Here is a 92,231-nt window from a genome sequence, read left to right on the forward strand (position 1 = left end):
CCCGAGCGCTGGTCGGCGTTCAGCCGGGTCAGTGCAGCCAGCGACTTCTTTATAGAACAGTCTTTGCGTGACCCTTTGATGTTGCTCGAACTGGCGCGCTCGGGTGAGCTGGACCGCACCTTCGCCCCCGGCGAGTTGTGCGGGCAGATTGCTGCTGCCGCGCAGGCCGCAACCAGCGATGACGAACTGGGCCGCGCACTGCGTCGTCAGCGCACCCGCCAGCAAGTGCGGATTATCTGGCGCGATATCAATCGTCAGGCCGACCTGATCGAAACCTGTCGCGATCTGTCGGACATGGCCGATGCCAGCATCGATCAGGCCTATCGCTGGCTGTATCAACGTCATTGCCAGCAGTTCGGCACACCCATTGGCAATCGCAGTGGCGAGCCGCAGGCGATGGTGATCCTGGGCATGGGCAAGCTCGGCGCCGTGGAGCTGAACCTGTCTTCAGACATCGACCTGATCTTTGCCTACCCTGAAGGCGGCGAAACCGTGGGGGCCAAGCGGGCGCTGGACAATCAGGAGTTCTTTATCCGCTTGGGCCAGCGCCTGATCAAGGCGCTGGATCCGATGACGGTCGACGGCTTTGTGTTTCGCGTCGACATGCGCCTGCGTCCTTATGGCTCATCCGGTGCGCTGGTGTTGAGCTTCAACGCGCTGGAGCAGTACTACCAGGATCAGGGCCGTGACTGGGAGCGTTATGCAATGATCAAGGCCCGGGTCGTGGCCGGTGATCAGGTGATGGGCGCGCAGTTGCTCAGTCTGTTACGCCCGTTTGTGTATCGTCGCTACCTCGATTTTTCCGCGATTGAAGCGCTGCGCACCATGAAGCAGTTGATCCAGCAGGAAGTGCGGCGCAAAGGCATGGCTGACAATATCAAGCTGGGGGCGGGCGGTATCCGCGAGGTCGAATTTATCGCCCAGGCATTCCAGCTGATTCACGGCGGCCGCGATCTGAGCCTGCAACAACGGCCGCTGCTCAAAGTCCTGACCATCCTGGAAGGCCAGGGCTACCTGCCTGCTGAGGTGGTCGGCGAACTGCGCGAAGGTTATGAGTTCCTGCGTTACACCGAGCATGCAATCCAGGCCATTGCCGACCGCCAGACTCAAATGCTGCCCGACAATCAGCAGGATCAGGCCCGCATTGCCTTTATGATGGGTTTTGACAGCTGGACCGCATTCCATGAACAGCTGATGGCGTGGCGTGGTCGTATTGACTGGCACTTCCGTCAGGTTATTGCTGACCCTGATGAAGAAGAGGTCATCGACGAAGGCGAGCTGATTGTCGGTGGTGAGTGGTTGCCGCTGTGGGAAGAGGTCCAGGACGATGCCGCAGCCTGCGCGCAGCTGGAAGAGGCCGGGTTTGTCGATGCGCCCAAAGCCCTGAAACAACTGGCGGCCCTGCGTTCCAGTCCGCAACTGCGGTCTATGCAGCGCTTGGGGCGCGAGCGTCTGGATGCTTTTATCCCGCGCTTGCTGGCGCAAGCCGTTGAGCACGCCAACCCTGATCTGGTGCTGGAGCGGGTACTGCCGCTGGTCGAGGCGGTGGCCCGGCGTTCTGCTTATTTAGTGTTGCTCACCGAAAACCCTGATGCTTTGCGCCGTTTGCTGACGCTGTGCGCGGCCAGCCCGTGGATCGCCGAGCAGATCACCCGCTTCCCGTTGCTGCTCGACGAGTTGCTCAACGAGCGCCGTTTGTTCAAGCCGCCGCTGGCCCCTGAGCTGGCCGCCGAGTTGCGTGAACGCCTGACGCGTATCCCCGAAGACGACCTTGAGCAGCAGATGGAAGCCTTGCGCAACTTCAAGCTGGCCCACCGTTTGCGGGTCGCGGCATCGGAAATCTCCGGCAGCCTGCCTTTAATGAAGGTCAGCGATTACCTGACCTGGCTGGCCGAGGCCATTCTGGAGCAGGTGCTGGCCCTGGCCTGGCGCCAGACAGTGGCCAAGTACGGCACGCCACAGCGCACCGACGGCAGCCTGTGCGATCCCGGCTTTATTATTGTCGGCTACGGCAAGGTCGGTGGCATCGAGCTGGGGCATGGCTCGGATCTGGACCTGGTATTTATCCACGATGGCGACCCGAATGCTGAAACCGATGGCGCCAAGCCCATCGACGGTGCGCAGTTTTTCACCCGTCTGGGCCAGCGGATCATCCATTTGCTCACGGCGCAGACCAACTCCGGGCAGTTGTATGAGGTCGACATGCGCCTGCGCCCGTCAGGCGCTTCGGGGTTGCTGGTCAGCTCGCTAGGTGCTTTTGAGCGCTATCAGGAAAACGAAGCCTGGACCTGGGAGCATCAGGCACTGGTGCGCGCCCGCGTGCTGGTGGGCTGCAAGCAGGTGGGCGCGGCCTTTGAACAGGTGCGCGCGAGCGTATTGGGCCGCGAGCGGGATTTGCCGACCTTGCGTCAGGAGGTCAGCGAGATGCGGGCCAAGATGCGCGACAACCTGGGCACCCGGATTACCGCTGCCGGAACCGCAGAAAACGCCTTCGAGGCAACGGTGCCGTTCGACCTCAAGCAGGACGCCGGAGGTATCGTCGATATTGAATTTATGGTGCAATACGCGGCCCTGGCGTGGTCCAGGGAACACCCGGCGTTACTGCGCTACACCGACAATATCCGCATTCTGGAAGGGCTGGAGCAGGTCGGGCTGATGCCCGCCACCGATGCCAGCCTGTTGCGCGAGGCTTACAAGGCCTTTCGCGCCGTCGCCCACCGGCAAGCCTTGCAGAAGGAAGCCGGGGTGGTCACGGGGGATCAATTTGTGGTCGAACGCCAACACGTACGGCGCATCTGGTCCGAGCTAGGATTGAGCTGATTTGCTGGCTCACACACAGAGTTAAAGCTGTAAGAACGTATCCGGCGGGTCCATAAGGCCCGTCCAATTTGCCTGCCGCCTCGTGGTGCGGGTGCTGGATTCTTTGAGGAGCGTAATGATGTCGATGGCTGATCGTGATGGTGTGATCTGGTATGACGGCAAGCTGGTGCCGTGGCGTGATGCCACGACCCATGTGCTGACCCATACATTGCACTACGGCATGGGCGTGTTTGAAGGTGTGCGCGCTTACGAAACCCCGCAGGGCGCGGCGATTTTCCGCTTGCAGGCGCACACTGACCGTCTGTTCGATTCGGCCCACATCATGGGCATGAAGATCCCGTTCAGCAAAGACGAAATCAACGAAGCGACCCGCGTAGCGGTGCGTGAAAACAACCTCGACAGCGCCTATATCCGCCCGATGGTGTTCTACGGTTCCGAAGCCATGGGCCTGCGCGCCACCGGCCTCAAGGTGCACGTGATCATCGCCCCCTGGAGCTGGGGTGCCTACATGGGCGCCGAAGCGCTGGAAGTCGGAATCAAGGTGCGTACCAGCTCCTTTACCCGCCATCATGTGAACATCTCCATGACCCGGGCCAAGGCCAACGGCCATTACATCAACTCGATGCTGGCCCTGCAGGAAGCGATTTCCGGTGGAGCCGACGAAGCGCTGTTGCTCGATCCGGAAGGCTTTGTGGCTGAAGGCTCGGGCGAAAACGTATTCCTGGTAAAGGATGGCGTGATCTACACCCCGGACGTGACCGCGTGCCTGAACGGCATTACCCGCAGCACGATCCTGACCCTGGCCACCGAGCTGGGGTACAAGTTTGTTGAAAAACGCATCACCCGCGACGAGGTGTATATCGCCGACGAAGCGTTCTTTACCGGCACTGCCGCTGAAGTGACGCCGATTCGCGAAGTCGACGGGCGTCAAATCGGGATCGGCCGCCGTGGCCCGATCACCGAAAAACTGCAAAAGGCTTACTTTGACCTGGTGACCGGCAAGACTACGGACCATCCAGAGTGGCGTACACTGGTCAAGTAATGTCGGCATAGCATCACAGCAGGGAGGCGAATGCCTCCCTTGCTTGTTTATGGAAACTTATGAATATTTTGATCGTTGGGCCCAGCTGGGTCGGTGACATGGTGATGGCGCAGACACTGTTCCAGTGCCTCAAGCAGCGCCACCCGCAGTGCGAAATCGATGTGCTGGCTCCCGAGTGGAGCCGGCCCATCCTTGAGCGCATGCCTGAAGTTCGCAAGGCCTTGAGCTTCCCGCTCGGCCACGGCGCGCTTGAACTGGCCACGCGACGCAAGATCGGCAAGTCCCTCAAGGGCCAATACGATCAGGCAATCTTGTTGCCCAACTCGCTTAAATCGGCCCTGGTGCCATTTTTTGCGGGTATTCCCAAACGTACCGGCTGGCGCGGCGAGTTCCGCTACGGCCTGCTCAACGATGTGCGCAAGCTCGACAAAGAGCGCTACCCGCTGATGATCGAGCGCTTTATGGCCCTGGCCTATGAGCCTGGGGCCGACCTGCCCAAGCCGTACCCGCGCCCTGATTTGCAGATTGACCCGCAAAGCCGTGCCGGCGCACTGGCCAAGTTCGGCCTGGAGCTGGATCGTCCGGTGCTGGCGCTGTGCCCGGGTGCCGAATTTGGCGAGTCCAAGCGCTGGCCGTCCGAGCACTACGCCAAAGTTGCCGAACAAAAGATCCGCGAAGGTTGGCAAGTGTGGCTGTTCGGCTCCAAAAACGATCACGGGGTAGGCGAAGATATCCGTTCGCGCCTGATCCCGGGGCTGCGCGAAGAGTCGGTCAACCTCAGCGGCGAGACCTCACTGGCCGAAGCCATCGACCTGTTGTCCTGTGCAGATGCCGTGGTGTCCAACGATTCCGGGCTGATGCATGTGGCCGCTGCGCTGAACCGCCCGCTGGTGGCGGTCTACGGCTCCACTTCGCCAGGTTTTACCCCGCCCTTGGCGGACAAGGTCGAAATTGTGCGGCTAGGCCTCGATTGCAGCCCCTGTTTTGACCGTACCTGCCGTTTTGGCCACTACAACTGCCTGCGCGAACTGATGCCGCAGCCGGTGATTGAAGCCTTGCAGCGCCTGCAGGGTTCACCGGTCGAGGTTAACTAGGTGCGCGTTCTATTGGTCAAAACTTCATCCCTCGGGGATGTGATCCATGCCTTGCCGGCGCTGACCGATGCGGCGCGGGCGATTCCGGGCATCACCTTTGACTGGGTAGTGGAAGAAGGCTTTGCCGAAATCCCGACCTGGCACCCGGCGGTGGGCAAGGTGATTCCGGTGGCGATCCGCCGCTGGCGCAAAAATATCTGGCAGACCCTCAAAAGCGGCGAGTGGAGTCGCTTCAAGCAACGCCTGCGCGCCGAAAAATACGATCTGGTGATCGACGCACAGGGCCTGGTCAAGAGTGCCTGGCTGACCCGTTATGTAAAAGCTCCGGTTGCCGGGCTGGATAAAGACTCTGCCCGTGAGCCGCTGGCCAGCCGCTTTTACCAGCGCCGCCTGGCGGTAGCCCGCGGGCAGCACGCGGTTGAGCGTCTGCGTCAGTTGTTCGCGGTCGCGCTGGGCTACGACCTGCCCAAAGGGCTGGGCGATTACGGCCTGGATGTCGAAAAACTGGTCGAGCTGCCGCGCAAAAAGCCCTTCGTGCTGTTTTTGCATGGCACCACCTGGGACACCAAGCACTGGCCCGAAGTCTATTGGCGCGATCTGGCCCAGCGCATGGGCCATCTGGGCGTCGAAGTGCGCCTGCCGTGGGGCAATCCGGCTGAAAAAGCCCGGGCCGAACGTATTGCCACGGGCTTGAGTAATGCCGTGGTACTGCCCAAATTGAATCTGGCCGGTGTCGCCAAGGTACTGGCCAGCGCCAGTGCCTGTGTGGCGGTCGATACCGGGCTGGGGCATTTGGCCGCTGCACTGGATGTGCCGACCATTTCCCTGTTCGGGCCTACCAATCCGGGCCTGACCGGGGCCTATGGCAAGGTGCAAATTCACCTGGCCAGCGATTTTCCGTGTGCGCCATGCCTGCAGAAAAAATGCACCTACACTCCGACTGCACAGGATCAGCAGCGGTTTGATCTGAAAAACGAGTGGCCACTGTGCTTCACCCGTTTGAACCCTGAGCGTGTCGCGAGTCGATTAAGCACGTTGTTACTGGCTGAGGAACTGCGCTGATGCAACTGGCTTTTGTGCTGTACAAATACTTTCCGTTTGGTGGGCTGCAACGGGATTTCATGCGCATTGCGCTGGAATGCCAGAAGCGCGGCCATCAAATCCGCGTCTACACCATGATCTGGGAAGGCGATATTCCGCCCGGATTCGAAGTGCTGGTGGCGCCGATCAAGGCGTTCCACAACCATACCCGCAATGAAAAAATGCTCGCCTGGATGCAGGCCGATCTGGCCAAGCGCCCGGTAGACCGGCTCATCGGCTTCAACAAGATGCCGGGGCTGGACGTGTACTACGCGGCGGACGGCTGCTTTGAAGACAAGGCGCAAAACCTGCGTCATTCGTTTTATCGCTTCTTCAAACGCTACAAGCACTTTGCCGAGTACGAACGCGCGGTGTTCGCCAAGGACGCCAAGACTGAAATCCTGATGATTTCCGAAGTCCAGCAGCCGCTGTTCATCAAACACTACGACACCCCGCTGGAGCGTTTCCACCTGCTGCCACCGGGTATCGCCCTGGATCGCCGCGCGCCGGACAATGCCGCCGAAATTCGCGCCGAGTTCCGACGTGAATTCAATCTGGCAGACGACGACTTGCTGCTGGTGCAGATTGGCTCGGGCTTCAAGACCAAGGGTGTGGATCGCAGCCTCAAAGCGCTGGCGGCCTTGCCGGGTGAGCTCAAAAAACGTACGAAATTGTTTGTAATCGGCCAGGACGACCCCAAAGTCTTTCAATTGCAGAGTGCCACTTTGGGTTTGGGCGATCATGTGCAGTTCCTCAAGGGGCGCAGTGATATCCCGCGCTTCCTGCTGGGCGCCGATTTGCTGATTCATCCGGCCTATAACGAAAACACCGGCACTGTATTGCTTGAGGCACTGGTAGCGGGTTTGCCGGTGCTGGTCAGCGCTGTTTGCGGCTACGCCCATTACATCAGCGACGCCGATTGCGGTCGGGTCCTGGACGAGCCGTTCGAGCAGGCGCAACTCAATGAATACCTGACACACATGTTGTCCGACGACACTGCGCGCGCGGCCTGGAGCCGAAACGGCCTGGCCTACGCGCAGACGGCCGACCTCTACAGCATGCCGCAGCACGCTGCGGATGTGATTCTGGCGGAGCAACACTGATGAAACTGATTCTTGCCGAACCGTTCAAGAGCTTGTGGGCAGGGCGCGATGCGTTCACCGAAGTCGAGCGTCTGGAAGGCGAGGTTTACCGCGAACTGGAAGGCCGGCGTACCTTGCGTACCGAAGTCGACGGGCGCGGTTTCTTTGTGAAAATCCACCGTGGCATTGGCTGGGGTGAAGTGTTCAAGAACCTGCTGACGGCCAAGCTGCCAGTTCTTGGCGCCGGCCAGGAGTGGCGGGCGATCAAGCGCCTGCACGAAGTGGGTGTGCCGACCATGACGGCCGTGGCTTACGGCGAAAAGGGCAACAACCCGGCAGCCCAGCATTCCTTCATCATCACCGAAGAACTGGCGCCGACGGTCAGCCTCGAAGACTTCAGCCTCAACTGGGTCAAGCAGCCACCGCAGCCCAGGCTCAAGCATGCGCTGATCGCTGAAGTGGCACGCATGACCGGCATGATGCACCGTGCCGGGGTCAACCACCGTGACTGCTATATCTGCCATTTCTTGCTGCACACCGACAAACCGGTGACCGCAGACAACTTCCGCCTGTCGGTGATCGATCTGCACCGCGCCCAGACTCGCGCCGTGATCAGTAAGCGCTGGCGCAACAAGGATCTGGCGGCACTGTATTTCTCGGCCCTGGATATCGGCCTGACCCAGCGGGACAAACTGCGCTTCCTGCGCGGTTACTTCCAGATGCCCCTGCGCCAGATCCTGCGCGAAGAAGCCCGCCTGCTGGCGTGGCTCGAAGGCAAGGCGAACAAACTCTACGAACGCAAACAGCGTTATGGAGATGCACTGTAATGGCGGGTTGGAATCTGGAACCTGCTTACAGTGCGTTGGCGTCTGATTTTGGCAGTCTGGAGGCAGTATTTGCCTTGCAGGGGGAGCATCTGACGCGCGATCCGCTGTCGGAAGTCATCCGTGTGCAGCGCGATGGCGTGAATTATTACGTCAAGCGCTACACCGGGGCCGGCAAGGGCCTGCGCCGTTATCTGGGCCGCCCGCGGGTCAAGTCCGAATGGCAGAACCTCAAGCGCTTCGCCAAGTGGGGTATCCCCACGGCCGAGGTGGTGGCCTGGGGCCTTGAACGCAGTGGGTTCGCCTACTCCCGTGGCGCCATGATCACCCGCGAACTGCCCAATACCCGGGATTTGTCAGAGTTGGCGGACAACCATGATCCGCTGCTCAAGGATCGTGCCTGGGTAGATTGTGTCAGCCGTCAGTTGGCGCGTTATACCAAGACCATGCATGACCATCGCTTTACCCATAACGACCTGAAATGGCGCAATTTGCTGATCGATGAGCAGCCCAAGCTGTTTTTGATCGATTGCCCCAACGGCGATTTCTGGCGCGGCTTCTGGCTCAAATACCGCATCACCAAAGACCTGGCGTGCCTCGATAAAGTGGCCAAGTACCATTTGTCCTACACCCAGCGTTTGCGTTTCTATTTTCAATACACCGGGCGCACGACGCTCAATGCGGCGGACAAGGAACGTGTCCGTCATATCGTGCGTTTTTTCGAGGGCCGGGAATGACAGACTTTATGGCAGACGCCGACCGGGCATTGCTTGAGCGCAATGGCCTGGCTGACTTTGATGCCCTGTGGGCCGTGCAGCTGGAAGCGGTGGACGAGCCCAATACCAGTGGTGGCGGCTGGAGTAGCGTGTTTCGCATGGATCTTGAAGGTCAGGGCTATTACCTCAAGCGTCAGAGCAATTACCTTACCCGCACGCTGCACAGTCCGCTGGGCGAGCCGAGTTTTGCCCGCGAATTCCGTAATATTCAGCGCTATAAGCACATAGGTATTCCTGCGCTGGAAGCGGTGTTTTTTGGTGAGCGAAAAGTGCCGGGCGAGCGTCGTGCAGTGCTGATGACCCGTGCGCTGGACGGTTGGAATGACCTCGACTCGCTGCTCGAGCAATGGCCGCAACTGACCACAGAGCAGCAGCAGGCGATTTTGCGCGAATGCGGCCAATTGGCTCGTCGGCTTCACGCTGCGCGGCAGGTGCATGGTTGTTTTTACCCCAAGCATATCTTCCTGCAGGCCGATGGCGCGGGGGGGTATCGCGCTCAATTGATCGATCTGGAAAAAACCCGGCCCTTGTTGCTGGGCCAGCGGGACAGGGTCAAGGACATTGAGCCGTTGTTGCGTCGGGCCGATGTCTGGAGCGAAGCAGAGGTGCGCGCCTTGCTCGCTGCTTATCTGGAACAGCCCGTCGACAGTTCCTTGGTCGATGCCTGGCTGACGCGACTGTATGTGCGGCGCAATCAAAAAGGGGGGCGCTGATGCGTTTGTCCGAACTGCTGAAGGCTGGCCGTGCGCCAGGCTTGCCGCTGAGTATCGAACTGGCCGACGCAGCAGGGCCTGCGCAATTGCAACTGCTGACCTTGCTGCGGGTATTGCCGGGCCAGCGTTATGTCGGTGCCGGGGTGTGGCGCGGGCGTACCGTGCTGGCCAAGATGATGGTCGGCAACAAGGCTGCGCGCAACTTTCAGCGCGAGCTGACCGGGGTGCGTCTGCTGGCTGAACAAAGCTTGACCACGCCGCAACTGCTGGCTGATGGCTTGCAGGAAGGTGAGGGGGGCTGGTTGCTGTTCGAGTACCTGGAGGGCGCTCAGAGCTTGGGCGATGCCTGGGATGCAGTCGCGTCGTTGCCGGTGCTGGCTGATGAACAAGTGGCCGTACTTGCCGAGGCTTTGACTGCCATCGGGCAGATGCACCGCAAGGGTCTGTGGCAGGAAGACCTGCACCTGGACAACCTGTTGCGTCAGGACGGCAAGCTGTATTTGATCGATGGTGCAGGCATCTGTGTCGAAGAGGCAGGCAAACCGCTGTCGCGGCAAAAAGTGCTGGAAAACCTCGGCGTGTTTTTTGCCCAGTTGCCCAAAAGCCTTGAGCCGTTTATCGAAGAGTTACTCGTGCACTACCTGCTGAGCAACGGCGAGCATGCCTTGCCGCTTGAAGCGCTGCTCAAGCAGGTCGAGAAAGTCCGTGCCTGGCGCCTGAATGACTTTTTAAACAAGGTTGGCCGTGATTGCTCGTTGTTCAGCGTGCACCGCGGGGCGTTTGCCTTGCGTGCCGTCCTGCGCGAAGAAGAGCCGGCGATGTTGCCCGTTTTGGCCAGGGCTGATGCGTTGCTTGATCAGGGGCATCTGTACAAGACCGGTGGCGCGGCGAGTGTCGGCAAGGTTGAAGTAGCGGGCCGCATGCTGGTGGTCAAGCGCTATAACATCAAGGGCTTTGCCCACTGGCTCAAACGTTTCTGGCGCCCGAGCCGGGCCTGGCACTCATGGTGTGAAGGCAATCGTCTGGCGTTTTTGGGGATTGCCACGCCCAAGCCATTGGCGCTGCTGGAAACTCGGTTTTTGTGGTTGCGGGGCAAGGCGTACCTGGTGACCGAGTACTTGCCAGGACCGGACATCATCGAGCGCTTTGCGCCCTATGTTGAGCACGGTAATGCGCCCGAAGCCGAGCTGGTGGCACTGGAGCAGCTGTTTGCCGACTTGATCCGCGAGCGCATCAGCCACGGCGACCTCAAGGGCCATAACGTGTTCTGGGATGACGGGCGCTGGGCGCTGATTGATCTGGATTCGATGTGCCAGCATCGCTCATCGAGCAGCTTCGCTGCAGCGTACGCCCGCGATCGTGCACGCTTTATGCGCAACTGGCCGGTGGGCAGTGCGTTGTATCAGGTGATTGACGGGCGATTGCCGACAAACCCTGACTGAAGCCTAGCCAGGACTTTCTGTGGGAGCGAGCCTGCTCGCGAATGCTCTTCGCGAGCAGGCTCGCTCCCACAGGGATGGTGTTGAGGCTTTAGAAGCTGTACTGCGCCCCGGCTCCGGCATACCACGAGCGGCCCGGCGCAGCTTCGTAGTAGCGGCTGTTGGAGTCGCCGACAATCACCGAACCCACATACTGACGGTCCAGCAGGTTGTCCAGACGCAAGGTCTGGTGGAAGGTCCAGTGCTCGATCTTCTGTTCAAACTTCGCCCGCCAGTTGAATACGGTATAAGCAGGTGCTGCCTTGGCGGTGTTGGTGTCTTCCACATATACCTTGCTGCGGTACATGCCTTCAATAGCCGTACTGACCCAGTCGGCCGGCTTCCAGTTCACCTCGGCAAACAGCGTGGTCTGCGGTACGCCCGGCAGGTAGTTGCCTTTGTCTACGGTACCGCTGGTGCTGGCGAAGTCGCTGTCGTAGGTGGCTTGCAGGCGAGTGTAAGCGAGGGTTGAGGTCCAGTGTTCTGCGAGCTGGCTCTCTACACCCAGTTCAAAGCCCCGGCGCAAGGTGCGGCCGGCGTTCTGGTAGGTCGTACGGCCACCGGTATTACTCAGCACCACCAGTTCATCTTCTGTGGTGATCTGGAATATGGCCGCATTGATCCGCGTATTGTTGAGCTGAGCCTTGAGGCCCATTTCATATTGGGTGCTCTCGGAAGGTTTGAGGCCGAAATTGAAGCCCTGGCCGTTGGGCGAGTATGCCAGTTCGGCCTGAGTCGGCGTTTCAAAGCCTTTGCCTGCACTGATATAACCATGCAGCTCGGGGGTAAAGGCATACATCACGCTGACGGATGGCGTGGCCTTTTCGTAACGCTTGGTGCCACTGGCGTCGCCGTTGCTCAAAAATTGATCATCGACGTCCATCTCCATGGTGCTGTAGCGCAAGCCGGCCTGTACCGTCCAGTTGTCCAACGCCCAGTTGGCCTGTACATACGGGTCGAGACTGCGGGCGGTATCTACTTCATCACGCACCAGTGCGCCTTTGACCCCCAGCTCACTGCCGATAAAGTTTTGATAACCGTGGCGGCTGTCCTGGCTCTGATCGAAGTCCAGGCCGCCAATCAGGGTCAGATCGCCCGGTACACCGTAGACCGGTTGCATCCAGCGCAGGCTGCCGCCGTAAAACTTGCGATCGAATTGCACGACACCGCCGCCCTGTTTATTGCTGGCTGCTGTGGGCGGAATCGCCAAATACTGAATAACGCTGCGCGTACCGGTATAGGCATTGACCTGCAGGGTAGCGTCACCGATATAGCGCTCGTAGTTCAGGCCCAGTTGCTGATGGTCGATGCTCTTACGGGTGTTGTAGGTAATGGCATTGGGCGTTACCGAGCGCGGGTCGGCCTTGTAGGCTTCCCAGCTTTGGCCCAGCGGATCCTGTGTGCCGTTTTGCTCAAGGCTGCTGTAGATCAGCGCCAGCTTGCTGTCTTCGTCGGGCTTGAGGTTGAGCTTGGCGAAGGTCTGGTCCCGGCGTGCGGCGCTGTGGTCGCGGTAGCCGTCGGTGTCCATGCGTGAGGCATCAAGCACAAAGCCGACGTCGTCGGTGGCGCCCTCGGCGGTCAGGTGGTTCTTGCTCATGCCGTCGCTGCCGACCAGAGTCTCGGCGCCAATGCGCGGCGGGCCCTCGCCGTCGCGGGAGAACATTTGAATCACGCCACCGGCGTTACTGCCATACAGGGTTGCCGCCGGGCCGCGCAGCACTTCAATGCGCTCGGCGGTATCGAGGTTGAAGGTTGCAGCCTGGCCCTGGCCGTCGGGGGTGCTGGCCGGTATGCCGTCGGCAATCAGCTTGATGCCGCGCACCCCAAACGCCGAGCGGGCACCAAAGCCACGGGAAGATATTTGCAGGTCCTGGGCATAGTTCTGACGGTTTTGCACCACCAGCCCCGGTACACGGGACAGCACCTCGGATGCATTGATGCCCAGTTGGCCATCCTGGATTTGCTCCTGATTGATACTGTCCACCGAGTACGGCAGGTCAAAACTCGGGCTGGCGCTGCGCGAGCCGGTGATGACACTGGGATCCAGCTCCAGGGTTTCGGCGCAGACGACAGGTGCCAGGCACAGGCCTGGCAGTAACAGGGCAAGGTGAGCAGGTGTGAAATATTTCATGGGCAAATCGGGTTCCGTGTGACGCGACCCGTCCAGGGCGACGGGGGGAGGCTAGCAGAGGGCGCGCAGTTTAGCGGCTGAGGTGCGGATATCCAGCAAAACAAGTGACAAGGACGCGCTGAGCCGTCCCTGTCTTGAACGTGATGAGCGTCGGGCGCGGGGTTATTGCACTTGGGTCATGTTGATGTCTTGTAAGCCATGGATCAGGTCTTTGAGGGTGTCGTAGCGTTTTTGGTGGATGGTTGGCCAGCTTTCACGTTCGATAAAAATCTGACCATTGGCGTCGGTTCTCAAAGGGGTATGCACAATTTCGTGGTTATTTGAGCGATGTATCAACTGGGCGCCTTGAGGGGATGCGCTGTCCAGGCGGAAGAACCCCGGAGCCGGTAGCCTGTTATTGGTTTGCGATGGGGAGAGGGCTGGTAAATGGGGCTTTGTGCCTGGAATGTCGATTTGCAGCCAGTAATCGTTTTTCAAAAAGCGGTAGTTAGCATGTTTGTTATCCGCGGGGATGATTTCACCGATGTCCTGACGCAAGCCGCGGCTGGTGCCCGGGGCTGAATCCGATACTCGCACGGATATCGCCCCTTCAAGTTCGGCCAGCCCCGGTATGCCCTCAAAGGTGTTGGCATGTGAGTTGCCCGTCAGGGCTATCCATTTGCCTCCTGGGTTTTGGGCCTGATGAGCGCGAATCGTACGGGAGGCAAAGTAGCTGAACATTTCATAACGGTTTAGCCAGGGCGTTTCGCTCGGTGTGCTTTTCGGGTAGTAACTGGCCGAGCAGTCAACCGCGATAACCCTGATGCCATGCCGTCTGGCCTCGCGCACCAGTTGGCTGAAGGTATGGCGGCTGGAGGGGTTGATCTGATGACCAAAATCCTGATCCTCAAGGTATTTGTTCAACCTGAGGGGCATTTTTCCGCTTTGGAAGTAGTCATCCAGAAGGCTTTGGTGCAGGTCGCTTTGCAGGTGCTCCATGTAGAGGACCTTTACGTCGTGCCTGGCAAACTCGGCCATGTTGTCGATCAGGATCTTTTTACTCGATTGGTGAGAGTGGGTTTCACCCCACACGATGCCATCTGACTGCTCGAACAGGTGGTTGATCAACGCTTGTTCCTGCACGTTGCCAGGTAATTGCGGGCGGGTGGCCCGGGGTTTTGCAGGTTTTGTCAGGAAGTAGGCCTTGGCATCCGCGAGCAACTTGATCCGCAGCTCCTTGAATGCCCGGTGGGCAAGGCTGCGCTCGGACGCAAAATCCATAAAATCAGTGATGCCATCGAGTACTGAACGATGGTTCTCGGTGATGTCCCGAAGTGCTTCCTGGTACTCGGCGGGCATGTCGTAGTCACTGTATTTGAGGTGGGGTACATCGCCAGTCAACTCGGTGAGATTCCCGGTCAGAGGCACCCAGCGTTTGCTGTTGTCCGCCAGCCTGTGCTTGATTTGCCAGCGGCCTGCGGTGCGCCGGACCTTGAAGCTGGCGCTTGCGCCAGCGCTTGAACTCGATTGCGGTTGCAAGTACCAGTTGCGGCCCAGCCAGCCGCTGTAGACTTCGAACACGTCGCTGTCCTGCTTGATATATCGCATGTTGTCTATGCGATAGATGCCCTGCTCGTCAGGGGTGTAGCGGCTGAGATCGACGCCTCTGACGCGCGCGTTGTCGATTACCCTTTCAATGCCGGGCTTTTGTTTGAGCAAAGGGGTTGTTGGATCGACATCCCATTGCCCGGCCGAGAGTTCGCGCAAGGGGATGCTGTACGGTGCGTTGGGTTTGCGCTCATCCAGTGCGCGCCAGGTGTTGTCCAGGTTGTCGTACTGGCTGCGATAGAACCTGCCGTTTGTGTTTTTGGTGTAGCAGGCGGTCTGACCATTGGCAGTGGGCGCTTCATACACACCTGCACCGTATTCATCCCCCGTGCGCAGCCTGAGCCTGGCACCGGGATAATGGCTGGCAGCAGCGGGACTCAACGAGGGTACGGGCTGTTTTGCGCGTTGACGTATCGAATTGCCGAATACGGCTGAGCCGGTAAAGTCCGAGGCGCCGTCAGTCAGGTAGGTGATGGACTCCATAAAGTGCAGCAGAGCTTCGTGTTTTTCGTCGCGCTGCAGGGCATCAAGGCCTCTGATGATCTGAGCGATAAACCGCGCCAGTACGATGGGCAGCAGCACTCGGGTGGGCAATGCGAAAGACAGGATGTCGATTGCCGTCAGTACGGCCTCTTTGGCAGTGTTTACGTTGCTTTCCCAGGTAGAAGTCGACTGCTCGTCAGCATCGCGGATGGCGTGCAAGGCCTCGGTGTCGTAGGACGCTTCGAACAGGTCATGGCTGATGCCCTGCAGTTGCAGATTGGCCTCGCTCAGTCCCCGCTCCAACAGCGGCTTGATATACGGCTGTTGCGCCGGTGTCACGTGGCGCATCACATAGGCTCGCCAAATAGGCCGTGACAGGATCTGGCCCAGCTCGTTGCGTGAGTTGGCAACCAGGAACCAGCGGCTCTCAGGCCCGCCGGGGGTGTAGCACAGCAGTTGCCCGGAGCCGGTGGCGCTGAACACCAGCAAACCCGGTAGTGGTTTATAGCGCAACATCAGCAGATGGACTTTGACCTGCTCACCGTTGATTTGTGCACGGTTGTTCTCTACGGGCTGCTCAAGCGCAGCCCTGACCCATGACACCTGTTGGGTGGTCAGCGCACCCGCCAGCGTGGCTTCAAGCAAGTCCAGGTTCAGTTGTGCCTGCTTAAAAGCGACATAGCGCTCCTTGCGCCATTGGGCCTGGCTGGAGTTGACCAGCAGCTCCTTGAGATTTTTTTTGTAGCGCTCGCCAATATCCAGCTGGCGCACCAGCGTTTTCAGATAGCTGCTGGTCAGCACGGCATGTTTCTGGCCCGCTCCATCCTTGACTTGTGCAGTGAGGGCGAAAGTGACGTCCCAGATACCGACATTGGACAGCGCCAGCTCACTCAGGCTACGGCGTGTGGTGTGGTAACTGATGATCGGCCCGGTTCTGCCCAGGCTCATGCCTGCAGGAAACCCGGAACCACTGACAGGGTTGATCAAAGGGCCGGTGCGCAGGGCTTCAGTGGTCGAGATGAAGATTTCGTCCGGGTCGACGTCTATGCCGTGGTCTTTTTTGATCTGTTGCTGTAACTGAAGGCGGGCATAACCCAGCAGTGTATGTTTGCGGCCGATTTCGCTGAGGGGTTGGGCGTCATCGGATTCTGCCGCCAGGCGCTCGTGATTCAGGCGCTCAACGGCCAGCCGCCACTGGGTTTTTTGGCTGTCTGAAGCAGTCTTCAACCAGTCGGGCAATTGGCTTTCCAGCAATCGGGTATAGCGCCCGCGCAGTATGTTGGCGGGATTGAGGGGCAGGCTTGCAGCCAGGGATTGGTCGACGCAGTCGGATAGCTGATCGAGGGATGTGTCTTGCTTGAGATTGCGTGCCACCGACCAGGCATGGTGCATGTCGCTTTTTTGTTTGTTGATCAATTGATCGCTGAAGACGGTGGCTATGGCGCTATCTGCAACCGGGCTGTAGTCGATTTGCTCATGGGCCAGGGCGCGCTCCCGATCTTCGGTGAGTACACACGTGAGCAGTGTTTCACGCTGGTAAGGATCGTTGAGCCGGGTCGTCAGTTCCTGACTGAGGGCGGCGAGTGAATCGAACACTTCCAGGCCAGTGTTCGGCAGGTAAAGCACTGAAGGCCGCGGGGTGGGATCCAGGGCAGTGCGCTTGTCCTGCACGCTGGCTGAGATCAGGGGCAGGTGTTTCGTGGTAATCACGAAGGCGCCGTGCAGCACTGCAGTCCTTTGCATGAGACGACTGCTGAGTGCCAGCGTGTAAAAGCCGTAGGGGCCGGGCGTTTTTGGCGCGGGAGATGGGCTGGCATCAGGGAGTACCTGATTGATCATGTCCAGGGCGGTGGGGCTGAAGGTGCTGTCCTCGTGGCGCACGGAGGCTTCTGCGCGGATCAGCCTGTGGGCAAATTGCGACAGCCAGTCTTTGGGCGCTTGCCCATTGAGGTCCTTGTGGGGTGTGCGCCAGAAGTCGTTAAGGGCATCCCTCACACACAACTGCGGGGAGCGGACGACAAACTCAAGGTATTTTTCGAGTTCAGGGGCGGATACCCCGGCCGTTCGATCCTCCTCGTCAAGGGTATAGGCGTAGTTGTAGACGCGGGTGGCACCCTGTACGAAGGTCGGGATCTGGCCGGTCAGGTAGCACTGGTCTATCAGGGCAGTCACCGACTGGCTGGTGATAGTGGGGTTTTGGCCAGGCTGGGCTGCGATCTCTTCATTGATGAAAAGAAAGTCGGTGCAGGTGTCAGCGGGCAACCGCGGAAAAAATACCCGCAGGCAGTGATCCAGCGACAGATCAAGGTTGGGCAAGGCATTGCGCAGCACGAGCAGTTCGCGCTCTGCGTCTTTGAGGTTAGCGAGTGCACTGGGCATGGGGTCGTTCCTGTCTATTGACGCGTACGTCGGTGTATCCACAGGAAATCCCAAAACGTTCGGGTGTTAGCTCTACATATATGTGGCCCGGCGATTTTTTTGCAGATGAGGGCGCGCAATAGGGCGTGGCAAATCGTGCAGGGTCACTGCGGGCGTCTTTACGCTATAATCCCGCTCTTTAGCTGTTTCTCGAACTGCGAGGAACGCATCATTTTTTCAGGCGCCCGCCGCCTGCCTGCATTCAAAAGAGGCTAATCCAGTGGCATTGACGATTCTTGGCCTGTCCGGCGCCCTTAGCCATGATCCCTCCGCAGCCCTCTATATCGACGGCAAGCTGGTAGCGGCGGCTGAAGAAGAGCGCTTCGTACGCGATAAGCATGCAAAGAACCGCATGCCCTACGAGTCCGCAAAATTCTGTCTTGAACAAGCGGGTATCAAACCTTCCGACGTTGACGTGGTGGCGATCCCGTTCGCTCCGATCAGCTTGTTCGGCAAGGCTCGCTGGCACTACGCCAAGCGCTACTGGTACGCCCCGGACCGCGCCCTTGACGCGATCCTGATGGGCAACCGGCGCTACAAGCGCTACCGCAACAAGATCGTGTTCTGTCTTGAGCAACTGGGCTTCGACCCGAAGAAAATCAAGATCGAACCGGTCGAGCACCACCTGGCTCACGCATCCAGCGCCTACCACTGCTCGGGTTTCAAAGAGAAAACCGCGATCCTGGGCATCGATGGCAAGGGCGAGTACGCCACGACCTTCTTCGGCTACGGCGAAAACGGCAAGATCACCAAGATCAAGGAGTTCTTCGACCCGGACTCCCTGGGTGGCCTGTACGGTGCAATCACCGAGTTCCTCGGTTTCGAGATGCTCGATGGCGAATTCAAGGTCATGGGCATGGCGCCGTACGGCGACGCCAGCAAGTACGACTTCTCGCGTCTGGCCTCGTTCGAAAACGGCGAACTGGTGATCAACACCGAATACGCCAACGTGATCGGTCTGCGTCGCTACAAAGAGAACGGAAAGGGCTTCTACTTCTCGCCAAAACTGATCGAGTGGCTGGGGCCCAAGCGCGAAGGCGATATCGCCGACGAGCCGTACATCCACTACGCGGCCAGCATGCAGGCGCTGTTTGAAAAACTGTCGCTGCAGATGATCGACTACTACCTGGGCGACATCCTCAAGGAAACCGGCAAGATTGCCTTTGCGGGCGGCTGCGCGTTGAACGTGAAGCTGAACCAGAAAATCATTGCTCGCCCGGAAGTCAAAGAACTGTTCGTACAGCCTGCGTCCGGTGATGCCGGTACCGCAGTCGGTGCAGCGGCGTATGTATCCCACGCTCGCGGCGTGCCGGTCGAGAAGATGGAACACGTCTACCTCGGCCCTGCGTACAGCAACGAAGACGTGATCGCGGCCTGTGCCCGTCACCCTGGCAAACCTGCCTACCGCCGCATCGAAAACACCCCGGAGCGCATCGCCAAGATCATGGTCGATGGCAACCCGGTAGCGTGGTTCCAGGGGCGCATGGAGTTCGGTCCGCGTGCATTGGGCGGTCGCTCGATCATCGGTTGCCCGAGCAGCGAAGGCGTGGCAGACCGCATCAACGAACAGATCAAGTTCCGCGAGCGCTGGAGGCCTTTCTGCCCGTCGATGCTCGATACCGTAGGCCCGCAGATGATCAAGGTCGATCACCCGGCACCCTTCATGACCTTCACTTTCGAAGTGGCTGAAGAGTGGAAGACCCGCGTGCCGGAGGTTGTCCATGAAGATGGTACTTCCCGCGCCCAGGTGCTCAAGCGCGAATACAACCCGCGTTATTACGACATGATGAAGGCGCTGGAAGTGCTGACCGGTAACGGCGTTTCGCTGAACACTTCGCTTAACCGTCGTGGCGAACCTATGGTTTGCTCGCCGACTGACGCGCTGAACATGTTCTTCGGTTCCGATCTGCAGTACCTGATCATGGAAGACATCCTGGTGGTTAAAGACGGCGCCGAGACTTATGAATCGCTCGACTGAGCGTCATGTGCTGCAGTTCTGCCACGGCTATGACGGGCCGTTCCTGGACTGTGCGCGCCAGTACGCGAGCCTGTTTGCCGGTACCGGGTACAAGGTCACCACGGTCTTCCTGACCGGGGCAACCGACCCTGAAGTGGCAGCAGGCTGTGCGTCTGATGAAGTGATCTTTATGGAATTCAGCTCCAGGGCCATTCGTGGCCTGAAGCTGGGTGCCATCGCCAGGCTGCGCAAGATCGCAGCCTCGCGCAATTTCAGTTTTTGCATCGCCCACCGCTTCAAGCCGATTTATATCGCCTTGTTGGCCACCGGCTTGCCGGTGATCGGCGTGCATCATGCGTTTGGCGATTATCAGCGTCGCAGCCGCAAACTGTTTGCCCACCTGTTTCGCAAGCGCCTGAGCCTGCTCGGTGTTTCCGACGCGGTGCGTGACGACATGCGCAAGTGCCTGCCCAAGTGGCCAGCAGGGCGTATCAACACGCTCTATAACCGTATCGACATCGATGCGGTCCAGGCCGGGCAATTGTCTGGCACCCCGGCGCGCGAAGCGTTGGGGCTGTCGGACGATGGCTTTATTGTCGGCAACGTCGGTCGCCTGCATCCGGACAAGGACCAGGCCACGCTGATTCGCGGTTTTGCCCTGGCGTTGCCCAATCTGCCAACTGACAGCCAACTGGTCATTATGGGCAAGGGGCGTCTGGAGGAGGATCTCAAAGAGCTGAGCAATGAGCTGGGGATCGGCGATCAGGTGCTGTTTTTGGGCCAGGTGCCTGATGCACGCCGCTATTTCAGGGCCTTTGACGTGTTTGCGTTGAGCTCTGATCACGAACCGTTTGGCATGGTGCTGCTTGAGGCTATGGCTGCCGGTGTGCCGTTGCTGGCAACGGCCTGTGGCGGTGCCAAAGAAGTGGTCGAGGGCGTGGGGATTTTGTTCCCGCTGGGCGATGCCGAGCATCTGGCCCAGGGCCTGCAGCACCTGGCTCAACTCGATGATGAGCAGCGCATGGCCTGCGCCGAACTGATGCTTGAGCGTTTGCATGAACGCTTTAGTGATCGGGCGGTGCGCAATACCTTCTGGCACTTGGCGCAAGTCACCGACCTGATTGCGGAGTCCTGATGCTCAATCGATTTCAAGGCTGGCGTGAGCGCGGCTGGAGCGTTGTGGATTCCGGCACTTATGCCGATGCCTGGCAGCGTTTTGGCGGCAGCGTCGCTACCCACCCGATGGTCGTTGAACGTCTGGCGCAGTTGGCCGGTATTCCTGTGCGTTATCTTGCCTGGGAGCAGGACGGCAAGCTGAAGGCGGCGATCCCTACTTGGGGGCGCGACCTGGCCTTGTCCAAGGATGTGCTCAAGCGTCATGGCAAAAAAGGCCTGTTCGATCTGGGTAACGCCGAGCTGATCCTGCCCGCAGCTGCGGATGCAGCGGCGCCTTTGCGTCATCGAGCACGCTACCTGTCGCAGCTCAATGAGGGCCGTTTCAGCAATCTGCTGCCGCAAGCCGAGCAGTTGGCGATGGCTCGCACGCCGGAAGAACTGTCGAAAAAATTCCGCTACAACCAGCGCCGCGAACTGCGCCTGCTGGAAGAGGCGGGCGGCGTAGTGCGCCCGGTATCGGAGTTTTCCAGTGCTGAATTGGCGAGCATATACTGCGATCTGTTTTTGCGCCGCTGGGGCTTTGTTGCCACAGGGGCCGAGCGGATGGCCGAGGTCATCGAGCTGTTGCGCGAGCTGTTGATCGGCTCGGTGATTTTCCTCAACGATGCGCCGATAGCGATTCAATTGGTGTACCGCGCTGAATCGCCCGAGTGGATCAGTGTCGAGTACGTCAATGGCGGTGTTGACCCTCAGACCCGTGAATTCAGCCCTGGCAGCGTGTTGAGTTTTCTCAATACCCAATCTGCCTGGGAGCAGGCCCGCAGTCTCAACAAGCCTTTGCGCTTCTCGTTCGGCCGCGCCGACCGTGAATACAAAGAGCGTTGGTGCAACCCGGTGCCCGTGTTCAAAGTCTGAAACACAAATCTTGTAGGTGCGGACTTGCTCGCGATGGTATCACTGCGTTTTTTAACATCCCGCAGTGCCTGCATCGCGAACAGGTTCGCTCCCACGGGAGATCAATCACAAGAGCCTAGCCATGAGCCAACCCGCCTCGCGCAAACAGCAACTTCTCAAGCGTCATCGGCGCAACAAGCGTATTGGCCTGCTGATCGGCCTGCTGGTGCTGATTGCCAGTGGCGTGTTGCTGGCCTGGTGGTTGCCACCGGTGTTGGCGGTGCTGGGCTGGGTGGCCCATGAAGCATGGTTTGCCGATCATCTGTTCTATTCGCCCAAGGACGATTACCAGTACAGCTTCCCGGCCGGCAGCGAGCAGCCGGCGGTGCGCCTTGAGGGCGACAAGCTGGTAGCGGAGCAGCCGCTGCAACTGGCGGGAGATGAAACCCTGATCCTGGAGGTCAAGGTTAAAAGTGGCTGGCTGGGACGCTTTGTTGACCCGTATGTGCAACTGTCGGGTGGCGAGTCGGCGGACCGGCAAACTTTCGAGCGTGGCGTGAATGGCCAGCGCTACCTGAACGTGAGTGGTTGTGCGCAGGCGCTGGTCGCGGGGCAGTTGCGTGTGCGCGGGCGCTACTGCCGCGTTTTGGGCCAACCTGAACTGCGGATTTTCCGTCAACCCGCTTATCGCCAGCAGCGGATCATGGTTGTTGCGCCCCACGCCGATGATGCAGAGCTGGCCGCGTTTGGCCTGTACAGCCAGGCCAAAGAAGCCTGGATCGTGACCCTGACCGCTGGCGAAATCGAAGCCGGGCATTATCAGCAAATGGGCCTGCCACGGGCAGAGGCCGCCCGCCTCAAGGGCCGTTTGCGCGCCTGGGACAGCATGGTCGTACCGCGCTGGGCCGGGGTGCCTGAAGCCCATTGCGCGCAATTGGGTTATTTTTGCCTGCAATTGCCCGCCATGCAGGGCGCTCCCGATCAGCCGATGGCCTCGCGCGAGGCCGATTTGAGCGACATTCGCGTATTCCGCCAATTCAACCCGTTCCCGTTGCCCGCCGATCAGGACGGCGCGCCGACCTGGCATAACCTGCTGGCCGACTTGCGTGCATTGATTCTGCGCGCGCGCCCTGAAGTGATCGTGCTTCCGCACCCGTCAATCGACCCGCACCCGGACCATATCTGTGCCCATGACGCTGTCATCGAGGCCCTTGAAGGCCTGGAGTGGCAGCCGACCACGGTGCTCGGCTACGCCAACCACCTGCATGACAACGATCGCTGGCCGATGGGTAACAGCGGTGACGGCATTGCCTTGCCGCCGGTGTTCGATGCCACGCTCAGCCTGCGCCCTTGCAGCCTGCCGTTGAGCCTTGCACAGCAACGCGACAAGGCCATGGCGCTGGGGATGATGCATGACCTGCAGCCACGGGCTGCGCTCAAGCGCAGGATTAGACGATCGATACAGCAACTCCTGGCAGGCAGAAAGCCATCGCCTTATGGCGAGAATGAGTTTTTCCGCAAGGCCGTCAGGCGTCATGAGCTGTTTTGGCAACTAAAATAATAAGCACATATAAAAAGCGGTCATAGCATTGACCCTAATCTCGACCTTTACATTGAGTTCCCTGTGATAAAACCATCACCGCGTATTTTATTTGTGATCCCGTACTTCGGCCGCTGGCCGTTCTGGATGCCGTTTTTCCTAGAAAGCTGTCGGCACAATCCCGATATTAACTGGCTATTTTTCAGCGACTGTGGGGTACCTGAAAATCTGCCGGCCAATGTGACCGTTGAATCGATCAGCTTTACCGACTATTGCCGTAAGGTTTCTGAGCGCCTGAAGATCAATTTCGCACCCAAAGAGGCTTATAAACTGTGCGATATCAAGCCGGCGTTGGGCTATATCCACGAAGATCGTCTGCAGGGCTATGATTTCTGGGCCTTCGGCGATATTGATCTGGTGTACGGAGACCTGCGCAGTTATTTCACCGCCGAGCGGCTGGCCCGCTATGACCTGTTTTCAACCCACGAACGCCGGGTCGCGGGGCATTTGTGCCTGATGCGCAATACGTCATGCAAGCGCGAGCTGTTCATGCGGATAAAGGACTGGCAGCAGCGCTTTACTGACAATCAGCATCATGCGCTGGATGAAGGTGCCTTCAGCCGGATCTTCCTGTGGCGCAAGAACCTGCCCAAACCGCTGTTCGAGCTGGTGGGCAAGTTCAACCCGCTGCGTCGCACCAGTGAGTTTACCGAGGCCTTCAGTACCTCCGGCGGCTGCATTAAGTGGCATGACGGCACGGAAAATTTCCCGGGCAAGTGGTTCTGGAAAAACGGCATATTGAAAAACGATCGTGACGGCGATCACACCTTTCCTTACTTTCACTTCGTGTGCTGGAAGCGTAACGAGTGGGCCAAGCTGCCTGCTCCCGATCCAGTTGCAATCCAGCGTCTGGCGGCAGAGCCTGCCTGGGTTATTGATGCCACCGGATTTCACCGGGGAGAGTTATGAAGCGTTCCAAGGTTTTGCAATTGCAGCCCGACTACAACGTCAAGTCCCATGACTTTGCCGACCTCGCCGAGCAGATCGTACGCGCATTGCCCCGTGAGCATTACGAGATCACGGCGGCCTTTTTGCGTGGGCGCCCGGGGCCGGGCGAGCCAGTGAGCAAGGCCGACCACTCGGTGTATTTCGAGTTCAGCGACAAGTCGCTCAAGGGCATGCGGTTGCGCGCCATGTGGGCGTTGTACAAGTTCTGCCGCAAAGAGCAGTTTGATGTGGTGATCTGCAACCGCTTCAAGCCGGTGAACATGATGCTGCAGCTCAACCGCTGGCTGAAAATCCCGCTGTGCGTGGGTATTTCCCACGGGTTTGGCGAGTACGACCGTTTTTACCGGCGCAGCCAGGCCAAGCGCCTGATCGACAAGCACTGGCGCTTTGTCGGCGTGTCGCCTGCGGTCAAACAGTACCTGCTGGACTGCCAGTGCGGTTTCACCGACGCCAATACTTACGCGATCACCAACGCCATCGATATCGAGCAGGCCGAAGCCCTGCAGCTGCCACGCCAGCAGGCGCGTGAAAAGCTCGGCCTCGATCAGGATGCGCGGATGATCGGCGCGCTGGGGCGTCTGGTGCCTATCAAGGGCCATCGCTTTTTGCTGCAAGCCTTCGCGGCATTGAAAGACAAATACCCGAACGCGCAATTGGCCATTATTGGTGCCGGCCGCGAGGAGTCGCGTTTGCGCGAGCAGATCGGGCAACTGGGGCTCGATGGTCGTGCGCATTTGTTGGGCTTCCAGGAGAACGCCCTGCAGTACGTGCGTGCTTTTGATATCTGGACCATGCCTTCACTGGCCGAAGGCCTGGGGCTGGCGCTGCTCGAAGGCATGAGTGGGCACTTGCCGGTGATCGCCAGCAATGTACCGGCCATGCTGCCGCTGATTGAAGGGGCGGGCGGCCTGGCGGTGAAGCCCAGCGACGTGGCAACGCTCACCGCAGCGCTGGACGAGTACCTGGCCCTGTCGGACGACGCTTTGCGAGCCAAGGGCGAGCAGGCGTTCCGCTACTTGCAGCAAAACCACGACATTGAGGTATTCCGCCAGGAGTATCTGGACCTGATCGACTCGGGCCTGCGCCAGGCCCGTAAGGAACACCCATGACTGACTCGCAACCCCTGGTGACGGTGATCATCGCCTCCTACAACCACGGGCCCTACATAGAACAAAGCATCCAGAGCGTTCTGGATCAGACTTATCCCAATATCGAATTGCTGGTGATCGATGACGGCTCGCCTGATGACAGCGTGGAGCGTATCCAGCGTTTACAGGCGGTACATGGTTTCGACTTTCGAGTGCAACAGAACCAAGGCCTGACCAATACCCTCAATGGTGCGATTGCTCGGGCCAAGGGCAGCCTGATCGTGCCCTTCGGTTCCGATGACATCATGATGCCGGATCGTATCGCGGTGCAGGTTGCCTACATGGATGGCAAGCCGGAAGTAGGTATTTGCGCGGGCAATATCGAGTTGATCGATGCCAATGGCAACCTGTTCCCGGAAAAACGCCAGCGCCGTGATGTACCGTTCCGGCGCCTGGACTTCGATGACATGTTCCTGGAGCGCAAACCGTATCCGCCTGCGCCGACCCTGATGATCCGCCGTGAAGCACTGGACAAGGTGGGGGGGTTTGACCCGAGCATTCGCCTGGAAGACTTGTATATCGAGCTGAAGATTACCCATGCAGGGTACTTTATCGACGGCCTGAACGTGGTGATGGCGCGCTATCGCAAGCACGCGACCAACTCGTACAAGAACCACCGGTTCATGATCGACAGCATTCTGCGCATTTATGCCCAGTTCAGCGATCACCCGCTGTACGACGAGGTGCGCTACAAGTTCCTCAATTCCATGTTCCTGAAAACGGCCAACCGCAATCGTGCCCTGGCTCGCGAGCTGTTGGCGCAGATTCCGTTCAAGCGCTGGACGGGCAAAACCTGGCGTGGGCTGGGGCGGCTGTATTTCTCACCCCTGGAAAAAGACTGACGGCGTGCGAGGGGTTATTCCGGCTCGACCTGTGAGGTTGTCCGGGTACGCCGGCGCAGTCGGCGCACAACCCTTTTGCCTGCGGCCATGCCCGGCTTCTCGATGTAGAGGAAGCTCAGGCTGCTGAGCACAATCAGCAGGCAGCTGCTCAGGGCCGCCAGCAGCAGGAACACCAGCGGCTCTCTGGTATCCAGTGGCAGCCCCAGTGGCAGGCGTTGCAACATCAGCCAGATCAGGAAGCCGTGTAACAGGTAGGTGCTGTAGCTGATTTCACCCATCCAGCGAATGCTGCGCTTGGCCAATGCGCCAAACAGCGTATGCCCGGAGGCGATGATCGAGAACGCCAGGGTAAGCAACAGCAGCGGGAAGAACGCAAAGCTCTTGCGGAACAGGGTCAGCACGGCCATCAGCACAACCAATGCAATGACCCCTGCAACGGGCGTCCGGCTCCAGGCCAGCAGCCTGGGCGTGCGTACCCAGTACGCCGCGGCCACGCCACCGAGAAAGCTCATCAGAATGTGCTTTTTCAGCGAGTGCTCCCAACCTACCACCTGATACAGCGCATAGATGGCGATCAGGCACAGTGCAGTCTGTCGCCAGTCGCTGCGGTACAGAAACACCATCCCGAACAGCGGCAACGCCATATAGAAGAACACTTCGTAGCTCAGGGTCCAGGTGACGTTGGCAATCAGCCCGCCGGTTTGCGGGAATTGATTGATGTCCGGGCGATCAAAAAACAGCCAGGCCAGTATCTGGCCGGCAATCTCCAGCGGGGTGTCCTTGAGTGTCCAGTCCTGGATGTAGAACACGCTGACAATCACCAGCAGCATCAGCGGCAAATATAGCGGGTACAGGCGGAAAACCCGGGACACGGCGAAGGCCAGCCAGTCGTATTCACGGCCTTTCTCGAGCAAACGCCCCCAGAACAGAAAGGCCGTGATCATGAAAAACAAGGCCACGCTGGCCAGGCCGATCTGGGCGTAGAACCGGGTCGAGGGCATTTCAAATGCCCCGGTATGCAGGAACACCCAGGTAATGGCGGTGTGGTGAATGAACACACCAAAGGCCAAATAGCCGCGCAAGCCATCAACACTGCTATAGCGGCCTTGAGCTGAGTGCTCCAGATTGCGCTGGATGGTCGGCGACCACCGCAGCAGCAATGCTGACGTCATGATCGCCAGGCCATAGGCCAGCACCGCCCACAAGGGGTTACTGCTGTCCAGGCTCAAGGCGCGTTGGTTTGAGCAAGTGCCATAACCTGGTTGCGCAGGCTTGTAACGGCAGGGGCGGGAGCCAGGGTGGCATAACCTTGCAGCAGCTCGGGCAGTTGCTCTTCGAACAGCCAGCGACGGTCTTCGGGGTAGCGTTGCATATGCCGCAAGTTGCGCTGGCGCAGGGCTATGCGCAGTGCCGAAGGATAAAGATGCATGTCGGCGATATCGATCAGGGCGAACTCGCCATCGTCCATCAACAACACATTGCCCAAGTGCAGTGAGCGGAAGTAAACGCCCTTGTCATGCAGGATCGCCAGGAACTTGCCGAAGCGCTCGACCAGGGCCTGGCGCATGGCCGGCGAACCCATCGACTGCATGACCTGGCGCAGGGTCTGGCCGGGCAGTGGTTGGTACAGCACGGCAGTGCTGCCATTGCGCAACTGAAACAGGTCGAGGATTTTCGGCGCGGGAATGCCCATCGCCTGCAAGCGCTCACTGTTGACGGCAAAACGTTCCGAATAAGGGTTGAAGCTGCCCGAGGTATAGCAGCGGCGTGCGCGGAACAACTTGAGGAAGTTGCCGTTTTGCAGGCGCAGCACCTTGGGGCCCAAGCCATCTTCTTCAATCACCTGGGCATGGCTGGCAAGGGTATTGAAGGCGGCATCGGACAGGCGGTGAACCGGCCTGTCGCGCAGGGTCTTGAGGCGCAGGCCGATATTCAGTGCGGCGATCAGGGCCAGCGGGATCCACAGCAGATACCAGTGTTCCTTGGGGCGCGAGATGATCCCTCCACCCTCGGTCAGGCCGGCACCGATACCGTATACCAGCCAGGCGGAGGCCAGGATGAACAACGGCTGCACGCGGTGACGCCAGCTGCTGTACAGGCCCCAGGCCTGCATGAACAACCAGGGCAGCAGGCCGAGCAAACCGACGTAGAACAGTACCCCGAGGAAAAAATTATGGGGCTCGCTCAGGGGGTCGTCGGGATATTGTGGCAACGTCAGAGACAAGTGCGCGCCATAGCCATGACCGACCCACGGGCTTTGCGCGATCAGATCCAGCGCCATCTGCCACAGTTCAAAGCGGAACGAGCTGCCGCGGCTGACTAGCATGTCCCAGAACAGCGTGGCCACCACAATGCCCCCTGCAGCGAGCATGCTGATCAGGGCCAGTGAGCGACGGTTCCAGCAGATAAAGCTGAGCCAGACCATGGTCATGACGATGGCCAGCAGCGGGGTTCGGGAGCCGGTGGCGATCACCGCCGCAAACATGATGACAAAGGCGGGAATGGCCACAAACAGGGCTGGCGGGCGCTTGCAGGTCATGCCCAGGGTTAGCCAGTAGATGCAAAAGAACCCGAATGCGTGGGAGCTGAGCAGCGGATTGTCGAAAGCACCGGCTCCGATCATCCGCAGTTGCGGATCATGGTTGGGGTAGAACATGTACAGGTTGTACAGGGTCGCGACCAGGGCAATGACTGCGGCACCAAAAATGACCGGCTGCAGGCTGTCACTGCGGTATTTGACCAGCAATGTACCGCCCGCGAACAGCATGAACAGGTGCAGCGGGGGTTTGAACAGGCCGAGAATGCTCTCCTCGGTGTTGCTCCAGATCAGGCTGACCATGGCCCAGGCAGCAAACAGCAGGAAGCCTGCGATCAACGGTTCACGCAAGATGTCCCGGAGTTCTTTGGGCCGCAAGACAAGGGCAATCAGGGTCGGAATGCTGAACAGCCCGTAATACAGTTTGTGATGCAGGCTTCGTCCAGGCAGAAAATAAAGGTCGGATAAAAGTAATAAAAGGCCGACAGGCAGCAGCCATAGGCAAATGAAATCAAACACCCGTTGTTTTGAATAATTTAAGTAGCTCAATTGCATGCTGAAAGGTTCGTTCCAGATTTTGGACGGCCATACTAGCGCACTGGCCCTGTAGTGTCGTTTTTACTGCCCCACGAGGCCGGGCTACAAGCGGCAGTCAGTACACCAGAGAAGCTGTGATAAAGTCAGCTTCCTTTTTTACTAACCGCCGCGTGATATGACCGAATCCAGCCCCAGCACAAGCGAATCGAGCTTGAAGATATATCTGCGCCTGCTCAGCTATGTCCGGCCTTATGTCGGCCTGTTCCTGCTGAGTATCGTCGGGTTTCTTATTTTCGCTTCGACCCAGCCAATGCTTGGTTACATCCTCAAGTATTTCGTCGATGGCCTGTCCAATCCGGACGCAGTGCTGTTTCCTTCCGTTCCCTATTTGCGTGATCTGCGCCTGTTGCAGGTCGTGCCGATCCTGATTGTGTTGATCGCCGCATGGCAGGGCCTGGGATCCTTCCTGGGCAACTACTTCCTGGCCAAGGTCTCCCTGGGCCTGGTACACGACTTGCGGGTTCAGCTGTTCAACAACCTGCTGGTCTTGCCCAACTGCTATTTCGACAAGCACAACTCGGGCCATCTGATCTCCCGTATTACCTTCAACGTGACCATGGTCACCGGTGCTGCCACCGATGCGATCAAGGTGGTGATCCGTGAAGGCATGACAGTCGTGTTCCTGTTTGGCTCGTTGCTGTGGATGAACTGGCGCCTGACGCTGGTTATGGTCGCGATCTTGCCACTGATTGCGGTCATGGTGAGCACAGCCAGCAAAAAATTCCGCAAGCAAAGCAAGAAGATTCAGGTGGCGATGGGTGACGTAACCCACGTTGCCTCGGAAACCATCCAGGGCTACCGCGTTGTGCGCAGCTTTGGCGGTGAGGCGTATGAGCGCAAGCGCTTCCTGCAGGCGAGCCAGAGCAACACCGACAAGCAACTGCGCATGACCCGCACCGGGGCTATCTATACCCCGATGCTGCAACTGGTCATCTATGTAGCTATGGGCATCCTGATGTTCCTGGTGCTTTACCTTCGTGGTGACTCGTCGCCTGGCGACATGATCGCCTACATCACCCTGGCTGGCCTGTTACCCAAGCCGATTCGTCAGCTGTCTGAAGTCAGCTCGACGATCCAGAAGGGTGTAGCGGGTGCCGAAAGCATCTTTGAACAGCTGGATGAGAAACCGGAGGTCGATACCGGCACTGTTGAGCGCGACCACGTCACTGGCCGTCTGGAAGTGCGCAATCTGAGCTTCACCTACCCGGACACCGACCGTCAGGTGCTCAGGGACGTGAGCTTTTCGGCCGAACCGGGGCAAATGGTGGCATTGGTGGGGCGTTCCGGCAGTGGCAAGTCGACATTGGCGAACCTGATTCCGCGTTTCTATCACCACACAGCGGGCGAAATTCTGCTCGATGGTGTTGAAATCGAAGATTACCGTCTGCTCAACCTGCGCCGTCATATTGCCCAGGTAACCCAGCATGTGACCCTGTTCAGCGATACCGTGGCCAACAATATTGCCTACGGTGACCTGGCGGGTGCCCCGCGTGCCGACATCGAAAAAGCCGCGCGTGATGCTTACGCGATGGACTTTATCGAGCAATTGCCACAAGGCCTGGACACCCAGGTCGGTGAGAACGGCGTGCTGCTTTCCGGCGGTCAGCGTCAGCGTCTGGCAATTGCCCGGGCGTTACTCAAAAACGCACCGCTGCTGATCCTGGATGAGGCCACCTCGGCGCTGGATACCGAGTCCGAGCGCCATATCCAGGCGGCACTCGACCACGTCATGAAAGGTCGCACCACGCTGGTGATCGCTCACCGGCTGACCACCATCGAGAAAGCCGATCTGATTCTGGTGATGGATCAGGGCCAGATTGTCGAGCGCGGTACCCATGCCGAGCTGATGGCGCAAAACGGTTACTACGCACGCTTGCACTCGATGGGGCTTGATGCGCCTGAGGTCTCCGGCGATATCGCCTGAGGCCTATACTGATACCTGTGGAGGCAGGCCTGCCTCCACGGGGAATCTTCATCTTGAGTCTTGTAGCTAATGTCTGATTCTCATTCGCTGCGATTAATACCGTGAACTGACCTGCGTTCACCCTGTGTTAATATCGCGCTCCTGTTCATTTTGTATGTGGGTTGTCCATGAAGTTGTCCATGCCGCGATTCGATCAAGCCCCTGTCTTGGTGGTAGGCGATGTCATGCTCGACCGTTATTGGCATGGCGGGACCTCACGGATTTCCCCTGAGGCGCCGGTGCCGGTGGTCAAGGTCGAGCAAATCGAAGACCGCCCGGGCGGCGCTGCCAACGTTGCGCTCAACATCGCTGCACTGGGCGCGCCTGCCTCGCTGGTGGGGGTGACCGGCGACGACGAAGCCGCCGACAGCCTGGCCAACCGGCTCAAGGGCGCGGGTGTTCGAGCACTGTTCCAGCGTATTGCGCACCAGCCGACCATCGTCAAGCTGCGGGTCATGAGCCGTCACCAGCAATTGCTGCGTATCGATTTCGAAGAACCGTTTGCCACCGACGCCCTGGCGTTGGGTGCTGAAGTTGAAAACCTGCTTGAAGGCATCAAGGTGCTGGTGCTGTCCGACTACGGCAAGGGTGCCCTGAAAAACCATCAGGTGCTGATCCAGGCCGCACGTGCCAGGGGCATTCCGGTGCTGGCCGATCCCAAGGGCAAGGATTTCTCGATCTACCGTGGCGCCAGCCTGATTACGCCAAATCTCAGTGAGTTTGAAACCATCGTCGGTGGTTGCACCGACGAGGCCGACCTGGTGGCCAAGGGCGCCAAGCTGATGGCAGATCTGGATCTGGGTGCCTTGCTGGTGACCCGTGGCGAACATGGTATGACCCTGTTGCGTCCGGGCTTTGCCGCCATGCACCTGCCGGCCCGTGCCCGAGAAGTGTTTGACGTAACAGGGGCTGGCGATACCGTCATCTCAACCCTGGCCGCAGCCATTGCTGCCGGTGAGGAACTGCCCCACGCCGTGGCCCTGGCCAATCTGGCGGCGGGTATTGTGGTCGGCAAACTGGGTACGGCAGCCATCAGCGCGCCGGAGCTGCGCCGGGCGATCCAGCGCTCAGAAGGGTCGGAGCGTGGTGTGCTGAGCCTTGATCAGCTGTTGCTGGCCATCGAAGATGCGCGGGCGCACAACGAAAAAATCGTCTTCACCAATGGTTGTTTCGATATTTTGCATGCCGGGCATGTGACCTATCTGGAGCAAGCGCGGGCCCAGGGCGATCGTTTGATCGTTGCAGTCAACGATGATGCATCGGTGAGCCGCCTCAAAGGCCCGGGTCGCCCGATCAACAGTGTGGACCGTCGCATGGCTGTACTGGCCGGTCTGGGCGCCGTGGACTGGGTGATCAGCTTTCCTGAAGCCACGCCGGAAAATCTGCTGGCTCAGGTCAAGCCTGACGTGCTGGTCAAAGGCGGTGATTACGGCATCGATCAGGTGGTTGGCGCCGATATCGTGGCCGCCTATGGCGGTACGGTTAAAGTGTTGGGGCTGGTTGAAAACAGCTCGACCACAGCTATTGTCGAGAAAATTCGCGGTCAGTGATCGACCGCACACCCCCTGTGGGAGCGGGCTTGCTCGCGATCGGGTCGACTCGGTGTAACTGAAAAACCGAGTTGTCTGAATCGCGAGCAAGCCCGCTCCCACATTTGAATCTAAGACTTTTTCACCACCTTCCTGAAAATCTGCCGCGCCTTGCCGGTCAGGCGCTTGAGCCGTGACTCGGGTTTGGGCGGGGTTAAACCCTGTTGCCGAACCCAATCCTTCCAGCGAATCCGCTCGTCATGGACCACCCAGCCGTCCTGCGGTGCAAAGCTCTCGGCCAGCCGCACGCCACGGGTACTGGCAGGTTGCAGGCGGTCTTTGCTCAGGGTGTATAACTCGGCGCAGGGCCGGCCTTCCGTGAGCGGGATCAGGTACAGATCCGGGCGCTTGCGGTCCAGCCGCGCTACCAGTTGATCCCCTTCAAGCCGCTCTTCGACATGGAAAAGGCTCAGGGACTTGGCCTCTTTGGGCACTTCCAGACGCAGGTCGTAAATCAGTTGCAGCGATGCTGTCGGCAAGTGCACGTAGGTCCGTGGCCGCTCCAGCAAGGGCTGGCTGCCACAGCTTACAGGCCGTGTCGCACCGGACAGGGGGGTCAGGCGAAAGGGCATGGCCTCGCGGTAATGCAGCGCGGCGGCGTAGGGCGCAGGCAGCCATGTTTCATTGAACCGCCCGCTCAGCCAGCCTTCGGGGGTTTCCAGCAGGCACTCTTCGGCAATCTCCTGGATGGCTGTGTGCAGGGGCAGGCTGACCTCGTGGGCTGGCACGTAACCAGAGATCAGCTTGAGCACCACATCGCCCCGATCCTGACGACGCTGACGTACCAGCACCCAGTAGTCGCGACCTTGCCAACTCATGGTCAGTCGCACGGATACGCCAAGGTTGGCCAGCTCCAGCGAAAAACGCTCATTATCGGCAACCTTGACCGGGCGGCGCTTTAGCAGGGTCTGCGCGAAGTTCAACGGCATGCCGATGCTTTGATAGCTCAAGCCCTCTGGCGTGGCTTCGACAAATAACGGCAGGGTTTTGAAGTCGCTGGGGTTCTTGCGGATCAGCATGCGCGGCATGTCGGCTCCTCCTTGCGTCGGGGTCGGCCGCGTCGGCGGCTTCAGGTTTTACGCAGAACCTGCGCAACGGTCGCCACGTTATGGGCCAAGTGCAGCGGATTGATGGTGCCGACAATAGCACTGGCAACCCCGTGATGGCCAAACACCAGTTCGAAGCTGGCGCGCACCGGATCGACCCCAGGGCTCAAGCACACATGCCCGCTGGCCAGCGCCTTTTTAACCAGAATGGCCTTGCCGTGGGCCGCGGCGTAATCGATCACCGGCCGCTCGGCCTGTTCATTGAGGTTGTAGGTGACCATCGCGCAATCACCGGTTTCCAAGGCCTTGAGCCCTCCTTCAACGGTTTTGCCCGACAAGCCGAAACCGCGAATCTTGCCCTCGCGTTTGAGTTCGGCCAGGGTCTCGTAGACCTCGCACTCATTGAGAACCGCAAGGTCATTGCCGTCAGAGTGCACCAGCACCAGATCGATAAAGTCCGTTTCAAGACGTTGCAGGCTGCGTTCCACCGAGCGCCGGGTATGTGCGGCGCTGAAATCATGACTCGACTGGCCGTCGACAAACTCTTCGCCGACCTTGCTGACGATCACCCAGTCCTGGCGCTGACCACGCAATAGCGGGCCAAGGCGTTCTTCACTGCGGCCATAGGCGGGGGCGGTGTCGATCAGGTTGATGCCCAGATCGCGGCTGAGCTTGAGCAGCATCTGCGCTTCGTTATCATCCGGAATCTTGAAGCCGCTGGGGTACTTGACCCCCTGGTCGCGGCCCAGCTTGACGGTGCCCAGCCCCAGTGGCGAAACCAGCAGGCCGGTACTGCCCAGCGGGCGATGGAAGTCGTGCAGGGTTGGCTGGCTCATGGCAACAGTTGCTCCCACGCGGTTTTTCCCAGGGGTGGACGTGGCAGCGGAGGGAGGGCCGGTGCATTGCCCGGTTTGATTCCGTCGTGCTCCAGCGCTTGCAGCACCCGGTCAGAGAAGTCCGGTGCCAGTGCCAGCTTGGTCGGCCAGCCGACCAGCAGACGGCCCTGGTCCGAGAGAAAAGCGTTGTCCGGGCGTACCAGCCCCGACTGCGCAGGCTCGGCACGGTTGACCCGCAACGTGGCCCACTGCGCCTGGCTCAGGTCAACCCAGGGCAGCAGGTTGCCCAGCTCTTTTTTCGCCACGGCGATTTGCTCGGCAGGTTCGCGAGCCACGCCATCGGCTTCGGCGATATCACCGCCCAGATACCACACCCACTCGCCATTGGCCGCGGGGTGAGTGGTTACCGTAATGCGTGGCTTGGGCCCACCGCCCAGGCAGTGGGCGTACAGCGGCTTGAGGCTGGGCCCCTTGACCAGCACCATATGCAGCGGGCGCAGTTGTTGGGCCGGAACGCTGATGCCGACACTGGCCAGCAGCTCGGCATTGCCGCCACCTGCACTGAACACAATACGCTGGGCGTGAATCTCGAGACCGTCGACCCGCAGGCCAATCAGTTCGTCGTTGTCAAACAGCGGTTCAATCACCTGCCCGGCCAGCAGGCCATCCCCCGCCAACTCCGCCAGACGCTCGATCAGGCTCGGGACGTCGACTACCAGCTCCGCCAGGCGATACACCTTGCCTTTGAAACGTGGATCTTGCAGGGCCGGGGGCAACTGGTCGCCCTTGACCTGATCGACCCGGCCACGCACGGCCTTGCTGGCAAAAAAGCTGGTGAGGTTGCCCGCGAGGGTGCCCGGCGACCACAGGTAATGGGCTTCGGAAAGAAGGCGCACACCACTCAGGTCGAGTTCGCCGTCGCCGGCCAGGGCTTCGCGCCAGCGGCGCGGCATATCGGCGATGGCTTCGGACGCCCCGGTCAGGGCACCGTGCAGCGCATATTTGGCGCCGCCATGAATGATGCCTTGAGATTTCACACTCTGCCCGCCCCCCAGGCTTTCACGCTCGACCACAATCGTGGAGAAGCCCTGGCGACGCAGGCGGGCATTGAGCCAAAGGCCGGCAACCCCAGCGCCGACAATCAGCACGTCGGTGGAAATAACAGATGGCATGGGCGACCTCGGCGTTTAAAGACAAAGACCGCAAGTATACAGCCTGATCCACAACCTGGCCTGAGCCTGTAAACCTGCGTAGCAGCTGCCGAAGGAACGAGGTGTGGTGTTTTCGTTGCTGGATTCAATGCCCCGCTGTTTTCGAGAACAGTTGAATCACCACCACCCCCAGCACAATCAGGCCCATGCCGAGCATGGCCGGGATGTCGAGTTTTTGCCCGTAGATAAACAGCGCTGCGACACTCACCATCACAATGCCCATACCCGCCCACACCGCGTAAGCCACGCCCACGGGAATGGTTCGCACCACCAGGGTCAGCATCCAGAATGCCGTGGCGTAACCGGCAATCACCAGGATCAGCGGCAGCGGTGTACTGAAACCCTTGATCGCTTTCATGGAGACGGTGGCGATGACTTCGGCGCAAATGGCAATGGCCAGGTAATAGTAGGCGTTCATGGTGGAGTCCTGAGTGTGGAGCGGGGCAATTTAGCAGCAAGGCATTCTAGTAGTTGTGAAAGTGTGTAGTGCGTTCTGGTTGCGACAGGGTAGGGAGTATTCGGTGCCATCATCGTGAATACTTTTTCAAGTAAACTCCGCACCCATGAATAGAACTCTCTACACCTTGCTGTTTCATCTGGGGCTGCCACTGGTGGCGATTCGATTGTGGCTGCGGGCGCGCAAGGCGCCCGCTTATGCCCGGCGTATTGGTGAGCGTTTCGCCTTGAATCTGCCGACCCTGCAGCCGGGGGGGATCTGGGTGCATGCGGTCTCGGTGGGCGAGAGCATCGCTGCCGCGCCGATGATTCGTGAGCTGCTAAAACGTTACCCACAGCTGCCAATCACAGTGACGTGTATGACACCCACCGGGTCCGAGCGGATCCAGGCGCTGTTCGCGAATGAGCCGCGTATTCAGCATTGCTACCTGCCTTACGACTTGCCGTGGGCGGCCGCGCGCTTTTTGAATCGCGTGCAACCCAAACTCGCGGTCATCATGGAAACCGAGTTGTGGCCCAATCATATCCATCAGTGTGCCAAGCGCGGCATACCGGTGGCGCTCGCCAATGCCCGCTTGTCGGCACGCTCGGCCAAGGGCTATGGCCGCTTCGCCCGCCTGACCCGGCCCATGTTGGAAGAAATGAGCCTGATTGCCGTGCAGACCGAAACCGAAGCCGAGCGCTTTCGTCAATTGGGTGCACGACCTGAGTGCGTTGAGGTCACCGGCTCGATCAAGTTTGACCTGACCATCGACCCCCAGCTGCTGGTCGATGCCCGGGAGCTGCGTGAGCAGTGGCAGGCTCTGGCTCGCCCGGTATGGATTGCAGCCAGCACCCACGAGGGGGAGGACGAGATTGTGCTCGCGGCCCATCGGCAATTGCTTGGCCATTACCCCAATGCGTTGCTGATGCTGGTGCCTCGGCACCCGGAGCGCTTCAATCAGGTATTCGAGCTGTGCCAGCGCGAAGGGTTTGCCACGGTGCGCCGTTCCAGTGGCGAGCCGGTCACCGCAAGTACCCAGGTCATGCTGGGTGATACCATGGGTGAATTGCTGTTTTTGTACGCGCTGGCAGACACCGCTTTTGTGGGGGGCAGTCTGGTTCCCAATGGCGGGCACAACCTGCTGGAACCGGCGGCGCTGGCCAAACCGGTGTTGAGCGGGCCACATCTGTTCAACTTTCTGGAAATCAGCGCGATGCTGCGCGACGCCGGAGCACTGGAAGAAGTGGACGACGCCCAAGGGCTGGCGCTGGCGGTACAGCGCTTGTTCGAGTTGCCGCAAGACGCCCGGCGCATGGGCCAGGCGGGCCTTAAAGTCATGCAGCGCAATCAGGGCGCCTTGCAGCGGTTGCTCGATGGCCTGGGACGGTTGATGTCGCGCTAGTCGGCCAGTGGCAGAAACCAGCGTTCGGCCAGGTCTTTACCAATCTGGCCGCGATGCACGTTTACGATGGCAGGGGCAGTTTTAGCCTTGTCCAGCTGGACGATGTAGCTGAATTTTCGCTGCTCTTTTGTCTTCAAGTGAGCGGCCGTGTAGTTCGCTTTCGGGGTATGGGCCTCGTCATAGTGAAAATGGGCATACCACAGCGGGCTGCCCTGGCGGTCGTTGACGGCGTACTCCTGCATGTAGTCCTGCCGCTCACCGGTTAACGGGATGCGCTTGCCTAGCCCCGCTATCTGGACCTGTTTCTCATCAATCAGGTACTGCAGGTTGCCATGGGTCGGCGGCAGTTCGAAGCTCAACTTGATGCGCATCTCCCTGCCTTCCCTGATCATTTTTTGGGCAGCACTGCGCATGCTGTCGATCAGGGTCTGATCGTCCTGGGACCTTGAATCCTCGGCTTGGGTCTGCAGGGCCAAGTGCAGTTCAGTGGCCAGCTTGTCGAGCTTATTGGCTTCGCGAATGAGTTCTTCCTCGACTTCCTGCGGGTAGCGGGTACTCATGCTGTGCACTGTGGCCTTGTGCAGATGCCACTCGGACAAGGCGTAAAGTTTGCGCGTATCACCCTTGATGATATTCAGTGCCCGTGTGCGCGGTGATTCAGTACGCACGGTTTTAATCTCGATCCATTCGTCCTCGTGCTGCAAATAAGTCGACAGTAATTGCTCGTCATAGTCTGAGCGGATTTCAATGACATCACTCAGCCATTCGTTGTCTGCGGGCCGGAGTTCGCCGATCAATTTGCCCTTGCCACGGACATGAATCACTTTTTTGGAGCGACTGCCAGCGGCAGGTGGTGTGCGCTTTCCAGGTCTTTGTGCGGGGGGCTGCGGGGGCGGCTTGATCTCGGCCGCCAGTTGGCGGGTGACATCCTGATAGAGCTCTGTCAGCAACAGACGAAGTTTTTTGAAGTACTCGGGATCCAGTTCATCGGCATACATCAAGCCAATGCCTTCCAGGGCATCCAGCGCCTGGCCGTAGTTCTCCACCAGGCTGTCCAGTACCTCCAGGCGTTTGTCAGCGTCGATTTCCAGAGTATTGAGCTGGTTATGGGTGTGGGTGTGCTCATTGAGCGGGTCAATGGCGCTATCAAGGCTTTCTTCTGTGAGACTGCTTGCGGAGGGGGTGGAGCTGGCCTGTTTCAGGCAGTCGAGCTGAAAACCCTTGAGGGTCAGGCTGGTATGTCCAGCCGCAGGTATTGAACGGGCCAGTTCGGTAGCGGCAGCGATGCCCGCTTCGCCGAAGTTGTACAACTGCTCCAGATAGCCGTCTCTTTGCTCGATACGTTCTATCGTGATCTCGTTGATTGCCACCTGCTCGCGGTTTGACTGTGCATACCCCTGGGGGTCTGCCTGTACCGCGGCCTCGATATCAGCGTCCTCTGCATTGAACTGCGGCCACTTGTTGATCAGGGCTCTTTGTTCGTTTGCCGAGACAACCAGGGAGATGATCCGGTTGTCGAAGGACTTCTCCAGCATGGAAATCACGATCGTTTCGTGAAAGGGGATATCAAGCTTGCTGCGTTCCTCGGCAGTGGCCAGCAATGCCTGGTAACCGCTCAACTCCGCGTGCAGTGCGGTTTTGAGCCTCTCGCGTAAAGCGGCGAGCTGCTCGGCAGTGAAGCGTGGGTCTGCCATTGCACTTCTCAGGGCGCTGTGGGTGATATCAACGGCCTTCTGCCGCGGAGCTTCAAGGGGGTAAAAGTCAGTCAGCTGTGTTTGCAGTTCACTTTTACGCCGGGCTTTTTGCGCTTGCAGGGACGCTATGCGTCTGGAGAGGCCCCCAGCCTGTAAACGCAGGCGGGTGTCTACAAACCAATTGCCTTTACCATCCGTTCTCAGGTTCGGGCCAATGCGATTGATATCGGTGTTTGAAGAGATGGCGACATTATCTTCGCTGTCGATGTGCACGGGGTACAGCCCTTCACCGAGCAAGGCGTGCCACTTCTGATCAATTAAATAAAGCCCCTTGAACATGCCGTCGGGTATCGGAGGCGGTAAAGTTTCGGGTCGCGCCACCTTGAAACTGGCCAACAGCTCGCGTCTGCTGGCAGTCAGGCGATCGCTGGCGCTGGCGATGCCCAAGTCCAGCTCGGTGCTGCGGGCACCAGGCAACTCGCCGGGCAGGGCCACGATGCCCGTGACAATTTTGGGCGGCTCCGGCTCCGGCCAGATTTCGGCGATACGGGCCGGCGCCTGCGCTCGCAAGGCCTTGCTCATTAACCCTTCTGGAAGTGGTGTGAGTTTCTGCAGAGCCGTCTGGGACTGGTGGAACAGCAACATGCCCAGGTTAAGCAATACATCGGCGGCTGCCAGCTCGCGAGTCGCGGCGTCACTGCTGGCAAGAGCGGGGATGTCCTGGCTGGCCAGTTTCGCGACACTCAGCAAACCGCCGGTCAGCATGATGGGGGGTGGCAAGCCCGGCAGCAGCAACAGGCTGTTGAAAATCAGGCTGCCACCTTCCAGTAGCACCCCCCAGCGGCTTTCCGTATTGGACACCGAATCTGTGTTCGCCTGCTCCACCAGCGCCCTGGCATTACAGCCAAAGAGGTACTGCATCAACTGGCCGTTCTGTAGAAATTGCAGTAACTCGTCGCTGCCGTTGGTGGCCAGCCTGGCAGGACCCGGCCGTTCAATCGGAGCGAACTCACTGCCCAAACCGAAGCGCAGGTAATGTGGCTCCTTGAAGCCGCCGTTGTCGTAGATCGGACGGGCAATGTCACTCAACCAGGTCAGTACGCTGGTTTGCAGAGGCGAGGGCTCGACAATGGCGTCCAGCAGTGCGTCGCGGGTGCTGAACTCCAGCAGTGATGGCGAGTAAAAAGGCCGGTACAGCACATGTGGCCCATACTCGACGTTGGCCGGCTCGATGATAAACATGTTGCCCACAATGTCGGGCAGGGCTTCGGGGTGGCGTAGCAGGGCCAAATGACGAATGACCACTGCCAGTCCTTCGACCTGTTGCTCAGCGGCGCAGGTGTGTACCACTGCGGCCACATGGCGGGCGCCCAGCGGGGTCAGGCCATTTTGTTTTTTCAGGCTCAGTTCCAGCGCTTCCATCGGCAGTTGCACGCTGGTTTGAGTGGCGAAAAACCTTTCGCGCACCAGGGCGTCGGGTGTGTTGCTCAACAGTGCGTTTTCAAGATACTTGGGGTACACCCTGCCGATATCGACCTTTTCGATCAGCCCGCCGCGTCGGGTGATGTAGTCGGGCGTCAACCATCCTGGCAGTGGCTCCCCCAGGCGATGGCGCAGGCTGAGTGCACCTTCGGGCCGACCGATCAGATTTTTCAGGGACAGCTCGGTCAGGCTCATGGTGGTGCTCTCCACGATGCCGATGGTCCCGGGCAGGCCGGTGGCGGACAGAAAAGTCAGCTCGATATCATTGGGTGCAAACTGATCCATGCGCTCTTGCATGGGGATATCTTGCTCGAATTGTCGCTGGTCGGCGCGCATTTGCCAGTGCAACGCGTCGGCGGCATAGGTGTGGATGTCGCTGATGCCATACAGGTAGGTCTTGCCTTCGCTGGCCTGTTTGGCGGCATACAGGGCAAGGCTGTAATGGCGATAGCGTGCGATGCTGGCCGCTGACGCGTTATTCAGCCATTCGGGCAAGTGGTTTTTGACCGTTGTAAGGCTCTGCAAGGTGGCTTTGGGCGCGTCGGCAAAGTATGCCGAGGTATCCGTGATGGACCTGTAAACCCTTTGCAGTGCCTGCCAGCCTATACTGGACGGCACTTTTAGCGTGGCTGTGCGTTCAAGTTGCCGGTTCAGAATGGCGGCGGCGCTGGCATCGAAAAAATTGCCCTCCAGCTCAAATTGCTTCATGCGAATTTCTTTTACGGTGTACGAGCTGATGATTTTCCTGGCCCAGGCCTGACCCAGTGTGTCCATGCTTTTAAAGGTGAGGGTGTCGCCGTCAGCTTTGCACATCATCACCTGGTTTCGGGTGACCAGAGCAATCCTTGTATTGAGCCCGGAGTAAACCACCTCAGGATTCAGCAGGGTGGCTTCGAGCCAATAGGCGCGCACAGCGTTCTCGCCATACAGGCGGATACGCTCTTCGAGGTCGGGCGTGGTGATGACCTGGTTGATGGCAGCAAGGGCGGCCGGGTTCAGACCGGTTTGCCGAATTGCACCAATTGTCAGGGTGTCCCGCATCACATCGCTGAGCCACCGCCAGCGGCTGGTGCCGGTATCGGTTTTTTTTGTCCACCACTGGTGCAGTGCATTCTGCAGGCCGACGGGCAGGCGCCAGGGGAGTTCCTTGACCAGGCTTTCGATAACCTGCATATCCAACTCACCGTCATCGGGCTTGAGCCAGTCGGGGGCGTTATCGGTCAGGTAGTAGGGTTGTGTGTTGACGGGGCTTAAATCCAGCGTGACACCGCTACCCAGGTAATCCAGCACCCGGGGCATGAACGGCTCCAGCGACCAGCCTCCACCGGGCCTGGGCACGGCCAGGCGGGTGCGTTCGAGGCTGATTCGCAGTGAGGGATAGCGCTGTGCAATGGCCGCTGCGAGCATTTGCCGGGCGACCGTTGTGAGTGGGGGCGGGTTGGCGAACTGTGCCCGTACGGCATTTTCGGGCAGGGCGAGGGAGGGCGAGGGGACTGTAGGCATGAGCGTTCCTGTGTTGCGTTCCAGAAGGTCATACGACCGATGCCGTATTAACTTCTGGAGCGTTCAAGGAACGGTGTTAGCTGGATATGTCAGCCAATCAAATTGCGCGAAAGTCAGTTGCCCGGCGAGCGCAGATTGGCTTCGGCGGCCTTGGCCAGGTCCGGTGGCAGAAAGTCCTTGTCCGGGTTGTAGTCGGCTTTCAAATAATGTGACAGCGCTTCCAGATCCCCCGGGTTCAACGTTCCTGCAGCCTGCTTGAGGCGCAGGTTGTCGAGGATGTAGTCGTAGCGGCTGTTGTTGTAATCACGTACCGAGTTGTACAGCTGGCGCTGGGCGTCGAGCACGTCGACGATATTGCGTGTACCCACCTGGTAGCCGATTTCCGTGGCTTCCAGTGCGCTCTGGTTGGAGATGATCGACTGTTTGCGTGCCTGCACCTGTTCAACGTCGGTGTTGACCGCGCGGTGCAGGTTGCGGGTGTTTTCCACCACCTGACGGCGCAAGGCTTCACGCTGTTGTTCGGTCTGGTCCAGGCGCGAGTACGACTCGCGCACCTGGGAGCTGGTCAGCCCGCCGCTATAGATCGGGATATTCAACTGCACGCCGATGCTGCGCTGGGACACGTCGCCGCCGTAACGCTGGTTCAGGGCGTTGGGGTTGCTCAAACCGAAAGCGTCGTTGTCGCCGGTTTTGTACTGTGCCACGGCATCGAGGGTTGGCGCATGGCCAGCCTTGCGCTGCTTGAGGGTTTCTTCGGCGGCGTTTACCGCGTAATTGCTGGCCAGCAGGTTGAGGTTCTGCTGCGCGGCGGTGTCTACCCATGACTTGGCGTCATTGGGCATCGGCGGCAGGATCGGCAAGGTGTGACGCATGCCTTCAATCGCATTGTACTGGCGGTTGGTCAGGGTGATCAGCGATTCAAAAGCGTCTTCGACCTGACGCTGGGCCAGCATCCGGTTGGCCCGCGCCGTATCGTAGCTGGCCTGGGATTGCAGCACGTCAGTCTTGTCCGACAGACCCACGTCAAAGCGCTCGCGGGACTGGTCCAGCTGGCGCTTGAACGCGGCCTCTTCGGCCTTGGTCGCCGCCAGTGTGTCCTGGGCGCGCAGTACCGAGAAGTAGGCATTGGCGCTTTGCAGAATCAGGTTTTGCTCGGTGGCCGAGAGTTGCAGTGCAGCCTGTTCGTTGATCGATTCGGCGGCTTTCAACTGGAACCAGCGGTCAATCCGGAAAATCGGCTGTGCCAGCGTGGCCTGGTAGACCATCGCGCTGCGGGTGGTGGTCAACGATGGCTGGTCGATGGCCGTGCGCACGTTGCTCGACTCGGCCCCCCCTGACAGGTTGGGCAGCAAGCCGGCACGGGCCTGGGGCACCACTTCCTTTTGCGCCTCGTAACCGGCGCGGGCCGCCGCCAGGTCGGCGTTGTTGTCGACCGCTTCGTGGTAAACGCTGACCAGGCCGTTTTGGCTGGACAATGGGGCGGTGGTTTCCAGCGCCATTGCGCTGGACGCCCAAGACACGGCGATAGCCAGTGATAGTTTGCGCAGCATGAGCGATCCCTAGTTCAAGAATGCGAAAAATGAAAGCCCGAGTCCGACTCGCGGTTTCAAGAAGTAGCGAGTGTAGTAGTGGTGGCACCTTGCAACAATGCCGTTCTTGCGCCTTTTATCACGCCATTGATTGAGGGGTTGGCGTTCTGCCTCACTCTTCTCTAGACTGGGCGCGTTCTTGTCGGGGTGCCTTGCTATGAGGCTGAGATCGAATAATTTCGGATCCCGTTGAACCTGATCAGGTTAACGCCTGCGTAGGGAACAAGATTTCTCGTCTCCCGGCGAGTCCTCTTGAGTGCTGTCCGGGATTGATTGGTCAAAAAATGATCAATCATTCGAGGCCGTCACTCAGCACCCAGTCCTTGGGTGCATCCGTACATTTTTCAGGTTCTCCCTCCGACAATCCGCCTGGATGCAGTCTGGAGAGCCGTGATGAGTACAAAACCAAAAAACGCGATCAATCTCAGTGATTCGGCCAAGGTCGATGAGCAGTCGGTCAAGCCGTTTACCCGCTCGCAAAAAGTCTACGTACAGGGTTCGCGCCCGGACATTCTGGTGCCGATGCGTGAAGTCAGCCTGGATGTCACACCTACCGATTTTGGCGGTGAAGTGAACGCCCCGGTATTGATCTACGACACTTCGGGCCCGTATACCGACCCGTCGGTGCAAATTGATGTGCGCAAAGGTCTGGACGATGTGCGCTCGGCGTGGATTGACGACCGTGACGACACCGAGCGCCTGCCGGGCCTGAGCTCCAACTTTGGGCAGATGCGCCTTGAAGATGCAGAGTTGACCAAACTGCGCTTCGCCCACGTGAAGAACCCGCGTCGGGCCAAGGCCGGTGACAACGTCAGCCAGATGCACTATGCGCGTCAGGGCATCATCACCGCCGAGATGGAATACGTCGCCATCCGCGAAAACATGAAGCTGCAGGAAGCCCGCGCCGCCGGTTTGCTTGACCAGCAGCATCCGGGCCACAGCTTTGGCGCGAGCATCCCGAAAGAAATCACCGCCGAATTCGTGCGTGATGAAATCGCCCGCGGCCGCGCCATCATCCCGGCCAACATCAACCACGTTGAGCTGGAACCGATGATCATCGGTCGCAACTTCCTGGTGAAGATCAACGGCAATATCGGCAACAGTGCGCTGGGCTCTTCTATTGAAGAAGAAGTGGCCAAGCTGACCTGGGGCATTCGCTGGGGATCGGACACGGTCATGGACCTGTCCACCGGCAAGCACATTCACGAAACCCGCGAGTGGATCATCCGCAACTCGCCGGTGCCGATTGGTACGGTGCCGATTTACCAGGCGCTGGAAAAGGTCAACGGCGTGGCCGAAGACCTGACCTGGGAGCTGTTCCGCGACACCCTGATCGAGCAGGCCGAGCAGGGCGTGGACTACTTCACCATCCACGCAGGTGTGCTGCTGCGTTATGTGCCGCTGACCGCCAAGCGCGTGACCGGGATTGTGTCCCGTGGTGGTTCGATCATGGCCAAGTGGTGCCTGGCGCACCACAAAGAAAACTTCCTTTACACCCACTTCGACGAAATCTGCGAAATCATGAAAGCCTACGACGTCAGCTTCTCGCTGGGCGATGGCTTGCGTCCGGGATCGATTGCCGACGCCAATGACGCGGCGCAGTTCGGCGAGCTGGAAACCCTTGGCGAGCTGACCAAGATCGCCTGGAAGCACGACGTGCAGTGCATGATCGAAGGCCCTGGCCACGTGCCGATGCAGTTGATCAAGGAGAACATGGACAAGCAGCTGGAGTGCTGTGACGAGGCGCCGTTCTACACCCTCGGCCCGCTGACCACCGACATTGCGCCGGGTTACGACCACATCACCTCGGGCATTGGTGCGGCGATGATCGGCTGGTTCGGTTGCGCCATGCTTTGCTACGTGACGCCCAAGGAACACTTGGGCCTGCCGAACAAGGATGACGTGAAGACCGGGATCATCACCTACAAGATCGCGGCCCATGCTGCCGACCTTGCCAAGGGTCATCCAGGCGCTCAGATCCGCGACAACGCCCTGAGCAAGGCGCGTTTTGAGTTCCGTTGGGAAGATCAGTTCAACCTGGGCCTGGATCCGGACACGGCGCGCTCCTATCACGACGAAACGCTGCCCAAGGATTCGGCCAAGGTCGCGCATTTCTGCTCCATGTGCGGGCCGAAGTTCTGCTCGATGAAAATCACCCAGGAAGTTCGTATCTACGCCGCCAACCAGCGTATAGATGCCATCGACGTGGATGTGGCCAAAGGCCTTGCCGAACAGGCCGAGCGCTTCAAGCAGGAAGGCAGTCAGCTGTACAAAAAAGTGTGATGTAAGCAGTCCCCTTGTGGGAGCGGGCTTGCTCGCGATTGCAGCACCTCGGTGATTCAGCTGCACCGAGTTGATTGCATCGCGAGCAAGCCCGCTCCCACAGGTTTTTTAGGCGGTTTTCTCTTTGTGGGATTCATTCCTTGAACACACCCGGTACTTACTCTCCCGACCTTGCTGTTCCTCTGGACCGGCGTGCATTCGGTGGTCGCGATTTGTTCTCCCTGTGGTTCTCCCTCGGCATTGGCCTGATGGTGTTGCAGACCGGCGCGTTGCTTGCGCCGGGGCTGGGACTGTCGGGTTCATTGCTGGCGATTTTTCTCGGCACGCTGGTGGGCGTGTCGCTATTGGCTTCGGTCGGTGTGATTGGCAGCGATACCGGCCTTTCGTCCATGGCTGCGCTCAAGCTCAGCCTGGGCAGCCGCGGTGCCATGCTCCCGGCCATGCTCAACGTGCTGCAACTGATCGGCTGGGGCTCGTTTGAAATCATCGTGATGCGCGACGCGGCCAGCCTGCTTGGCGCCCGGGCTTTTGGCGAAGGCAGCCTGTTGAGTAACCCCCTGTTGCTGACGCTGTTGTTCGGCGCCTTGGCCACCTTGCTTGCGGTGAGCGGGCCATTGACCTTTGTGCGCAAGATTCTGCGCAAATGGGGTATCTGGTTACTGCTGGCGGCCTGTCTATGGCTGACCTGGAACCTGTTTGCCAAAGCCGATCTGCCAGCGCTGTGGGCGCAAAAAGGCGATGGTTCGCTGCCGTTCGCAGTGGGTTTTGACATTGCCATTGCCATGCCGCTGTCGTGGTTGCCGCTGATTGCGGATTACTCACGCTTCGGCAAGCGTGCACAAAACGTGTTCGGCGGCACGGCCTTGGGCTTCTTTATCGGTAACTTCTGGCTGATGAGCCTGGGCGTGGCTTACACCCTGGCATTCGCCCCGAGTGGTGAAGTGAATGCGCTGCTGTTGGCGCTGGCAGGGGCCGGGCTGGGGATTCCGCTGCTGCTGATTTTGCTCGATGAGTCGGAAAACGCATTTGCCGATATTCACTCGGCGGCGGTGTCAGGCGGGATTCTGTTGCGTTTGAAAGTCGAGCATCTGGCCCTGGCCATCGGCGTGGTCTGCACCTTGATCGCCTGCTTTGCGCCGCTGGCGCAGTACCAGAACTTTCTGTTGCTGATTGGTTCGGTGTTCGCGCCATTGTTCGGCGTGGTGCTGGTGGATCACTTTATCCTGCGCCAGCGCAGTGCCCGGGTTGCGCCTGAGTTGTGGCGCTGGCCGACGCTGCTGGCCTGGCTGGGCGGGGTGCTGACCTATCACCTGCCGGCGAACGTGCTGCCGGATGTAGGCGCAACATTGCCCGCGTTGTTGCTGGCCGGCGGGTTGCAGTGGCTGTTGGGGCGCGGGTCAAAAACGGCCTAGCACACTGTGGGAGCGGGCTTGCTCGCGATGCTGGCGACGCGGTTTTCAAGTGAGACCGTATCGATCCCATCGCGAGCTAGCCCGCTGCCACAGGGGCGGTTGGCGTTACCCGCGACCCGGAAACCACTCTGGCTTTAAAATCCCGTTCAAACGCGAGTACGGAATCTTCAACTCAACATGGCCCTCAGAGTACGGCGCAATGCTGTACACGTCGTACTTGAGCACTACGTTGTCTTTGAGCAGCGCCACATGCGGGGTTTTCTCGAACGGCCAGTTTTTCACGAACTCCGGATCGCTGCCGTAATGGCTGCTGATCAGCCAGTTGTTGTGAGCCACTTTGGCTGCACCCCAGAAAGCCTGTTCCTGACCCGGCAGCAGCATGTCCTGCAGGGTCACGTCCTTTTGCTGTGAGCGCGAGTAGTTGATAAAGCCGCGGCCCGGCATGCCATGGGCGCCCCCGGTATCCAGGTAGCTGGAAAGCTCGACAATCACCAGACCGTCATGCTGCTCGCGTACCTTGGCCTGCAAATAAGTGCTGTTACGGCTGTCGGCCGTACGCAGGAAGTGTTCGCGATAGGCGTTGAGCGAGGGCGCCAGTTTGTCCTCAGGCGAATTGACGGTCATTCGCAACAGGCGATTTTCGATCAGCGCATCGAGCTTGGGGGCGTCGGGAAAATGCAGTGTATCGATGTTCACCAGCGGGCAATCCTGGCCGGTGCAGCCTGCCTTGACTTGCTCAGAAGCGTCATTGGCAAACGCCAACGGCTTTTGCACCGCAGGCTGGAACACGCTTTGGCAAGCGCCCAGGGTCAGGGCGATGCAAGTCATGGAAGCAAACTTTAAAAGCGACATGGTCGTCCTTCATCGTCGGAAGAGTGGGGGAGTGATGGTGGTTCGACTGCCAGCATGGGCATCGGTTCGCCACTAAGCTTATGTAGAGCCAATTAGAGTTGTTTTGCAGGCGATCCGTCTATCCCCGTGTTAGAAAAGAGGCTGCATCCGCAGTCTCTGGCGCGTTAGGATGCGCGATGCCGAGGGTCCGCCCACGGTGAAATTCGCCAGCAAGGGGTTTGTAATGACTGACATCACCAAGGCCAGGCCAAGCACCGTCGAGATCGTAAAGCGCGAGAACGGTTATCAGGGTTTTTACAAGCTTGATCGGGTGCATCTGCGACACGAACTCTTTGCCGGAGGCATGAGTCGCGAGATCAGTCGTGAGGTGTTTGTACGACATGATGCAGTCTGTGTGCTGCCCTACGACCCGCAGCGTGATGAAGTGGTACTGATCGAACAGTTCCGCGTCGGCGCCCTGGGCAAGACTGACACGCCCTGGCTGATCGAGCTGGTTGCCGGGCTGATCGACAAGGCTGAAGTGCCCGAGGAAGTGGCTCACCGTGAAGGTGAAGAAGAGGCCGGGCTGACGTTCTCGTCGTTGTGGCCGATCACTCGCTACTTCCCGTCGCCGGGGGGCAGCACCGAGTTTGTTCATCTCTATCTCGGGCGTTGCAGCACTGAGGGCGTCGGGGGCTTGCATGGTCTGGAGGAAGAGGCAGAAGATATTCGTGTAACGGTATGGGCGTACGAAGATGCGCTGCAAGCAGTACGTGATGGGCGTATTTCCAATGCAGCGAGCATTATTGCCCTGCAATGGCTGGCGCTTAATCGCGCTGAAGTGAGGGGGTTATGGTCGTAAATGGGGTTCGCGATCGTTATCGGGTCGATCTGATCGGGCTGCAGGCCGCTTGCGAGGCCAACTATGCGCGTCTGATGCGTTTGTTGCCCGAAATGCGCGAGCAACCCGGCCCGCGCCAGATTGCCGTGACCCAGGGCGATCAGATGCTGGGCGTGCTGACGCTGGAGGTGATCCTCGATTGCCCGTACACCAGCACCCTGCGTGTCAGCCAGGAGCACAGCTTGCCGTGGTTGCCGGTGCCTCAATTGCAGGTGCAGGTGTATCACGATGCGCGCATGGCCGAAGTGGTCGCGGCCGAGCATGCGCGGCGCTTTCGCAGCATTTATCCCTACCCCAATATCGCCATGCACCAGCCCGACGAAAAGGCCCAGCTCAATGTGTTTTTGGGTGAGTGGCTAAGTCATTGCCTGGCCTGTGGCCATGAGTACGCAGATGTGCGCTGAAATCCTGGCAAGCGCACCAAAAAACTGGCCTCTGGATCAAGGCGCTTACTCCCATAATGGCCATACTCAATGGCATAATCGCGCCATTCACTGACCCTCCCCGGGAGAGCCACCTTGCCGAATGTATCCACGCTGACCACCGAAGACCCGGTGCTGCTGGTGCAGCTCTCTGACAGCCACCTGTTTGCAGAAGCGGATGGCTCGCTGCTGGGGCTCAAGACCGCGCAAAGCCTGCAGCAAGTGATTGATCTGGTGCAGGCCGAGCAGCCGCATATTGACGGCCTGCTGGCCACTGGTGATCTGACCCAGGACGGCAGTGTCGAGGCTTATCAACGCTTTCGCACACTGACCGCGCCGTTGGCACCCTTTGGCCGCTGGATCCCCGGCAACCACGATCAAGTTGCGCAGATGCGTGAAGCGGCCGTGCAAAGCCGTCTTCTGGAGCCGGTGGTCGATATTGGCAATTGGCGCATTACGCTGCTCAACTCGGCTGTTCCCCACTCCACCCCCGGTTACCTGGAGGACGATCAGTTGCAATTGCTGGCCCAGTCCTTGAGCGAAGCCCCCGATCGCCATCACCTGGTGTGCCTGCATCACCACCCGGTGTCGGTGGGCTGCCCGTGGCTGGAGCCGATCGGTCTGCGCAATGCCAAAGAATTCTGGTCGGTCATGGACCGTTATCCCCAGGCCCGGGCGGTACTGTGGGGGCATGTTCATCAGGCGTTCGACCAGCAGCGCAACGACGTTCGATTGCTAGCCACGCCCTCTACCTGCATCCAGTTCGCGGTGGGCAGCCCAGACTTCAAGGTCAGCGGCGAGGCACCGGGCTATCGCTGGCTGCGCTTGCAACCGGACGGCACTCTGCAAACCGGCGTGTCGCGCCTGGCGGATTTCACCTTTGAGCCGGATTACAGCGCCAACAATTACTGAATTATCTTGAAGCGAGTCATTGCCCCTGAGTCAGGCTAAACTGCGCGCCTTTATTGTTGCTGTGTTCAGCTTAACGGGTCTTCGGGGGTCATCGCATGTCAGGTTCCATCTTGTATATCCACGGGTTCAACAGTGCCCCCGAGTCCAAGAAAGCCATGCAGTTGACGTCGGCTATGCACGGCATGGGCCTTGGCGGGCAACTGCGGGTGCCTGCCCTGCACCATCATCCGCGCCAGGCCATTGCCCAATTGCAGGGCGTAATCAGTGAGCTTGGCAGCCCATTGCTGGTCGGCAGCTCGCTCGGCGGCTACTATGCGACATGGCTGGCCCGCCAATACGGCCTCAAGACCTTGCTGATCAATCCGGCCGTCAGCCCGCACCGGATGTTCGACGGCTATCTGGGCACGCAAACCAATCACTACAGCGGCGAAACCTGGGAACTGACCCTCGATCACGTGCAGGCGCTGGCAGAACTTGAAGTGCCAGCCCCTCAGGACGCGCAGCGTTGTCAGGTGTGGTTGCAGACAGGCGATGAAACCCTGGACTACCGCTACGCTGAACAGTACTACGCGGCATGTACGTTGCGTATTGAGGCGGGCGGTGATCACAGTTATCAGGGCTTTGCCCAGCAGCTGCCCGACTTGCTGAACTTTGCAGGGATCGGCGCCGAACAGTTTGAAACCATCGACTTCGCGGCCCTTTAAGGCGCCCGTCGAATGGCCCTTTTTTTCACTTACGACTAACGACGAGACCCTATGGCCACTCCCAGCGCTAGCTCTTATAACGCCGACGCCATCGAAGTCCTCTCGGGCCTCGACCCGGTGCGCAAACGCCCCGGCATGTATACCGACACCAGCCGGCCCAACCACCTGGCCCAGGAAGTCATCGACAACAGCGTCGACGAGGCCCTGGCCGGTCACGCCAAGTCGGTCAACGTCATCCTGCACGCCGATCATTCGCTGGAAGTCAGCGATGACGGGCGCGGCATGCCGGTGGACATCCACCCTGAAGAGGGTGTGCCGGGCGTCGAGCTGATCCTCACCAAGCTCCACGCCGGCGGCAAGTTCTCCAACAAGAACTACCAGTTCTCCGGCGGCCTGCACGGCGTGGGCATCTCGGTGGTCAACGCGCTGTCGACGCTGGTACGGGTCAAGGTCAAGCGTGACGGCAACGAGTACCAGATGACCTTTGCCGATGGCTATAAAGCCACCGATCTGGAAATTATCGGTACGGTTGGCAAGCGCAACACCGGCACCAGCGTGTACTTCGCGCCGGACCCGAAATACTTCGATTCACCCAAGTTTTCCGTCAGCCGCCTCAAGCACGTGCTCAAGGCCAAGGCCGTGCTATGCCCGGGGCTGCTGGTTACGTTCGAAGACAAAAACACCAACGAAAAGGTCGAGTGGCATTACGAAGACGGCCTGCGCTCGTATCTGGTCGATGCAGTCAGCGAGTTTGAACGCCTGCCCGACGAGCCGTTCTGCGGCAGCCTGGCCGGTAACAAGGAAGCCATCGACTGGGCCTTGCTGTGGCTGCCCGAGGGCGGCGACAGCGTGCAGGAAAGCTACGTCAACCTGATCCCTACGGCCCAGGGCGGTACCCACGTCAACGGCCTGCGCCAGGGCTTGCTCGATGCCATGCGCGAGTTCTGCGAGTTCCGCAGCCTGCTGCCGCGGGGTGTCAAGCTGGCGCCTGAAGATGTGTGGGAGCGCATTGCGTTCGTGCTGTCGATGAAAATGCAGGAACCCCAGTTCTCGGGTCAGACCAAAGAGCGTCTGTCATCCCGTGAGGCGGCGGCATTTGTCTCGGGCGTGATCAAGGACTCCTTCAGCCTGTGGCTCAACGCCAACCCCGAGTTGGGCATGCAACTGGCCGAACTGGCGATCAACAACGCCGGGCGCAGGCTCAAGGCCAGTAAAAAGGTCGAACGCAAGCGCATTACTCAGGGGCCGGCCTTGCCGGGCAAGCTGGCGGACTGCGCCGGGCAAGACCCGATGCGCTCCGAGCTGTTCCTGGTGGAAGGTGATTCTGCAGGCGGCTCGGCCAAGCAGGCGCGGGACAAGGAGTTCCAGGCGATCCTGCCGTTGCGCGGCAAGATCCTCAACACCTGGGAAGTCGACGGCAGCGAAGTGCTGGCGAGCCAGGAAGTGCACAATATCGCTGTGGCCATCGGTGTCGATCCGGGCGCGGCCGATATGAGCCAGTTGCGTTACGGCAAGATCTGCATCCTTGCCGACGCCGACTCCGACGGCCTGCACATTGCTACTTTGCTCTGTGCATTGTTTGTGCAGCACTTCCGCCCGCTGGTGGATGCCGGTCACGTCTATGTGGCGATGCCGCCGCTGTACCGCATCGACCTGGGCAAGGAGATCTTCTACGCCCTGGACGAAGCCGAGCGCGACGGCATTCTTGACCGTCTTGTCGCCGAGAAAAAACGCGGCAAGCCGCAAGTCACACGATTCAAGGGGCTGGGTGAGATGAACCCGCCACAGCTGCGCGAAACCACGATGGATCCGAACACCCGTCGCCTGGTGCAACTCACTCTTGAAGACTTCGCCGCCACGTCAGAAATGATGGACATGCTGCTGGCCAAGAAACGCGCCGGTGACCGCAAGTCCTGGCTCGAATCCAAAGGCAACCTGGCGCAGGTGCTGGCCTGATGCGCAGTGCCTTGCTGGGCTTGTTCTGTTTGGGTGCTGCGCCGGTCATGGCCGATACCTGGCCAGAACTGGCGTTGCAGTCAGAGCATCCGGTTGAAGGCATGCGCGGTGGCAATCTGTCCGGGCTGGCATTATGTTCGGGTGAGCTGTGGGCGGTGTCTGATCGTGATGATGATCAGATTTATCGCCTCGATACCCGCGAATCTCTGTGGCAGGCCGAAGCCTTGCCTGTCGATGTGCCGCCAGCGCCGGAAAGCGGCTTGCCGTGGGGCGTGCGCATGATGGGCAAGGCCATCAGCCCGTTGCGCGGCGGCGAGCTGGACTTTGAAGGGATCAGTTGCGATGAGGCGGGCAACCGGTTCGTGGTCAGTGAGTCCCATGCAGCGGTACTGCAAATCCCTCAGGCCGGGGCGCCTTCATGGCTTAAAATCGACCCGGCGCTGGTGCGTCAGGCCCGTGCCAGCGGCATGTTGCTGCATTTCAATGCGCTGTTTGAGGGGATTGCCGTCAACTCGCAGGGTAATCAGATATGGCTGGCGGCCGAGCGTGAGCGCCGTGGCTTGCTGACGATTCGCAAAAAACAGAGTGTATGGGACTGCGAAAACGGCTGCGTGCTGATGAGCGAAGGCGGTCTTGAACAGCCGCCGACGCAACTCAACGCCAAGGCCCAGGCAAAGGACTTTGCCGACCTGGCGCTGTTCGAGGACAAGCTGTTTACCCTTGAGCGCATGGCCTATCGTATTTGCCGGCGTACCCCGAATACGGGCGAGATCGAACGCTGTTGGTCGTTTGCCAATGATGCCCTGACCGATGCCCGGCGTTACAACACCGGCTATGGCAACACCGAGGCCCTGAGCCTGGATGCCAAGGGCGCCTGGGTCGGGGTCGACAACGGCAGCCATAGACGCGCCGATGGCGAAAAACGTCCCATCGTCTGGCGCTTTGCTGCACCGCAAGGTGGCTGGAGTGCCAAACAATGAGCCAGCAAGCACCGGGCAAAGGCGTGGGGCGTATCTTCATGATCGTGGCCTGGTGCGCGGGCCTGTACCTGGCCACGCAGTTTTTCGGGCGCTGGGAACAGCGTCAGCAAAACCCCAATACCGAAGTGACCTCGCAGCAAGGCGAGGGTTATATCGAAGTCAAACTGCTCGGCAACGTGCAGGGCCATTTCGTCGCCAGTGGCCGGATCAACAACGTGCCGGTGGAATTTTTACTCGATACCGGTGCCACCGATGTGGCAGTACCGCTGGATCTGGCCAGGCAACTGGCACTGCCCAAGGGCCTCCCGGTGACCCTGAGCACCGCCAATGGCCGCACCCAGGGCTACCAGACCCGCATCGATCGCCTGCAGCTGGGCGCCATTGTGCTGCGCGATGTGCGAGCTGTAGCGGCCCCCGGGCTGGACGGCGAGCAGGTGCTGCTGGGCATGAGTGCGCTGAACAAACTTGAATTTACCCAGCGCGGCGGCACCATGCTGCTGCGCCAGACAACGAACTGAATGAGGTCCGCATGAGCGACTCCCTTGATCTCAGCCTGGACGGCGTAGAACGCCGGTCACTGGCCGACTTCACCGAACAGGCCTACCTCAACTACTCCATGTACGTCATCATGGATCGGGCCTTGCCGCATATCGGCGACGGCCTCAAGCCCGTACAGCGGCGTATTGTTTACGCCATGAGCGAGTTGGGCCTGGACGCTGACTCCAAGCACAAAAAATCGGCGCGTACCGTCGGTGACGTGCTCGGTAAATTCCACCCTCACGGCGACTCGGCCTGCTACGAAGCGATGGTGCTGATGGCACAGCCGTTCAGCTATCGCTACACCTTGGTCGACGGCCAGGGCAACTGGGGTGCGCCGGACGATCCCAAGTCGTTCGCCGCCATGCGTTACACCGAAGCTCGCCTGTCGCGTTACTCCGAGGTCCTGCTCAGCGAATTGGGCCAGGGCACGGCGGACTGGGTACCGAACTTTGACGGTACCCTCGACGAACCTGCGGTTTTACCGGCACGTTTGCCCAATATCCTGCTCAATGGCACCACCGGCATCGCCGTCGGCATGGCCACCGATGTACCGCCGCACAACCTGCGTGAAGTGGCGGCGGCGTGCGTGCGTTTGCTCGACGAGCCGAAAGCCACGGTTGAGCAATTGTGCGAACACATTCAAGGCCCGGACTACCCGACCGAAGCTGAAATCATCACCCCGCGCGCCGACCTGCTGAAGATCTATCAGACCGGCCGTGGTTCGGTGCGCATGCGTGCGGTGTATCACATCGAAGACGGCGACATCGTGGTCACTGCACTGCCGCATCAGGTGTCGGGTGCCAAGGTGTTGGAGCAGATCGCCGCGCTGATGCAGGCCAAGCCGACCAAGCTGGCGATGGTAACCGACCTGCGCGATGAGTCCGACCATGAAAACCCGTGCCGTATCGTCATCATTCCGCGCAACAACAAGGTCGATCTCGACGAGCTGATGCAGCACTTGTTCGCTGTCACCGAGCTTGAGTCCACGTTCCGGGTCAACATCAATATCATCGGCCTGGACGGCAAGCCGCAGCTGAAAAACCTGCGTGCCCTGCTGGTGGAATGGCTGGAATTCCGCGTCAACACCGTGCGCCGTCGCTTGCAGTTCCGCCTCGATAAAGTCGAGCGCCGCCTGCACCTGCTGGACGGTTTGCTCACCGCTTACCTGAACCTCGATGAAGTGATCCATATCATTCGCACCGAGGAACACCCCAAGGCTGAGCTGATTGCACGCTTTGCCCTGAGTGAAACCCAGGCTGATTACATCCTTGATACGCGCCTGCGCCAACTGGCCCGTCTGGAAGAGATGAAGCTGCGCGACGAGCAGGATGCACTACGTAAAGAGCAAGCCAAGCTGCAAGCCCTGCTGGGCAGCGAAGCCAAGCTGAAAAAGCTGGTGCGCACTGAACTGCTGGAAGACGCCAAAACCTACGGCGATGATCGTCGTTCGCCAATCGTGGCCCGCGCAGAAGCCAAGGCCCTGTCGGAAAACGAGCTGGTGCCGACTGAAGCGGTCACGGTGGTGCTCTCGGAGAAAGGCTGGGTACGTTGCGGTAAAGGCCACGACCTGGACGCTACCGGCCTGTCCTATAAAGCGGGGGATGGTTACAAAACCGCCGCTGCCGGGCGTTCCAACCAGTTTGCGGTGTTTATCGACTCCACGGGGCGCAGCTACTCAGTGGCTGCGCACACCTTGCCGTCGGCCCGTGGTCAGGGCGAACCGCTGACCGGTCGTCTGACCCCGCCTCCGGGCGCGACATTCGAGTGCGTGCTGTTGCCGGAAGACGACGCGTTGTACGTGATCGCCTCCGATGCCGGTTATGGTTTTGTGGTTAAGGGTGAAGACCTGCAAGCCAAGAACAAGGCCGGTAAAGCGCTGCTCAGTCTGCCCAAAGGCGCGCAGGTGATGCAGCCGCGGCCGGTGTCCGATCGCGAGCACAACTGGCTGGCGGCGGTGACCACTGAAGGGCGCCTGCTGATTTTCAAGGTCAGCGACTTGCCGCAGCTGGGCAAGGGCAAGGGCAACAAGATCATCGGCATACCCGGCGATCGCGTGGCCAGCCGCGAAGAGTACGTGACCGACATCGCGGTACTTCCAGACAATGCCGCATTGGTATTGCAGGCGGGCAAGCGTACCTTGACGCTCAAGGCGGATGACCTGGAACACTACAAAGGTGAGCGTGGCCGTCGTGGCAACAAACTGCCTCGTGGGTTCCAGCGTGTGGATGCCTTGTTGGTAGAAACCCCCAATTAAGCCTGTTTAGTGCGCCCGGCCTGCGTTTTTAAGCGCAGATCGGCGCGACAGCGCTGGAGTCATGCCCAATATTCGCGGATGATATGCCGCGTTAGCGGCACGGCTTATGGCAATGTGCTTTGCGAGCCTTTCGAGAATTACACTGCGGCTCGCCCTGAGGCGGCCACCTGGATGGAATGATGAACGTTCTACGCCTTCCTATAATTGCGTTGCTGACCGGTGTGCTGGGTCTGGCGGGGTGCAGCACGCACCAGCCGGCGGCCTTGTACCAACTGGACAGCGGCAGCCCCGGCCAGCCCGCGCAAAGCGCCGGCATGGCTGTGGTACTTGGCCCGATCAGCGTGGCCGACTACCTGCAACGTGAAACCCTGCTGCAACGCCAGCCTGATGGCAGTTTGAGCGCTGCGACTGACGGACGATGGGCGGGTAGCCTGTCGGCAGATATCGACCAGCTGCTGGTGCGCCAACTGGCATGGCGCCTGGACAGCCAGCGTGTGGTCCAGGCCCCGGCACCTGCGGGCTTCAGCCCGGATGTGCAAGTGTTGTTGTCGATCACTCGGCTGGACTCGGGCAAGGACCTGCCTGCAGTGCTGGACGCACAATGGCGCTTGATTGACCGTCGCGGGCAAGTGCGTGACAACCGCATCGTGCACCTGGAGCAGCCGCACGGGGGCAGTACGGCGGACCAGGTCAAGGCTCAGGGCAAGTTGTTGCAACAGTTGAGCGAGCAATTGGCGGTGGCACTCAAGCCTCTGGCCAACCAGCCGCCTCTGGTGGAAGCGCCCAAGGCGCCGTCCAAGGCAGCCCCCAAGCAGGGTGCGGATAAACCTCGTATCCCGATGGCCTCACCGATACGCACGGATATGGAAATCTTCCGCTTCTGAGGCTGTAGCCAGAAACAAAAAAATCCCGCACATGTGCGGGATTTTTTATGGCAGGTCAAAAGCCCCTCACCACGCCTCTCCCTCCGGGAGAGGGCCAGGGTGAGGGTGCTCTTGGCTTTGGCTACCCGCGACTCTCGTGCATCCGCGCCAGCTGGCGCTCCAGCATCGAAGGGTAAGGCTCCATCAGGCGCTCTACGCAGCAGGCGCCTTCCGGGCTGGCAATCGGGCGGATTCGGGCGCGCTGGCGGATCAGCGGGTCATCGCTGATCTTGCGCTCTACCAGCAACAGGTTGCGGCTGTGTTGCGACAAGGCCAGTGCATCCTGCGCCGTTTCGGTCAGCAGCAGGTCAATCTGACTCATGCCGCTCAGGCCTTCACCCAGCACCAGGCCCAGTTGCAATTGCAGGGTAATGCCGCTGTCTGCCACTTCGATTTGCAGGGCGTGACCCAATGCACGCAGCAGCTCGCCGCAGCAAATGGCGTTGGTCAGGTAGTCGTCGCCGCTGTCTTCACTGTGGAACAGCATCAGTGTGCTGCCATCGTTCAGCGTATGCAGTTCGCTTTGGTACAGCGAGGCTGCCTGGTTCAGACAATCACGATAGCGTTCCAGCAGTTCCATCAATCGGGCGCGGGGCAGGCGGCGCAATTGCTCTTGTGCCCCCAGTTGCACCGCGAGTACGGCACTCGGTTGCGGCGCCGCAGATGCGACCGGTTTTGGTTTGGCCAGGGCAACCGGCGCGGCACTCGCCGTGCTGGTGTCGCGCAGGTCGGCAAACGGGTCTTCGTCGTCGTTCTCGTCTTCTTCGGTGCTCACCAACTGTCGAGGTGCAGCCTTGGGCGCAGGTGCCGCTGCAGTCTCATCGAACGTCGGGTCACTCAGGTTGCGCACTTCAAAGCTCGGCTCGTTGTCTTCGGCCTCTTCGTAGTCGCTGTCGTCGTAGTCGTCTTCTTCTGGTTCCGGCTCGGGCTCTGGTGCCGGAGGGGCCAGGCGGGTGTGGAGCTGACGAGCCAGGTCGCCGATCTCATCCTGGCGCTGGATGGCCGGGGTGTAAGGATCGGGTTCGCGCAGCCATACCCGCAGTTGCAGCAGGGGCGTGGTGATATGACGGCCCAGACGCAAGCTTAAGGCCAGGGCAAGGGCCAGCAGGATAGCACTCAAAATGCCCATGCTTTGCAGGCTGATGGTCATCGGCTGCTCGAACTGGTGCATGTCCAGGCTGATGCGCAGATGCCCGGCGGTCACATCCTGAAAGGTGATCTTGGTTTGATACACACCCTCGGTTTCGCCCAGCAGGCCATTTTTGGGACGTTGCCCGGCTTCGGCGAGGATACGGTTATCCACGCTATAAATGGCCGCGTGGGCCACCAGCGGGTTTTTGGTCAGGTTGTTGAGCAGCACGTTGAGGCTGAGGATGTCGTTCGACACCAGCAGCTCGGTCGCCGAGGTGGCGGTTTGCGTGGTCAGGCTTTGCCCCAGGGCGTCGGCCTGTTCGTGCATGGCCTGCTTGAATTGCAGGCCCATGACCACGGCATAGATGACCAGTGCCAGGGCGACCAGGATCACGTTATGGCTGGCGATACGCAGAGCAAGCGGAACGCGGCGATCGCGCAGGGCCCGGAAGATCAGCAGGAAGAAGTTATCGGTTTTGACAGGCGATGGCCGGTTCACTGAGCGCGGCTCTTAGTCCGTTAAGTTGGTGCGCAGTATAGCGAGCGGCCTGAGGGCGGCAAAGCCTTGGCGGTGCCCGATGGTCACTGAAAGTGGGTAGAATGCGTTTTTTTTAGCGAATGGGGGTGTGCCTTGCGCGAAATCGTCCTGATAAACATCACAGGTGAGGACCGTCCGGGTCTCACTGCGGCCATTACCGGTGTACTGGCCAGCAATGGTGTGAATATTCTCGACATCGGTCAGGCCGCCATCCATGGCGTTTTGTCATTGGGTTTTCTGGTCGAAATTCCACAAGCCGAGCTGGTTTCGGCAGTGCTCAAGGACCTGCAGCCCTTAATCGCGAAGGAAGGTTTGCAGCTGCGTTTCGACCCGATCAGCGAAGAGCATTACCAGCGCTGGGTCCACGAACAAAGCCAGACCCGGCATGTGGTCACGCTGATGAGCCGCCAGGTGACCGCCCATGAGCTGCAGCGCGTGACATCGGTGATCAGCCAGCACGGTTTGAACATTGAGCAGACGGATCGCCTGTCCGGTCGCGTGCCGCTGGATGCGTCGACCGAGTCGAGCAAAAGCTGCATCGAGCTGCGTGTGTGTGGCGAGCCTGTGGATGTTGACGCGCTGCGTGCCGATTTCTTCAACCTGGCCCAGGAGCTGGGCGTGGATATCGCCCTGCAGGAAGACACCCTGTTCCGTCGCAATCGCCGCCTGGCGGTGTTCGACATGGACTCGACGCTGATCGAAGCTGAAGTGATCGACGAGCTGGCCAAGGCGGCAGGCGTGGGGGATCAAGTGGCGGCCATCACCGAGCGCGCGATGGCTGGCGAACTGGATTTCAAGGCCAGTTTCAAGGAGCGCATGGCGCTGCTCAAGGGCCTGGACGTGGGCGTGCTGGATGCCATCGGTGCTTCGTTGCGCCTGACCGAGGGCGCTGAAGTGCTGTTCGCCGAGCTCAAGCGTCTGGGTTACAAAACTGCGATTCTGTCAGGCGGTTTCACCTACTTTGCCAAACAAGTGCAGGCCAGGCTGGGCATCGACTATGTCTTTGCCAACGAACTGGAAGTGGTGGACGGCAAGGTGACCGGTGTTGCGGTCGAACCGATTGTTGATGCCCAGCGCAAGGCAGATTTGCTGCGCGAACTGGCACAAAAGGAAGGCTTGAGCCTGGAGCAGACCATTGCGGTCGGTGATGGCGCCAATGATTTGCCGATGCTGGCGATTGCCGGGCTGGGTGTGGCATTCCGTGCCAAGCCGCTGGTCAAGAAATCGGCCAAGCACGCAATTTCGACTTTGGGCCTGGATGGCGTGCTGTACCTGCTCGGTCAGCGTGACCGTAACAGCCAGGGCTGAGCCCCCCTGTAAATGACCTGTGGGAGCGAGCTTGCCCGCGATTGCATCACCTCGGTGAATCAGATGCACCGAGTTGCCAGCATCGCGAGCAAGCCCGCTCCCACAGGGTTATGGGTTATTCGGCGTGCGCCGGTGCACCCATTTTCTGACCCATCATCACCGGCGTTCCTGCCGTCAGGTCTTCGGCCCATTTCACCTGATCCGCGCCAAACAGCACGATCGCCGTCGAACCCAGTTTGAAACGACCCAGCTCGGCACCTTTTTCCAGGTGGATCGGCGCACGGGCAGCTTCGTCGTAACGGAAGGTTTTCAGCTCGCGTTTCGGCGGGGTAACCAGACCGGCAAACACGGTTTCAATGGATGCCACGATCATGGCACCGACCAATACCACGGCCATAGGGCCGCGCTCGGTGTCAAAAATGCACACCGCACGCTCGTTGCGGGCAAAAAGCTCCGGCACGTTTTCGGCGGTGGTCTGGTTGACCGAGAACAGGCGCCCCGGCACGTAGATCATTTCACGCAGGGTGCCCGCCAGTGGCATGTGCACGCGGTGGTAGTCCTTGGGCGACAGGTAGATGGTGGCAAATTCGCCGCCCATAAACTGGGCTGCTACTGCAGCATCGCCACCCACCAGCTCCAGCACGCTGTAGCTGTGGCCCTTGGCCTGGAACACGCGGCCGTGTTCGATCGGGCCCAGCTGGCTGACCGCGCCATCGGCAGGGCTTAGCACCGCACCTGGAGTTTGATCCAGCGGGCGGGCGCCGTCTTTCAGGGCGCGGGTAAAGAAGGCGTTGAAGTGCTCGTAGGCGGTCACGTCTTCAACCAGGGCCTGGGACATGTCTACCTGATAACGCTTGGCGAACCAGCTGGTGAACGCATTCTTGAACCAGCGTACGCGGCATTCGGCAATACAGCCGGCCAGGCGTGACAGCAGGTGATGCGGCAACAGGTACTGACTGAGGAGGAACAAACGCTTTTTCATTCAAGGTCCTTAATTTTTTACAGGTAGCTCGACGGGGGTGTCGGGGTGGTTGCCCCATTCGCCCCAGGAGCCGGCGTAGCCTTTGACGCGCGGGTAACCGAGCGCCTTGGCGACGAGATAGGTAAAGCCGGAACGGTGGTGGGTCTGGCAGTGGGTAATCACTTCTTTGTCTGGCGTGATGCCCAGATCCTTGAGGATCTGCGCCATGTCCGGGCGGATACGCAGGTTACGGGTTTTATCCATGCCGGTGGTCCACTCAAGATGCTTGGCCCCGGGGATATGCCCGCCCTTGGCCGCCAGCACTTTTTCGCCGCTGTATTCGGCGGCACTGCGTGCATCCCAGATCGCCAGGTCGGCGGCGCCCAGGCGGCTTTGCAGGTACTCGCGGGTGGCAGTGGGTTCATCGTGCAAGGTCAGCGCCACCGGGCCATTGACGGCGGCAGGCACGTCCTGACTGAGGGCATAGCCTTCGCCAATCCAGGCGTGAATGCCCCCGTCCAGATAGTGGTATGCCTTGTGCCCGATTACATCAAGCAGCCAGATAAACCGCCCGGCCCAGCCGCCGCCTTCGTCGTCATAGACCACATAGACCGCGTCGGGATTGTGCCCCAGCTCGCCGAACAGGGTTTCGAGTGACGCTTGCGACGGCAGCAGGCCGGGTGCCGGTGGCAAGCCCAGTTGCGTGCGTTTCGGGTCGACAAAACGGGCGCCCGGAATATGCCCGGCCTCGTAGCGTGCAACACTGGTCAGGTCAACCAGGATCAGTTCGGGTGCGTCGAGCCGGGCGAGCAGGTCGCCGGGCTCGATCACTAATGGCAAGCCAGAGAAGCCAGGCATAGGAAGCCTCCAGAGCAAAAAGGGGGGATTGTAGCGCTAGCGCCCGCGACTACTAAAGGTATTCAAGGCTTTCTCGATGCATTGGGCCGTTTTGCCAAAGGCTTGCACGCTGGTTTCGGAAAATGGCCCGCCGCCCTGGTCTGCCAGTATGAGCATGACCACGCGACCGTTATTGCTCAGCGAGCGTAGCAGCAGATGCTCGCCGGGGAACAGGCTGCGCAGGCTGTAGGGCAAGACTGCGGAAATCACCGCGTTGTTTTCGGGCGTCAGGCGCACTTGTGCAGGTTGCATCATCAGGCGTTGCAGCGCGGTGCTGTCACTGATGTTGACGGTCAGGTCGAAGGCGGTTCTGCCCAGGCCGGCAATCTGGTTGACGCTCAGGCTGGTCGAGGTCTTGTCGGGGGTGAGTATCATCACCCGGCGCATGCCGCACGCCTGCAAGGCTTCGCGGGCACAGGTGCTCAGATGCATCGGGTTGCTGAATGCGCTGGGTTGCTCCAGCAGCTGCCCGCAATGTTTGCGCCAGGCGACGAGTGCCTCGGCCGAGGGAGGCGGGGCTGCCTGCGAGTTGTCCCCGCTGCGGCGTGAGTCCCACGGCCAGAGCAATGCCTGGGCCGGATGCCAAAGGTCGGGGCTGGAGTGATAGCGCGCACTGCTCGCGGCCTGCTGGTGTGCCTGCTGCTGAACTTCGTCCAGGGGCATTTGCAGGTAAAGGCTGGTGACGTACTGCCAGCGCAGGTTGTGCGGTGTGTCCCAGCCCTGCTGGGCTGACAGCGCCAGGCAGTTGGCCAGCAACACACTGTTGGCAGGCTGGTTGAGCCAGCGCCGCAGGGCCGGGTCGGCGTCCAGCAGTTGTTGCTGACGCAGGGGGTGATGGGTGTCGCGGGCGATATGCAGCACCCTGACCAGGGTGCGGCGCTCTTCGGTGATCACCGTATAACCTTGCATCACCCACCCCGGCAGACGCCACAGCTCGGCCAGGCTGCGGCAGATATCAAACAGTGGCACACCAAAAAGCTGGCGCTCGACTTTACTGGCGCACTCATTGTGCCCGACCACCCGCCGTTCCCAGGTTTCGAGCAGCAGTGGGTGGGTCAGTGCCAGGGCCCATAGCGGTGACAGAAACAGCAAGCTGCTCCAGTAGATTTCCTGCCAGAGCCGCGCCAGGCGATTGCCGAACAGGCCAATGGCCTGTTGTGCGGCGTGCTGGCTGATCAGCTGGATTTGTCGGTAGGCCAGCGGGATATCCTCGATCGCCAGCGCCGGCACATGTTCGAGCAGCATCTGGGTGCGTTTGAGGCCCAGGCGGTTGATCGCCACTTCAAGGCTCTCGGCCGGCTCGCTCAGGCTGCTTTGGGCTTGCTGGTTGGCCTCGCGGATCAGTCTGAGGGCCAGCGCCGGGCTGTCCTGCATAACCTCGGCAATTTCGCGTAACGAGCGGCGACTGTCGTTGAGGGTCTTGAAGACCCGCGCATGGCTGGTTTGCGGGATCGGCAGATCGACGGCGTCCAGGTGTGCAACCCAGGCATCCAGGGTGGTGGGTGTTGATATCGGTGCGCGGGTTTCGTTGGCCATAATGAGGACGCGATGATCATCCAATCTGGGGGTCGAATGGCTTTTCGGCTCTACCGGCTATAGTCTGGCGCAGATTCGCCGATAAGGAGAAGAAGAGTTTTAGCTACGCTGGAATATGACCTTGAACCGACCCAAGAAGTACTTTTATATCTATGGCTAAAATTATCGGCATCATCGTCGTGTTCGCGAGTGTGCTCGGCGGATACGTACTTTCCCACGGCAAAATCGGGGCGCTGATCCAGCCGTTCGAGGTTTTGATCATCGGCGGTGCGGCCTTCGGTGCGTTCCTGCAAGCCAACCCCGGTTACATGACCATGCATGTGATCAAAAAATCACTGGGCATGTTTGGTTCGCGTTTCTCCCACGCTTTTTATCTTGAAGTGTTGGGCCTGGTTTACGAGATTCTCAACAAAAGTCGTCGCGAAGGCATGATGGCCATCGAGAGCGACATTGAAGACGCGGCCGCCAGCCCTATCTTCGCCAAATACCCCACTGTCCTTAAAGATGAGCGCATGACCGCGTTTATCTGCGATTACCTGCGCATCATGTCCTCGGGCAACATGGCCCCCCACGAGCTTGAGGGGTTGTTTGACATGGAGCTGTATAACCTCAAGGAAGAGCTGGAGCATCCTTCCCACGCCGTTACCGGTATCGCCGACGGCATGCCGGGTTTCGGTATCGTGGCCGCGGTACTGGGTATTGTGGTGACCATGGCCTCGCTGGGCGAAGGTGATCAGGCGGCCATCGGCATGCACGTTGGCGCCGCGCTGGTAGGTACCTTCTTCGGTATTTTGGCGGCCTATGGTTTCTTCGGTCCGTTGGCGACGTCTTTGGCTCACGATGCCAAGGAAGAACTCAACGTGTATGAATCGATCAAGGCCTCGCTGGTGGCTTCGGCCTCAGGCATGCCGCCGTCGCTGGCGGTCGAGTTTGGTCGCAAGGTCCTGTACCCCAAGCACCGGCCCAGTTTTTCCGAGCTGGAACAAGTGGTTCGTGGTCGCTGATTTATGGAAAACAACCAGCCCATAATCATCAAGCGCGTCAAGCGCTACGCCGCAGGCCATCACGGTGGCGCCTGGAAAATCGCCTTTGCCGACTTCGCCACGGCGATGATGGCGTTCTTTCTGGTGATGTGGCTGATGACGGCGGCCACGCCCGAGCAAAAGATCGCCATTGGTGGTTATTTCAAAGATCCGATCGGATTCAGCGAAAGCGGCACGCCCTACGTCATCGACCTGGGCGGCACTCCGGCCTTGGCGCCGGACAACACCCTCAACCCTGAAGAAAAACTGCAGCCCCAGCCCGACAAGATCAAGGTAGATGCCGAGCAGGTTGAAAGCATGGCCGAGCAGGTCGAGAAAGAGCGCCTCGAACTGCTGTTGCAGGAGTTGCAGAACAAGGTCGAAGAAAACCCGCAGCTGCGCAAGTTCAAGGATCAGTTGCTGTTTGAAATTACCCCGGACGGCCTGCGTATCCAGATCATGGATGCCGCAAACCGGCCGATGTTTGATGTGGGCAGTGCAAGGCTCAAACCGTACTTCGAAGATATTTTGCTGGCCATGGCCGACACCATCAAGGCAGTACCCAACAAGGTCAGTATCAGCGGCCACACCGATGCCATGCCTTATGCGGGGGGCGGTGATTACGGCAATTGGGAGTTGTCGGCCAACCGTGCCAATGCAGCGCGGCGTGCGCTGGTGGCGGGCAGCTACCCGGAAGGGCAGATTGCGCGGGTGGTGGGTTATGCCTCGTCAGTGCTGTTCGACACGGCTAACCCCAATAATCCGGTCAACCGTCGTATCGACATTGTGGTGCTGAACAAAAAGGCCCAGCAGGCGATTGAAGGCGAGCAGGGTGCGGAGTCAGTCAAGCCCCAGGAACTGCCCAAGGCGCCAGTTGACCCGATCAAGCTGCCCGCCGACAAACAGCCACTGCCGATGCATGAAGAACGGCAGAAGCTGAATCTGTTTGACGACCCGCCGCCCTCACCCTAACCCTCTCCCAGAGGGAGAGGGGACTGAGCGCACGCGGCTTCAAGAACACTGATAATTTGCCCCCTCTCCCTCCGGGAGAGGGCTGGGGTGAGGGGGCTTCTGGCCTGAATCAGTAACTCGACTCAGGCAAGCTGGCAATGATCGAGCGATAGCTGTTCATGCGCTGTTGCTGCACGCGGCCATCTTCCAGGGCCATCAGCAATGCACAGCCCGGCTCGCGGTCATGCTTGCAGTCGCGGAAGCGGCAACGGCCGATCAGGTCGTTGAACTCGATGAACCCCGCCTCGACATCGGCACGGCTGACGTGGCCCAGGCCGAACTCACGAATACCCGGGGAGTCGATCAGATCGCCGCCGCCCGGGAAGTGGAACAAGCGTGCCGTGGTCGTGGTGTGCGTACCCTGGCCGGAAATCTCCGAGAGCGGCCCGACCCGAAGGTTGACCTCAGGCAGCAGGCTGTTGACCAGGGACGACTTGCCAACGCCCGACTGACCCACAAACACACTGATATGGCCGTCCAGTTGCGCTTGCAACTGCTGCATGCCATCGCCGTGATGGGCCGACACTTCCAGCACCGGATAACCCAGTTGACGATAAACCCCCAGCAACGCATTCAGCGCCGGTGCGTTCTGCTCGTCGATCAGGTCAGCCTTGTTGAGCAGCAACAGCGGGCGAATCCCGGCGTGCTCGGCGGCGACGAGATAGCGGTCGATCAGGTTGGCGTGCGGCTCGGGCATGGGTGCGAACACAATCACGATCATGTCGACGTTGGCTGCAACCGGCTTGAGCTGACCACGGCTGTCCGGGCGGCATAGCTCGGTCTTGCGCGGCAACTGGGCGACGATAACGCCGATGCCCTGATTGCCGGCGCGCCACACAACCGTGTCACCGGTTACCAGAGCGGGCAGGTTGGCGCGCAGGTGGCAACGGAACATCTGGCCTTTGAGCTCACCTTCCTGGGCTTCGACTTCGACCTGCACACCAAAGTGCGCGATCACCAGGCCAAGTTGCTCGGGGCCTAAATCGCCGCCTTCAAGCGCTTCGACGGCACTGGATTCGCGTTTGGCGGCGCGGGCAGCGCGCTCGCCCTGGATCTTTTCGATGCGCCAATTCTGACGACGGTTGAGCTGGCGTTTGGCCATGGGTGTTCCGTGTTGATAAAACGATAAGAAGGGTAAAACGCCGGGGAGTTTAGCACGAGGGCCGCGTGCCTAAGCTAAACTGCGCACCTAAGCACTGGAGGCCATTATGCAAAACGCGCAGAACCTGATCTGGATCGACCTGGAAATGACCGGTCTGGACCCTGACAACGACGTCATTATTGAAATGGCCACCATCGTTACCGACAGCAACCTCAATACCCTGGCCGAAGGCCCGGTCATCGCCATCCACCATAGTGATGCCGTGCTGGCGCGCATGGACGAGTGGAATACCCGCACCCACGGCGGCAGCGGCCTGACCCAGCGGGTCAAGGACAGCACCACCACTATGGCCGAAGCCGAAGCGCAGACCATCGCGTTCCTTGAACAGTGGGTACCCAAAGGCAAATCGCCGATCTGCGGCAACAGTATCTGCCAGGACCGCCGCTTCCTGTACACCCATATGAAAGCGCTGGAAAGCTACTTCCACTATCGCAACCTGGACGTTTCGACGCTCAAGGAGCTGGTTGCACGCTGGGCGCCGGAAGTACGCGACAGCCTGGTGAAAAAGGGTACGCATCTGGCGCTGGACGACATTCGCGAGTCGATTGCCGAGCTGCAACACTACCGCAAGCATTTCATCAAATTCTAAGCTGCCGTTGATCCCCCTGTGGCAGCGGGCTTGCTCGCGATGCAAGCGACTCGGTACATCTACCGAACCGCAGCGAAGCCGTCGCGAGCAAGCCCGCTCCCACAAAGAACAGTATTTGTTGCCCGCTTTTGGTGCCAATGCCAACTGAGAGTAGACTGCGCGCCTTCTTGCAAGGATCGCTGCCATGTTGCTGATGCTTTATTTAGTTGCCATTACTGCCGAAGCCATGACCGGCGCGCTGTCTGCCGGGCGTCGGGGCATGGACTGGTTCGGTGTGGTGCTGATCGCCTGCGTCACCGCGCTAGGGGGCGGTTCGGTGCGTGACGTCCTGTTGGGGCACTACCCGCTGACGTGGGTCAAACACCCGGAATACCTGGTACTGACCACGTTCGCTGCATTGGTGACGATCTTTATCGCGCCCTTGATGCGTCATCTGCGTTCGCTGTTTCTGGTGCTCGATGCCCTGGGGCTGGTGGCGTTTACCCTGATCGGATGCATGACCGCGCTGGAGATGGGCCAGGGCATGCTGGTGGCTTCGGTGAGCGGAGTGATTACCGGGGTCTTCGGCGGCATCCTTCGTGACATCTTCTGCAATGACATTCCGTTGATCTTCCGTCGCGAGCTGTATGCCAGCGTTTCGTTTGCTGCGGCGTGGTGTTTCTTGTTGTGTACTTATCTGGAAATGCCCAACGAACAGGCGATTTTCGTCACCTTGTTCGGCGGGCTGCTGCTGCGTTTGCTGGCGATCCGCTTTAACTGGGAAATGCCCAAGTTCGTTTATAACGACGAGCATTAAGCAGCTGTGGCAGCGGGTTTGGTTCAGGCCCGCTTGGCGTGTTGTGTCAGCGCCCACTCCACATGCTCGCGCACCAGCTCCGACGGGTAATCACGCCGCGCATTCAGGGCTTCCAGCACCGGGATCGTCGACGGCGCATTGCCCAGGCCTACCGCCAGGTTGCGCAGCCAGCGTTCGTACCCGGCCCGGCGCAGCGGCGAGCCTTCGGTGCTGCTCAGGAATTTGTCTTCATCCCACATAAACAGCTCGGCCAAGCCGGCATTGTCCAGGTTATGCCGTGGCTTGAAGTCCCCTTCTGCGGTGGTGCGGGCAAAACGGTTCCAGGGGCAGACGATCTGGCAGTCATCGCAACCGAATACCCGGTTGCCGATCATCGAGCGCAATTCTTCAGGGATCGCGGTTTTCAGCTCGATGGTCAGGTACGAAATGCATTTGCGCGCATCCAGCACATAAGGCCCGACAAAGGCATTGGTTGGGCAGATGTCCAGGCAGGCGGTGCAGCGCCCGCAGTGTTCGGTTTCGTGGGGGGCGTCGACCGGTAGCGGTAAATCGACAAACAGCTCGCTCAGGAAGAAGTAGCTGCCCGCCTTGCGATTGAGCACCAGGGTGTTCTTGCCGATCCAGCCCAGACCCGCCTGTTGCGCGATGGCCTTTTCCAGTACCGGGGCGCTGTCGACAAAGGCGCGGAAGCCAAACGGGCCAATGTCCTTCTGGATGCGGTCGGCCAGTTGTTGCACGCGCTTGCGGATCAGCTTGTGATAATCGCGGCCCAGGGCATAACGTGAAACGTAGGCTTTTTCCGGTTGGGCCAGCAGCTGCGCCATATGAGTGTCACCGGGCAGGTAGTCCATGCGCAGGGAAATCACGCGCACTGTGCCGGGCACCAGCTCTTGCGGGTGTGAGCGCTTGCTGCCGTGGGCGGCTATGTAGTCCATGTCACCGTGGTAGCCGGCTTCCAGCCAGCGTTGCAGATGGTGTTCGTGTTCTCCCAGGTCGAGGCCGGCAATGGCGACTTGTTGAAAGCCCAACTCGCGGCCCCATTCCTTGATGGACCGGGCGAGAGCGGGGAGGTCGGCAGTAATAGCAGGCATGGGACAAGAGAAACCGGAGCTGAGATGCGTATAATTCTGCCAGACATCGGAGCCAAACACGCATGCCGCAGACCAAACACCTGTTAGCCGACCCCCAAGCCCTTAGCGCAGATAATCTGGCGCCACTACCTCGACGAGCCCTGAGCGCCCATAAAGGCCAGTTCGGGCATGTGCTGCTGGTGGGTGGCGATCGTGGATTTGGCGGCTCGATTACCCTCAGCGCCCAGGCTGCACTACGCTGTGGCGCTGGCCTGGTATCCCTGGCCACGCGCCCCGAGCACGTGCCTGCTGCGCTGGTGCGGGTGCCCGAGGTGATGGTGCTCGGCGTATCGTCGGCCAACCAGTTGATGGGCGTACTGGCGCAGGCTTCGGTGGTCGTGGTGGGACCGGGTTTGGGGCAGGCGCCCTGGGGGCGCAGTCTGTTGTCGGCCGCGGCACAGGCAAAAATGCCGCAGGTGTGGGATGCCGATGCGCTTAATTTGTTGTCCAACGCAGTCATCACGCTGGCACCAGGGTCGGTGATGACCCCGCACCCGGGTGAAGCCGCACGCTTGCTGGGTATCAGCACCGGGCAGGTACAGGCCGATCGACCGGCTGCGGCCAGGGCGTTGGTTAAAAAATACTCAGCAGTGTGCGTCCTTAAAGGTGCAGGCAGTCTGATTGCAGGGCTCAATGGCGAGTTGGCCATTTGCAGTCACGGCCATCCGGCAATGGCTACGGCCGGTCTTGGGGATGTGCTGGCAGGCGTGATCGGCGCGCTGCTGGCTCAGGGGTTGGGCGCTTATGACGCCGCATGCCTGGCGGTGTGGCTGCATGCCCGCGCCGGTGAGCAACAAGGACAATTGGGCCGTGGGCTGGCGGCCAGTGATTTGATTCCAGCCATTCGTCAGTTGTTGGAGGAACACGCACCGTGCACGAAATAACACTGCAACTGGCCGACGAAGAGGCCATGACCGCATTTGGCGCGCGCCTGGCCACTGTCACTCAAGGTCACGGCCTGATTTTTCTCGACGGCGACCTGGGTATGGGTAAAACCACCCTGTCACGTGGCCTGATTCGCGGCCTTGGTCACACGGGTTCGGTCAAAAGCCCGACCTTCACATTGGTCGAGCCCTACGAGATTGGCGATATTCGGGCCTTCCACTTTGACCTGTATCGGCTGGTCGACCCGGAAGAGCTGGAATATATGGGGATTCGCGATTATTTCGACGAAGACGCCCTATGCTTGATCGAGTGGCCCGATAAAGGTGCAGGCTTTTTGCCAAAGCCTGACCTGACCATTACCATTAGGCCGCATAACACCGGGCGTTTGCTGACGCTGACGCCCCAAGGTTCTCGTGGCGAGTCTTGGTGTGCCGCATTGGCGCCGGAATACAAATAATGATGGGGTTTGGTATGCGCTTTCGCGCGTTAGCAAGTGTGGTGGGTGTGTTGCTCAGTGTCATGGCATTCAATGCTGTGGCCGCAACCCAGGTCAAGAGCGTGCGTCTATGGCGGGCGCCGGATAACACTCGACTGGTTTTTGATCTTACCGGGCCGGTGCAGCACAGTGTGTTTACGCTGACCGCACCTGATCGTCTGGTCATCGACATCAATGGCGCGACCCTGGGCGGGCCGCTGAATGTGCAAACAGCCAATACGCCAATCACCAGCATGCGCTCGGCGCAGCGTACCCCCACCGACCTGCGCGTGGTTATCGACCTGAAAAAGGCCGTGACCCCGAAAAGTTTCGTTCTGGCGCCCAATGCCCAGTACGGCAACCGCCTGGTGGTCGACCTGTATGACCAGGGCGCCGATCTGGCGCCAAGCCTGCCGGCCACCAACGTGGCAACGGTGCCGGTGGTGCCGGTGACGCCCGCGCAACCCGACGTTAAATTGCCGCCGATCCCGAGCGGTAAACGCAGCGTGGTGGTGGTGATCGATGCCGGCCACGGCGGTGAAGACCCGGGGGCCTCGGGCTCGGCTGGCCAGCGTGAAAAAGACGTGGTGTTGGCGATTGCCAAAGAACTGCAGCGCCAGATCAACGGCATGAAAGGCTTCAGGGCCGAGCTGACGCGTACCGGCGACTACTTTATCCCGCTGCGTGGCCGCACCGAAATCGCCCGCAAGAAAGGCGCCGACCTGTTTGTATCGATCCACGCCGATGCTGCACCGTCCAAGGCTGCCTTTGGTGCTTCGGTGTTTGCCCTGTCTGAACGCGGCGCGACTTCCGAGACGGCGCGCTGGCTGGCCGACAGCGAAAACCGCTCCGACCTGATCGGTGGCGCAGGCAACGTCAGCCTCGATGACAAGGACCGCATGCTGGCGGGTGTGTTGCTTGACCTGTCGATGACCGCGTCGCTGACCTCCAGCCTCAACGTCGGGCAAAAAGTGCTGAGCAACATAGGTCGGGTCACCCCGCTGCACAAGCAGCGCGTGGAGCAGGCCGGGTTTATGGTGCTGAAGTCGCCGGACATTCCGTCGATTCTCGTCGAGACCGGGTTTATCTCGAACTCCAACGAAGCGTCCAAGCTGGCTTCGAGCAGTCACCAGCAAGCGCTGGCCCGTTCGATCAGCAGCGGCGTACGCCAGTTCTTCCAGCAAAATCCGCCGCCGGGCACTTATATCGCCTGGCTGCGTGACACCGGCAAAATCGCCCAGGGTGCCCGCGAACACACGGTTCGCCCCGGCGAAACCCTGGCGATGATCGCTGTACGCTATCAAGTGGGCGTGGCGACATTGCGCTCGAGCAACAGCCTGAAAACCGATGAGCTGAAGGTTGGCCAGAACCTGAATATTCCGGCAACTGCCCTGGCGGCACAGTAATGAGTGATGAAGCATTGAGCAGCAGCGCGCGGATTGAATTGCTCAGCCCGCGCCTGGCCAACCAGATCGCTGCGGGCGAAGTAGTTGAACGCCCGGCTTCGGTGATCAAGGAGCTGCTGGAAAACAGCCTCGATTCGGGTGCCAAGCGCATTGATGTGGACGTGGAGCAGGCCGGGATCAAGCTGCTGCGGGTACGTGACGATGGCAGCGGAATTTCCAGCGACGACTTGCCGTTGGCGCTGGCCCGTCACGCCACCAGCAAGATTCGTGATCTGGAAGACCTTGAGCGGGTGATGAGCCTGGGCTTTCGCGGTGAGGCGCTGGCTTCCATCAGTTCCGTGGCGCGCCTGACCCTGACCTCGCGCACCCGTGGTGCCGATCAGGCCTGGCAGGTCGAGACCGAAGGCCGCGACATGGCGCCCCGGGTTCAGCCGGCTGCACATCCGGTGGGCACCTCGGTTGAAGTGCGCGACCTGTTTTTCAACACCCCGGCACGGCGCAAATTTCTCAAAACCGAAAAGACCGAATTCGATCACCTGCAGGAAGTGATCAAGCGCCTGGCGCTGGCACGTTTTGATGTGGCGTTCAATTTGCGCCACAACGGCAAGTCCATCCTCAACCTGCACGAAGCCCGCGACGATACTGCCCGCGCCCGGCGTGTGGCGGCCGTGTGCGGCTCCGCGTTCCTGGAACAGGCAATGCCCATCGAGGTTGAACGCAATGGTTTGCACCTGTGGGGCTGGGTCGGGTTGCCGACTTTTTCCCGCAGTCAGGCGGACTTGCAGTACTTCTATGTCAATGGCCGCGCGGTACGCGACAAACTGGTGGCCCATGCGGTGCGCCAGGCGTATCGCGATGTGCTGTTCAATGGTCGCCACCCAACCTTTGTGCTGTTCTTTGAGGTCGACCCCTCGGTGGTCGACGTCAACGTACACCCGACCAAGCACGAAGTACGCTTCCGTGACGGGCGCATGGTGCATGATTTCCTCTATGGCACTTTGCACCGTGCTCTGGGTGACGTTCGCCCCGAAGACCAACTGGCCGCACCAGCGCCGGTGCCCGGGGCCGAGCGCCCGACGGGGCTGGATGCTGGCGAATTCGGCCCGCAGGGTGAAATGCGTCTGGCGGCCAATGTGCTGGAGCAGCCGCAGTCGGCCCCGTCACCGCATGTGGCAGGTTCGGGCGCTGGTGCGGGCTATCAGTACCAATACCGTCCGCAGTCCTCCGCGCCCCCGGTGCCCGTCGAAGAAGCGCGCAATGCCTATCGCGAGTTTTTCGCACCATTGCCTGAGGCCAATGCCGCGCCTCTGCCGGACGGGCAAGGTGATATTCCGCCGCTCGGCTTTGCTCTGGCCCAGCTCAAGGGCATTTATATTCTCGCGGAAAACGCCCAGGGGTTGGTGCTGGTGGATATGCACGCGGCCCATGAGCGGATCATGTATGAGCGTCTGAAAATCGCCATGGCCAGTGAAGGCCTGAGTGGTCAGCCGCTGCTGGTGCCGGAATCGATTGCGGTCAGCCAGCGGGAAGCCGATTGCGCCGAAGAACACGCCGAGTGGTTCCAGCGCCTGGGCTTCGAGTTGCAGCGCCTTGGCCCGGAAACCCTGGCCATCCGCCAGATTCCAGCCCTGCTCAAGCAGGCCGAGGCCCAGCGACTGGTTCACGACGTACTGGCCGACCTGATGGAATACGGCACCAGTGACCGGATCCAGGCGCACCTCAACGAGCTGCTCGGCACCATGGCCTGCCACGGTGCGATCCGCGCCAATCGCCGTTTGGCGATCCCGGAAATGAACGGTCTGTTGCGTGACATGGAAAACACCGAGCGCAGCGGTCAGTGCAATCATGGTCGTCCCACCTGGACCCAAATGGGCCTGGACGACTTGGACAAACTCTTTTTGCGCGGTCGCTGATGACAGGTTCCAACGCTTTACCCCCGGCTATTTTCCTGATGGGGCCGACGGCCGCCGGCAAGACCGACCTGGCCATCGAGCTGAGCAAGGTGCTGCCGTGCGAGCTGATCAGTGTCGACTCGGCGCTGGTCTATCGCGGCATGGACATCGGCACTGCCAAGCCGTCGAAAGAAATTCTGGCGGCTCACCCGCATCAGTTGATCGACATTCTCGACCCGGCCGAGAGCTATTCGGCGGCCGATTTTCGTCGCGATGCGCTCAAGGCCATGGCCGAGATCACGGCGCGAGGCAATATCCCGCTGCTGGTGGGCGGCACCATGCTCTATTACAAGGCACTGATTGACGGCCTGGCCGACATGCCTCCGGCGGACCCCGAGGTGCGCGCGCAGCTTGAAGAAGAGGCGCAGCGCCTTGGCTGGCAGGCCCTGCACGACCAGTTGGCAGCCATAGATCCGGAGTCTGCCGCGCGAATTCACCCCAATGATCCGCAGCGTCTGACCCGGGCGCTTGAGGTTTATCGGGTCAGCGGCATGAGCGTGACGGCCCATCGGCAAAAACAATCTGAACAAACGACTAAAGCAGCGGCTTCTGGGCACAGCCAATTGCCCTATACTGTCGCAAATCTGGCCATCGCTCCGGCGAACCGTCAGGTGCTGCATGAGCGAATTGCACTAAGATTCGGGCAGATGCTGGAACAGGGGTTCATTGACGAGGTCATAAACCTGCGCAACAGAAGTGACCTGCATGCCGGGTTGCCGTCTATACGTGCAGTGGGTTACCGCCAAGTCTGGGACTACCTCGACGGCAAGCTGACAGCGGCCGAGATGCAGGAGCGCGGCATCATAGCCACGCGCCAGTTGGCCAAGCGCCAGTTCACCTGGTTGCGCAGCTGGAATGATTTGCATTGGCTTGACAGTCTGGACTGCGACAATCTGCCACGAGCCTTGAAATACCTGGAATCGGTCTCCATATTGAGCTGAGTCTTGGCAAATGCCGTCTATCCTATGGATGTGGCGACAGCGGTCATCTAATTTTTGTTTCTATTTTTTATCCTTACAGGAGTGCGGCATATGTCAAAAGGGCATTCGCTACAAGACCCTTACTTGAATACTTTGCGTAAAGAGAAGGTTGGCGTTTCCATCTATCTGGTCAACGGGATCAAGCTGCAGGGGACCATCGAGTCTTTCGACCAGTTCGTGATCCTGCTGAAAAACACCGTCAGCCAAATGGTTTACAAGCACGCAATTTCGACAGTCGTACCAGTACGTCCAATTCGTCTGCCTAGCGCAACCGAATCGGATCTGGCAGACGCTGAACCAGGTAATGCCTAAATAGGAGCATCCTTTGTTCTTTGAGCGCCACGGTGGTGGTGAGCGAGCGATCCTCGTTCACTTGGAAGGACAGGACCCTGAGGCGCGCGAAGATCCGCAGGAGTTCCAGGAGTTAGCTGTGTCGGCTGGCGCCGATACCGTCGCGTTTTTTAACGTGCCGCGTCATCGGCCATCGGCCAAATACCTGATTGGCAGTGGCAAGGTCGAGGAGTTGCGCGATCTGGTCAATGCCGAGAAGGTCGACATCGTGATTTTCAATCACGTACTCACGCCCAGTCAGGAACGTAACCTCGAACGTGTTTTCGAGTGTCGCGTGCTTGACCGTACCGGGCTGATTCTCGATATCTTCGCTCAACGCGCCCGTACCCATGAGGGTAAGCTGCAAGTCGAACTGGCTCAGCTTGACCACATGAGCACGCGTCTTGTACGCGGCTGGACTCACCTTGAGCGTCAAGGTGGCGGCATTGGCATGCGCGGGCCGGGTGAAACCCAGCTCGAAACCGACCGCCGACTGTTGCGTGTGCGCATCAGCCAGATCAAAGCCCGTCTGAAAAAAGTCCGCAGTCAACGCGAGCAGTCCCGTAGAGGGCGCCAACGCGCCGATATTCCTACAGTGTCGCTGGTGGGCTATACCAACGCCGGTAAATCCACGCTGTTCAACAAGGTCACCGGCTCTGACGTGTTTGCCGCCGACCAGTTGTTCGCCACGCTAGACCCGACCCTGCGCCGCCTTGATCTGGGCGACCTGGGGCCGATCGTGCTGGCCGACACCGTGGGCTTTATTCGTCATCTTCCGCACAAGCTAGTTGAAGCATTCCGGTCTACGCTCGAAGAGTCGAGCAATTCCGATCTGCTGCTGCATGTGATCGATGCGCACGAGCCTGAGCGCATGGCGCAGATCGAGCAGGTGATGGTGGTACTGGGCGAAATCGGTGCGCAGGACTTGCCGATTCTCGAGGTCTACAACAAAATCGATTTGCTTGAAGGTGTCGAGCCGCAGATCCAGCGTGATGCCGATGGCAAGCCGCAGCGGGTCTGGTTGTCGGCCCGTGATGGTCAAGGGCTGGAGTTGCTTGAGCAGGCCATCGCCGAGTTGCTGGGCAATGATTTGTTCGTGGGCACCTTGCGCTTGCCGCAACGTTTTGCTCGACTGCGTGCACAGTTCTTCGAACTGGGGGTTGTGCAAAAAGAACAGCATGACGATGAGGGCTCCAGTCTGTTGGACGTACGCCTGCCGCGATCCGAGCTCAATCGCTTGGTCAGCCGCGAAGGGATGCAGCCGCTGGAATTCATCGAAGAACACACTTTGCAATAAAAGCCTCGCAAAGCGGTCGTGCCGCTGTGATAGGCATTCTGTAGCATTGGTCGGCGCGCCGTGGGCGCGTCTTTGCTTTATCAGATGGAGAGCGCTATGGCTTGGAATGAGCCGGGTGGCAACTCGAACAATCAAGATCCTTGGGGTGGCAAACGCCCTAAAAATGGCGACCGCAAGGGGCCACCAGATCTCGACGAGGCCTTCCGAAAGCTGCAGGAAAGCCTGAATGGGTTGTTCGGTGGTGGGAAAAAACGTACTGGCGGCAGCGGCAGTGAGGGTGGTTCGAATGGCAAGGGCGCCGGCTACGGTCTGCTCGGCATCGGCCTCGTCGTGCTGGCGGCTGCCTGGCTTTACAGCGCCGTGTATGTAGTCGATGAGCAGGAGCAAGCCGTGGTGCTGCGCCTGGGCAAGTACTACGACACCGTTGGGCCGGGCCTGAATATCTACTTCCCGCCGTTCGACAAAAAGTACATGGAGAACGTGACGCGTGAGCGTGCGTACACCAAGCAGGGTCAAATGCTGACTGAAGACGAAAACATCGTCGAAGTGCCGCTGACCGTGCAGTACAAGATCAGCAACCTGCGCGACTTCGTGCTGAATGTTGATCAACCGGAAGTCAGCTTGCAGCAGGCGACCGACAGCGCCTTGCGTCACGTCGTGGGTTCCACGTCTATGGATCAGGTGCTGACCGAAGGCCGTGAGCAAATGGCCGTGGAAATCAAGGAACGCCTGCAGCGTTTCCTCGATACCTACAAGACCGGTATCACCGTGACCCAGGTCAACGTACAGAACGCAGCCGCACCGCGTGAAGTACAGGAAGCCTTCGATGACGTGATCCGTGCCCGAGAAGACGAGCAGCGTGCCCGCAACCAGGCCGAAAGCTATGCCAACGGCGTTGTACCGGAAGCACGTGGTCAGGCCCAGCGCATCATCGAAGATGCCAACGGCTACCGTGATGAAGTGGTTTCCCGCGCCAAGGGTGAGGCTGACCGCTTTACCAAACTGGTTGCCGAGTACCGCAAAAATCCTGAAGTGACCCGCGACCGTCTGTATCTGGACACCATGCAGGAAGTCTTCAGCAACACCAGCAAGGTACTCGTGACCGGTAACAAAAACGGCCAGAGCAACCTGCTTTACTTGCCGTTGGACAAAATGATCGAAGGCCGTAATGGCAGCACCCCGGCAACGGGTTCGGCAGCCGCAGCGAGCAATACTGATTCCGGCTCGCACGTCAGCACGGATCTGCCGCCACAACCGCGCACCAGGGAGAGCCGCTGATGAGCAATAAATCGCAGGTTGCCCTTATTGTTGCTGTTGTCGTGGGGATCGTTGCCTGGAACAGCTTCTACATCGTCTCGCAAACCGAGCGTGCGGTACTGCTGCGCTTTGGCCGTGTGGTCCAGGCTGACGTTCAGCCGGGCCTGCATGTGAAGATTCCTTACGTCAACCAGGTGCGCAAGTTCGACGCCCGCCTGATGACGCTGGACGCGCCGACTCAGCGTTTCCTGACGCTGGAAAAGAAAGCGGTCATGGTTGATGCCTTCGCCAAGTGGCGTGTGAAAGATGCCGAGCGCTTCTACACCGCAACTTCGGGCATGAAACAGATTGCTGACGAACGTCTGTCGCGTCGTCTGGAATCCGGTCTGCGTGACCAGTTCGGCAAGCGCACCCTGCACGAAGTAGTGTCGGGTGAGCGTGATGCGTTGATGGCTGACATCACTGCATCGTTGAACAAAATGGCTGAAAAAGAGCTGGGCATTGAAGTGGTCGACGTTCGCGTCAAGGCCATCGACCTGCCAAAAGAAGTAAACCGCAGCGTTTTCGAACGTATGAGCACCGAACGTGAGCGTGAAGCACGCGAGCATCGGGCCAAGGGTAACGAACTGGCAGAAGGCATTCGTGCTGACGCCGACCGTCAACGTCGTGTTCTGCTGGCTGAAGCTTATCGTCAGTCCGAAGAAGCACGCGGTGATGGCGATGCCCAGGCAGCTTCGATCTACTCCAAGGCTTATGGCCAGGATCAGGAGTTCTACAAGTTCTATCGCAGCCTGCGCGCTTACCGCGAAAGCTTCGCGAGCAAGAACGATGTGCTGGTTCTGGACCCAAGCAGCGATTTCTTCCGCTACCTGGAAAAATCCAAGCCTTCACAGCAGTAAAAGCGCTTCAAGCCTGTGGGAGCAGGCTTGCTCGCGATGCAAGCAACTCGGTCTGTCTGCTAAATCGAGTTGATGCCATCGCGAGCAAGCCCGCTCCCACACTGTTTTCAGAAGGGTTGGCATGTTCATCACAGGCCCTGATTCACTCCGCTTGGCGGTCAAATGGCCTCGCAGGGTGATCCTTTTAGAAAACGGGTGTATGATGCGGCAGCCGGGAAATTCCCGGCTTTTTTGCGTCTGCATGTTTGATTGTCCGAATGGCTGTTACAGCATCGGCAGAATTTTCGAGGAATGTGCGAGCCTGTCGTTCAGGCTTTTTTGCTGTGCGCGTTCAAGACGCAGCCACGTTCTGCTTTACTCAAGGCTCGCCTGCTGGCTGGCCGCCCGGATCACAGGGGAATGGCGTAATGGCAACGGTAGACCGCTGGCTTTTGCCAGATGGCATCGAAGAAGTACTTCCACCTGAAGCTGCCCGCATTGAAGTGGCGCGCCGTCAGGTGTTGGATCTGTTCCAGAGCTGGGGCTATGAGTTCGTCGTGACCCCGCATATCGAATACCTGGAGTCCCTGCTGACAGGGGCTGGCCAGGACCTCGACTTGCGTACCTTCAAGGTGATTGACCCGCAAACGGGTCGCCAGATGGGTTTTCGTGCCGACATCACGCCGCAAGTGGCGCGTATCGATGCGCATACCCTGCGTCGTGAAGGCCCGAGCCGTCTGTGCTACGCCGGCAGCGTGCTGCATGCTCAACCGCGTGCACTGTCATCCTCGCGCAGCCCGATCCAGCTGGGCGCCGAGTTGTATGGCGATGCAAGCCCGAGCAGCGATGTTGAAGTGATCAGCCTGATGCTGGCCATGCTGCAACTGGCCGATGTGCCGGATGTGCACATGGACCTGGGGCATGTTGGTATTTACCGTGGTCTGGCCCGTGCGGCCAACCTGTCGGTTGAAGTGGAACAACAATTGTTCGACGCCCTGCAACGCAAGGCGATCGACGAAGTAACGGCCTTGACCCAAGGCTTGCCGGCCGATTTGGCGGGCATGCTGCAGGCCTTGGTTGGTTTGTGTGGCGGTCACGAAGTTCTGGCTGCTGCGCGCGAGCGTCTGGCCAAGGCTCCGGCTCAAGTGCTGGCAGCTCTGGACGACCTGGTGGCGATTGCCGAAGGGTTGTCTGTGCGTTTCCCGCAGTTGCCGTTGTACTTTGACCTGGGCGAGTTGCGTGGGTATCACTACCACACAGGTGTAGTGTTTGCGGTATTTGTACCGGGCGTTGGGGACTCCATCGCCCAAGGCGGTCGTTATGACGACATTGGTGCTGTTTTCGGGCGTGCCCGGCCGGCAACCGGCTTTTCGACCGATTTGAAAACCCTGGTGACCCTGGGGCGTGCGGAAGTCAAGTTGCCGTCTGGTGGTATCTGGATGCCAGACAGCACCGATGCGGCACTCTGGCAGCAGGTTTGCCAGCTTCGCAGTGAAGGCCAGCGTGTGGTTCAGGCGTTGCCTGGGCAACAGCAGGCTGGTGCCCTGGAGGCAGACTGCGACCGCCAATTGATTCAGCAGAATGGCCTGTGGCAAGTAGTGCCGCTGGTTTCTTGAGTTTTCCTGCCGGCGGCTGCCGGCACCAAGTTTGCGCGAATGAGGACAAGTGTTATGGGTAAGAATGTCGTAGTCCTGGGCACCCAATGGGGTGATGAGGGCAAAGGCAAGATCGTTGATCTGCTGACCGAACATGCTGCCGCTGTAGTGCGTTACCAAGGTGGCCACAACGCTGGCCACACGCTGGTAATCGACGGCGAAAAAACCGTATTGCACCTGATTCCGTCGGGCGTGTTGCGCGAAGGCGTGCAATGCCTGATCGGCAACGGTGTCGTGGTTGCTCCCGACGCCCTGCTGCGTGAAATCATCAAGCTGGAAGAGAAAGGCGTACCGGTGCGCGAGCGCCTGCGTATCAGCCCGTCCTGCCCGCTGATCCTGTCGTTCCACGTGGCGCTGGACCAGGCCCGTGAAAAAGCCCGTGGCGAGCTGAAGATCGGTACGACTGGTCGCGGTATCGGCCCGGCTTACGAAGACAAAGTTGCCCGTCGTGGCCTGCGTGTTGGCGACCTGCTGAACATGCCGCGCTTTGAAGCCAAACTGCGTGAACTGGTGGATTACCACAACTTCATGCTGGTTGGTTACTACAAAGAGCCGGCTATCGACTTCGACAAGACCCTGGCCGAGTGCAAGGAATACGCCGAGCTGCTCAAGCCGTTGATGCTGGACGTGACAGCCGAGCTGCACGACCTGCGTCGCGCTGGCAAGGACATCATGTTCGAAGGCGCCCAGGGTTCGTTGCTGGACATCGACCACGGTACCTATCCGTACGTGACCAGCTCCAACACCACCGCTGGCGGCGTTGCGACCGGTTCGGGCGTTGGCCCGATGTTCCTGGACTACATCCTGGGCATCACCAAGGCTTACACCACTCGCGTAGGTTCGGGCCCGTTCCCGACTGAGCTGTTCGACGACGTTGGCGCTCACCTGGCCAAGCAAGGTCACGAGTTCGGTGCTACCACCGGCCGTGCCCGTCGTTGCGGCTGGTTCGACGCCGTTATCCTGCGTCGCGCTATCGATGTGAACAGCATCTCGGGCATCTGCCTGACCAAGCTGGACGTACTCGACGGTCTGGAAACCATCAACATTTGCGTTGGCTACAAAGACGCAAACGGTGTTGATGTTGCACCGACCGACGCTGACAGCTACGTAGGCCTGCAGCCTGTGTACGAAGAAGTGCCGGGCTGGACTGAATCGACCGTGGGTGCCAAAACCCTGGAAGAGCTGCCAGCCAACGCTCGCGCTTACATCACGCGCGTAGAAGAGCTGATCGGCGCTCCGATCGACATCATTTCGACTGGCCCGGACCGCAACGAGACCATCGTTCTGCGTCACCCGTTCGCTTAAGTCGCTGTTGATGTAAAACAAAAGGCCCTTCGGGGCCTTTTGTCGTTTCTGCCTGTTGTGCGGCACGACCCTTGCTGTGAAAACCGTCAATAAGCGTGCTATCAAAATAATGGCACCTAAGTGGAGGGTTTTCCGTGTCTGCCGTTCTCTCACTGTTACAAAGCCGTCTGCTGCGGCCTGTATTCGTTACCCTAGGTATCGCTCTTTTGGTGCAGGTTTTGGTGGCTGTTGCACTGACACGGAGCACGGTGACGGCGTTGGAGTCTGATCTGGATGCGCGTCTGGGGGCAGACAGCCTAAAGCTCACCGCGGAACTGGAGCAGGCCGGGCGTGAAGTTAAAAGCAGCCTTGACGCGTTGTCTGCCAGCACCCGGCAGCGTTTGACCGCGGGCCTGGAGCCACGCTTGAAAGACGAGCAAATGCAGCTCAGGCAATCGCTGGAGAAGAACCTGCAGGACTCGGAAAACGACATGGCGCAACTGCTGGCAGCTGTAGCGCCGCGTGCCATATGGGATAGCGACGTGCCCACGCTGTCCGATTTCGCCCGACGCGCTCAACGTAATCCTAATGTGTTATTCGTGGTGTACGACGATGCCACGGGGCAGCATCTGACCCGCTATCTCAATCGTGATAACCCGATCAACCAGGCGCTTTTGGCCAAGGGCAATGGCGAGCGGGCGCTGGATAAAGTGCTCGATGCGGCCCGCCATGATCCGTCGGTGTACTACCTCGAAGCCTCTATCAACCCCAATGGGGTCGAGATCGGCAAAGTGCTGATGGGGGTTTCCACCGCCTCGGTTGAGCAGGACCTGGCGGCCCTCGACCAGCGCTTTTCGACGTTGATAGCCAATAGCGGGCAACTGGTCGGCGAAAGCTTGCAAGGTGCTGCCAGCGACAGTTCGGCAGCACTGGGCGCGCGTCTGGAGTCGGCGCAGGCAGCGGCGGCGCAGATGCAGGCCAATACCGCGCAGACCGTGCGCGAGGCGGCGGACACCTTGCGCTGGCGTATTGGCATGGGGTTGGCGATTGTCGGATTTGGTGTGTTGCTGTTACTGGCGGTGGTGCTGGGGCGGCGGGTGGTCAACAAGTTGCTGCTGCTGATTGCCGCGCTGGATGACCTGGCCGCAGGCGAAGGTGATTTGACCAAGCGTGTAGGCCTGAACAGCAAGGATGAAATCGGCGATATGGCGGCGGCGGTTAACCGCTTTGTCGACAAGCTGCAGCCCATCGTGCGTGAGGCGGGTGATGTGGCGCAACGCACCGGGGTGGAGATCGGTGTGATGACCTTGCGCAATGCCGGGGCCGATGCTGCCGCGCAGTTACAGCGCGATGAAGTAGCTCAGAGCCTGCATGCACTGTCGACCATGGCAGATGCAGCCCAGTCGGAAAGCCAGGCGATGCAGGCGGCGCTCCGGCAGGTGGTCGATATTCGTCAGGCTACTGATGAAAACACTCGCACCTCGGCCAAGGTCGGGGGGCTGATCGAGGCGCTGGCCGGACAGGTGGGCGAGGGAGCCAAGGTGATCGAGCGTCTGGCGCAGCAAAGTGAGCAGATCGAAGTAGTGCTGACGGTGATTCACGGCATCGCCGAGCAAACCAATCTGCTGGCTCTGAACGCGGCCATTGAAGCCGCGAGGGCGGGGGAGACTGGGCGTGGTTTTGCTGTGGTAGCCGATGAAGTGCGGGCTCTGGCCAGCAAAACCCAAAGCTCTACCGGTGATATTCAGGCGCATATCGTGGCCTTGCAGCAGGGAGCCAGGGAAGCCGTGGCGGCCATTGGCCTGGCGGGGCGTCAGGCCGATGAGGGCCTGGCGGTGCTGCGCGGCAGCGTGCAGTTGCAAAAGACCATGCAGGTATCGGTCGAGCAGGTGCATAGCGCGATTGGTGATGCGACCAAAGCTGCCGAGCATCAGGCGCAAGGAGCGTATGCGGTGCGTGGGCGGGTGGAAGTGATCCATGCCCAGGCCGAGCGTGCGGCCGAGGCGGTGACCCAGACCACGGCCAGCGGCAAGGTGCTGGACGGGTTGGCGGCGCAGCTCAAGGCGAGTCTTGGGCAGTTCCGGGCGTAGAGAAGCGGGGCTGCCCCTGTGGGAGCGGGCTTGCTCGCGATGCGGGCAGCGCGGTGTATCTGCATGCCCCCGTCGATGCCATCGCGGGCAAGCCCGCTCCCACACGGGGTATGCTGGATCCGCTGTCAGCGGCTCAAATACATCCTGGTGGTGAGCAAGTACACCGGCAGCCCCGACACCAGAATCAACAACGCCGCATAAGGCGCCGCTGCCGCAAACTCGATATTCGAGGTATGTGACCACACTTGTGTTGCCAGGGTGTTCAGCCCGGTCGGACTCAGTAGCAAGGTGGCGGTCAATTCCTTCATCGCATCCAGAAACACCAGGGCAAAGGCCGCCCCCAGCGCGGGGAAGATAATCGGCAGGGTCACCCGGCAAAATGCCGTAAACGAAGTGGCGCCCAGGGTCCGTGCTGCTTCTTCCAGTTGCGGAGCCGCCTTGTTCAGCGCCGTGCGGATGGGTGCCTGTGCCAGTGGCAAAAACAGCAGCGCATAGGCAATCAGCAGCAATGCCGAAGTCTGGTACAGCGCCGGCACATAATGCAGGGCGAAGTAGACCAGCGCCAAGGCAATCACCAGCCCGGGCAGTGCATGTAACAGATATGGCAAACGCTCCGCCCAGATGGCCAGCGGGCCTTTGTAGCGCACCACCAGCAATCCGACCGGCACAGCCAGCACCAGGCACAGCGCCGCACCGCCCAGGGCCAGTGACAGCGACGAGAACAGAGCCTCGCCAATCTCGGCCAGCGGGAATGCTGCCGAGCTGCCCTTGATCAGCCAGTACGCCAGCATGCCCAGCGGGATGCCGCTGCCAATCACCGCCAGCGCCAGGCAATACAGTTGCCCCGGTAGCGACCACTTGCCCAGGTTCACTTGTTCCGCATGCCGTGCAGCGCCCTGGCCGATACGAATATGCCGGCCTTTGCCACGAACCTTAAGTTCCAGCCATAACAGGCTCAGGCACATCACCAGCAGCACCGCAGACAGCATCGCCGCATTGGCATTGCTGAACTCCAGCTCGAACTGCTGATAAATGGCTGTGGTAAAGGTCTGCAGGCCGATGATCGACAGCGCGCCGAATTCCACCAGCATATGCAGGGCAATCAGCAACGAGCCGGCCAGCAGCGAAGGCCAGAGCAGTGGCAGGGTGATCTTGAAAAACACCCCCCAGCGGTTCTGCCCCAGGGTTCGAGCCGACTCTTCAAGGGCTGGGTCGAGGTTGCGCAGGGTCGCCGCCACCGGCAGAAAGATCAGCGGGTACTTGGACAGGCTCATCACCAGAATGGCACCGCCCAGGCCCTCGAAACTGGCGCTGAGCGATACCCAGGTAAAGCTGCTGACAAACGCCGGCACGGCAAATGGCAGGCACAGGATCACGCCCCACAGGCGCCGCCCCGCCAGGTTGCTGCGCTCCAGCAGCCAGGCCAGGCTCAGGCCGACCAGCGCGCAGGTCAGTGTGACGCCGATCATCAGCAGCAAGGTGTTGCGCATCAGGCCAAAGACATAAGGCCGCCACAACAGGTGCAGGGCTTCAGACCACCCGGCTTGCCAGGCCTTTGTGCCGACATACAACAGCGGCAACAGGCTCAGGCCCACCAGTAGCAGTACGGGCAACAACAGCCAGATCGAAGGCTTTTTGCGAGTGGGCGTAAAGCGTGCAGGTTGAGCGGCTGACAACATCAGAGCAGGCCTACATCACGTTCAAGGTCCAGTGCTTCTTCAGCGTTACCCAGGTCGGCAGGCGTCACTTTCGGCGGTTGCAGCTCTTCAAACGGTTTGAGGCCGCGTTCCGAGACCATGCCTTTGCGCATCGGGTATTCAGCGGTGGTGTTGGTGATAACGCGCTGACCTTCTTCACTGGCCATGTAAGCCAGCAGTTGCTGGGCTTCCTTGGGGTGTTTGCTGGCCTTGATCACGCCGGCGCTGGACACGGTGATCAAACCGCCCGCATCACCATCGGTGAAGTAGTGCAGTTTGGAATCCAGCTGGCCTTTTTCGCGTTGCAGGGCAAACCAGTAGTAGTTGTTGACCAGTACTGCGGCGACTTCACCGTTTTCTACGGCTTTGAGTGCCACCATGTTGTTGGTGTAGGTCTTGCCGAACGCACGCAGTCCGGTCAGCCATTCTTCGGCGGCATCGCGCCCGTGCAGCTTGATGATTGCTACGGCCTGTTCCTGGAAGGCACCGCTGGTGGGTACAAAGCCGATCTTGCCTTGCCATTGCGGGTCAGCGAAATCCAGAACCGACTTGGGCAACTGGTCTTCGCTGATCTTTTTCGGGTTGAAGGCGACAACGCGGGTACGCGCAGTCACGCCGATCCAGGTGCCATTGGCGGCCACGTACTCTTTGGGCAGCGCTTGCAGGGTGCTGTCATCGGCCTTGGCCAGAAAGCCCTGTTCGCCCAGGCTGTTCAGAGGCGGCGACTCTTCGGCGTAGAACACGTCCGCAGGCGAGCGATCGCCTTCTTCCATGATCTGGCTGGCCAGCTGGTTGCTGCTGCCTTTGCGCACATTGACGTGAATGCCGGTCTTGGCTTCAAAGGCGGCAGCGAGGTTGTCGCCGACCTCTTTGTGCTGGCCGTTGTACAGGGTCAGCGTCACAGGATCGGCAGCGTAGGCGGCGGGAGCAAGCAGGGTCAGGCCAAGTGTTGCGATGGACAAACTGCGCAGTAGAAATGTCGCAAGCTGGGTATTTCGGAGCATCATTCGCTGGTTTCCTCGCTTGGGTACTACAAAACTTGTAACAATAATAAACGATATCGTTTCTCAAGTGCGCTTGACCCAGCGTCCAATTGCACCAGTGCGACGAAATGTGATGCTGCCGGCCTGTTCTGCTTTTGTGGGAGCGGGCTTACCCGCGATGGGTATGCTGCCGTTTTACCGGTACACCGTGTCGCCTGCATCGCGAGCAAGCCCGCTCCCACAAAGTCAGGCGCTGCCTACAGTGTGTCGAGAAAGCTGCGCAAGGCCCGCAGTTCGTCCTTGTCCATGTTCAGCGCCTTGAGCCGGTCGCTGGTGCGTGGGAACAACGGGTCGTTGACCTGTTGCGCGTTGGGGCGCGGGCGGGGCATGCCCATGTTGTAGAACGCCAGGGTGCCTTCCATGTTCACAAACAGGCCGTTGTGCATCCACGGTGCGGTTTTCATCACCAGGCGCAATGACGGCGTACGAAATGCCCCCACGTCTTCTGGTTTGCGCGTTACTTCGTAGCGCCCGAGGTCTTCGTATTTACGCCCGTAGTAACTCAGGCCGACGTTATGAAACTGCTCGTCGCTCAGCGCCGGGCCGAAGTGGCAGTTCATGCAGCGTGCCTTGGTGCGAAACAGATGCAGGCCATAGAGCTGCTCATCGCTCATGCGTTGCGGGCGCCCGCGCAGCAGTTGCTCGAAGGCGGTGTTGCGCGTGGCGCTGACCAGCGTGCGCTGAAAGGTGGCCAGGGCCTGGGCGGTTTGCTGTGGGGTGATCGGGCCTGGCCCGAAAACTTGTGCAAACTCCTCCCGGTAAGCGCTATCGGTATTGAGCCGTTGCAGCAGTTGCGGGATATCAAAGGCCATTTCCACCGGGTCGACGATGGGGTGCATGGCTTGCTGTTCCAGAGTGCCACCGCGCCCGTCCCAGAACAGCGCCGGGCTGTAGCCGCTCATTACCAGGCTGGGGGCATTGCGTCGGCCGCTCTGGCGGTCATGCCCGAACGAGACGCGGCGGCCATCGGCAAAGGCCATATCGGCTTCATGGCACGAAGCGCAGGCGATTTGCCCGGAGCGCGAGAGCTTGGGGTCGTTGAACAGTTTTTTGCCCAACTCGGCCTTGGCTTCGCTGAACGGGTTATCCGGCGGTGCGGGGGCGTGGGCGGGCAGGGCGGCCATTTCCTGCCATTGCACATCGGCATCTACCTGGGGTGAAGGCCATTGGGCGACGGGCTGGCGGTATTGTTGGGCGATGCAGGTTTTGTAGTCGGCGGCCTGTTCGTCGCAGGCGACTGCGTTCAGGGTCAGGGTGCCGAGGGTCAGGCCGAGGAATAGGGTCTTCAAAATTTATACCCCACTTCCAGCATGAACTGGCGGCCGACTTCATAGTTGAGTACGCCGTTGGTGTCGGTGGAGCTGACGATGGTCTTGTCCAGCAGGTTGCTGACGTCGAGATTGACGAAAACGGCCTGATCCTTGGCGGTGGGCATCTCCCAGGCAACACGGGTGTCCCATGTCAGTGCCCCGGAGAACGGGGTTTCTTCCCAGACATAGACACTGCTGCCTTCGTGCTCGACCTTTTTGTTGGTGGAGGCAATGCGCCGGTAGCCGTCGCGGTAACGCAGGAAGTTGGTCCAGGTCAGGTGCAGGGGCTCGACTTCGGTCACGGTGGTCAGGCGCGCGGTCCAGGGGCGGTTGTAGTTGCTGGCGGGCATATCGGAATACTTCATGAACTTGCCGTCGTACTGGATCGTCGGGTCTTCCACATAAATCGCGCCGATGCTGGCGCTGTAGCTGGACAGCCCGGTGTTGTTGATCTTGCTCCAGTCCATCGCAAACTGCGCAGTGGTGCGGGTGCTGCCCAGATTGAAGGGTTGCAGGGGGGTGATGCTCAGGGTGTAGATGTCGGCGTCGCTTTTGCCGCCGTTGTAGTAGGTGTAGTAGTTGGCAGCCAGGGTCGAGGTGTCTTCGGACGGTTCGCCGATTTGCGCGCCCCAGGCGCGGCTGATCTGGTCGCGCCCCTTACGGTTGACGTACTTGACGGCGAACTCGGTGTTCCACTGCACGTGGCTCAGGCCCAGGGTCAGTTCGTCGTCGTAAGGCACTTTGAGCTGGTTGAATTTGCTGTCATTGGCGATGTGCTTGCTCAGCTCCCAGTCAGACGTCTGCGTCTTGCGGGTGTATTCGGTGCTCATCGAGGCAATACCGTCGCGCAGGCGATAGGCGTAAAGGTTGCGTCCGTAGTAACGGTTGGCGCCGGCAGTGAGGCGGGTCTTGCCATCGCCAAACACGTCCAGCTCGGTGGCCAGGCGCGGGGCGAAGGTGATCTGATTCATATAGTTGTCGCCGTCCACCCGGATGCCGGGCCTGACGGTGAGGCGCTTGTAGTGCATTTCGTCTTGCAGATACAGCGCCCATGAACGCGTGTCGAAGGCAATTTTGCCCTGGGTAACGGTCATCTTGTTCGCATACTGGCCAGGCCAGCCATTGATTGTTGGTGCCATTGAGCACAGCGGGTCATTGCCGGTGCATGACGTGGCCTTGTCCACCGCATAGCTGCTGTAGGGTGTGCCGCGCTCATAGCTGGCCGAGTTCTGCGACAGCTCCAGGCCAGTTTGCAGCGAATGATCCACACCCAGCCATTTGAAGCTGTTCCAGTCGGCCTTGAGTTTGTAGGCCAGGGTTTTTTGGGTTTCTTCGATATCGCCAAAACCGCCTTCGGTGGCGAATGCCGAGGTGCTCCAGTCGCGACTGGCCGAAGTACGCCAGAGGATCATGTAGTCGCGGTCGGAAAAACGTGAGGTATTCAACTCGCTCCAGCTCAGGTTCTGCTCAACCCGGGCCAGGGGCGCGTTCCACACCAGGCGCGTGCTGATGCTGTCGCCACCGGCATCCATATCGCGGCCGGACACCAGCGAGTTGGGGCCGTAGGTGCGGGCGGTTTCCGGCGCGTGGGTCAGGGTGGTATCGAGCTTCCAGTCTTCGTTGATCTGCCAGGTGGCCTTGAGGAAGTAGTTGTCGATGCGCCGCGATTGCTCTTCGGTCTCCATTGCCGTTTCGGTCTGGTTGGCCACGGAAAACAGGCGGGTCGGCATGGTGGATTCTTTACGCGAAAAGGTGCCCAGCAAGCCGAAGTTGTCGGTCAGATGGCCTTCAAGGGTGGCGCGGCTGATGACTTTCTCGAAATCGGGCTGGTAGCTGTTGCCGAACCCGGCCTTGAAGTTCTCCAGATCCGGGTCATCTTTGTTCAGGTGATAGCGCGTCCACTCGGAGCGGGTCATTTGTACCGACACCTTGCCGTGCAGTTCCTTGCGGGGGTCGCGGGTATTGGCTTCGACTACACCGCCATTGAAGCCGCCAAACTCTACCGGCACGTTACTGTCGTAGACCTTGATGTTTTCCAGCAGGTCGGTGTCCAGCGCCAGGCCCTGGCTGCGCCCCGGTATCTCATCGAAGTCGTCGTTGCTGTTGCCCGGGTCCAGGTCGTTGTTCATGCTCATGCCGTCAACGATAAACAGGTTCTGCCAGGGCCGTGCGCCGTTGATGCTGATATCGGCGGGGGCGATTTCCCCCGGGTTTTTGCTGCTCAACTGGCTGTTGTCGAACTGCACGTTGGGGTTGGTGCGCAGCAGGCTGGTGATATCACCGTTGCCCGAGGGCAGGTCCTCGATCATCTGCCGGTCGATCACCTGTTCGCCCTGGAACACCGGCTCCATCGCCGTGATGGGGGTACTTTTGATTTGCAGTACATCGCTTTGGGCGGGCGGCAGGATTGAGGCGCTGTCAGACGAGGTCACTTCCCATTGCATGCCCGTGCGGCGCAACAGGTGGGCCAGGGCTTTTTCGGGGCTGGTGCTGGCATCGACTGGCGAGCTGGTCAGGCCGTTGAGCACGGTGCTTTCCGCGCTGACCTGCCAGCCTGACTGCTGGGAAAACGCAATCAGGGCGCTGGCCAAAGGCTGGGCCGGGATCTGGAAGTGCAGTTGTTGACGGCTGATTGGCGTGTCGACTGCCGGGCTGGCAGCGATGGCCAGTGCGGGCAGGCCGAGCAACAGGGCCAGGGACAACGATCGATAGCGAGCAACACTGACACAACGCAAACGCGAAGAAGGCATGAGGTGACCTACGAAATGAAACGCCATAGTCACTAATGCGAATCTTTATCAGTGACGTTCGTAGGTAAAGACTCCCGGGCCTTCAGGATTTCCAGAAATAAGTGAAAATAGTTTCGTTAGCGCAAGCCCGCGCCCGCAGGGAGGCTCAGGGCTTGGTCGAGACGATCAGGGTGTAGGGCACGCTGTCCTGCAGGCGTCCGCCCAATGGGGCAATGGCGGTTTGCAGTGCGCGTTTGGGGTCGCGCAGGTTCAGGGCTGCGGTGATGCGTCGTTGCCCCAGCGCCTTGTCCGTCAGCAGAATCAGGCCCGGCTGATAGCGGCGCAACTGTGTGATCACGTCATCGATCGATTGATCGACCGCCACCAGCTGCCAGCGACGCCAGGGCGCGATTTGCTCCTGGGGCAATTGCACGATGCGCGTGCGCTGGCCGTTTGCAGTGAAGTGCAGTTGGTCGCCATGGCCCAGCAGGTGCGTGGCCGAAACCGATGCTTGCGGCGTTTGTACCGCAACCGTGCCGCTCTCGACGCTGACGTCGACACCGTTGTCGTCCAGATTGACCGCAAACGCGGTGCCGGTCACCCGAACCCGCACGTCACCGGCGTTGACGTAGAAGGCGCGGTTGGCATCGTGGGCCACCGAGAAAAAGGCCTGGCCACGCAATAGCGTGACTTCTCGCTGGTCGGGGTTGAACTGCACATCGGCAAGCGAATTGCTGTCGAGAAGCATCTGGCTGCCATCGCTGAGCGCCACGGTGCGGTGTTCGCCGGTGGGGCTGCGGTGGTCGGCTTGCATCGCCTGCCAGTCGGGGCCCCACATCAGCAG

At 59.9% G+C, this 92,231-nt stretch carries 69 protein-coding genes, 1 pseudogene and 1 riboswitch; of the genes and pseudogenes, 48 read left to right on the top strand and 22 right to left on the bottom strand.

Features of this window, described 5'->3' with window-relative positions:
* The 9 genes from glnE to GHO03_RS04525 form a co-directional block, all read left to right on the top strand.
* Positions 1–2,820: bifunctional [glutamate--ammonia ligase]-adenylyl-L-tyrosine phosphorylase/[glutamate--ammonia-ligase] adenylyltransferase (gene glnE / locus GHO03_RS04485; RefSeq protein WP_153399278.1), on the top strand; the 2,820-nt coding region annotated here is incomplete at its 5' end.
* Between the two features lie 118 nt (positions 2,821–2,938).
* Positions 2,939–3,862, top strand: a complete 924-nt coding sequence (locus GHO03_RS04490; protein ID WP_095000905.1) for a branched-chain amino acid transaminase — start codon at positions 2,939–2,941, stop codon at positions 3,860–3,862.
* 59 nt (positions 3,863–3,921) lie between these two features.
* Positions 3,922–4,956: a lipopolysaccharide heptosyltransferase II gene (waaF, locus tag GHO03_RS04495; RefSeq protein ID WP_095000906.1), complete on the top strand. Its 1,035-nt coding sequence runs from the start codon at positions 3,922–3,924 to the stop codon at positions 4,954–4,956.
* Positions 4,957–6,018, top strand: a complete 1,062-nt coding sequence (waaC, locus tag GHO03_RS04500) for a lipopolysaccharide heptosyltransferase I (protein ID WP_133144751.1) — start codon at positions 4,957–4,959, stop codon at positions 6,016–6,018.
* A complete protein-coding gene (locus GHO03_RS04505) occupies positions 6,018–7,139 on the top strand; it encodes a glycosyltransferase family 4 protein (RefSeq protein ID WP_133144750.1) in 1,122 nt (373 codons plus the stop codon). Before waaC ends, GHO03_RS04505 begins: the two co-directional genes overlap by 1 nt.
* Positions 7,139–7,945, top strand: coding sequence for a lipopolysaccharide core heptose(I) kinase RfaP (gene rfaP / locus GHO03_RS04510; RefSeq protein WP_095000909.1), 807 nt, complete (start codon positions 7,139–7,141; stop codon positions 7,943–7,945). The genes GHO03_RS04505 and rfaP overlap by 1 nt, the downstream gene beginning before the upstream one ends.
* Positions 7,945–8,679 (top strand): lipopolysaccharide kinase InaA family protein, encoded by a 735-nt coding sequence (locus tag GHO03_RS04515; protein ID WP_095000910.1) that lies wholly within the window; start codon positions 7,945–7,947, stop codon positions 8,677–8,679. The genes rfaP and GHO03_RS04515 overlap by 1 nt, the downstream gene beginning before the upstream one ends.
* On the top strand, positions 8,676–9,431 hold the full coding sequence (locus tag GHO03_RS04520; RefSeq protein ID WP_095000911.1) for a lipopolysaccharide kinase InaA family protein: 756 nt from the start codon (positions 8,676–8,678) through the stop codon (positions 9,429–9,431). Before GHO03_RS04515 ends, GHO03_RS04520 begins: the two co-directional genes overlap by 4 nt.
* Positions 9,431–10,873, top strand: coding sequence for a lipopolysaccharide kinase InaA family protein (locus GHO03_RS04525; protein ID WP_133144749.1), 1,443 nt, complete (start codon positions 9,431–9,433; stop codon positions 10,871–10,873). Before GHO03_RS04520 ends, GHO03_RS04525 begins: the two co-directional genes overlap by 1 nt.
* 88 nt (positions 10,874–10,961) lie before the next feature.
* Here GHO03_RS04525 and GHO03_RS04530 read toward each other — a convergent pair whose 3' ends face one another.
* Both GHO03_RS04530 and GHO03_RS04535 read right to left on the bottom strand, forming a co-directional pair.
* Positions 10,962–13,040 carry a TonB-dependent receptor gene (locus tag GHO03_RS04530; RefSeq protein ID WP_095000913.1) on the bottom strand — a complete coding sequence of 693 codons (2,079 nt, stop codon included), beginning with the start codon at positions 13,038–13,040 and terminating at the stop codon, positions 10,962–10,964.
* Between the two features lie 162 nt (positions 13,041–13,202).
* The gene (locus tag GHO03_RS04535) at positions 13,203–17,489 is read right to left on the bottom strand and encodes a membrane-targeted effector domain-containing toxin (protein ID WP_133144748.1); all 4,287 of its coding nucleotides are present in this window, start codon (positions 17,487–17,489) and stop codon (positions 13,203–13,205) included.
* Positions 17,490–17,748: 259 nt separating this feature from the next.
* Between GHO03_RS04535 and GHO03_RS04540 the strand changes: the two genes are divergently transcribed.
* From GHO03_RS04540 to GHO03_RS04570, 7 genes are all read left to right on the top strand, one after another.
* Positions 17,749–19,506 carry a carbamoyltransferase gene (locus tag GHO03_RS04540; RefSeq protein ID WP_095000915.1) on the top strand — a complete coding sequence of 586 codons (1,758 nt, stop codon included), beginning with the start codon at positions 17,749–17,751 and terminating at the stop codon, positions 19,504–19,506.
* Complete coding sequence (locus GHO03_RS04545; RefSeq protein ID WP_133144747.1) at positions 19,490–20,620, top strand: glycosyltransferase; 1,131 nt, start codon at positions 19,490–19,492, stop codon at positions 20,618–20,620. The genes GHO03_RS04540 and GHO03_RS04545 overlap by 17 nt, the downstream gene beginning before the upstream one ends.
* Positions 20,620–21,516 (top strand): antimicrobial resistance protein Mig-14, encoded by an 897-nt coding sequence (locus GHO03_RS04550; RefSeq protein WP_133144746.1) that lies wholly within the window; start codon positions 20,620–20,622, stop codon positions 21,514–21,516. Before GHO03_RS04545 ends, GHO03_RS04550 begins: the two co-directional genes overlap by 1 nt.
* A gap of 121 nt (positions 21,517–21,637) precedes the next feature.
* The gene (locus tag GHO03_RS04555) at positions 21,638–23,056 is read left to right on the top strand and encodes a PIG-L deacetylase family protein (protein ID WP_153399280.1); all 1,419 of its coding nucleotides are present in this window, start codon (positions 21,638–21,640) and stop codon (positions 23,054–23,056) included.
* Positions 23,057–23,119: 63 nt separating this feature from the next.
* Complete coding sequence (locus tag GHO03_RS04560; protein ID WP_205125792.1) at positions 23,120–24,004, top strand: DUF6625 family protein; 885 nt, start codon at positions 23,120–23,122, stop codon at positions 24,002–24,004.
* Positions 24,001–25,152, top strand: coding sequence for a glycosyltransferase family 4 protein (locus GHO03_RS04565; protein ID WP_095020184.1), 1,152 nt, complete (start codon positions 24,001–24,003; stop codon positions 25,150–25,152). The genes GHO03_RS04560 and GHO03_RS04565 overlap by 4 nt, the downstream gene beginning before the upstream one ends.
* The gene (locus tag GHO03_RS04570; RefSeq protein ID WP_095017695.1) at positions 25,149–26,033 is read left to right on the top strand and encodes a glycosyltransferase; all 885 of its coding nucleotides are present in this window, start codon (positions 25,149–25,151) and stop codon (positions 26,031–26,033) included. The genes GHO03_RS04565 and GHO03_RS04570 overlap by 4 nt, the downstream gene beginning before the upstream one ends.
* Before the next feature lie 14 nt (positions 26,034–26,047).
* Here the strand turns inward: GHO03_RS04570 and GHO03_RS04575 are convergent, their stop codons facing one another.
* Positions 26,048–27,256 (bottom strand): acyltransferase, encoded by a 1,209-nt coding sequence (locus tag GHO03_RS04575; RefSeq protein WP_232527670.1) that lies wholly within the window; start codon positions 27,254–27,256, stop codon positions 26,048–26,050.
* 2 nt (positions 27,257–27,258) lie between these two features.
* Positions 27,259–29,124, bottom strand: coding sequence for a bifunctional O-antigen ligase/aminoglycoside phosphotransferase family protein (locus GHO03_RS04580; protein ID WP_153399282.1), 1,866 nt, complete (start codon positions 29,122–29,124; stop codon positions 27,259–27,261).
* Between the two features lie 157 nt (positions 29,125–29,281).
* Between GHO03_RS04580 and msbA the strand changes: the two genes are divergently transcribed.
* Both msbA and hldE read left to right on the top strand, forming a co-directional pair.
* Positions 29,282–31,090 (top strand): lipid A export permease/ATP-binding protein MsbA, encoded by a 1,809-nt coding sequence (gene msbA, locus GHO03_RS04585; protein ID WP_133144744.1) that lies wholly within the window; start codon positions 29,282–29,284, stop codon positions 31,088–31,090.
* Positions 31,091–31,257: 167 nt separating this feature from the next.
* Positions 31,258–32,679, top strand: a complete 1,422-nt coding sequence (gene hldE, locus GHO03_RS04590; protein WP_095000925.1) for a bifunctional D-glycero-beta-D-manno-heptose-7-phosphate kinase/D-glycero-beta-D-manno-heptose 1-phosphate adenylyltransferase HldE — start codon at positions 31,258–31,260, stop codon at positions 32,677–32,679.
* Between the two features lie 110 nt (positions 32,680–32,789).
* Here the strand turns inward: hldE and GHO03_RS04595 are convergent, their stop codons facing one another.
* The 4 genes from GHO03_RS04595 to GHO03_RS04610 form a co-directional block, all read right to left on the bottom strand.
* Positions 32,790–33,746, bottom strand: coding sequence for a metal ABC transporter ATPase (locus GHO03_RS04595; protein ID WP_095000926.1), 957 nt, complete (start codon positions 33,744–33,746; stop codon positions 32,790–32,792).
* Between the two features lie 41 nt (positions 33,747–33,787).
* The gene (locus GHO03_RS04600; protein WP_095017692.1) at positions 33,788–34,600 is read right to left on the bottom strand and encodes an aldo/keto reductase; all 813 of its coding nucleotides are present in this window, start codon (positions 34,598–34,600) and stop codon (positions 33,788–33,790) included.
* The gene (locus GHO03_RS04605; RefSeq protein WP_095017691.1) at positions 34,597–35,772 is read right to left on the bottom strand and encodes an FAD-binding oxidoreductase; all 1,176 of its coding nucleotides are present in this window, start codon (positions 35,770–35,772) and stop codon (positions 34,597–34,599) included. The genes GHO03_RS04600 and GHO03_RS04605 overlap by 4 nt, the downstream gene beginning before the upstream one ends.
* Before the next feature lie 124 nt (positions 35,773–35,896).
* Positions 35,897–36,229, bottom strand: coding sequence for a multidrug efflux SMR transporter (locus GHO03_RS04610; RefSeq protein ID WP_095000929.1), 333 nt, complete (start codon positions 36,227–36,229; stop codon positions 35,897–35,899).
* A gap of 145 nt (positions 36,230–36,374) precedes the next feature.
* On the opposite strand from GHO03_RS04610, the gene waaA reads away from it, so the two are divergent.
* Positions 36,375–37,652: a lipid IV(A) 3-deoxy-D-manno-octulosonic acid transferase gene (waaA, locus tag GHO03_RS04615; protein WP_095017690.1), complete on the top strand. Its 1,278-nt coding sequence runs from the start codon at positions 36,375–36,377 to the stop codon at positions 37,650–37,652.
* On the opposite strand, the gene GHO03_RS04620 is transcribed toward waaA, so the two are convergent.
* Both GHO03_RS04620 and GHO03_RS04625 read right to left on the bottom strand, forming a co-directional pair.
* A complete protein-coding gene (locus GHO03_RS04620) occupies positions 37,649–42,331 on the bottom strand; it encodes a dermonecrotic toxin domain-containing protein (protein WP_153399284.1) in 4,683 nt (1,560 codons plus the stop codon). The two genes, waaA and GHO03_RS04620, sit on opposite strands and share 4 nt — an antisense overlap.
* A 113-nt stretch (positions 42,332–42,444) precedes the next feature.
* The gene (locus tag GHO03_RS04625; protein ID WP_095000932.1) at positions 42,445–43,881 is read right to left on the bottom strand and encodes a TolC family outer membrane protein; all 1,437 of its coding nucleotides are present in this window, start codon (positions 43,879–43,881) and stop codon (positions 42,445–42,447) included.
* A 172-nt stretch (positions 43,882–44,053) separates the two neighbouring features.
* Positions 44,054–44,159, top strand: a riboswitch (TPP riboswitch).
* A gap of 154 nt (positions 44,160–44,313) precedes the next feature.
* Here GHO03_RS04625 and thiC point away from each other — a divergent pair.
* Together thiC and cytX are read left to right on the top strand one after the other, a co-directional pair.
* Positions 44,314–46,203, top strand: a complete 1,890-nt coding sequence (thiC, locus tag GHO03_RS04630; RefSeq protein WP_153399286.1) for a phosphomethylpyrimidine synthase ThiC — start codon at positions 44,314–44,316, stop codon at positions 46,201–46,203.
* Positions 46,204–46,343: 140 nt separating this feature from the next.
* Positions 46,344–47,615, top strand: coding sequence for a putative hydroxymethylpyrimidine transporter CytX (cytX, locus tag GHO03_RS04635; RefSeq protein ID WP_153399288.1), 1,272 nt, complete (start codon positions 46,344–46,346; stop codon positions 47,613–47,615).
* A 105-nt stretch (positions 47,616–47,720) separates the two neighbouring features.
* Here the strand turns inward: cytX and GHO03_RS04640 are convergent, their stop codons facing one another.
* The gene (locus GHO03_RS04640; protein WP_095000934.1) at positions 47,721–48,467 is read right to left on the bottom strand and encodes an RsiV family protein; all 747 of its coding nucleotides are present in this window, start codon (positions 48,465–48,467) and stop codon (positions 47,721–47,723) included.
* A 223-nt stretch (positions 48,468–48,690) separates the two neighbouring features.
* On the opposite strand from GHO03_RS04640, the gene GHO03_RS04645 reads away from it, so the two are divergent.
* The 9 genes from GHO03_RS04645 to GHO03_RS04685 all read left to right on the top strand — a co-directional run bounded on the left by GHO03_RS04645 (position 48,691) and on the right by GHO03_RS04685 (position 57,999).
* Positions 48,691–49,308, top strand: coding sequence for an NUDIX domain-containing protein (locus tag GHO03_RS04645; protein WP_095001096.1), 618 nt, complete (start codon positions 48,691–48,693; stop codon positions 49,306–49,308).
* Positions 49,299–49,751, top strand: a complete 453-nt coding sequence (locus GHO03_RS04650; protein WP_095017687.1) for a DUF1249 domain-containing protein — start codon at positions 49,299–49,301, stop codon at positions 49,749–49,751. The genes GHO03_RS04645 and GHO03_RS04650 overlap by 10 nt, the downstream gene beginning before the upstream one ends.
* Before the next feature lie 114 nt (positions 49,752–49,865).
* The gene (gene cpdA, locus GHO03_RS04655) at positions 49,866–50,681 is read left to right on the top strand and encodes a 3',5'-cyclic-AMP phosphodiesterase (protein ID WP_095000936.1); all 816 of its coding nucleotides are present in this window, start codon (positions 49,866–49,868) and stop codon (positions 50,679–50,681) included.
* Between the two features lie 95 nt (positions 50,682–50,776).
* Positions 50,777–51,385, top strand: coding sequence for a YqiA/YcfP family alpha/beta fold hydrolase (locus GHO03_RS04660; protein WP_153399290.1), 609 nt, complete (start codon positions 50,777–50,779; stop codon positions 51,383–51,385).
* A 51-nt stretch (positions 51,386–51,436) separates the two neighbouring features.
* Positions 51,437–53,341: a DNA topoisomerase IV subunit B gene (gene parE / locus GHO03_RS04665; protein ID WP_095000938.1), complete on the top strand. Its 1,905-nt coding sequence runs from the start codon at positions 51,437–51,439 to the stop codon at positions 53,339–53,341.
* Positions 53,341–54,321, top strand: coding sequence for an esterase-like activity of phytase family protein (locus GHO03_RS04670; RefSeq protein ID WP_095031363.1), 981 nt, complete (start codon positions 53,341–53,343; stop codon positions 54,319–54,321). The genes parE and GHO03_RS04670 overlap by 1 nt, the downstream gene beginning before the upstream one ends.
* Positions 54,318–54,839, top strand: a complete 522-nt coding sequence (locus GHO03_RS04675) for a TIGR02281 family clan AA aspartic protease (RefSeq protein WP_095000940.1) — start codon at positions 54,318–54,320, stop codon at positions 54,837–54,839. Before GHO03_RS04670 ends, GHO03_RS04675 begins: the two co-directional genes overlap by 4 nt.
* Positions 54,840–54,850: 11 nt before the next feature.
* The gene (parC, locus tag GHO03_RS04680) at positions 54,851–57,115 is read left to right on the top strand and encodes a DNA topoisomerase IV subunit A (RefSeq protein WP_095000941.1); all 2,265 of its coding nucleotides are present in this window, start codon (positions 54,851–54,853) and stop codon (positions 57,113–57,115) included.
* Positions 57,116–57,294: 179 nt separating this feature from the next.
* Positions 57,295–57,999 (top strand): membrane integrity-associated transporter subunit PqiC, encoded by a 705-nt coding sequence (locus GHO03_RS04685; protein ID WP_176464986.1) that lies wholly within the window; start codon positions 57,295–57,297, stop codon positions 57,997–57,999.
* Between the two features lie 121 nt (positions 58,000–58,120).
* Here GHO03_RS04685 and GHO03_RS04690 read toward each other — a convergent pair whose 3' ends face one another.
* Positions 58,121–59,668 carry an AhpA/YtjB family protein gene (locus GHO03_RS04690; protein WP_095000943.1) on the bottom strand — a complete coding sequence of 516 codons (1,548 nt, stop codon included), beginning with the start codon at positions 59,666–59,668 and terminating at the stop codon, positions 58,121–58,123.
* 132 nt (positions 59,669–59,800) lie between these two features.
* Here GHO03_RS04690 and serB point away from each other — a divergent pair, with 132 nt between their 5' ends.
* Positions 59,801–61,015, top strand: coding sequence for a phosphoserine phosphatase SerB (serB, locus tag GHO03_RS04695; protein ID WP_095000944.1), 1,215 nt, complete (start codon positions 59,801–59,803; stop codon positions 61,013–61,015).
* Positions 61,016–61,130: 115 nt separating this feature from the next.
* On the opposite strand, the gene asd is transcribed toward serB, so the two are convergent.
* From asd to GHO03_RS04705, 3 genes are read right to left on the bottom strand one after another with little or no spacing between them, the layout of a single operon-like run.
* Entirely contained in the window at positions 61,131–61,997 is an 867-nt protein-coding gene (asd, locus tag GHO03_RS25085; protein WP_178110289.1) for an archaetidylserine decarboxylase, read from the bottom strand.
* Between the two features lie 9 nt (positions 61,998–62,006).
* On the bottom strand, positions 62,007–62,834 hold the full coding sequence (locus GHO03_RS25090; RefSeq protein WP_095017684.1) for a rhodanese-like domain-containing protein: 828 nt from the start codon (positions 62,832–62,834) through the stop codon (positions 62,007–62,009).
* 36 nt (positions 62,835–62,870) lie between these two features.
* The gene (locus tag GHO03_RS04705) at positions 62,871–64,409 is read right to left on the bottom strand and encodes an HDOD domain-containing protein (RefSeq protein WP_133144742.1); all 1,539 of its coding nucleotides are present in this window, start codon (positions 64,407–64,409) and stop codon (positions 62,871–62,873) included.
* 152 nt (positions 64,410–64,561) lie between these two features.
* On the opposite strand from GHO03_RS04705, the gene motA reads away from it, so the two are divergent.
* Together motA and motB are read left to right on the top strand one after the other, a co-directional pair.
* The gene (motA, locus tag GHO03_RS04710; protein WP_095000946.1) at positions 64,562–65,413 is read left to right on the top strand and encodes a flagellar motor stator protein MotA; all 852 of its coding nucleotides are present in this window, start codon (positions 64,562–64,564) and stop codon (positions 65,411–65,413) included.
* A gap of 3 nt (positions 65,414–65,416) precedes the next feature.
* Positions 65,417–66,403 carry a flagellar motor protein MotB gene (gene motB / locus GHO03_RS04715; protein ID WP_095000947.1) on the top strand — a complete coding sequence of 329 codons (987 nt, stop codon included), beginning with the start codon at positions 65,417–65,419 and terminating at the stop codon, positions 66,401–66,403.
* 109 nt (positions 66,404–66,512) lie between these two features.
* Here the strand turns inward: motB and rsgA are convergent, their stop codons facing one another.
* A complete protein-coding gene (gene rsgA, locus GHO03_RS04720; RefSeq protein ID WP_095000948.1) occupies positions 66,513–67,544 on the bottom strand; it encodes a small ribosomal subunit biogenesis GTPase RsgA in 1,032 nt (343 codons plus the stop codon).
* 106 nt (positions 67,545–67,650) lie between these two features.
* On the opposite strand from rsgA, the gene orn reads away from it, so the two are divergent.
* Positions 67,651–68,193, top strand: coding sequence for an oligoribonuclease (gene orn, locus GHO03_RS04725; RefSeq protein WP_086799078.1), 543 nt, complete (start codon positions 67,651–67,653; stop codon positions 68,191–68,193).
* Positions 68,194–68,377: 184 nt separating this feature from the next.
* The gene (locus tag GHO03_RS04730) at positions 68,378–68,989 is read left to right on the top strand and encodes a trimeric intracellular cation channel family protein (protein WP_019826256.1); all 612 of its coding nucleotides are present in this window, start codon (positions 68,378–68,380) and stop codon (positions 68,987–68,989) included.
* A 23-nt stretch (positions 68,990–69,012) separates the two neighbouring features.
* Here GHO03_RS04730 and queG read toward each other — a convergent pair whose 3' ends face one another.
* Positions 69,013–70,080 (bottom strand): tRNA epoxyqueuosine(34) reductase QueG, encoded by a 1,068-nt coding sequence (gene queG, locus GHO03_RS04735; RefSeq protein WP_153399292.1) that lies wholly within the window; start codon positions 70,078–70,080, stop codon positions 69,013–69,015.
* Positions 70,081–70,142: 62 nt separating this feature from the next.
* Here queG and GHO03_RS04740 point away from each other — a divergent pair, with 62 nt between their 5' ends.
* From GHO03_RS04740 to GHO03_RS25790, 13 genes and pseudogenes are all read left to right on the top strand, one after another.
* Positions 70,143–71,003, top strand: coding sequence for an NAD(P)H-hydrate dehydratase (locus GHO03_RS04740; protein ID WP_095038939.1), 861 nt, complete (start codon positions 70,143–70,145; stop codon positions 71,001–71,003).
* The gene (tsaE, locus tag GHO03_RS04745; RefSeq protein WP_016783300.1) at positions 70,991–71,461 is read left to right on the top strand and encodes a tRNA (adenosine(37)-N6)-threonylcarbamoyltransferase complex ATPase subunit type 1 TsaE; all 471 of its coding nucleotides are present in this window, start codon (positions 70,991–70,993) and stop codon (positions 71,459–71,461) included. The genes GHO03_RS04740 and tsaE overlap by 13 nt, the downstream gene beginning before the upstream one ends.
* 2 nt (positions 71,462–71,463) lie before the next feature.
* Entirely contained in the window at positions 71,464–72,885 is a 1,422-nt protein-coding gene (locus tag GHO03_RS04750; RefSeq protein WP_198417412.1) for an N-acetylmuramoyl-L-alanine amidase, read from the top strand.
* 14 nt (positions 72,886–72,899) lie between these two features.
* On the top strand, positions 72,900–74,798 hold the full coding sequence (gene mutL, locus GHO03_RS04755; RefSeq protein ID WP_165446536.1) for a DNA mismatch repair endonuclease MutL: 1,899 nt from the start codon (positions 72,900–72,902) through the stop codon (positions 74,796–74,798).
* Positions 74,798–75,778: a tRNA (adenosine(37)-N6)-dimethylallyltransferase MiaA gene (gene miaA, locus GHO03_RS04760; RefSeq protein ID WP_095000952.1), complete on the top strand. Its 981-nt coding sequence runs from the start codon at positions 74,798–74,800 to the stop codon at positions 75,776–75,778. Before mutL ends, miaA begins: the two co-directional genes overlap by 1 nt.
* Positions 75,779–75,868: 90 nt before the next feature.
* The gene (gene hfq / locus GHO03_RS04765; RefSeq protein WP_016783304.1) at positions 75,869–76,129 is read left to right on the top strand and encodes an RNA chaperone Hfq; all 261 of its coding nucleotides are present in this window, start codon (positions 75,869–75,871) and stop codon (positions 76,127–76,129) included.
* Between the two features lie 13 nt (positions 76,130–76,142).
* The gene (gene hflX / locus GHO03_RS04770) at positions 76,143–77,444 is read left to right on the top strand and encodes a ribosome rescue GTPase HflX (RefSeq protein WP_133144741.1); all 1,302 of its coding nucleotides are present in this window, start codon (positions 76,143–76,145) and stop codon (positions 77,442–77,444) included.
* A 96-nt stretch (positions 77,445–77,540) separates the two neighbouring features.
* Complete coding sequence (hflK, locus tag GHO03_RS04775) at positions 77,541–78,722, top strand: FtsH protease activity modulator HflK (protein WP_095000954.1); 1,182 nt, start codon at positions 77,541–77,543, stop codon at positions 78,720–78,722.
* Entirely contained in the window at positions 78,722–79,600 is an 879-nt protein-coding gene (hflC, locus tag GHO03_RS04780) for a protease modulator HflC (protein WP_133144740.1), read from the top strand. The genes hflK and hflC overlap by 1 nt, the downstream gene beginning before the upstream one ends.
* A gap of 407 nt (positions 79,601–80,007) precedes the next feature.
* A complete protein-coding gene (locus tag GHO03_RS04785) occupies positions 80,008–81,195 on the top strand; it encodes an ATP phosphoribosyltransferase regulatory subunit (RefSeq protein WP_095000956.1) in 1,188 nt (395 codons plus the stop codon).
* 54 nt (positions 81,196–81,249) lie between these two features.
* On the top strand, positions 81,250–82,539 hold the full coding sequence (locus GHO03_RS04790; protein ID WP_016783309.1) for an adenylosuccinate synthase: 1,290 nt from the start codon (positions 81,250–81,252) through the stop codon (positions 82,537–82,539).
* 1,013 nt (positions 82,540–83,552) lie between these two features.
* A pseudogene (locus tag GHO03_RS25785) lies at positions 83,553–83,702 on the top strand (hypothetical protein); the annotation flags it as partial.
* 201 nt (positions 83,703–83,903) lie between these two features.
* On the top strand, positions 83,904–84,608 hold the full coding sequence (locus tag GHO03_RS25790; protein WP_370824333.1) for a methyl-accepting chemotaxis protein: 705 nt from the start codon (positions 83,904–83,906) through the stop codon (positions 84,606–84,608).
* Between the two features lie 125 nt (positions 84,609–84,733).
* Here the strand turns inward: GHO03_RS25790 and GHO03_RS04800 are convergent, their stop codons facing one another.
* The 5 genes from GHO03_RS04800 to GHO03_RS04820 form a co-directional block, all read right to left on the bottom strand.
* On the bottom strand, positions 84,734–86,287 hold the full coding sequence (locus GHO03_RS04800; RefSeq protein WP_095017680.1) for an iron ABC transporter permease: 1,554 nt from the start codon (positions 86,285–86,287) through the stop codon (positions 84,734–84,736).
* Positions 86,287–87,312: an iron ABC transporter substrate-binding protein gene (locus GHO03_RS04805; protein ID WP_095000959.1), complete on the bottom strand. Its 1,026-nt coding sequence runs from the start codon at positions 87,310–87,312 to the stop codon at positions 86,287–86,289. Before GHO03_RS04805 ends, GHO03_RS04800 begins: the two co-directional genes overlap by 1 nt.
* 233 nt (positions 87,313–87,545) lie before the next feature.
* Entirely contained in the window at positions 87,546–88,637 is a 1,092-nt protein-coding gene (locus GHO03_RS04810; RefSeq protein WP_153399294.1) for a cytochrome-c peroxidase, read from the bottom strand.
* Complete coding sequence (locus GHO03_RS04815) at positions 88,634–91,408, bottom strand: TonB-dependent siderophore receptor (protein ID WP_240043250.1); 2,775 nt, start codon at positions 91,406–91,408, stop codon at positions 88,634–88,636. Before GHO03_RS04815 ends, GHO03_RS04810 begins: the two co-directional genes overlap by 4 nt.
* 145 nt (positions 91,409–91,553) lie before the next feature.
* Positions 91,554–92,231, bottom strand: a 678-nt coding sequence (locus tag GHO03_RS04820) for a FecR family protein (RefSeq protein WP_153399297.1), incomplete at its 5' end; no start/stop codon positions are given.

The sequence above is a fragment of the Pseudomonas sp. FSL R10-1339 genome (genome assembly GCF_009600545.1).
Lineage (GTDB): Bacteria > Pseudomonadota > Gammaproteobacteria > Pseudomonadales > Pseudomonadaceae > Aquipseudomonas > Aquipseudomonas bubulae.

Coding starts and splice junctions, on each gene's coding strand:
- hflC (WP_133144740.1), top strand. CDS start 78,722: ATGAGCAATAAATCGCAGGTTGCCCTTATTGTTGCTGTTGTCGTGGGG.
- GHO03_RS04705 (WP_133144742.1), bottom strand. CDS start 64,409: ATGGCCAACGAAACCCGCGCACCGATATCAACACCCACCACCCTGGAT.
- GHO03_RS04740 (WP_095038939.1), top strand. CDS start 70,143: ATGCCGCAGACCAAACACCTGTTAGCCGACCCCCAAGCCCTTAGCGCA.
- miaA (WP_095000952.1), top strand. CDS start 74,798: ATGACAGGTTCCAACGCTTTACCCCCGGCTATTTTCCTGATGGGGCCG.
- GHO03_RS04730 (WP_019826256.1), top strand. CDS start 68,378: ATGTTGCTGATGCTTTATTTAGTTGCCATTACTGCCGAAGCCATGACC.
- parE (WP_095000938.1), top strand. CDS start 51,437: ATGGCCACTCCCAGCGCTAGCTCTTATAACGCCGACGCCATCGAAGTC.
- GHO03_RS04805 (WP_095000959.1), bottom strand. CDS start 87,312: ATGATGCTCCGAAATACCCAGCTTGCGACATTTCTACTGCGCAGTTTG.
- GHO03_RS04565 (WP_095020184.1), top strand. CDS start 24,001: ATGAAGCGTTCCAAGGTTTTGCAATTGCAGCCCGACTACAACGTCAAG.
- GHO03_RS04570 (WP_095017695.1), top strand. CDS start 25,149: ATGACTGACTCGCAACCCCTGGTGACGGTGATCATCGCCTCCTACAAC.
- parC (WP_095000941.1), top strand. CDS start 54,851: ATGAGCGACTCCCTTGATCTCAGCCTGGACGGCGTAGAACGCCGGTCA.
- rsgA (WP_095000948.1), bottom strand. CDS start 67,544: ATGGCCAAACGCCAGCTCAACCGTCGTCAGAATTGGCGCATCGAAAAG.
- msbA (WP_133144744.1), top strand. CDS start 29,282: ATGACCGAATCCAGCCCCAGCACAAGCGAATCGAGCTTGAAGATATAT.
- GHO03_RS04605 (WP_095017691.1), bottom strand. CDS start 35,772: ATGCCATCTGTTATTTCCACCGACGTGCTGATTGTCGGCGCTGGGGTT.
- GHO03_RS04550 (WP_133144746.1), top strand. CDS start 20,620: ATGCTCAATCGATTTCAAGGCTGGCGTGAGCGCGGCTGGAGCGTTGTG.
- GHO03_RS04525 (WP_133144749.1), top strand. CDS start 9,431: ATGCGTTTGTCCGAACTGCTGAAGGCTGGCCGTGCGCCAGGCTTGCCG.
- waaA (WP_095017690.1), top strand. CDS start 36,375: ATGAATAGAACTCTCTACACCTTGCTGTTTCATCTGGGGCTGCCACTG.
- hflK (WP_095000954.1), top strand. CDS start 77,541: ATGGCTTGGAATGAGCCGGGTGGCAACTCGAACAATCAAGATCCTTGG.
- motB (WP_095000947.1), top strand. CDS start 65,417: ATGGAAAACAACCAGCCCATAATCATCAAGCGCGTCAAGCGCTACGCC.
- hfq (WP_016783304.1), top strand. CDS start 75,869: ATGTCAAAAGGGCATTCGCTACAAGACCCTTACTTGAATACTTTGCGT.
- queG (WP_153399292.1), bottom strand. CDS start 70,080: ATGCCTGCTATTACTGCCGACCTCCCCGCTCTCGCCCGGTCCATCAAG.
- GHO03_RS04620 (WP_153399284.1), bottom strand. CDS start 42,331: ATGCCTACAGTCCCCTCGCCCTCCCTCGCCCTGCCCGAAAATGCCGTA.
- GHO03_RS04785 (WP_095000956.1), top strand. CDS start 80,008: ATGGCAACGGTAGACCGCTGGCTTTTGCCAGATGGCATCGAAGAAGTA.
- GHO03_RS04490 (WP_095000905.1), top strand. CDS start 2,939: ATGTCGATGGCTGATCGTGATGGTGTGATCTGGTATGACGGCAAGCTG.
- GHO03_RS04545 (WP_133144747.1), top strand. CDS start 19,490: ATGAATCGCTCGACTGAGCGTCATGTGCTGCAGTTCTGCCACGGCTAT.
- GHO03_RS04645 (WP_095001096.1), top strand. CDS start 48,691: ATGACTGACATCACCAAGGCCAGGCCAAGCACCGTCGAGATCGTAAAG.
- waaF (WP_095000906.1), top strand. CDS start 3,922: ATGAATATTTTGATCGTTGGGCCCAGCTGGGTCGGTGACATGGTGATG.
- GHO03_RS04520 (WP_095000911.1), top strand. CDS start 8,676: ATGACAGACTTTATGGCAGACGCCGACCGGGCATTGCTTGAGCGCAAT.
- GHO03_RS04670 (WP_095031363.1), top strand. CDS start 53,341: ATGCGCAGTGCCTTGCTGGGCTTGTTCTGTTTGGGTGCTGCGCCGGTC.
- GHO03_RS04800 (WP_095017680.1), bottom strand. CDS start 86,287: ATGTTGTCAGCCGCTCAACCTGCACGCTTTACGCCCACTCGCAAAAAG.
- GHO03_RS25090 (WP_095017684.1), bottom strand. CDS start 62,834: ATGCCTGGCTTCTCTGGCTTGCCATTAGTGATCGAGCCCGGCGACCTG.
- GHO03_RS04790 (WP_016783309.1), top strand. CDS start 81,250: ATGGGTAAGAATGTCGTAGTCCTGGGCACCCAATGGGGTGATGAGGGC.
- GHO03_RS04610 (WP_095000929.1), bottom strand. CDS start 36,229: ATGAACGCCTACTATTACCTGGCCATTGCCATTTGCGCCGAAGTCATC.
- GHO03_RS04530 (WP_095000913.1), bottom strand. CDS start 13,040: ATGAAATATTTCACACCTGCTCACCTTGCCCTGTTACTGCCAGGCCTG.
- GHO03_RS04515 (WP_095000910.1), top strand. CDS start 7,945: ATGGCGGGTTGGAATCTGGAACCTGCTTACAGTGCGTTGGCGTCTGAT.
- GHO03_RS04685 (WP_176464986.1), top strand. CDS start 57,295: ATGAACGTTCTACGCCTTCCTATAATTGCGTTGCTGACCGGTGTGCTG.
- GHO03_RS04595 (WP_095000926.1), bottom strand. CDS start 33,746: ATGCCGCGCATGCTGATCCGCAAGAACCCCAGCGACTTCAAAACCCTG.
- GHO03_RS04535 (WP_133144748.1), bottom strand. CDS start 17,489: ATGCCCAGTGCACTCGCTAACCTCAAAGACGCAGAGCGCGAACTGCTC.
- hldE (WP_095000925.1), top strand. CDS start 31,258: ATGAAGTTGTCCATGCCGCGATTCGATCAAGCCCCTGTCTTGGTGGTA.
- motA (WP_095000946.1), top strand. CDS start 64,562: ATGGCTAAAATTATCGGCATCATCGTCGTGTTCGCGAGTGTGCTCGGC.
- orn (WP_086799078.1), top strand. CDS start 67,651: ATGCAAAACGCGCAGAACCTGATCTGGATCGACCTGGAAATGACCGGT.
- GHO03_RS04640 (WP_095000934.1), bottom strand. CDS start 48,467: ATGTCGCTTTTAAAGTTTGCTTCCATGACTTGCATCGCCCTGACCCTG.
- thiC (WP_153399286.1), top strand. CDS start 44,314: ATGAGTACAAAACCAAAAAACGCGATCAATCTCAGTGATTCGGCCAAG.
- GHO03_RS04625 (WP_095000932.1), bottom strand. CDS start 43,881: ATGCTGCGCAAACTATCACTGGCTATCGCCGTGTCTTGGGCGTCCAGC.
- GHO03_RS04650 (WP_095017687.1), top strand. CDS start 49,299: ATGGTCGTAAATGGGGTTCGCGATCGTTATCGGGTCGATCTGATCGGG.
- asd (WP_178110289.1), bottom strand. CDS start 61,997: ATGAAAAAGCGTTTGTTCCTCCTCAGTCAGTACCTGTTGCCGCATCAC.
- GHO03_RS04580 (WP_153399282.1), bottom strand. CDS start 29,124: ATGCAATTGAGCTACTTAAATTATTCAAAACAACGGGTGTTTGATTTC.
- GHO03_RS25790 (WP_370824333.1), top strand. CDS start 83,904: ATGGCAGATGCAGCCCAGTCGGAAAGCCAGGCGATGCAGGCGGCGCTC.
- GHO03_RS04750 (WP_198417412.1), top strand. CDS start 71,464: ATGGGGTTTGGTATGCGCTTTCGCGCGTTAGCAAGTGTGGTGGGTGTG.
- GHO03_RS04815 (WP_240043250.1), bottom strand. CDS start 91,408: ATGCCTTCTTCGCGTTTGCGTTGTGTCAGTGTTGCTCGCTATCGATCG.
- GHO03_RS04600 (WP_095017692.1), bottom strand. CDS start 34,600: ATGAGCCAGCCAACCCTGCACGACTTCCATCGCCCGCTGGGCAGTACC.
- GHO03_RS04660 (WP_153399290.1), top strand. CDS start 50,777: ATGTCAGGTTCCATCTTGTATATCCACGGGTTCAACAGTGCCCCCGAG.
- GHO03_RS04675 (WP_095000940.1), top strand. CDS start 54,318: ATGAGCCAGCAAGCACCGGGCAAAGGCGTGGGGCGTATCTTCATGATC.
- GHO03_RS04505 (WP_133144750.1), top strand. CDS start 6,018: ATGCAACTGGCTTTTGTGCTGTACAAATACTTTCCGTTTGGTGGGCTG.
- GHO03_RS04555 (WP_153399280.1), top strand. CDS start 21,638: ATGAGCCAACCCGCCTCGCGCAAACAGCAACTTCTCAAGCGTCATCGG.
- rfaP (WP_095000909.1), top strand. CDS start 7,139: ATGAAACTGATTCTTGCCGAACCGTTCAAGAGCTTGTGGGCAGGGCGC.